The 115,343-nt window shown below is 47.1% G+C and carries 79 protein-coding genes, 6 tRNA genes, 1 pseudogene and 1 riboswitch (1 of these 87 running past the window's edge); of the genes and pseudogenes, 58 read left to right on the top strand and 28 right to left on the bottom strand.

The genetic code is table 11. The annotated features are described in order from the left end of the window. Together H5985_RS03635 and H5985_RS03630 are read left to right on the top strand one after the other, a co-directional pair. Positions 1 to 1,146: the 3' portion of a DNA repair helicase YoaA gene (locus H5985_RS03635; protein WP_205049951.1), read on the top strand. The gene continues 867 nt to the left of window position 1, outside the view; the window shows 1,146 of its 2,013 coding nt (coding positions 868-2,013); the start codon falls outside the window, past its left edge; it ends in the stop codon at positions 1,144 to 1,146. Then, positions 1,146 to 4,724 (top strand): SNF2-related protein, encoded by a 3,579-nt coding sequence (locus H5985_RS03630; protein WP_205049950.1) that lies wholly within the window; start codon positions 1,146 to 1,148, stop codon positions 4,722 to 4,724. The genes H5985_RS03635 and H5985_RS03630 overlap by 1 nt, the downstream gene beginning before the upstream one ends. A gap of 65 nt (positions 4,725 to 4,789) precedes the next feature. Here H5985_RS03630 and H5985_RS03625 read toward each other — a convergent pair whose 3' ends face one another. Continuing rightward, entirely contained in the window at positions 4,790 to 5,557 is a 768-nt protein-coding gene (locus tag H5985_RS03625; RefSeq protein ID WP_205049949.1) for an outer membrane protein assembly factor BamD, read from the bottom strand. An 89-nt stretch (positions 5,558 to 5,646) separates the two neighbouring features. Between H5985_RS03625 and H5985_RS03620 the strand changes: the two genes are divergently transcribed. From H5985_RS03620 to mtgA, 4 genes are read left to right on the top strand one after another with little or no spacing between them, the layout of a single operon-like run. Further along, positions 5,647 to 6,654, top strand: a complete 1,008-nt coding sequence (locus H5985_RS03620) for an RluA family pseudouridine synthase (RefSeq protein WP_205049948.1) — start codon at positions 5,647 to 5,649, stop codon at positions 6,652 to 6,654. A gap of 8 nt (positions 6,655 to 6,662) precedes the next feature. After that, positions 6,663 to 7,451, top strand: a complete 789-nt coding sequence (gene pgeF, locus H5985_RS03615; protein ID WP_205049947.1) for a peptidoglycan editing factor PgeF — start codon at positions 6,663 to 6,665, stop codon at positions 7,449 to 7,451. A gap of 2 nt (positions 7,452 to 7,453) precedes the next feature. After that, positions 7,454 to 8,797, top strand: a complete 1,344-nt coding sequence (rimO, locus tag H5985_RS03610) for a 30S ribosomal protein S12 methylthiotransferase RimO (protein WP_205049946.1) — start codon at positions 7,454 to 7,456, stop codon at positions 8,795 to 8,797. A gap of 14 nt (positions 8,798 to 8,811) precedes the next feature. Next, a complete protein-coding gene (gene mtgA / locus H5985_RS03605; protein ID WP_205049945.1) occupies positions 8,812 to 9,507 on the top strand; it encodes a monofunctional biosynthetic peptidoglycan transglycosylase in 696 nt (231 codons plus the stop codon). Here mtgA and H5985_RS03600 read toward each other — a convergent pair. The 5 genes from H5985_RS03600 to mfd are packed head-to-tail and all read right to left on the bottom strand — an operon-like array spanning position 9,504 to position 17,769. Further along, positions 9,504 to 10,658, bottom strand: coding sequence for an ABC transporter permease (locus tag H5985_RS03600; protein ID WP_205049944.1), 1,155 nt, complete (start codon positions 10,656 to 10,658; stop codon positions 9,504 to 9,506). The two genes, mtgA and H5985_RS03600, sit on opposite strands and share 4 nt — an antisense overlap. After that, entirely contained in the window at positions 10,655 to 11,845 is a 1,191-nt protein-coding gene (locus tag H5985_RS03595; RefSeq protein WP_205049943.1) for an ABC transporter permease, read from the bottom strand. Before H5985_RS03595 ends, H5985_RS03600 begins: the two co-directional genes overlap by 4 nt. A 9-nt stretch (positions 11,846 to 11,854) precedes the next feature. Next, on the bottom strand, positions 11,855 to 12,850 hold the full coding sequence (locus tag H5985_RS03590) for an HlyD family secretion protein (RefSeq protein ID WP_205049942.1): 996 nt from the start codon (positions 12,848 to 12,850) through the stop codon (positions 11,855 to 11,857). Then, complete coding sequence (locus tag H5985_RS03585) at positions 12,847 to 14,247, bottom strand: TolC family protein (protein WP_205049941.1); 1,401 nt, start codon at positions 14,245 to 14,247, stop codon at positions 12,847 to 12,849. Before H5985_RS03585 ends, H5985_RS03590 begins: the two co-directional genes overlap by 4 nt. A 51-nt stretch (positions 14,248 to 14,298) precedes the next feature. Beyond that, positions 14,299 to 17,769 (bottom strand): transcription-repair coupling factor, encoded by a 3,471-nt coding sequence (gene mfd, locus H5985_RS03580; protein ID WP_205049940.1) that lies wholly within the window; start codon positions 17,767 to 17,769, stop codon positions 14,299 to 14,301. Between the two features lie 132 nt (positions 17,770 to 17,901). Between mfd and H5985_RS03575 the strand changes: the two genes are divergently transcribed. From H5985_RS03575 to H5985_RS03560, 4 genes are read left to right on the top strand one after another with little or no spacing between them, the layout of a single operon-like run. Further along, the gene (locus H5985_RS03575) at positions 17,902 to 18,798 is read left to right on the top strand and encodes a DMT family transporter (RefSeq protein WP_205049939.1); all 897 of its coding nucleotides are present in this window, start codon (positions 17,902 to 17,904) and stop codon (positions 18,796 to 18,798) included. A 9-nt stretch (positions 18,799 to 18,807) separates the two neighbouring features. Further along, a complete protein-coding gene (gene ispD / locus H5985_RS03570; RefSeq protein WP_205049938.1) occupies positions 18,808 to 19,509 on the top strand; it encodes a 2-C-methyl-D-erythritol 4-phosphate cytidylyltransferase in 702 nt (233 codons plus the stop codon). Then, on the top strand, positions 19,506 to 19,985 hold the full coding sequence (ispF, locus tag H5985_RS03565) for a 2-C-methyl-D-erythritol 2,4-cyclodiphosphate synthase (RefSeq protein ID WP_205049937.1): 480 nt from the start codon (positions 19,506 to 19,508) through the stop codon (positions 19,983 to 19,985). Before ispD ends, ispF begins: the two co-directional genes overlap by 4 nt. A gap of 51 nt (positions 19,986 to 20,036) precedes the next feature. Next, positions 20,037 to 22,808, top strand: a complete 2,772-nt coding sequence (locus H5985_RS03560) for an autotransporter outer membrane beta-barrel domain-containing protein (RefSeq protein ID WP_205049936.1) — start codon at positions 20,037 to 20,039, stop codon at positions 22,806 to 22,808. A gap of 56 nt (positions 22,809 to 22,864) precedes the next feature. On the opposite strand, the gene H5985_RS03555 is transcribed toward H5985_RS03560, so the two are convergent. Next, positions 22,865 to 24,268: an ATP-binding protein gene (locus H5985_RS03555; RefSeq protein WP_205049935.1), complete on the bottom strand. Its 1,404-nt coding sequence runs from the start codon at positions 24,266 to 24,268 to the stop codon at positions 22,865 to 22,867. Between the two features lie 14 nt (positions 24,269 to 24,282). Continuing rightward, on the bottom strand, positions 24,283 to 25,014 hold the full coding sequence (gene ompR / locus H5985_RS03550) for an osmolarity response regulator transcription factor OmpR (RefSeq protein ID WP_205049934.1): 732 nt from the start codon (positions 25,012 to 25,014) through the stop codon (positions 24,283 to 24,285). A gap of 219 nt (positions 25,015 to 25,233) precedes the next feature. On the opposite strand from ompR, the gene H5985_RS03545 reads away from it, so the two are divergent. Genes H5985_RS03545 through H5985_RS03530 form a run of 4 tightly spaced genes read left to right on the top strand, consistent with a single transcriptional unit; the run spans position 25,234 to position 27,908 of the window. After that, the gene (locus H5985_RS03545; RefSeq protein ID WP_205049933.1) at positions 25,234 to 25,773 is read left to right on the top strand and encodes a hypothetical protein; all 540 of its coding nucleotides are present in this window, start codon (positions 25,234 to 25,236) and stop codon (positions 25,771 to 25,773) included. A gap of 58 nt (positions 25,774 to 25,831) precedes the next feature. Beyond that, entirely contained in the window at positions 25,832 to 26,527 is a 696-nt protein-coding gene (tsaB, locus tag H5985_RS03540; protein WP_205049932.1) for a tRNA (adenosine(37)-N6)-threonylcarbamoyltransferase complex dimerization subunit type 1 TsaB, read from the top strand. Next, a complete protein-coding gene (rimI, locus tag H5985_RS03535) occupies positions 26,524 to 26,973 on the top strand; it encodes a ribosomal protein S18-alanine N-acetyltransferase (RefSeq protein WP_205049931.1) in 450 nt (149 codons plus the stop codon). The genes tsaB and rimI overlap by 4 nt, the downstream gene beginning before the upstream one ends. After that, a complete protein-coding gene (locus H5985_RS03530; RefSeq protein WP_205049930.1) occupies positions 26,973 to 27,908 on the top strand; it encodes a uracil-DNA glycosylase in 936 nt (311 codons plus the stop codon). The genes rimI and H5985_RS03530 overlap by 1 nt, the downstream gene beginning before the upstream one ends. Before the next feature lie 10 nt (positions 27,909 to 27,918). Here H5985_RS03530 and lplT read toward each other — a convergent pair whose 3' ends face one another. After that, the gene (lplT, locus tag H5985_RS03525) at positions 27,919 to 29,238 is read right to left on the bottom strand and encodes a lysophospholipid transporter LplT (RefSeq protein WP_205049929.1); all 1,320 of its coding nucleotides are present in this window, start codon (positions 29,236 to 29,238) and stop codon (positions 27,919 to 27,921) included. A gap of 196 nt (positions 29,239 to 29,434) precedes the next feature. Here lplT and alr point away from each other — a divergent pair, with 196 nt between their 5' ends. From alr to H5985_RS03505, 4 genes are read left to right on the top strand one after another with little or no spacing between them, the layout of a single operon-like run. After that, on the top strand, positions 29,435 to 30,523 hold the full coding sequence (gene alr, locus H5985_RS03520) for an alanine racemase (protein WP_205049928.1): 1,089 nt from the start codon (positions 29,435 to 29,437) through the stop codon (positions 30,521 to 30,523). 14 nt (positions 30,524 to 30,537) lie between these two features. Beyond that, a complete protein-coding gene (radA, locus tag H5985_RS03515; RefSeq protein WP_205049927.1) occupies positions 30,538 to 31,914 on the top strand; it encodes a DNA repair protein RadA in 1,377 nt (458 codons plus the stop codon). Positions 31,915 to 31,939: 25 nt separating this feature from the next. Beyond that, positions 31,940 to 32,761, top strand: a complete 822-nt coding sequence (locus H5985_RS03510; RefSeq protein WP_205049926.1) for an urease accessory protein UreE — start codon at positions 31,940 to 31,942, stop codon at positions 32,759 to 32,761. A 22-nt stretch (positions 32,762 to 32,783) separates the two neighbouring features. Next, entirely contained in the window at positions 32,784 to 33,266 is a 483-nt protein-coding gene (locus H5985_RS03505) for a YbaK/EbsC family protein (RefSeq protein WP_239481590.1), read from the top strand. 616 nt (positions 33,267 to 33,882) lie between these two features. Here H5985_RS03505 and H5985_RS03500 read toward each other — a convergent pair. Next, positions 33,883 to 33,971 (bottom strand) — tRNA-Leu (locus H5985_RS03500). A gap of 92 nt (positions 33,972 to 34,063) precedes the next feature. Between H5985_RS03500 and H5985_RS03495 the strand changes: the two genes are divergently transcribed. The 6 genes and pseudogenes from H5985_RS03495 to H5985_RS09635 all read left to right on the top strand — a co-directional run. Continuing rightward, complete coding sequence (locus H5985_RS03495) at positions 34,064 to 35,209, top strand: iron-containing alcohol dehydrogenase (RefSeq protein WP_205049925.1); 1,146 nt, start codon at positions 34,064 to 34,066, stop codon at positions 35,207 to 35,209. 287 nt (positions 35,210 to 35,496) lie between these two features. Next, a complete protein-coding gene (tig, locus tag H5985_RS03490; protein WP_205049924.1) occupies positions 35,497 to 36,798 on the top strand; it encodes a trigger factor in 1,302 nt (433 codons plus the stop codon). 26 nt (positions 36,799 to 36,824) lie between these two features. Further along, positions 36,825 to 37,442 carry an ATP-dependent Clp endopeptidase proteolytic subunit ClpP gene (gene clpP / locus H5985_RS03485; RefSeq protein ID WP_275096164.1) on the top strand — a complete coding sequence of 206 codons (618 nt, stop codon included), beginning with the start codon at positions 36,825 to 36,827 and terminating at the stop codon, positions 37,440 to 37,442. A gap of 65 nt (positions 37,443 to 37,507) precedes the next feature. Continuing rightward, the gene (gene clpX, locus H5985_RS03480; RefSeq protein ID WP_205049923.1) at positions 37,508 to 38,749 is read left to right on the top strand and encodes an ATP-dependent Clp protease ATP-binding subunit ClpX; all 1,242 of its coding nucleotides are present in this window, start codon (positions 37,508 to 37,510) and stop codon (positions 38,747 to 38,749) included. Next, on the top strand, positions 38,749 to 39,213 hold the full coding sequence (locus H5985_RS03475; RefSeq protein WP_205049922.1) for an alanyl-tRNA editing protein: 465 nt from the start codon (positions 38,749 to 38,751) through the stop codon (positions 39,211 to 39,213). The genes clpX and H5985_RS03475 overlap by 1 nt, the downstream gene beginning before the upstream one ends. A gap of 36 nt (positions 39,214 to 39,249) precedes the next feature. After that, positions 39,250 to 39,381, top strand: a pseudogene (locus H5985_RS09635) (alanyl-tRNA editing protein); the annotation flags it as partial. A 121-nt stretch (positions 39,382 to 39,502) separates the two neighbouring features. On the opposite strand, the gene H5985_RS03465 reads toward H5985_RS09635, so the two are convergent. Further along, positions 39,503 to 40,741: an RNA-guided endonuclease InsQ/TnpB family protein gene (locus H5985_RS03465; RefSeq protein WP_275096161.1), complete on the bottom strand. Its 1,239-nt coding sequence runs from the start codon at positions 40,739 to 40,741 to the stop codon at positions 39,503 to 39,505. A gap of 288 nt (positions 40,742 to 41,029) precedes the next feature. Between H5985_RS03465 and lon the strand changes: the two genes are divergently transcribed. The 7 genes from lon to H5985_RS03430 all read left to right on the top strand — a co-directional run bounded on the left by lon (position 41,030) and on the right by H5985_RS03430 (position 46,322). Further along, positions 41,030 to 43,486, top strand: a complete 2,457-nt coding sequence (gene lon, locus H5985_RS03460) for an endopeptidase La (protein WP_205049920.1) — start codon at positions 41,030 to 41,032, stop codon at positions 43,484 to 43,486. 214 nt (positions 43,487 to 43,700) lie between these two features. Then, a tRNA-Val gene (locus H5985_RS03455) sits at positions 43,701 to 43,776 on the top strand. 26 nt (positions 43,777 to 43,802) lie between these two features. Beyond that, positions 43,803 to 43,879: transfer RNA gene (locus H5985_RS03450), tRNA-Asp, on the top strand. 82 nt (positions 43,880 to 43,961) lie between these two features. Further along, a tRNA-Asp gene (locus H5985_RS03445) sits at positions 43,962 to 44,038 on the top strand. Positions 44,039 to 44,071: 33 nt separating this feature from the next. Next, positions 44,072 to 44,148: transfer RNA gene (locus H5985_RS03440), tRNA-Asp, on the top strand. 36 nt (positions 44,149 to 44,184) lie between these two features. Then, a tRNA-Asp gene (locus H5985_RS03435) sits at positions 44,185 to 44,261 on the top strand. Positions 44,262 to 44,420: 159 nt separating this feature from the next. After that, on the top strand, positions 44,421 to 46,322 hold the full coding sequence (locus H5985_RS03430; protein WP_205049919.1) for a SurA N-terminal domain-containing protein: 1,902 nt from the start codon (positions 44,421 to 44,423) through the stop codon (positions 46,320 to 46,322). A 109-nt stretch (positions 46,323 to 46,431) separates the two neighbouring features. Here the strand turns inward: H5985_RS03430 and H5985_RS03425 are convergent, their stop codons facing one another. After that, positions 46,432 to 47,991, bottom strand: coding sequence for an NAD(P)H-hydrate dehydratase (locus H5985_RS03425; protein WP_205049918.1), 1,560 nt, complete (start codon positions 47,989 to 47,991; stop codon positions 46,432 to 46,434). Between the two features lie 237 nt (positions 47,992 to 48,228). On the opposite strand from H5985_RS03425, the gene purL reads away from it, so the two are divergent. The 3 genes from purL (at position 48,229) to H5985_RS03410 (ending at position 54,141) form a co-directional block, all read left to right on the top strand. Then, positions 48,229 to 52,176 carry a phosphoribosylformylglycinamidine synthase gene (gene purL, locus H5985_RS03420; RefSeq protein WP_239481589.1) on the top strand — a complete coding sequence of 1,316 codons (3,948 nt, stop codon included), beginning with the start codon at positions 48,229 to 48,231 and terminating at the stop codon, positions 52,174 to 52,176. Between the two features lie 86 nt (positions 52,177 to 52,262). Further along, positions 52,263 to 52,901 carry a LysE family translocator gene (locus H5985_RS03415; RefSeq protein ID WP_205049917.1) on the top strand — a complete coding sequence of 213 codons (639 nt, stop codon included), beginning with the start codon at positions 52,263 to 52,265 and terminating at the stop codon, positions 52,899 to 52,901. A gap of 10 nt (positions 52,902 to 52,911) precedes the next feature. Further along, the gene (locus H5985_RS03410; RefSeq protein WP_205049916.1) at positions 52,912 to 54,141 is read left to right on the top strand and encodes an MFS transporter; all 1,230 of its coding nucleotides are present in this window, start codon (positions 52,912 to 52,914) and stop codon (positions 54,139 to 54,141) included. Between the two features lie 83 nt (positions 54,142 to 54,224). On the opposite strand, the gene H5985_RS03405 is transcribed toward H5985_RS03410, so the two are convergent. Continuing rightward, on the bottom strand, positions 54,225 to 55,019 hold the full coding sequence (locus H5985_RS03405) for a peptidylprolyl isomerase (RefSeq protein WP_205049915.1): 795 nt from the start codon (positions 55,017 to 55,019) through the stop codon (positions 54,225 to 54,227). 25 nt (positions 55,020 to 55,044) lie between these two features. Then, positions 55,045 to 55,644, bottom strand: coding sequence for a septation protein IspZ (locus H5985_RS03400; protein WP_205049914.1), 600 nt, complete (start codon positions 55,642 to 55,644; stop codon positions 55,045 to 55,047). Positions 55,645 to 55,813: 169 nt separating this feature from the next. Between H5985_RS03400 and H5985_RS03395 the strand changes: the two genes are divergently transcribed. Together H5985_RS03395 and H5985_RS03390 are read left to right on the top strand one after the other, a co-directional pair. Beyond that, entirely contained in the window at positions 55,814 to 58,579 is a 2,766-nt protein-coding gene (locus H5985_RS03395; protein ID WP_239481587.1) for a M16 family metallopeptidase, read from the top strand. 259 nt (positions 58,580 to 58,838) lie between these two features. Continuing rightward, on the top strand, positions 58,839 to 65,375 hold the full coding sequence (locus H5985_RS03390) for an autotransporter outer membrane beta-barrel domain-containing protein (RefSeq protein WP_205049958.1): 6,537 nt from the start codon (positions 58,839 to 58,841) through the stop codon (positions 65,373 to 65,375). A 114-nt stretch (positions 65,376 to 65,489) separates the two neighbouring features. On the opposite strand, the gene H5985_RS03385 is transcribed toward H5985_RS03390, so the two are convergent. Together H5985_RS03385 and H5985_RS03380 are read right to left on the bottom strand one after the other, a co-directional pair. After that, positions 65,490 to 75,374: an autotransporter outer membrane beta-barrel domain-containing protein gene (locus tag H5985_RS03385; RefSeq protein WP_205049913.1), complete on the bottom strand. Its 9,885-nt coding sequence runs from the start codon at positions 75,372 to 75,374 to the stop codon at positions 65,490 to 65,492. Then, positions 75,349 to 75,702: an ESPR domain-containing protein gene (locus H5985_RS03380; RefSeq protein ID WP_205049912.1), complete on the bottom strand. Its 354-nt coding sequence runs from the start codon at positions 75,700 to 75,702 to the stop codon at positions 75,349 to 75,351. Before H5985_RS03380 ends, H5985_RS03385 begins: the two co-directional genes overlap by 26 nt. 292 nt (positions 75,703 to 75,994) lie before the next feature. Here H5985_RS03380 and H5985_RS03375 point away from each other — a divergent pair, with 292 nt between their 5' ends. Further along, positions 75,995 to 77,710 (top strand): ESPR domain-containing protein, encoded by a 1,716-nt coding sequence (locus tag H5985_RS03375; RefSeq protein ID WP_205049911.1) that lies wholly within the window; start codon positions 75,995 to 75,997, stop codon positions 77,708 to 77,710. Positions 77,711 to 77,764: 54 nt separating this feature from the next. Further along, entirely contained in the window at positions 77,765 to 81,709 is a 3,945-nt protein-coding gene (locus H5985_RS03370; protein WP_205049910.1) for an autotransporter family protein, read from the top strand. A gap of 168 nt (positions 81,710 to 81,877) precedes the next feature. Here the strand turns inward: H5985_RS03370 and H5985_RS03365 are convergent, their stop codons facing one another. Further along, positions 81,878 to 82,099 carry a VOC family protein gene (locus tag H5985_RS03365; RefSeq protein ID WP_338124951.1) on the bottom strand — a complete coding sequence of 74 codons (222 nt, stop codon included), beginning with the start codon at positions 82,097 to 82,099 and terminating at the stop codon, positions 81,878 to 81,880. Positions 82,100 to 82,506: 407 nt separating this feature from the next. Continuing rightward, on the bottom strand, positions 82,507 to 83,415 hold the full coding sequence (gene ygfZ / locus H5985_RS03360) for a CAF17-like 4Fe-4S cluster assembly/insertion protein YgfZ (protein WP_205049909.1): 909 nt from the start codon (positions 83,413 to 83,415) through the stop codon (positions 82,507 to 82,509). A gap of 73 nt (positions 83,416 to 83,488) precedes the next feature. Here ygfZ and mltG point away from each other — a divergent pair, with 73 nt between their 5' ends. Genes mltG through H5985_RS03345 form a run of 3 tightly spaced genes read left to right on the top strand, consistent with a single transcriptional unit; the run spans position 83,489 to position 86,240 of the window. Next, positions 83,489 to 84,535 (top strand): endolytic transglycosylase MltG, encoded by a 1,047-nt coding sequence (gene mltG / locus H5985_RS03355; RefSeq protein WP_205049908.1) that lies wholly within the window; start codon positions 83,489 to 83,491, stop codon positions 84,533 to 84,535. A 5-nt stretch (positions 84,536 to 84,540) separates the two neighbouring features. Continuing rightward, positions 84,541 to 85,149 carry a dTMP kinase gene (gene tmk, locus H5985_RS03350; protein WP_205049907.1) on the top strand — a complete coding sequence of 203 codons (609 nt, stop codon included), beginning with the start codon at positions 84,541 to 84,543 and terminating at the stop codon, positions 85,147 to 85,149. Next, positions 85,140 to 86,240, top strand: coding sequence for a DNA polymerase III subunit delta (locus tag H5985_RS03345; protein WP_205049906.1), 1,101 nt, complete (start codon positions 85,140 to 85,142; stop codon positions 86,238 to 86,240). Before tmk ends, H5985_RS03345 begins: the two co-directional genes overlap by 10 nt. Positions 86,241 to 86,246: 6 nt before the next feature. Here the strand turns inward: H5985_RS03345 and H5985_RS03340 are convergent, their stop codons facing one another. Then, a complete protein-coding gene (locus tag H5985_RS03340; RefSeq protein WP_205049905.1) occupies positions 86,247 to 87,743 on the bottom strand; it encodes a tyrosine-type recombinase/integrase in 1,497 nt (498 codons plus the stop codon). Between the two features lie 89 nt (positions 87,744 to 87,832). Here H5985_RS03340 and H5985_RS03335 point away from each other — a divergent pair, with 89 nt between their 5' ends. The 3 genes from H5985_RS03335 (at position 87,833) to H5985_RS03325 (ending at position 91,901) form a co-directional block, all read left to right on the top strand. Further along, a complete protein-coding gene (locus H5985_RS03335; RefSeq protein WP_205049904.1) occupies positions 87,833 to 89,734 on the top strand; it encodes a sensor histidine kinase in 1,902 nt (633 codons plus the stop codon). 204 nt (positions 89,735 to 89,938) lie between these two features. Then, positions 89,939 to 91,225, top strand: a complete 1,287-nt coding sequence (locus H5985_RS03330; RefSeq protein ID WP_205049903.1) for an AAA family ATPase — start codon at positions 89,939 to 89,941, stop codon at positions 91,223 to 91,225. A 4-nt stretch (positions 91,226 to 91,229) separates the two neighbouring features. Then, on the top strand, positions 91,230 to 91,901 hold the full coding sequence (locus H5985_RS03325) for an RloB family protein (RefSeq protein ID WP_205049902.1): 672 nt from the start codon (positions 91,230 to 91,232) through the stop codon (positions 91,899 to 91,901). Positions 91,902 to 91,970: 69 nt separating this feature from the next. On the opposite strand, the gene rng is transcribed toward H5985_RS03325, so the two are convergent. From rng to H5985_RS03310, 3 genes are read right to left on the bottom strand one after another with little or no spacing between them, the layout of a single operon-like run. Then, entirely contained in the window at positions 91,971 to 93,431 is a 1,461-nt protein-coding gene (rng, locus tag H5985_RS03320; RefSeq protein WP_205049901.1) for a ribonuclease G, read from the bottom strand. A 45-nt stretch (positions 93,432 to 93,476) separates the two neighbouring features. Continuing rightward, entirely contained in the window at positions 93,477 to 93,671 is a 195-nt protein-coding gene (locus H5985_RS03315) for a hypothetical protein (RefSeq protein WP_205049900.1), read from the bottom strand. Beyond that, positions 93,664 to 94,275 carry a glycerophosphodiester phosphodiesterase family protein gene (locus H5985_RS03310; protein WP_205049899.1) on the bottom strand — a complete coding sequence of 204 codons (612 nt, stop codon included), beginning with the start codon at positions 94,273 to 94,275 and terminating at the stop codon, positions 93,664 to 93,666. Before H5985_RS03310 ends, H5985_RS03315 begins: the two co-directional genes overlap by 8 nt. A gap of 128 nt (positions 94,276 to 94,403) precedes the next feature. On the opposite strand from H5985_RS03310, the gene H5985_RS03305 reads away from it, so the two are divergent. Both H5985_RS03305 and H5985_RS03300 read left to right on the top strand, forming a co-directional pair. Then, the gene (locus H5985_RS03305; protein WP_205049898.1) at positions 94,404 to 95,366 is read left to right on the top strand and encodes an aminomethyltransferase family protein; all 963 of its coding nucleotides are present in this window, start codon (positions 94,404 to 94,406) and stop codon (positions 95,364 to 95,366) included. 14 nt (positions 95,367 to 95,380) lie between these two features. Continuing rightward, positions 95,381 to 96,775, top strand: a complete 1,395-nt coding sequence (locus tag H5985_RS03300) for an L-serine ammonia-lyase (RefSeq protein ID WP_205049897.1) — start codon at positions 95,381 to 95,383, stop codon at positions 96,773 to 96,775. Positions 96,776 to 96,851: 76 nt separating this feature from the next. Here H5985_RS03300 and H5985_RS03295 read toward each other — a convergent pair whose 3' ends face one another. After that, the gene (locus tag H5985_RS03295; RefSeq protein ID WP_205049896.1) at positions 96,852 to 97,340 is read right to left on the bottom strand and encodes a dihydrofolate reductase; all 489 of its coding nucleotides are present in this window, start codon (positions 97,338 to 97,340) and stop codon (positions 96,852 to 96,854) included. A gap of 13 nt (positions 97,341 to 97,353) precedes the next feature. Further along, positions 97,354 to 98,157: a thymidylate synthase gene (locus H5985_RS03290; RefSeq protein ID WP_239481586.1), complete on the bottom strand. Its 804-nt coding sequence runs from the start codon at positions 98,155 to 98,157 to the stop codon at positions 97,354 to 97,356. A gap of 166 nt (positions 98,158 to 98,323) precedes the next feature. Between H5985_RS03290 and H5985_RS03285 the strand changes: the two genes are divergently transcribed. The 5 genes from H5985_RS03285 to ribB all read left to right on the top strand — a co-directional run bounded on the left by H5985_RS03285 (position 98,324) and on the right by ribB (position 105,023). After that, on the top strand, positions 98,324 to 98,995 hold the full coding sequence (locus H5985_RS03285; protein ID WP_205049895.1) for a helix-turn-helix transcriptional regulator: 672 nt from the start codon (positions 98,324 to 98,326) through the stop codon (positions 98,993 to 98,995). Between the two features lie 17 nt (positions 98,996 to 99,012). Continuing rightward, on the top strand, positions 99,013 to 100,107 hold the full coding sequence (locus H5985_RS03280) for a pyridoxal-phosphate dependent enzyme (protein ID WP_205049894.1): 1,095 nt from the start codon (positions 99,013 to 99,015) through the stop codon (positions 100,105 to 100,107). Positions 100,108 to 100,271: 164 nt separating this feature from the next. Further along, positions 100,272 to 102,278, top strand: coding sequence for an FAD-dependent oxidoreductase (locus H5985_RS03275; protein ID WP_205049893.1), 2,007 nt, complete (start codon positions 100,272 to 100,274; stop codon positions 102,276 to 102,278). A gap of 14 nt (positions 102,279 to 102,292) precedes the next feature. Continuing rightward, on the top strand, positions 102,293 to 104,137 hold the full coding sequence (locus H5985_RS03270) for a [FeFe] hydrogenase, group A (RefSeq protein WP_205049892.1): 1,845 nt from the start codon (positions 102,293 to 102,295) through the stop codon (positions 104,135 to 104,137). A gap of 5 nt (positions 104,138 to 104,142) precedes the next feature. After that, positions 104,143 to 104,284: riboswitch (FMN riboswitch) on the top strand. A gap of 85 nt (positions 104,285 to 104,369) precedes the next feature. Beyond that, entirely contained in the window at positions 104,370 to 105,023 is a 654-nt protein-coding gene (ribB, locus tag H5985_RS03265) for a 3,4-dihydroxy-2-butanone-4-phosphate synthase (protein ID WP_205049891.1), read from the top strand. A 56-nt stretch (positions 105,024 to 105,079) separates the two neighbouring features. Here ribB and H5985_RS03260 read toward each other — a convergent pair whose 3' ends face one another. Beyond that, positions 105,080 to 105,643 (bottom strand): GNAT family N-acetyltransferase, encoded by a 564-nt coding sequence (locus H5985_RS03260; RefSeq protein WP_205049890.1) that lies wholly within the window; start codon positions 105,641 to 105,643, stop codon positions 105,080 to 105,082. A 285-nt stretch (positions 105,644 to 105,928) separates the two neighbouring features. On the opposite strand from H5985_RS03260, the gene H5985_RS03255 reads away from it, so the two are divergent. Then, positions 105,929 to 106,732, top strand: coding sequence for a MetQ/NlpA family ABC transporter substrate-binding protein (locus tag H5985_RS03255; RefSeq protein WP_205049889.1), 804 nt, complete (start codon positions 105,929 to 105,931; stop codon positions 106,730 to 106,732). Positions 106,733 to 106,797: 65 nt separating this feature from the next. Here H5985_RS03255 and H5985_RS03250 read toward each other — a convergent pair whose 3' ends face one another. Then, positions 106,798 to 107,649 (bottom strand): aldo/keto reductase, encoded by an 852-nt coding sequence (locus tag H5985_RS03250; RefSeq protein ID WP_205049888.1) that lies wholly within the window; start codon positions 107,647 to 107,649, stop codon positions 106,798 to 106,800. 156 nt (positions 107,650 to 107,805) lie between these two features. Between H5985_RS03250 and H5985_RS03245 the strand changes: the two genes are divergently transcribed. From H5985_RS03245 to H5985_RS03225, 5 genes are all read left to right on the top strand, one after another. Beyond that, a complete protein-coding gene (locus tag H5985_RS03245; protein ID WP_205049887.1) occupies positions 107,806 to 108,723 on the top strand; it encodes a hypothetical protein in 918 nt (305 codons plus the stop codon). A gap of 235 nt (positions 108,724 to 108,958) precedes the next feature. Beyond that, positions 108,959 to 110,200, top strand: coding sequence for a dicarboxylate/amino acid:cation symporter (locus tag H5985_RS03240; protein WP_205049886.1), 1,242 nt, complete (start codon positions 108,959 to 108,961; stop codon positions 110,198 to 110,200). 502 nt (positions 110,201 to 110,702) lie between these two features. Further along, a complete protein-coding gene (locus H5985_RS03235) occupies positions 110,703 to 110,891 on the top strand; it encodes a hypothetical protein (RefSeq protein ID WP_205049885.1) in 189 nt (62 codons plus the stop codon). Between the two features lie 198 nt (positions 110,892 to 111,089). Beyond that, complete coding sequence (locus H5985_RS09530) at positions 111,090 to 111,563, top strand: MerR family transcriptional regulator (RefSeq protein ID WP_205049884.1); 474 nt, start codon at positions 111,090 to 111,092, stop codon at positions 111,561 to 111,563. 6 nt (positions 111,564 to 111,569) lie between these two features. After that, complete coding sequence (locus H5985_RS03225; protein ID WP_205049883.1) at positions 111,570 to 112,178, top strand: DUF2569 family protein; 609 nt, start codon at positions 111,570 to 111,572, stop codon at positions 112,176 to 112,178. A 68-nt stretch (positions 112,179 to 112,246) separates the two neighbouring features. Here H5985_RS03225 and H5985_RS03220 read toward each other — a convergent pair whose 3' ends face one another. Together H5985_RS03220 and H5985_RS03215 are read right to left on the bottom strand one after the other, a co-directional pair. Next, a complete protein-coding gene (locus tag H5985_RS03220; RefSeq protein ID WP_205049882.1) occupies positions 112,247 to 112,651 on the bottom strand; it encodes a hypothetical protein in 405 nt (134 codons plus the stop codon). A gap of 39 nt (positions 112,652 to 112,690) precedes the next feature. Further along, complete coding sequence (locus tag H5985_RS03215; RefSeq protein ID WP_205049881.1) at positions 112,691 to 113,869, bottom strand: DUF4143 domain-containing protein; 1,179 nt, start codon at positions 113,867 to 113,869, stop codon at positions 112,691 to 112,693. Positions 113,870 to 114,019: 150 nt separating this feature from the next. Here H5985_RS03215 and dpaL point away from each other — a divergent pair, with 150 nt between their 5' ends. Then, positions 114,020 to 115,222: a diaminopropionate ammonia-lyase gene (dpaL, locus tag H5985_RS03210; RefSeq protein WP_205049880.1), complete on the top strand. Its 1,203-nt coding sequence runs from the start codon at positions 114,020 to 114,022 to the stop codon at positions 115,220 to 115,222. Positions 115,223 to 115,343: the final 121 nt, after the last annotated feature.

Here is a 115,343-nt window from a genome sequence, read left to right as displayed (position 1 = left end):
AATGTTCATCAGACGATTCACAGAGGCTTGGGCGTCGAGCTTGAGACCGAGGTTGAAATTGCTTCTATCGAGGCTTTCTCAGAGACGATCAAAGAACCGTTGGATAAGCTCTCGGAGGCTGTCCAAGCAGTGTTGACGGCGTTTAAATCAGTCAGTGCTGCCAATGAAGACTGTGAGCTCTTTGCAGATCGGGCGACCGACTTATCCAAACGGCTTGATGACTGGCGCGTAACGCTTGCTAATCCCCAGGCGGTCAAAACCGTAGGCGGTGTGCCTTCGGTTCTCTGGATGCGTCTGACTGAACAAAATGTTCTGTTTTCCAATACCCCGTTATCCTTGGCAGAACCCTTTACCAAGGCTCGAGCCAAAATGAAAAATGCCTGGGTATTGACGAGCGCCACCATTTCCACCCGAAAAGACGATCTAACACCGGACTTTTCCTATTTCCTTGGAGAGTTGGGTCTAAGCTCTGATACAGCGACCTATACTTGGGAGAGCCCTTTTAATTTTGCTTATCAGGCCCGTTTTTATTTACCTAAGGGTTTGCCGGGTGTTTTTGACGATAACTTCTCGCATGAATTAGTGGAAGCGACTTGGCCGCTTTTGCAAAAAACTCAAGGTCGCGCATTCTTTCTTTGCACAAGTTTTCGATCCATGGAAGCTATTGCCAATGAGTTGCGCCTTCGCATGGGAGCAAACTTTACCTTATGTGTGCAGGGGGAGGCTCCGAAAAGTGAGTTGCTTGAACGCTTTAAGTCCAGCCCCAATGCCGTTTTAGTCGGTTCCATGAGCTTTTGGGAAGGCGTGGATATGAAGGGCGACGCACTGCAGCTTGTGGTGATCGACAAAATGCCTTTTGCTCAGTTTGATACACCGGTAGCCCGAGCTAAAAAAGATTGGATTACCCAACAGGGGAAAAATCCTTTTATGAATTATCAACTGCCTGAAATGATTACGACCTTAAGGCAGGGGGTGGGGCGACTGATTCGCAGCGAAAATGATTTTGGCGTCATTGTCTTCGGTGACAACCGCCTTTTACAAAAGCGCTACGGTCGTGTGGTTTTAGAGAGTTTGCCTGCGATGATTCGCACTCAAGAGTTCGCACGAGTGTACTCTTTCCTTGATAATCCCGATGAGGCTTATTGATGGCAACTCGTACGCAATATGGAAAAACCTGGTGGGGTAAAGCTTGGTTAAATGCCCTCAGTGCCTGTGACTATACCAATCGTTTGCCTCGCGGTAAGACTTATTGCAATAGCGGTCATGTTCTCGATGTCAATCTCAATGCCCAAACTCATGAAATAGAAGCTGTGGTGCAGGGCAGTGTCTATCCGTATGACATCCGAATCAAACTACCGACATTTACCGAAACTCAGATTCAGACACTCATTGAGACGCTCAAAAAACGAGAAGATTTATTGGCGAGACTTTTCGACAAAGAATTGCCGCCTGAAATAAACGACATATGCCTGTCTTTGGGACTGAAGCTTTTCCCGTCATCGAGTCGTGATATCGAAATGGATTGCAGTTGCCCCGATCGGGCCATTCCCTGCAAACATATCGCTGCGGTCATCTATTGGCTTTCTCGCCAAATCGATAAGGATCCTTTTTTGATTTTTGCGCTTCATGGTCTTTATTTGCTCGATGCGCTGCAGGCTGAAGGACTCGAAGTGAAGGAGGTGACCGAGGATCGACCGACCACGCTTCATGCGCTCTCGGCCATTGTCAATGATATGGAGCTTGTGCAGTGCAGCGGGGACTTTAAGTTAACGAGTCTGCCGTTGACGCCATTGCCAGTCATCGGGAAAAAGATATTTTCTCTGCTGCCCGAGCACTTTTCGCTCTCCAATGAAAAGAATTTCGGAGCGAAGCTCTTGGAGCTTATTCGCAGAAATGATCAGAAGACCCGACGTCTTTTCTTTTTGACAGAATTGTCAAGCCCCTCAGAGCGATCACAGACATATTTAAAGCAGATTGAAGAGGAAATTTCGGGCTTCAACAAAAAGCGCTTTCATTTCGCAATCGACAAAAGAAATCTTAGAGACTTTGCTCTTACCGATGAATCCGGTAAAACTCTTAAAAAAGACGATGCACTGCGTTTAATCAGTGCCCTAATCGGTTTACCGGAAACGCTCGCGCGTCAGTGGCTTACGCCCGAACTTTATGCCTTAAGGGTTCTTTTTCTCGCTACCGACCGTCTTTACCGATCTCAAGCACTTATCCCTGTCGCTGTCGTCTCGCCCGATCTCGAGGATTGTTGGCCGCAGATTTACTGGATGCCTGCGATTCGCTATTCGCAAATCGGACTCGCCTTTGCGCAAATCTGTAGAGCGTTTGATTCGGTCGTTGACGATCTGTTTCGGCTTGATTGCATCGAGTGCACAACGCAAATTCAAAAAATTTATTTGGGCGTGACACTTGCCTTGACGTTTTGGCATCGCTTGCTGTCATCAGATTTTTCTGAGAGCGATGGCGGTGTGCTCTTTACCTCACCTTCGAGCAGAGAGTTGTCAGCCGATGTGAAGCCCGCTTTTGCCAATGAATATGCCCGGTACCTTCGTATTTTGAATTTGACGTTTAATTTCCCTTGGAAACCTATCGTCAGTCTGACACGCTCTCGTGATAAGGCAATCAATGTGCATTTTTGCATTAAAGCGAAAGACTCTAAAGCGAGGCCCGTTGATCTCAAGCTTTTAATGAAAGATGAGCGTTACGGGAAAGAGCGTTTTGCAGCACTCAATGTTTTAAATACTTTAAAGTCGATTGATTCGCTCTTCGGTGATTTAGTCGAATCAAAAAACAAGATAGTGACACTTGCCTCAGATCAATTGAAGGATTTTCTTTTTGAGATTGCTCCTGTTTTGACGCTTTTGGGGATTTCACTGTCGATGCCCGCTTCGCTTAAAAAACTTCTCAGACCAAGGCTCACGGCTTCAATCTCTTCGAATTCTTCATCAAAGTCATTCTTTAGCAAAGCGGCTCTTACGGATTTTGACTTTAAGCTCGCGATCGGTGATCAACCGATAACTGAAGATGAGCTTGCCCGTCTTTTGCAACACGTAGGTGAAGTGATTGAATGGGGTGATCAATACATTTACGTGGATCCGGAAGAAATTGAGCGCTATCGGGAAAAATTGGAAAATCCTCCGAAAGCGACGATGCTCCAGAAAATGCGGGCAGTCCTGACCGGTGAGACCGATGGTATCAAAGTGAATGTCGCCGAGACTATCAAACGGGAGCTTGAGACCATTCGCTCTGTTGACCGCGTGGATTTACCCGCGACACTTTGTGCCGAATTGCGCCCTTATCAGAAGCGAGGCTATGAATGGCTGATGAAAAACATCCGCTTTGGCCTCGGTTCACTCATTGCCGACGATATGGGGTTGGGTAAAACGCTTCAAGTCATCGCCTGCATCACTCGGCTGAAAGAAGAGGGTAACCTAGCTGATAAAAAGGTACTTGTCGTTGTGCCCACGACCCTTTTGACCAACTGGGAGCGTGAAATCGCTAAATTCTCTCCTACGTTGCGCGTGGCGGTGTACCATGGTGCGAACCGAGAGATGCCGGCAACCGACACTTTTGATGTGCTGATCACATCCTATGGTCTGGTGCGGCGCGATCTTGATCAATTGGCCGCTCTTTCACTCAAGCTTTTGGTGGTTGATGAAGCGCAGGCTGTGAAAAATCACCTCACCACGCTTGCGCGTTCGCTTTCATTGCTTAAAGCCGATGAGGTGATTGCCATGAGCGGTACGCCGGTTGAAAACCATCTGATGGAGTACTGGTCTATTTTTTCTTTGGTTCAGCCGGGACTCTTGGGAAGTGAACGGGATTTTAAACGTACTTTTGCTACGCCTATTGAATCTGAGCGCGATCCCCAAGTCATTGAGGCTTTCAAAGCACTGACCGCTCCTTTTATGTTGAGACGCCTTAAAACGGATAAGAGCATCATTAACGATTTGCCCGAGCGCATTGTAAACGATCAGTTTGTGACGCTTACGCCCGAGCAGGCAGTCCTCTACCAAAAGACCCTTAATGCCGCGATGAAGCGACTAGAGAAAATTGATGCGGAGGCAAAAGCCGACGGTAGTGACTTACGCATGCAAAAACGAGCGGCCGTTTTAAAACTCATCACTTCCTTAAAGCAAATCTGCAATTCGCCTTCTCAATATTTAAAAACAGAGGGTGGAACTCCCGATTCCGGTAAAGCGGCTTTGCTCTTTGAGCTCTTGGAACAAAATTTTGACTCCGGTCGTAAAGTGTTGATCTTTACCCAATATCGGGAAATGGGTGATCGACTGAAAAAATGGATCACTGATGCGTTGGACGAAAAGGTACTCTTTATAAACGGCTCGGTGCCCGTGAAAAAGCGAATGCAGATGGTCGATGACTTTCAAACGGATCCTACTGTGCGCGTAATGGTCCTATCGCTTAAAGCAGCGGGAACGGGGCTTAATCTCACGGCGGCTTCGAGCGTGATTCATTACGATTTGTGGTGGAATCCTGCGGTTGAAGCCCAGGCAACGGATCGTGCCTATCGAATCGGACAGAAAAACGATGTATTGGTTTATCGATTTGTGACAGCCGGGACTTTTGAGGAACGCATCAACGACATGCTCGCCTCGAAAAGGGAGTTGGCAGAGTTAACCGTCAATGCGGGCGAAACTTGGGTAGGGGATTTGAGTACCGGAGAGCTCAAGAAACTTTTTGCTCTGGATAAATGAGGTACAAAAAAAGACTGCTCCTTTAAAAATCTCAGAGCAGTCTTTTGACTGAATCGCAAAAGCAATTAGCGTTCGCGATTCTGATTGAGTTCCAGAACGCGGTTAACGTCGTTTTCCAAATCCGTTACGCCCATTTCACGATAGCAATCACGGATCAATTCCAGAGCATCGTCAGAGTAAGGCGTTTGCTGGAAGGTACGCACCACGTTTTGAGCGCGTTCAATGGCCGCCACATACGCATGACGTTCGTAGTAGAAGCGGGCAATGTTGTATTCATGGTGAGCCTGAGACAGGACCAATTCATGCATACGGCGACGGGCTTCATGAGCATAACGAGACTGCGGGAAGCGCTCGACCAATTCCTTTAAGGTGTCAAAAGCGGTTTGGGCAGCATCGGCATCGCGCTCGTAAATATCCTGAGTAAGAAGGCTCGTAAAAATCGTGTTGCGCTGATTAAGCGTAGCCAGAGCCTTTAAATACAGGACATAGTCGCTGTTGGCATGATTGGGGTATTGACGCAGGAAGCGGTCACAGGCTTGCACGCACTGAGCGGCGTCACCGTCACGCCAGTAGGCGTATGCGCTTTCGATCTGTGCCTGTTGAGCATAACGACCGAAAGGATAACGGCTTTCCAATTTTGTGTAATAATCTTGCGCCCGAGTCCAGTCGCTGTCGGATGCTGCGGTGCGAGCTTCTTCGTAAAGACGCTGAGCATCCCAGCCTTGGGTAATATCTGTTTCGATTTTCGTGCAACCTGCGCCCAGTGCTGCGACAGCGGCAGCAAGAACAAGAGTTGCCGCGCGGGTGCGCAATTGATGTAAAGTTAATGCCATTGATGTGACTCTAGAGTAATGCGGTCAATCGATTCACGGATTATAACGATCAGACCGCCTCAGACTCAAGTAATTTGTTAAGGAAGTATATGTCGGTTACGACTGATGAAGCGTTAAATTTTGTTGTTGAGGACGAATTTTCAGGCGAACGCCTCGATAAAGTACTGGCTCGTTTGATGCCGTCGGTTTCGCGCGCACGTTTGCAAACCTGGATAGAGCAGGGAGCGGTGGCAGTTAATGGTATTACTGTTGAGAAAATTCGTGCTAAGGTCGCTGCGGGTGATGAAATCGAAGTGATGGAGCAGCCCAGTCCCGAGGAGCTTGCTTTTAAACCCGTAGCGATGAATTTGGACATTGTCTACGAAGACGATGAAATTTTGGTGGTCAATAAACCCGCCGGGCTTGTTGTTCACCCGGCAGCTGGGCATTGGGATGACACGCTTTTAAACGGGTTACTCGCCAGAAATCCCGAATTAAAAACTTTACCCAGGGCCGGTATTGTTCACCGCTTGGATCGTGATACTACCGGGCTCATGGTCGTGGCAAAAACGCTTGAATCTCAGACCGATTTGATCCGACAGCTTCAGGCACGAACCGTTAAACGTGAATATTGGGCGATTGTGCATGGCCAGGCACCTGAGGCCGGTTTCATTGAAGAGCCTATTATGCGCGATCCGCGCTCTCCCATGCGCTTTTGTGTGGGTAACGGCCCCCGAGCTAAAGAAGCAAAGACTCATGTGCGATGTGTTGACGTGGGTAATGTGCCGGGCGTCGGTCAAACCCCTTTGACAGTAAGTTGGGTAGCTTGCCGCCTGGATACCGGTCGCACTCATCAAATTCGTGTTCATATGCAGTGGGCGGGTCTGCCATTGGTTGGCGATCCCGTCTATAAAGGTAAAATGGGAAAGTTGCCTGCGGATTGTCCTTTGACGATAATGAAGCGCCAGGCGCTTCATGCCTCCCGTTTGGGATTGGTTCACCCGAAAACAAAAGAAAATATGCAGTGGTTTGTGCCCGCTCCGCAAGATTTAACAGAACTCATGGAATCGGTCGGTTTCGGACCGACCGATGAGCCGGTGACAGTTTTTGAGAAATAGGATGAAAAATGATTGATGATACGACTAAGCCAGCCTTGGCGATCTTACAGCCTGATTGGAAAGAGATTTGCCCGACAAATGTTGATGCCTTGATGACGCTTCGTTCGGGCGGCGTCTCCTCAGGCCCCTTCGGTGATAAAGACGGTATCGGAGGTTTTAACGTCGGACTTTACACCGGAGATGTCGGCTTTTGCATCAAAATGAATCGCAACCTGGCGGCGCAATTGGTGCCGTCAGACCCGAAGTGGCTCAAACAAGTCCACGGCGTCAAAGTGGTCGATGCTGAAACGGCTGCCCCCGAAGAAGAGGCCGATGCGAGTACCGCGATTACGCCCAATACCGTTTGTGTGGTACAGGTAGCCGACTGTTTACCGGTTTTGATTACCGAAAAAGGCGGTCAAGCCGTTGCAGCCGTTCACTGCGGATGGAGAAGTCTTGCGGGCGGTATTCTTCAGAAAACCATTGAGCGTCTTCGTGAGCGCTTGAATAATCCTGATGCCCAATTTATCGCTTGGCTCGGACCCAGAATCGGTGATGAGGACTTCGAAACGGGTGACGATGTGCTTGAAGCGATGAAAAAGACGATCGAGGGCGCTGAAGTGGCCTTTAAGTCACAGGAAAACGGAAAGTATCTCTGTTCGCTCACAACGCTTGCTCGTATGGCTTTGTTGCAAGTCGGTGTGGATCAAGTGGTTGAGGCCAATCACAGCACCTATGCCAATCCCGAGCTCTTTTACAGTTTCCGCCGCGATCAAACGACGGGTCGCCACGCGGCCATGATTTGGATTAAAGGTTGATTATGCAGAGAAATCCCCGAATCGGTGTGGTCTCCATGGGCTGCCCCAAGGCCCTGGTGGATTCCGAGCGCATCATGACTCAGCTTCGTGCCGAGGGTTACGATATTGTGGGCTCGTACGCCGACGCCGATCTTGTGATTGTCAATACGTGCGGTTTTTTAAATGAAGCCGTAGCTGAAAGCGTCGAGGCCATCAATGAAGCGATGCGGGAAAACGGACGGGTGATCGTGACGGGGTGTTTAGGTGCGAAAAAGCATCTTGACGGCACGGCCTATCTTGATGATGTCTGCCCCGATGTGTTGGGGGTGACAGGCCCAGGGGAATTCGATAAGGTCTACGGGTTGGTTCATCGCTATTTGCCTCAACCGCATAGCCCCTATCTCGATTTGGTGCCCAAGGCCGGGCTGAAGTTAACGCCTCCTCACTATGCCTATCTGAAAATCAGTGAAGGCTGCAACCATAAATGCGCTTTTTGCATTATTCCTCAATTGCGAGGGAAGTTAGTCAGTCGCCCGATCGGAGAAGTCCTGCATGAGGCAGAGTTGCTCAGAGAGTCCGGCGTGCGCGAACTCATGGTCATCAGTCAGGACACGTCCGCCTACGGTGTTGATCTGCGCTACAAGATTGACTTCACGGACGAAGGTAAGGCACTTCGAACCCGTCTTTTCGATCTTGCGCGAGAATTGGGCGATATGGGAATGTGGATTCGTCTGCACTATGTTTACCCCTATCCGGCTGTCGATGAAGTGGTTGAATTGATGGCCGACGGTAAGATCCTTCCCTATCTGGATATCCCGTTTCAGCATGCCCATCCACGGGTATTAAAGGCGATGAAACGGCCCGCTGCAACCGAAAAGACTTTGGAGAGAATTCAAGCCTGGCGAAAGATTTGTCCGGATCTGACGATTCGCTCGACATTTATTGCGGGGTTCCCTGGCGAGACAGAAGAAGAATTTCATTATTTGCTCGACTTTTTGAAAGAGGCACAACTCGATCGCGTGGGGTGCTTCGCTTATTCACCCATTGAAGGAGCACCGGCCAATGACTTGCCCGGTGCATTGCCCGATGAAGTCCGTGAAGAACGCCGTGAGCGCTTCATGCAGGTGCAGTCTGAAATTTCTGAAGCCCGAATGGCCAAAAAAATTGGCACTGTTCAGAAAGTCATTATTGATGAGCCCGAGGATGAGGACGGTGTGGCAATCGGCCGCACAATGGCCGATGCCCCTGAAATCGACGGCATTATTTATGTCACAACGGATGCTCACCTCAATCCCGGGGATATTGTCGATGTGCGGGTAACGGCTAATCAGGAGTATGACTTGATCGGTCGTCATGTGATTCAATAATAAGAGGACAAGGGATGCGAATCAAACTGTTTTTTAAGCGTGCTTTTTTCGCAGCCCTTGCTGTCTTTATTCTTGTTGAGGGGTACTACATCGGTCAGGTGCTATGGTACAGTGTGGCCCCTATCGAAACCTCAGCCTATATCGAAAGTGAACGTGAGCGGTTGGGCTCGGTTCAGTTTCGTCCGGTGCTTTTGAGAAATATTTCTACCGATATGGTTCGGGCAACCGTTGCTGCCGAAGATGTACGTTTTATGGAGCACTTCGGTATTGAATGGGAGGCTACCGGTGAAGCCTTCGTTAATAATGTGATAGAAGGTGAGCGAGCACCGGGAGGCTCGACCATCACGCAGCAGACGGTCAAAAATCTTTTTTTAACCCATGAAAAAAGCTATTTGAGAAAGTTCCAGGAGATGATACTGGCGCTTGTTATGGAAGCAACCTGGTCTAAAGGTCGAATCCTTCAAACCTACCTCAATATTGCTGAATTCGGGGAGGGGGTGTTCGGTGTAGAGGCGGCTGCCCGTCACTACTACGGAGTGAGCGCAAGACGGTTGTCTCATTGGCAAAGCGTTTGGCTTGCGGCCATTTTATCTAACCCGCGATATTACGAAAAACACGGTTCAACCCGATGGCTTCGTCATCGCATCGATGTGATTGAAGGGTCCATGCGCGAGCCGCAATTTGCAAGCATCAATAACCGTATGCGTTAATCGGCTTTTCTTTCAGCGATACGTTTTTTTAACCAGTAATAAGCTAACGATCCGTAAACGGCGGCCTGAAGAAGGTTGCAGCCGATTTGTGGGAGAATGTCAATTAATGCGGCTCCTTCCTGACTGGCAAATACAATGGCCTGACATCCCGGGGTAGTCGGTATCATCCAGGCAAAAGGCAGGGTCCAAGTCGCAAAGTTTTCCATCGGAAAGACAAGTCCTGAAAGGAACACACTCGGGGCTGAAGCCAGCACTAAGCCTGCCGCATAGCGGTTGGTATTCATCCATAAAGCCAGAAATATGGCTAAGGCACAAAGCGCTAACGTGAAGGCAATAATCGCCACAACGGTTGCAAGGGGATTGATAAGTGTCGGCATGGTCAAGATCGACAACCCCATCCCCTCAATAAAAAAGGACCAGAACAGTGATATCACCCAGAAAGCCAGTGCTACAGGAATAAAGGCTTTGACGGATGACATGGCTTGAGTAAAGAAAGGCGTTTGCTTAGCTTCGGCTAACCATCCTCCTAAAGCGATTCCGATGCCGAAAAGCATCACAGCCTGAACAATCACAATACCCACAACCGGTACCGTGTAGTAACCGTAACCCGAGATGTTGTTAAAAAGGTCTTGAGAGGAGAAGGCCGAAGGACTCATGGCCATTTTTTTGACAAGGATCGGATTAAGTCCTTGTCCAACCAATCGGGAAGCCGCCTGAGTAATATTTTCTTCGGCTGTAATGGCAAGAACTGATGCCGTTACAGCCCGGCCTTTAACGGGGAGTGCCCCGTTACTGAAAACCGTCACCACAGTTTGTTCGCCTCTTAAAATATCACGGGAGAAGTTCTCTGCGATTGTGATGATGACATCCACATCAGAATGTTTAAAGGCAGCTTTAGCGACTTCGAGATCACTTGTTTGCAAAACGGCATTTACCGATGGGGCTGATTTCAAGCGTTCGGTGAAATTCTGCGACAGGCGGCTTTGGTCCATATCCACAATCGCCGTCGGGATTTTGACAATGACCTGATTGTCATAGGGCAGAGCGTAGAAAACGAGGTAAAAGAGCGAAGCAATCGCAAAGATCATGAAGCTGTCGTGAGACAGGACAGATCGCCGTATGGTTTCAAGAAAAACTTTCCATGCGCTCATAGTGCCTCCCCGGATTCAAGTCGGCACTCATCCGTTACGCGTTTTTTAAAGAGGGCATAACCCGCCCCGAACCAAACCAGGGCAAAAATCGCAATTTTTCCAAGCGTATATAGTGAGTGACCGAGGGGCGCCGCCACAATCCATTGCTCACCCTGAAATTGAAAATAATGAGTCAAGGGAAACGTCATCGCCAACCACTGAACGGGCTCAGCCATGGAGTCAAGCGGATAGGAAAAGCCTGTGTAGGGGAAGATCGGTGCAATATAACCGACGGTACAACTTAAAACAATCACCCAGCCCAAAGGCATGAAAACACCGATGAGAAACATGGGTAGCAGCGTCATGACAGCCATGAAAAAGGCGAGTCCCAAAAGCCACAGAAGAAGCGAGCCTTGTACCCACCAGCCTAAGTATCCGGTCATGACGGCAACATAAATGAATCCGTAGAGTGTGTAGAGCATCCACCAGGGAAGGGCTTTACCGAGAAAAGCAATTAGGGGACTGCCTCCTGCGATATTGATCCAATCATGCACGTTTTTGTCTCGCCACTCAGCCAACAGGCGGCTGCCTACTGCCAAAGCCAAAGCCAGGTGAAGAATACCGGGAATCAGTGTTGGCAAAATGTATGCTTGGAAATTAAAAGCAATGTTACCCAGGGTAATGGAGTGAACGGTCACAAGCGATGTCGCTCTTTTTGCCTGTTCGCTATTGAGTCCTGCGGTTTGAGCCAGGCGCTCTAATTTTTGCATCTGATCGGCAAGCAGTGTCTGCTTGATATCCAATTCCAACGTCGTGGCAATCGCGTAGAGCGTTTTAGGAAAATACAGTTCAAGACTGGCAGCCTGCGGTGTGCCGCTTCGATCAAGCCAATTAGGGGGAATGACGAGGTAGGCATAAATATCGGCACGTTTGACTGCGTCAGAAGCTTCAAGAGGCGTTGTGTAAGAGAAAAGTTTTACCGAGGGCAGCGCATCAAGCTTTATTTCAAGTTCAATTGATTCGGGTTGGTGATCAAGATTAACAACACCCACCGGAACATCACGAATCAGGCCGTTACCGAAGAGTCCCGCAATGAGCACGCACCAAATCACGGGCATGACGATAAACATCGCGATATCCCAAGGTCGGGAAAGAACTGTTTGAACCTCCCGAATCACAGAAGCTTTGAGCGCAGCCATGTTAGTCATGAAAAACTCTTAGCGTTCGACAATCACACTCATACCGGGACGAAGGTTCGTAACCGGATTGACAGGCCGGGCTCGAACTTCAAAAGTTCTCAAGTCATAGCCGCTTGATTGACGGGTCGCGCGCCATGTGGCGTAATCTCCTCTGGGGTTGATGAAATACACCTTAAATTCCACATTTTGAGCATTCAAGGCCGGAATCTGTGCTTTAAACACGGCCCCTTTTGTAATTTGCGGCATATCGTCTTCGCGGATATTGAAAACTGCCCATTGATCCGACAGATCCACAAGCGTAGCAAGGGGCAGGCCCGCCGCGGCAATTTCGCCTGCTTCAACATAGATGCGTGAGACTTCGCTTGCTAAGGGAGCCGTGACGTTTTTCTCTTTGACGAGACTTTCAACCTGATCGACACCGCCTGCGGCTTGAGCGCTTAGAGCACCGGCAGCTTCTTTTTCCTGAGTACGGGCACCTGTTTTAGCAATATCGTACTGTTCGCTTGCAGCAGCGAAAAGTTCATCAGCACTTTTTTTCTGCGCCAAGGCTTCGTCGTGCTTTTGTTTTGAAATCAGTCCCTCACGATAAAGTGCATGCACTCGGGTATAGGTCTTTTGCGCGAGTTCTTTACCGGCTTGGGCACGCTGCATTTGCGCTTTAGCTGCACGAATTTCCTGAGGACGGGCCCCCTCATCAACCAGATCTTTTTTGGCGGCTGCGGCCGTTTGCAAAGCGCGAACTTCTCGCAGTTTGGCTTCGACCTCCGGAATGTCGAGTGTCATCAAAAGCTGGCCGGCTGTCACATTGTCGCCTTCGCGGATTTCAAGCGTTTGCACTCGTCCGGTTACTTTAGCAGCGACATCAACTGTTTTGGCTTGCATAACGCCATATAAAGGCTCTTTGGCCGGATGTGTCCCCATCCAAAATCCGACACCGACAAACAGGGCGCAGATCACAGCGGCGCCTGTAGCCAAAACCGGTTTATTGATTTTTTTCTTGTTTATTTCCGTCATTGTTCAATCACCGTTATATCAGGACGGGAAAAAGTATCCATGAAGTCAAGCATGGAACCGCTTGCCGCATGCAACAGACTGAAGGCGACGACAAAGCGATAGGCAGCCACGCGGCTTGCAACCTCTGCAGCGATTAATTTATTTCTCGCATCATTGACATCGTCGACCGTGGACAATCCCTCATTAAAAGACTTTTCCCTTAGTCTCACATTTTCTTTAGCCAATTCAATCGAGCTTGCGCTCAGGCGATACTGTTCGAGAGCCTGATTGCTCTTTAGCCAAGCCACTTCAACAATTTTGTTGATTTCATTTCTGGCCTGACTCTGAGCGGCACGAGCTTTGTTGACCAAGGCTTGTGCGCCGCCAACCCTGGCCGAGCGGTCACGGTTGTCCCAAAGCGTAAAGGAAACGCCGATCCCGGCAATCCAATCGGGTTCGGGCAATGTCAGGTAGTGCTTGATCATGTTGTAGTGCCCGAAGAGATAGAGCTGCGGGTGGTAGGTACTTTTTGCAGCCTGCACCCCCATTCGGGCCTGTTCGTGCTGCGCATCGAGCGCTTTTAAAATAGGATTATTGGCTAGAGCCCGATCCTGCCAGTATGAGAGCGTTTTTAAGTCTTTGCTGACAAACATCGGCGTATCCAATCGCCCGACAGACTCTTCGCGTAAAAGATCGGCTAATTCTGTTTCAGCAACTTTACGGTCGGTTTGAGAACCGATATATTCACGCTCGGCAGCATCCCGATTGACCTGGGCACTCATGCGCTCGATTTTTGCGATCATTCCTGCCTTTTCGAAGCGTTTTGCACGATTGAGGTCCCGTTCAGATTGTTTGAACAGATCAGCACGCAGCTTTTCAACACTTCGGGCTAACTGCACTCCGAAATACTTCTGCACCAAAAGCGTGTCGAGCTCGTCCTGAGTTTTTTCGTGCGAGGCACGGGCTTGGCGAAGGGCTGCCTCAGAGGCTTTTTGTTGAGCAGAAATGGCCCCGCCCGTGTAAATCGGCCACATCATATCAATCGAAGCACGAGGCCCCGAGATATCTTCTTCAAGATCGATTTTGAATTTATTTTGACCGAGCATCTCAGACAATCCCGGTATCGGCAAAGCCTGCCCGATCATTCCCGAAGCACCGGCCAACGGATTATCAAAGGCCATATGGATGTCTTTACGGCCTTCAATCTGTTGAGCGTTCAGACTGATTTTGGGTCCCCTCAACGATCGGGATTCCTTGACCTGCTGTTGTTTTTGGTCAATATCGGCCTGACTCATTTTGAGCGTATCAGCCCGCTGCGTCATGAGCGCACGCGCCTGATGAAAACTCACGCCGGAGGCTTGAGTGCTCAAGGGGAGAAAAATTGCACAAAGCGCAGCCGCTAAATAAATCTTTTTCATTTTTAATAAATTTGTAGCAGTTGATCTATTTTAGACTCAACTGCGTCGAAATCAGGTCAAATTGTCGGAGTTTTTTGAGTCCAATGCTTTAACAAAGCCTCTTAAATAGGCCAACCTTGCCTCAATGGTCGGTGTTGAGGTTTCGATTTTAAGTTTGGTGGGCCCCATCATCCGCATATTTCTGCTCTTTTGCATGAGTTCGATCAACCGCATCGGTTCAAAGAGAGGCTTTGCGGCAAAAGTGATGATCATCACGGATTCTGTTGCCTCAATGCGCTCGATTCCTAAGTGCTGACAATAAAGTCTCAGTCGGTGAGTTTCAATGAGGGTATTGGCTTCAACCGGCAACTTTCCGTAGCGGTCCCCCAATGCTTCACGAACGGTTTCAATGGCATTAAACGATTCACAACTGGCCAGCTCCTTGTAAAAGGACAAACGTTGGTGGACGTCTTCGACGTAGTCAGAAGGCAAAAGTGCAGGGGCGTGCAAGTTGATTTCCGCCATTGCTTGAAAGGGGGCATCCAAATCAAAAGACTCATTGTTGCGCATGCTTTTAACAGCTCGGCGAAGCATTTGGTTATAGAGGTCGTAGCCCACGGAGGCAATTTCGCCAGACTGGTGTTCGCCCAGTACTTCACCGGCACCGCGAATTTCAAGGTCATGCATCGACAGGTAAAAGCCGCTGCCCAAGTCCTGCAGATTTTGAATGGCTTCAAGCCGTTTTTGAGCATTTTGTGTGAGAGCATCTTTGCCGGGCGTCAACAAATAGGCATAAGCCTGGTGATGACTTCGGCCCACGCGTCCTCTTAATTGATGCAGTTGTGCCAAACCGAATTTGTCAGCTCTGTGCATGATGATTGTGTTCGCACTTGGCACATCGATTCCGGTTTCGATAATGGTTGTGCACAGCAGCACGTTGTAGCGCTGATGATAAAAATCGCGCATGACCGACTCCAGTTCACGCTCATTCATTTGACCATGCCCTACGACAATGCGGGCCTCCGGAATGAGTTGTGCGAGCTGCTCACGACGGTTTTCAATCGTTGCGACATCATTGTGAAGAAAATAGACCTGACCGCCACGTTTTAACTCACGCATCACGGCTTCACGGATTACTTCAGGAGTCTCTTTTCTCACAATTGTCTTAATCGACAGACGCTTTTCAGGAGCAGTGGCGATAACGGAGAATGAGCGAATGCCTTCCAGACTCATGGCAAGGGTTCTGGGAATTGGGGTCGCAGTCAGTGTTAAAACGTCCACTTCTGCACGAAGTTTTTTTAATACTTCTTTTTGTCTTACGCCGAACCGGTGTTCTTCATCAATCACAACTAAGCCGAGTCTGGCAAATTTCACTTTCTCAGATAAGAGCTTATGAGTGCCTACAACAATGTCGATGGTTCCTTTTTCAAGACCTTCGATGACTTGGGCACTTTGTTTTGCACTTCTAAAGCGAGAAAGTTCTGCTACGGTCACAGGCCAAACCGAGAACCGGTCCTTAAACGTATGAGCGTGCTGTTCGGCTAAAAGCGTTGTGGGGCAAAGGATGGCAACCTGTTTGCCGCCCATGACGGCTGCAAAAGCTGCTCGAAGAGCTACCTCTGTTTTTCCGAAACCGACATCACCGCACACGAGTCGATCCATCGGCTTATCGGCCTTCATATCATCGAGCACGGCTTCAATGGCGGCTTGTTGGTCAGCGGTTTCTTCAAACGGGAAACTTTCGGCAAAGGCTTCATAGTCTGCCCTTGAGAACTGAAATGCATGACCGTGACTTTTTTCTCGAAGCGCGTATAAATTGAGAAGCTCGGCAGCCGTATCGCGAACTTTTTCGGCAGCTTTCTTTTTGGCCTTTTCCCAATCGTTTTTGCCTAAATGGTGAAGCGGAGCGTGTTCGGCATCGCTTCCCGAGTAACGCGATATAAGCTGCAGTTGAGCCACCGGCACAAAGAGTTTTGCATCATTGGCATAGTCTAAACGCAGGAACTCCTCTTTCCCATTGGCCGTTTCAATGGTTTGTAATCCGGCATAACGGCCGATACCATGAGTGATATGAACCACGGGGTCGCCGATTTTGAGCTCAGCGAGGTCCCGAATCATCATGTCGACGTTCGTCGTGTGGGCGTGACGCCGCAATGTCCGGCGAGGAGCCTGTGCATAAAGCTCGGTTTCCGTTAAAAGGGTAATTCCCTCAAGGCTTAACCCTTCGATTAACGGACCCACGGTAATCATGACGGGATCTGAGTCTTTGACAAACGAATCGAACGATTCCGTATAGGCAATCTTTAATCCGTTTCGGTCAAAAAGCTGCGCCATCGTCTCTCGACGACCGGCACTCGGGGCCATGATCAGCACTCGGTGATGACGAGTTTTTTCCTCATCAATGAGACGCTCTAAATTCTCAAGCGGACGTTCCGCTTTTCTGTCCACCAAGACTCTTGTCGGTTTGTCGGCCGGATCGATTTTCCCCTGAAAGCGAACGAATTGTTTGAGTTGGATAAAAAATCCCTCAGAATTCAAATAAAGACTGTCAGGTGGCAACACAGGCCGTTCGGGATCGGCTTTCAAAAACCGGTATCTGTCCTGCGTTTCCTGCATAAAGCGATTAAGCGCCGCTTCATTGTCACCTAGCAGTCCGATGAGTGTGTTATCGGCATTGAGGTAGTCAAAAAAAGTTGTCCGTTCTTCAAAAAAGAGGGGCAGGTAATATTCAATTCCGGCATTGATGATGCCGTGGCTTAAGTCCTTATAGAGAATGGCTTTGGTGGGGTCTCCCGGAAAATTTTCCCGCCATCTGGCACGAAATTGAACGAGAGATTCGGCATCAACCGGGAATTCCCGCCCGGGAAGCACTCTTACTTCATCAACGGTTTCAAGAGATCGTTGAGTATCCGGATCAAATGAACGGATAGAATCGATCTCGGTATCAAAAAGATCGAGGCGGAAGGGGCTAGAAGCGCCCATCGGAAAAATATCTATGAGGCTACCACGAACACTGAATTCTCCCGGAGCGACGACTTGACTGACGTGCTGATAACCGGCACTGACGAGCCGCTCGCGCAAGGTGGCCGCATTGATCTCTTCGCCTTTTTTAAAGAAAAAGACACGGCCCGATAAATAACTCTTGGGGGCAATCGTTTGTGCGGCTGTCGTGCAGGTGAGCAAAATCACATCGATTTTGTCATGTTTTTCCTCACGGTGAGTGAGGTTAAAGAGTATTTCCATGCGCTCGCTCACCAAATCCTGATGGGGACTTACGAGGTCATAGGGCAGTGTTTCCCAGTCAGGGAAATAGGTGACTTTTAATTCGGGCGCAAAGTAACTGATATCGTCTCGAAGTCGTAAGCATTGAGCGGCATTATCGGCGATCAGAACAAAAAGTTTACCTTCCTCGTGCACTTGTTGAGCTGCCAGCGCTAGCCATAAGGCATCGGCTCCGGTTGTGCCGAGATTGAGGGTTCTTTTGGCTTTAACCGTTATATGTGAAAGGTCTTTTTTGATTCTGTCACGTAAATTTTCAAACATTTGCGCCTCTTTCAGTAGGTGGGTAATTATCGCTTTTTTTCGTCTTCTTAGTAGGATATCAGTAACGTTTTTTCTGTCATTTCCAATTACCAATTGCTCGTATACAATCCATCGGCAAATAAGAGGTGGTTCATGGCATTGAGCACAGACGCCAAACTATGGCGAGGCATTTTCTGTACGTTGGCTGGCGGTATCGGCTGGGGCTTTTCCGGAGCCTGCGGTCAGTACCTTTTTACCTTCCAGGATGTCAGCCCCGACTGGCTGACGGTTCTTCGCATGATCATTGCCGGTATTTTGCTCTGTATCTTCTTTTTGCCCGGACATATAGCGGCCATGCGTCCGATTTTCAGACCCGGAGTTCATTGGTTGTGGCTCTTGATCTATGCCTTAGGCGGCTTGATGATCAGCCAATTCGGATACCTCACGGCGGTGGAGTACACCAATTCGGGCACGGCTACGATGCTCATTTATTTCAATCCGGTTTTTATTCTGATAGCTGTCTGTTTAATTCAATCTCGATTGCCCTCTAAACGCGAGCTATTGGCGATTGCCTGCGCATTAGCCGGCACTTTCTTTGTGGCCACACACGGTGATGTTTCTCATTTAGCGGTTTCTCCTCAAGGGCTATTTTGGGGTTTGGCAAGCGCTTTGGGTATTGCCGTTTACACGATTTTGCCCGCCAGGTTCCTATCTGCCTATCCGACGCAAGCCTTGATGGGTGCCGGCATGCTGGTGGGCGGTTTGATCACGGGTTGGATTATTGATTTTCCCTCTATTCATTTCTCTGTGGATATCTACGGAATAATTGCTTTGGCGCTTATTATTTTATTAGGCACAATCGGTGCCTTCATGCTCTATATGCAAGGTGTTGCCGATTTAGGCAGCGTCAAGGCCAGTATGATTGCCTGCGTCGAGCCGATATCGGCTGCTGTGTTTTCCGTGGCATTTTTCGGAACACATTTCTCAGCGATGGATTATTTGGGATTTACTTTTATCATTGCCACTATATTCGTTTTGGGACGGCATTAAGGATCGTTTATGAGTAAAAAAATTTTGTTGATACCGGCAGCCGGTGTCGGGGAGCGGATGAAAATCGGTTATCCCAAACAGTATTATCCCTTGTTTGAAAACAGGACGATGCTTGAAGTCACCGTCAATCGCATGCTCGGAATGTCGATTTTTGACCGTGTGGCAGTTGTGGTTTCAGAAAATGACGCATACATCGATCGGTGTCGATTCGAAGGTGCAGTGGAGATTCATCGATGCGGCGGAGACACTCGGGCTCAGTCCGTTTTAAACGGTTTAACGGCACTTCATGCCGAGCCCGATGATTGGGTATTTGTTCACGATGCAGCGCGTCCCTGTATTGATAAAGAATCAATCGTTCGCCTTGTCGATACGATTGAAAGCGAAGCGGTTGACGGGGCTATACTTGCACTGCCGGTAACCGATACGCTCAAGTGGGTCAATGATGATGCCATGATTGAAAAAACGATTGATCGCTCACGCTGTTTTCGTGCACAAACCCCGCAAGTGTTTCAGGCTCAGGCACTTTTAACCGCTCTTCAAAACGCTATCGAACCCGTGACCGATGAGGCAAGCGCCATGGAAATGCAAGGCGCTCGTATTAAGGTAGTTGAAGGTTCGGCTTTTAATATTAAAGTGACGTACCCGGAAGATTTGAAATGGGTGCGCAGTTATATAAATCAACTGTCTTTAAGAAAGGAATCTGTCCAATGAGTTTCAGAGTCGGGCAAGGTTATGACTTGCATCGTTTGGTTGAGGGCCGCCCCCTCATTTTGGGCGGAGTGTCAATCGATTATGAAAAAGGTCTTTTAGGGCACTCCGATGCCGATGCTCTGCTTCATGCAATTACCGATGCCCTTTTAGGGGCGGCAGGACTCGGAGATATCGGACGGCATTTTCCGGACACGGATCCGGCCTATAAAGGCGCAGACAGCAAAGAGCTCCTTGCTCAAGCTGTCGGACTTGTAGTTAAAGCAGGTTGGGCCATTGTTAATGTGGATGCAACGGTTATCGCTCAGGCTCCCAAATTGGCCCCTCATATGGACAAAATTCGAGAGTCCGTTGCCCAAGCAATCGGTATTGATCTTCAACGCGTCAATATCAAAGCAAAAACTAAGGAAGGGTGTGACGCGGTAGGTCAAAAAGAGGCTATTGAAGTGCATGCCATTGCGCTTTTGGAAGCGTTTTAAGAAAGGAAAAAAATGACTTTTGCGATGTAACCTATTGTATTGGCTGTAGCAATGGCAGCCTCGTCCGTAGCTGCGGCAGCAAGCTTCGAGCTTATACCGGGAACAGATAATCAATACGCACTCGGCTTGGGTGACGAGGCCAGTAACCAATCAAGCGGTGAATTTATCGTTAACCGCGATTACGACTATTTAGCAGGCGGTCAAGTCTTTGGCTTCACAGGAGAACAGCACGCCGATAACAATTCTGTGAATCTTATTGCAGATGGTGATTATTGGGTCAGGGAAGCCTACGGTGGCTTGGTACAAACCGATACGGTTGCCAACACCTCTTCAAACACGCTCAATCTTGACGGTATGTACCTTGGCGGTGCTGTCGGAGGCTATGCGGTGGGCGATCGCGGATTTGCCGACAACAACGTTGTGTCAGTCAAGAATCTTTCCGAATTTCAATACATTATGGCCGGGGCGGTAACCGCTCAGAGCGAAGCGCGTGCCAACGGCAATCGCCTTGAGATTGTTGACTCAACTGTTGCGGATAGTGTTGATACAAGCATAGATGATAACGTCAGTCTGGATGCTTTCGGAGGACTTGTTGTTTCAGATGGAAAGGCAGAGGCAAGCGACAATCAAGTCTCGGTAGACGGATTGACGTTGCAATCGTCGGTTTTCAGACTCTACGGTGCAAATGTTGTCGGAATGCAAACCGTTACGAATAACAACAGCGTTTCAGTGCATAATCTTAATTCAGGCTCTGCAGTGGCCGGGGTTGTATCGAGCTACATCCTCACCGCAGGAGATGCCGAAGTCCATCACAACTCCACGACAATTTCTCAATTCAACGGTCCGATTGCTGCTAACGGTGTTTATCTCGATGAAGCTCAACAATTCGAAAATCCCATCACGGTGAATCTTTCCGAGACATCTGTGACAGTGGATGGTCAGAATAAAGAAGTATCGGGTACGCAGGAATTCAAGGGTAACTCTGTTTATTTAGGGGATGCGACGCTTAATCTTTCAGGTACCCGTGTGCAGATTAAGGACTTCATCAATCAGGATCGTGATGATACTGTGTACATGTACACCGGTGATGAAATTTCCATTAACTCGGGTTCCGTGAACTTGTCGGATTCCTCTTTAGTCGTCTCAAATGTTCGAAACGGGGAGCATACCGGTAGGATTTATACTGCTGACATTTCCTTGGGTGAACAAGCCGCACTCAATATCGATTCTGTCAAAACCTCTATCGTTGGCAGTGATTTGCAAAATGTAGCATTGATCGGTGTTTATGTGACTTCTTCAGAAGATCAAATAAAGACCAAGCCCGTTCATATCAACAACAGTGTCGTAGAAATTTCCAATAGCATCATTGATCATGCTTTGGCTGTTTATCTGGATGACGATGTTCAAGTCGGCTACTCGGGTAATCATACGGTTAAACTTACCAATGCCATCGTTTTAAACGGTGTGTTCGGATCAGCCCAAGAGACACATGGCTCCGGCAATCCACCCGTCTTCTTGCCTGAGGGTAATACACTTGAGTTGAGCGGAGTCAATCGTGTCCGTACCATCCAAGGTTTTGATACCTGGCGCTTTGTCATTGATGACAACATGGTTGAAAATCAGCCGATTTTGACCCTAGCCATCGCTCAAGCCCGCTCACAGTCTCCGGTCAATTGGAACGAACATGACAATTTAACGATTGAAATCGTCAAACCGACAGATTTTGATCTAAAGGATGAAAATATCACTTTGATATCCGGTGGTGGCAACAGTACGCACTATTTCAACGATACACAGATAGTGGTTAAGTCGACTTTTGTTGATTCGGTTTATTCACCGGATGACTTTTATGTGAATTCCGATCATGCATTAACAACAGGTGATGAAAATATCTTTAAAAATGGGGTGAATGTTGCGACAGCTAATTCCGCCACACTTGCCGATTCTCATCTGGGCTCTATCGCGTTTGTAAATCAAGGCGCTGAGTTTGTTGCAGACGTCGGTATGAAGGCACTGACTGATGCAGCCAAGCTCGGTGAAGTGTCAGCTTTTGCCGCCATGCACGGGGGATCCTCCCGCTATGACTCAAGTTCGACCATAGATGTAGACGGTTATTCGTTAGTGGTCGGTGCCGGTCTCAAACTCAATCCCAATTGGCTTTTAGGTGCCTTTGTTGAAGCCGGATTGGGCGAAAGTGACAGTCATGTCCGCCAAACCAAAGGCGAAAGCGATCATGACTACTACGGTGTCGGCTTAGCCACCCGTTATCAATTCGCAAGCGGCTTATACGTGGACGGTGCTTTGCGATTGGGTCAAAGCTCAACGGAATTCAAGGGACAGTTTGCAACCGATTACGCTAAATACGATTCTGACGTCTTTTTCTCAACCGCACACTTGGGTGCCGGTTATCTGTTCAATTTAACGGATACGGTCTCGATGGACGTCTACGGTCGTTATCTCATCAGCTATTTGGATAGTGACTCGGTCAATCTGCATAACGCCTACTCGGACGATTTTGATATTGAATCGACAACTGCTCAGGCCGTCCGCGTGGGCACCCGAGTAAACGGTTCTTTCTGCCCGTACGCCAATTGGACTGCAGGGCTGGCCTACGAGCGAGTCTTTGAGGCGGATGCTGAGACTGCAGTCAATCGGGTCGATCTTGACAGCCCGAGCCTTGACGGCGACACAGCTATCATGGAGTTGGGGGTGAGTATGAAACCCTCTGTGACGAGTCCGTGGACTCTGCAACTCGGCGCTAAGGGTTATGTTGGGGATCGCGAAGGCGTGAGCGGCAATTTAACCTTCAGATACGTCTTCTAAGAACAATCAACACATAGTACAGAGAACGAGAATCCGGCTTTTGCCGGATTTCTCGTTTAGGGGTCTTGTCTGGGAAGAAGGGTATCGGTGGGTGCCGTTTGTTCTTCAAGCGCCGGTTTTTCGTTGCGCTTATTGGCAAGCGGCATAATCAATTCCACAATGAGGCCATGCGGGTGATTGGAGGAAAGAATAATTCTGCCGCCCGAACGTTTGACTACGCGCACGACAATGGCCAAACCGAGCCCTGCTCCTTTTGCGCCGCCTCGGGCTGTATCCCCTCGTTCAAAGGGACGAACCACACGATCCATTTCTTCCTGAGGGATACCGACACCTTTGTCACAGATACGAAGCACCGCTTCTTCGCCTTGACGCAGAACCTGAATATTAAGATCAAGCAGTCCGTTTTCCTGAGTTCTGCCGTAGCGGTCAGCGTTGACCAACAGATTCTGAATGGCACGAACAAGCTCAGTGGGATGGGCCATCACAAAGAGATTGCCCATGATGCTGGTTTCAATGCGGACATCGTCTTTGGTGCGCAGGCGCATATCATCGATTGTTCCGTACACCGCAGCTCCGAGATCCACTCTTTCGAGCGGTTGTTTGCTGCGCTTGGCGTAGGCCATGAACTGATTCACAATGCTTTCCATCTGTTCAAGGTCGCTTACCATCGCGTCGCGCGAGTCTTCCGATAGGTTGGAAAGTTCAATTTCAAGTCGCATGCGGGTAAGAGGCGTACGGAGGTCATGCGAGACCCCGGCGAGCAAGAGTTCCCGATCGTCTTCCATGCGTTCGAGCTCTTCAACCATATGGTTAAAGCTTCGATTCACGGCTTCGATTTCAGCCGTGCGGGTGTTTTCAGGCAACGGATCAGGCTTTTCACCTCGACCGAGTTTTTTGGCTGCAGCGCTCAGTTCTGCAAGTGGTCTTACAGTGCGCTGCGTTAAAACAGTTGCCCCCATGGTACCCACAAGGAATGCAACAAATGCCCACCAGATCCAGGCCGTACCGAACGGAGGATCAAGAAGGTCACTGCGAATCAAAAGCCAGTAATCATCGCCTTCAATTTCCATGGAAACCCAGACCCCGGGTTCATCATTGACCATGCCGGCTACGATTGTGTTTTGTCCCAATACCTCTTTGGTTTGCGTTTCAATGAGTTCGGCAATGCTGCCTTGAGCCACCAGGGGTTTCCAAGAATCGTTGGATTCTTTGGGCAGAATACGCACGCCTTCACGGTAGGCGAGAATGTGTAAAAGATCCGGACGGGTGTTGGGATCGGACGATATCAAGGCGTAGCGCGTCAGATTAACCGTTGAGACAATCTGTTGCGAGACGCCTTTGGAAAAAGGAACCTCAGATAAGACACGGAAGCTTTGAAGCCACGCCAAAGCCGTGATGATCAATAAAAGCATCAAAAGCGTGAATGTTCGCCAAAAAAGGCTGGGTGACTTCAAAGCCATATTGCACCTACCGGTTACTGATTATTTTGACCGCCATCGGGAATGAACACGTATCCGACGCCCCAAACCGTCTGCAGGAAGCGAGGCTTGGAGGGATCCGGTTCAATCATCTTTCTCAGACGAGAAACCTGAACGTCAAGCGAACGGTCAAAGGCTTCGTATTCGCGTCCGCGAGCAATTTCCATCAGTTTATCGCGCGAAAGCGGCTGCTTGGGGTGACGGGCAAAGGCCTTAAGAACGGCGAATTCGCCGGTCGTAAGCGGCACGGGTTCTCCGTTTTTGCGAAGGACACGGGTGCCTAAATCCAATTCAAATTCACCGAACTTAACCACTTCGTCTGTCATCGAGGGAGCACCCGGAGCATCGGCAACCGGCCGTCTGCGAAGCACGGCGTGAATGCGGGCAAGCAATTCACGAGGATTAAAGGGCTTCGGGATATAGTCATCGGCACCCATCTCAAGGCCAACGATACGGTCGACATCTTCACCACGCGCCGTGAGCATAATGATCGGTGTCATGTCTTTTTGTTCACGCAGACGACGCAGAATCTGCAGACCGTCTTCGCCCGGCATCATCAGGTCAAGAATCAACGCATCAAAGCGCTCGCGAAGCCACAGACGGTTCATCGTTACGCCGTTATCGGCTACAAAAACCTGAAAACCGTTTTCGCCGAGATAGCGACGAAGCAGATCGCGCAAGCGGGGATCGTCATCAACTACGAGTAATTTAGGTGTACGTTCTGCCATGATTTGTAACTCACTTTAAAATGAAATTGAACAAAAGGAATTTGTTGTTACATTTATATTTTCTCTGATTTTTCAGTTTTGTAAAGAGGGGACAACCGCTTTATTACACTTCATTACACAATACGAAATCCGTTAAAAATTCGTTTCACCTTTTTTTGATCATTGTCCTTACTATCTGAATTGTTCAATAGTGTGCCGAGAATCGGCAAGGGATTTTTGATGATTAAACACGCCGGAATTCGAACAATCGCGACGCTCCTGTGTTTAGGCACTGGAACGCTTGCCTTTGCCCATCCGTTACTGCTTTCCGTGTCCGATCACCATAACAGCTCACTGCCGGTTTATGATCAGCGACAACAAGATCAGATGCTCTTTGCCCTGCCGCAGTCTTCGGATAACCCGAAATTGTGGACAGAAATGACCCCGAAGGAGCGAGCAGACATCTGGCCCTATTTAACGCCTCGCATGCAACGCTTTTATTGGCGCAGTATGACTGATCTTGAACGACGGCAAATGCGTGCAGAATTTTCGCCTTCTGTTAAAGAAAAATTTCGCAAGCGTTATGTTTCGCCTGATAATTGCGGCAATCCCGAACATGCGCAACAGGCTCGCTATCGGTTAAGCCCTGAAGAGCGCCAGAGAATGCGAGAGCAGATTCGGGAAATGCACATTGAGTTTTATCGCTTTCACCATCGGGCGCCTACTGGACAGGCTGCTGACGTGCCGCCTCCGCCCGAACTTCCTACGCCTAATCAATAACCGACCGACAGCACTGTTGCCGTGCTAAGATAGCCAATCATTTTTTGGATAAATTCAAATGACGGGTCAACCCATTTTATTGGCTTTCGATACTGCAACAGAATACTGTTCCGTGGCTTTAAATGCGCCAGGCGGTCTCATCGAGCGAACCGAAAAGCTCGGTAACGCTCACTCTGAATGTCTTCTGCCTTGGATCGATGAAATGACCAAGCAGGCAGGAGTCCCTTTAAAAGGTATTGACGGCATTCTTTTCAGTGCCGGTCCGGGATCTTTCACCGGACTTCGTATCGCCTGCGGTGTGGCTCAGGGCTTAGGGTACGGTTTGGATAAGAAACTTTTGCCCGCTTCGTCTCTCACGACCATGGCCTTCCACTATAAGGATCACGGCCGCAATATCGCTGTATTAAATGATGCACGCATGAATGAATGCTATGCAGCCCTCTATCGAAATGATGAAAAGGGTTTCAGAGTCAGTGCAACCGAGCATTTGATTAAACCGCATGAGGTCGGTGAGTGGCTCACCCAAAACGACGTGGATTTTGTTCTTGGAACTGCTATCGGTGTTTATGACATGGCAATCGGGGTTGAGCACCTTTATGCTCATCCGAACGCAGCTTTCATGATCGAGTGGTACCTCAATTGTGAAGAGCAGGTCAAAGATTTATGGTGTGATCCTGATAAGGCAGCGCCCGTCTACGTCCGAGATCATGTAGCGCTCACCATTAACGAAAGACTTCAAGGGGGTAAGCTTTGAGTCTTCATTTCACGCAGGCTACCTCCACCGATTTGGATGCGATCGTCCGACTCGATTCGAGCGCGTTTGAATTTCCCTGGTCTCGTGCGGATTTTGAAGGCTCGCTCAAGATCGGTCACTCGTTTTTATTGCTCAAAGATGATGAGACGCTTTTGGGTGTAGCCGTTTCCATGCAGATTTTTGATGAAGCCGAGCTTCTCACGATTGCCGTTGATCCTTCTTATCAGGGGCAGGGTTATGGGAAGCTGTTGCTTAACGAATTACTGGCAAGACTCGCCCGTAACGGTGCTCAACGGCTATTTCTTGAAGTTCGTGTCAGCAACACTCGCGCACACTCACTCTACCTCGGGGCGGGTTTTGAGGAAATTTCCCGCCGAAAAGGTTACTATCCCACTCGTGACGGTCGGGAAGATGCGATTGTCATGGAAAAACTATTGAGTATCTGATGGCAACCTATTCACAAGAAACCGCTAGACTATGGATGGCAATGGATATCGGACCGCTTTGGATCGGTCGGGACGATGACGATCCGTTGTCACCGGCTTCTATTGCTGCAGACAGTACAAAAAATGAAGTCCGTGAACCCCAAAGTCAGACGGTTGAGCAAACTGCTGTTGCCAAACCTCAACCCCCTAGCTTTTCACTTGAGCAGACGCCTTCTGCTGCTGAAAAGCCTAAGCGTGGCACTGCAGGAAGCATCAGTCCGGAATATCACCATCAAAAAAGTTATGAGCTCAAGCCGATTCGTCGAACGTTTGCTGATCCCGGCATCGTTGAAGTGGATTCGGATTTACTCACGCAAGCCCAAACGGCAGACTGGCAAACGCTCGAAAGCCTGGTTGCCCGTTGCACAGCATGTCGCGCATTGAGCCAAAGCCGCTTGTCGACCGTCTTCGGTACCGCTCAACGTACCGCCAAAATGGTGATCGTCGGTGAAGCGCCGGGACGAGATGAAGATTTGCAAGGCAAACCCTTTGTCGGCAAAAGCGGGGAACTTCTTGAAAATATTCTCAAAGCCATGGGATTGCGCCGAGGATCGGATGTCGCCATTATCAATGTGCTCAAATGCCGTCCGCCCAACAATCGTGATCCGCACGACAATGAAATTGCGGCGTGTGCGACTTTCCTCATCCGTCAGTTGGAACTTATTGATCCCAAGGTTATTGTGCTCTCGGGTCGAATTGCCTCGCATGCATTATTGAAAACGGAGACTTCTACGGGGAAACTTCGCGGTCACACACATTACATTGAAGTCAACGGCAGACAAGTGCCCACTGTCGTGACCTATCATCCGTCTTATCTGCTTCGTTCGCCCACGGAAAAGATTGCCGCTTGGCGCGATTTCAATTTGGCGAAAAAGCTTCTCTTAGAGCTTTCTTAGAATCCGAAAATCAGTGACGTTTTTCTTCACCGATGAGGTGAGTGGAGTCGTATTCACGTTGGTTTTTGATGTGCTTGCCGATAACAAGCAGCATGGAAACCACCACAAAGAGGCCGAACGTGACCATGGTGGCCGGGGCACTCATGCCGAAGTGAATCAAGAGTGAATAGATACCGAGCATAATGAGAATGGAGAGATTCTCATTGAAATTCTGAACAGCGATGGATTTACCGGCGCTCATCAAGACGTAGCCGCGGTGCTGTAAAAGTGCATTCATGGGGACCACAAAGAAACCTGCACAGATTCCCACTGCGATCATAATGACAACGGCCACGCACACTGCCCAGGAAATGGGGGTGCCGAAAAGTTCAATGCCACCAGCCGGGACCATCGATTGGTTAAAGTAGGCCGAACAGGTGACGAGTACTCCCATAATCACACCCATCCACAATACTTTAAGGGAATTTTTCAGGCTGATGAGCTGAGCGGCCAACACGGCACCGATTGCAATACCGATACTGACCACAGCCTGAAGGATGGCGCCTTCAGACAAATTCATACCAAGAGCGTATTCAGCCCACTTCAAAACCAGGAACTGTAAAACGGCACCGGCGCCCCAGAATAGCGTCGTAACCGACAATGAAATTTGTCCCAAACGATCCTTCCACAGGATGGAACAGCTGTGGTAGAAGGTTTTTAAGGTTTCGATCGGACGGAAATCCGCTTTCGGATAGCGAGCGCCCGTATCGGGAATAAGAAGGTTGACAGCGGCAGCAGCAAGGTAAATCAAGACGATGATTGAAATAGCTGCTTGAGCCGGGGTGGCTATACCGAGCGCTTCAAAGGGAAAGCCCGAGTGCAAAATGGCGTAACTCACAGCATCATTAATGAGAACGCCGCCCATGACGACACCTAAAATAATAGAAGCGACAGTGAGCCCTTCAATCCAGCTGTTAGCCAGCACTAATTTAACAGGGGGCAACAATTCTGTGAGAATGCCGTATTTGGCCGGCGAATAGGCCGCGGCTCCGATACCGACTACGGCATAGGCTAAGAGCGGATGAGAGCCGAACAGCATCAAAAGGCACCCGCCCACTTTGAGCATATTGGTGAGAAACATCACCCGGCCTTTGGGCATCGAGTCGGCAAAAAGCCCCACGTAGGCCGCCAGACAGATGTAGCTGACAACGAAGAATAACTTCAATAGCGGCGTCATCCAATCGGGCGCATTCATTTGCGTCAGGAGCGCAATGGCGGCAATGAGCAACGCATTGTCCGCTAGGCTCGAGAGAAACTGAGCGCACATAATGGAATAAAAACCGCGATTCATAGTCATCCTATCTGTTATTGCCGACCGATTCTAGCAGAACCAAAGAGGGGTGGATTGAGCTGCGCTTAGGGACAAATCCCACAAAACGTAACAAAACGTGCTGCACTCAGAAAAAAATAGTCACCTGCGCTAAGATAATCGTTTATTTTGCGGGGTTGAATCAGTCCCCGGTAAGTTTTATTTAGGGTAAAGAGTTATGCCACGTCCTATTGCCGCCACCATTCATATGGGGGCTCTCAGACACAATCTTCAACGAATGCGTGAAGCCGCCAAAGGACGCACGCTTTGGGCTGTTGTCAAAGCCAACGCTTACGGTCACGGATTGCTTCGTGCTGCCCGTGCTTTTGAAGAGGCCGATGGTCTGGCGTTAATTGATTTATGCGATGCTCAAAAAGTCCGCGAACAGGGTTGGACGAAGCGTATTTTGCTTTTGGAAGGCTTTTTTGATGAGTCTGACCTTCCGCTTTTGGAAAAGTTTGATATTGAGACGATTGTGCATAATCGTCACATGATTGAGATCTTAAAGGCTCATGCACCGTTTAAGTCTCTGAAGGTTCACATTAAGATCAATTCCGGAATGAATCGCCTGGGTTTCCTTGCTACCGAAGAAGAGGGCGTTCGGGCTGAGCTTGAAGCGATTGAGGGTGTGAGGGTTATGGGGGTGGTGACCCACTTTGCCAATGCAGAACCCACTTATGAAGCCGACAAACCCGCAACGGTGTCGTTGCAGTTATCCCGCATGAGACAGATTGAGCCTCGCCCCGAGCACCTTTGTATGGCCAACTCTGCGGCCACTTTGTGGCAAGACGACGTTAAAGGCGATGCGGTGCGAGCCGGTGTTGCGTTATACGGTGCGAGTCCCGACAGTCACTACACGTCAGAGGATCTGGACATTCGTCCTGCCATGACGTTGTCTGCCAAAATTCTTGCTATTCAAAATGTGCCGGCAGGTGAAGCGATCGGATACGGCTCCCGTTTTGTGACCCATCGCGATTCACGCATTGCCGTGGTGGCCTGCGGCTATGCCGACGGTTATCCCCGTTCTACCCCTGACGGTACACCGACTTACGTGGAAGGAAAAATTGCACCGATTGCCGGCGCCATTTCCATGGATATGCTCACGATTGATGTGACCGATGTTCCCGAAGCCCGGCTTGGCAGCGAAGTCGAACTTTGGGGTAGTCACATTCCCGTAAATGAAGTGGCCAAACGATGCGGCACCATCGGCTATGAGCTTCTTTGCGCTATTGCTCTGCGTGTGCCCATTGTTGAAGATGAACAGTAAAGCGAAAGCTCTATATGGCGACTAAAAAGAAGAAAGTTGAATGGGTGTGTTCGGAGTGCGGCGGCACGACAGTCAAATGGGCCGGCCGCTGTCCCCATTGCGGACAATGGAATACGCTCAAAGAGTTTGTGGTTGAGTCCGGCGCTGCCGCTCGTTTCGGAGATGCCCGTCATAAGGGGCTCGTGAGCGCCTCGGAAGTGATGGATCTTAACGATGTTCAGGCCCAAGAGGTGCCGCGAATCATCACGGGATTTCAGGAATTTGATCGGGTGATGGGCGGAGGCCTTGTTGCCGGCGGCGTTTCTCTTATCGGGGGTGATCCCGGAATCGGCAAATCGACTCTTTTGCTTCAGGTCATGTACCGTCTGGTTCATCAGGAGGTGAAATGCCTGTACGTGAGTGGTGAAGAAAGTCCCGGCCAAATTGCTCTGAGAGCCAAACGCCTGGGACTTGAGCCTCAGGGTTTAAGACTCATGAGCGAGATTCAACTCGAAAAGATCGAAGCGACGCTTTTGACAGAAAAACCCCAATTTGTGGTGATTGACTCGATTCAGACTCTATTTTCCGATCAACTTGAATCGGCTCCCGGTTCTGTTACGCAGGTCCGAGAGTGTTCTGCCAGACTGACACGTATTGCCAAAAGTTCCGGCATTACTCTTATTTTTGTAGGCCACGTGACAAAAGAGGGCAGCCTCGCAGGCCCCCGCGTGCTTGAGCATATTGTCGATACGGTCCTTTACTTTGAAGGCGACACGCATTCGAATTTCCGCCTCATTCGTGCCTTTAAAAACCGTTTCGGTGCAGTCAATGAATTAGGCGTCTTTGCCATGACTGATCGGGGATTAAAGGGCGTTAACAATCCCAGTGCGATTTTCCTTTCTGAACATAAGTCTCATGTGCCGGGTTCGGTAGTGATGGTCACGCAGGAAGGCACACGACCCTTATTGGTTGAAGTGCAGGCACTGGTGGATGCGAGCCATCAACCTTCTCCTAAACGCCTCTCTGTGGGTATTGACCAACAGCGATTGTCGATGTTATTGGCTGTGTTGCACCGTCATGCGGGACTTGCCTGTTATGATCAGGACGTTTTTGTCAATGCCGTGGGTGGGGTTAAAATTACCGAACCTGCAGCGGATTTGGCTGTTTTATTAGCGATTTATTCTTCCTTCAGAAATAAATCGTTGCCCGAAGGATTAGTGGTCTTCGGAGAAGTGGGATTGGCCGGAGAAATCCGTCCCGCTCCGCGTGGACAGGAGCGACTGAAAGAGGCCGCCAAATTGGGATTTTCCAAGGCCGTGATCCCAAGAGCCAATGCTCCCAAACAGCCGATCGAAGGACTGGAAATTATTGCGGTTGATCGTTTAAGTAATGCCCTTGATGCGGTCAGCTGAGAAAAGATTTTTGAAGGAAATACAGATGAAAATTACGAAAATTCTGCCCTCTGAGGCCACACCTGCCAAGGCGATACTGGATCGCGCCCACCATATTGCATTGACAAGTCAAGAACGTGCGGATCTTCCCTCTTCATTGATCATCGACAATGTAACTGTCGAAGTCGATATTGCTCAAAAACGTGCGCTTGAAGTGGGCGACGTGATGTTGGACGAAGCGGGTCACTTTTATGTGGTCGATGCTGCGCCCGAGACCGTTTTGATGATTAAGGGCGAAGATGACTTCGTGGCTGAAGCAGCAGTTGCTTTATTGAATCGCGGTATTCGAGTTGCTCAAGTCGAAAACGGATTTGCGATCGCTCGTGACGAAGAGCTCTTAAAGATGCTCACGGACGCTGGCCTTGAGTTTGAAGAAGCTCAAATGCCCTTTGATCCGATTAAGCTTCCCAAGCGCGGACACGGTTGTTGTTGCGGCGGTCACCATCATGAACATGGAGAAGGCTGCGGTTGTGGTCATCATCACCATGAACACGGCGAAGGCTGCGGCTGTGGCGGTGAACATCATCACCACCATCATCATGAAGAGGGTGAATGTTGTTGTGGCGGCCATCACGATCATGAGCACGGTGAGGGCTGTGGTTGTGGTGGTGAACATCATCATCACCACCATCATCATGAAGAGGGCGAGTGCTGCTGCGGTGGTCATCATGATCACGAACACGGTGAAGGATGTGGTTGCGGTGGCGAACACCATCATCACCATCATCATGAGGAAGGCCAGTGCTGTTGCGGTGACCATCATGCGCATGATGATCACGACGATGACAAAAAGGACTCTGTTCAATAATATTTAACCAAGGGCGGCGGCAATGACCGCCCTTAGTCTTATTATGAGTATTGAAAGCGTAAAAGCCTATTTGAAGACAAAAGGTCTTGTCGATCGTTATATTGAATTACCAGGATCCACGGCAACGGTAGCTTTGGCTGCAGAGCGATTGGGATGTGAACCGGATCGAATCGCCAAAACATTAGCCATCAAGTTAAAGAGCGGAAGGCTCATGGTGGTGGTTGTATCTGGAGAGGCGAGACTCGATAACTCTAAATTCAAAAAACTCTTTAAAGAGACTTCGCATTTTTGTCCGGCAGAAGAGCTTGAAACCCTGTTTGGTCATCCGATGGGGGGTGTCTGTCCTTTTGCACTGAAAGAGAATGTAGAAATTTATCTCGATGAGAGTTTGAAAAAATACGATATTGTTTATCCGGCAGCGGGATCCGCAAACAATGCTGTCAAAATTGGCATTGATGAATTGTCTCAGACTCTTGAGGCTGATTGGATTTTTGTGACTAAATGAGCAAGAATGCTTTGCTTTTGTGGAAGAAATTAGATTTGGACAGATTTTAAAGCACGCGAGCCCCGATAGTGGGGACTATCGAGGCTCTTCACTTACGCACCTAGCAGATCAAAAACAGAATAAGTGCGATGAGTAATTTAATTGCCCATCGGCGAATTCGTTTTGATATACTAGTGACTTGAGAATGATAGTGCATAGTTATTCTCTTATCTGCAAGCGGCTTGGTATGGGGATACCAGGCCGTTTCGCTATGGTTTTGTCCGGACCGATTGGGAGGCGACCACAGCGAAACCTCCCAATATTGAACGAGTAACTATGCAAACCCCGTCGGACAACAGGCGCTATTTTATCAAAGAACGTAACAGACCAATCGTTTTGTTAAACCACAACGACAATGTCACATCTGACGAAGCAACTTTGCCATAGAGATTGACAGAGCAAAAGAGTAATCAAAATAAATCAGTTCATATGTGTCAGGGACCGGAGGGAAAGCCCTTAGCAAAAAAGGAACAACTGATTGATGTTTCGGTTATTTAAGCGTGTGTAGAAGGGGCGATATCAGTGTATGTTGAACATCCTGACAAAAGGAAGGTGACATTTTCGCTGTAGCGTAACATGGTGCGGGGAATCGGACTCGAACCGACACGCCTTTTAGTCGGCGTCAGGACCTAAACCTGGTGCGTCTACCAATTTCGCCATCCCCGCACAGATCGCTCATTGTACCTGAAAATATTTTTTTGTTCTGATTGTTTCCCCTCATTTAGAATAGTCGAGAGCTGATTTTTTTCGGAGTCTCTATGTTTAATTTTGTCTTTCAAAACACAACCAAATTGGTTTTCGGCAAAGGTCAGATTGCACAATTGCAATCACTGATTCCGATCGATAAAAAGGTATTGATTACATTCGGGGGCGGTAGCGTCAAACGAAATGGAGTTTATGAGCAGGTTAAGATCGCTTTGAAGGATCACGCTGTTATCGAGTTTTGGGGAATTGAACCGAATCCTGCAGTCGAAACATTGAGAAAAGCGGTGCAACTCGGACTGGAAGAAAAAGTCGATATGCTGTTGGCCGTTGGCGGCGGTTCGGTATTGGATGGAACAAAGTTGATTGCAGCGGCGATTGCAGAACACGAAAAAGATGCCTGGGACATTGTGAAATCCGGTACTGCCCCTAAACAAATACCCTTTGCCAGCGTGATGACTCTGCCTGCAACAGGTTCTGAAATGAATAACGGTGCGGTTATTTCCTGTCATGAAACTCAGGAAAAATTCTCTTTCAGAGGGGATTATCCGGTTTTTTCCATTTTGGATCCTGAAACAACGTATTCGTTGCCTCCCTATCAAATTTCCTGCAGCTTGGCCGATATTGTTGTGCATTGCTTTGAACAGTATATGACCACAACCGGTCAAAACAGAGTTCTCGACAGATGGGCTGAAGGCGTGATTGCCACCGCTATGGAAATAGCTCCACTTATCAAAGCTGATTCCCATAACTATGAAGTCATGAGCGACTACATGTTTAGTGCAACCATGGCATTGAATAACTTTATTCGCATGGGGATCACTCAGGACTGGTCCACCCACCAGATCGGTCACGAACTGACCGCTTTGTGCGGAGTCACTCACGGAGAATCCTTAGCGATCGTCTACCCTGGCACAATTGATGTTTTAAGAGAACAGAAAAAAGATAAACTGCTTCAATTCGGTTCCCGAGTTTTAGGGATTGTTGAAGGGGACGATGATAAAAGAATTGATGAAATCATTGCCAGAATTGAGTCTTTCTTTAAATCGCTCGGACTGGCTACACGCTTATCCGAGAAGAATATCGGTATTGATGTGATTGAAGAAATTGCCCGTCGATTTAATGAAAGGGGAGTAAAGCTTGGCGAAGCTCAAAATGTGACGGGAGATGTTGCTCGTGAAATTTTAATGAGAAGACTGTAATTTCATCTTATTGAAAAATAAGAAATTATTCGCAACTATTAAAGTTTCGCATTAAATTGATTGGTGGTCATTGAGACGGTTGGATTGAAATTTAAAGTTCTCAACGAATTCAAATAATTGAACTTGAACCACAAATTTAACCACGCAATGGCTATAATCAAGCGTTTCTGTGCAAAAGATTCGGTTTTGCACCACGACAAATTTTTATTGGACGGGGAGATTGTTCCCTGACTATTGAACCGTTCGGAATGACCGATCATTTCGGACATTTAATTTAGTAGTAGAAAATGACAGAAAAAGAAACCACGAAGAGTTCTTTGGAACGTACCCTTGACTTGACGATTTCGGCTCAACAATTGAAGGCTGATACCGAAACGATCCTTAAGCGCCGCGCTAAGACCGCTAAGGCTCACGGTTTCCGTCCGGGCAAGGTTCCGATGAAGATGGTCCGCGAAATGTACGGCGCTCAAGCTTACATGGACGCCATGAATCACCTGATCGGTCAAGCTTATGAAAAGGCTGTCGAAGAAGCCGGTCTGAAGGTTGCCGGTGCTCCTGAAATCGCCCCGAAGGGTGAAATCAAGGATGACGTTGATCCGCAATTCACCGCTACGGTTGAAGTTTTCCCGGAAGTGGAAACGCCCGATTTGAAAGATGTTGAATTGAAGCGCTTTGTCTGTGAAGTGACGGACACCGAAGTCGAAAAGACTCTCGAGATTATGCGTAAGCAACGTGCTGTCTACGAAGTTGAAGAAGAAGGCGTTGCCGCTGAAGATAAGCGTGTCACGATCAACTTCGTCGGTAAGCTCGACGGTACGCCCTTTGAAGGCGGTACGGCCAATGGTTTTGCCTTTGTGATCGGTGCCGGCCAAATGCTCCCTGACTTTGAAAAGGGTGTCATGGGTATGAAGACGGGTGAAAAGAAGACCTTCGAAATGACCTTCCCGGCTGACTACGTTGAAAAATTGGCCGGTAAGACGGTTGAATTCGAAGTGGAACTCACCAAGATTGAAGTGGCTAAGTTGCCTGAAATTGATGACGAATTCGCTAAGAAGCTCGGCATCAATGACGGTGTCGCTAAGATGCGTGAAGAAATCGCCGCTAACCTCAAGCGCGAAGTGAAGGCTCGTATCACTCAGCAAACCAAAGACGGTGTGATGAATGCTTTGAACGACGCCTGCCATTTCGATCTTCCGAAGGCTTTGGTTGCTGAAGAACAACAAGCTTTGGCTCGCGGCTTCGAACAAAATATGTCCGCTCGCGGCATGGATCCGAAGCAACACAAGGTTCCTGTTGAAATGTTCAAGGAACAAGCCGAACGCCGTGTGCGTTTGGGCTTGCTCGTGAACGCTTTGGTTGAAAAGGAAAACTTGACTCCGACCAAGGAAGAAGTCGAAGCTCACGTGGCTGAATTGGCTGCCAGCTACGAAGATCCGGAAGAAGTCAAGAAGTGGTTCATGGGCGATGCCCGCCGCATGAGCGATGCCCAAGCCTATGTCTTGGAAAACAAGATTACCGAATGGGCTTTGAGCAAGGCTAAGACCACCGAAGAAAAAGTCGAATTCGACAAATTGATGGGTGGTTTGTAATTCGCTTTAGTAAGGATTGAGAAGTTATGGCGATGACTTTTGCAGATATGAACCTTGTGCCGACCGTTGTTGAACAAAGCGGTCGGGGCGAGCGCGCCTTTGACATTTTCTCGCGCTTATTGCGCGATCGTGTGGTCTTTTTAACGGGACCGGTTACCACGGAAAGTGCCAATTTGGTCATCGCCCAACTTCTTTTCCTTGAAAGTGAAGATCCGGATAAAGATATTTCGCTCTACATCAATAGCCCCGGAGGCAGTGTTTACGCCGGTATGGGCATTTATGACACGATGCAGTTCATCAAGCCCGATGTGAGCACGATCTGTGTGGGTATGGCTGCCAGTATGGGTGCGTTCCTCTTGGCAGCCGGCGCCAAGGGCAAACGTTTTGCCTTGCCCAATTCCCGAATCATGATCCATCAACCTTCTGGTGGTTCTCAAGGTATGGCTAGCGATATTGAGATTCAGGCCAAAGAAATTTTGGATTTGAAACTTACGCTCAATACCATTTTGGCCGAACGCACGGGCCAATCGATTGAAACGATTGCTCGTGATACTGACCGTGACAACTACATGAATCCGATTCAAGCCAAACAATACGGTATTATTGACGAGATTTATGTCAAGCGCGGTCAAATGTTGAAGTAAAGCGTTTGAACGATCCGTTTCATCAGGGGAGGCGCTGACCTCCCTTTTCTTAATTAAGGGTTTCAATGTCTGATAAACAAAAACATTGCGCGTTTTGCGGACGCGGTGAAAATGAAGTCGAACACATGGTGAGCGCCAATGGGGTGAGCATCTGCTCGGATTGTGCCCGCATGGCTTTGGAATCCATGACAGGAGAGGCGGTTCAGACCGACTCGGAATCTGAAGAGGGCAAAAAGGAAACTTTCCTTGATAAGCCTTTGCCTAAACCCCATGAGATTTTCGAGCGTCTTGATCAGTATGTGATCGGACAGGATCGTGCCAAAAGAATTTTGTCTGTAGCGGTTTATAACCACTACAAGCGATTGAAACACTTAACAGAAAAAAGTGTTGATGTGGAACTCGCTAAGAGCAATATTTTGCTGATCGGTCCGACCGGTTCCGGTAAAACGCTATTTGCTCAAACCTTAGCTCGCATGCTTGATGTTCCGTTTGCCATTGCCGATGCGACGACGCTCACCGAAGCCGGTTACGTGGGTGAAGACGTTGAAAACGTGGTGTTGAAACTTTTACAAGCTGCTGACGGCGACATTGAACGCGCTCAACGCGGCATCATCTATCTTGACGAACTCGATAAGATTGCCCGTAAGAGCGAAAATCCGTCCATCACGCGTGACGTGTCCGGTGAAGGCGTTCAGCAGGCTTTGTTGAAACTCATTGAAGGTACGCAGGCCAATTTACCTCAACAGGGTGGTCGTAAGAACCCCGGCAAAGCCATGGTGACGGTCGATACCACCAATATTCTCTTTATTTGCGGTGGCGCTTTTGACGGGCTCGATAAGATTATTCAACGTCGTGGGGAGCGTGCCGGTATCGGCTTTGCTGCTCAATTAAAGAGCAAGAACGAAAAGTCCCTTACAGAGCTTTTTGCTCAGGTCGAACCGACCGATTTGGTCAAATACGGTTTGATTCCCGAATTGGTGGGACGTTTACCTGTGATTGCTTCTTTGGAAGAGTTAACCGAAGAAGCGTTGATCAGCATTTTGGTAAAACCCAAAAATGCTCTCATCAAACAGTACGAAGCCCTTTTTGCCATGGAAGGCGTGAAACTGACCGTGACGCAACCTGCGTTGGTAGCGATCGCTAAGAAAGCCATTAAACGTAAGACCGGCGCTCGTGGTCTGCGCAGCATTGTGGAAAGCGTGCTCACCGATGTGATGTACGAAGTTCCGCAATTGGGCGATGTTAAAGAAGTCGTGGTTGATGATCGCGTGATTAACGAATCCGCCAAACCGACCTATGTTCGCTGATGACCGAAGCGCTTTATCTTTATTCTGATGAATTAAAAGCGACGGCAACAGTCGTATCGTGTGAGCCGCTCGAAGACGGTCTTTGGGCGGTTCAACTCGACAAAACGATTTTTCATCCGCAAGGTGGCGGACAGCCGTCTGATATCGGTCATATCAACGGAATGGAAGTTAAAAAGGTTGTCCATACGGCTGAAGGCATCATTCATTGGCTGATGGCGCCGGTTGAGGGGAGTGTTCAACTGACGGTGAACGCTGCCCTTCGATCTCTTAATACTCGGTTGCACTCAGCCGGTCACATTATCGGCCTGGTCGGTGACAGACGCGGCTGGCATGCGACGCGAGGCAACCATTTTCCCGGTGAAGCCCGAGTCATTTCTGAACCGAACGATCCCTCAACAATTGTTTTGCCTGATCCTTTAACGTTTGAAAATGAGGTTAACGGCATTATTGCCCAGGGACTGTGACGCAAGACAGCCGAGGATCATGGATTAAGAACTGTCACCTGGGGAGAACTTGAACCTTATCCCTGTGGCGGCACCCATGTACTCAATACTCGTGATATCGGTACGGTGCATATTTCAAAAATCAAACTGAAAAAAGGTCAAATCTCGGTCTCTTATAGTGTTGACTGAAATTTTGCGTGAACTACACCGTCCTGAAAGGGCGGAGCTTCGCGCGACCCGCTTGAACCGTTCAGGTTCAAGCCTCTCGCCGAGGAACCCGCACCGACGGGTCTGTCCTCGGGGGAACTCTTCAAAAAGGAATCGCTTCCTCTTCCAGCGCACGGCCGTTCCGGCCGTATCGGTGTTTGTCTGATTCTGAGAGCTTAACCCAATGACGTAAGTTTCGCGCTGCGGCTTCATCCCGGTCATGTTCGTGACCACACTGCGTACAGCGCCAGTCACGTTCCTTCAATGTCAAACTCTCTTTCTTGGCCCCACACTCCGGACACCGTTTACTGGACGGGTACCACCGCCCCGCTACGATCAGGTTTTTTCCGACCGCTTTCAACTTGTATCGAAGCGTTCGGTAGAAGTTGCCGATCCCAACATCTGATACCGCTCGAGCCAGATGATGGTTCTTAACCATCCCTTTTAAATTCAGATCTTCAATCACATAGGTTGTCACTTGACTATCGTTGACTAATCTATGAGTGATTTGATCGATCCAGTTCTTGCGGCTATGGCGAATTCTCTCATGAGTGCGGGCTAACTCTTTTCTCACCTTCTCATAGCGTTTTGAGACGGTGACTTCCTTTACTTTTTCTCCTTTTTCATTTTCCTTAACGTTGACGATACGCAGACATCGAGCCAATCGCTTTTGCTGTTTTTTTAGTTGCTCAGAATGTTTTTTCAAAAACGTCGGATTATCGATTTTTTCCGTTCCGCTCTGACTCACAACCGTAAACGCCGTTTTAATGCCGGCATCTATGCCTGCCGTACGTTCAAAATCAATCGTATCCGGTACAACTTCGGGTTGAGCATCATCAACCAGAACACTGACGTAGTACTTGCCTGAGGCTTCCCTGACAACCGTAACGGTTTTAATCGTACCGTTAAAGCGTCTATGTAAGATGGCTTTAATCGGTCCGATTTTGGGTAAAACGATATGACCTTTTGTTCCTATTTCCGGGAATAGAACTTTACAGTTCTGAGGACAGTGAAAAGATTGCCTGCTGCTGTGTTTACTTTTAAAGCGAGGATGCTTTGTTCGTTTTTCAAAGAAATTCACAAAGGCCCGGTCAGCATTGCGGGCTGCCATTTGAAGCGATTGTGAATTGACATCCTTAAGCCATGGGTATTCTTCTTTCAATTTGACCAAACGGACAATGAAATCATTGCACCTCATGGTTTTACCGGTTTGTTTGTAACAATCATCAGCCTCAGAGAGGTAACGATTGAAAACCCAACGGGTGCAACCGAAGTGGCCAATCATAGATTGACGCTGCAAGCTGTTTGGATAGATCCTAAATCGATATGATACAAATGACATGACTGAATCGTATCATAACTAGATCTCAACAATCAATATATTTAAAGCACTTTGTTGATTTATAGCAATCCTTTGGATTGCTGTCTTATATCCACCTCATAAATGGGGTGGTTTTACGACGATGGTGATAAACCTTCTTTTTTTGTATCCGTTTGTCTACCGGCGGTCTCAACGCTAACGAAAGCTGATAGGCTAGACTCAAATTAATGTGATTAGGTTTTTTGGGGTTGAAATTTCTATTTTTATCCCCATATACGCCCTGTAATGGTCTCTATGGTAAGAAAATCAATGACAAAGAACTCTACGAAAAAACAAGCTGTGTTGCCTGTTCTCCCTTTGCGTGACATGGTTATTTTCCCGGGATGCATTCAACCCGTTTACGCGGGCCGTGCAATGAGTCTCGCGGCTATTCAAGCGATGGGCGAAAGCGACCAGATTGTGATTTTGACTCAGAAAAAACCGGATGTGAACGAACCGAAAGAAAGCGATTTGTATGATGTCGGTGTTGTTGCACGTGTGCTGCAACGCATCACGCTTCAAGACGGTTCGGTCAAGCTGTTAATTAATGCTTTGTATCGCGTCAAGGTTGAATGGCTCGATTTTTCTCAAGCCTACATCAGTGCCATGGTTAATCCCTTCCCGACGGTTCGTCCTGATCAACCGTTGGAAGAAGAGGCGTGGTTGAAAGCTTTGATGACTGCGTTTAATAATTTCACGCAGGTCAATACCGCTTTGCCCAAAGATCTGATCAGTCTTTTGAAAAATAAAAATACGCTCGAGGAAACGCTCGATTTGGCTTGCAACTATTTGGATATCTCTGCTCAACAGCGCCAGGAGTTGCTCGAAGAGCCTGATCTGATTCACCGTGTTGAAAAAGTGTTGGCTCGAGTAAGTGAACTCATCGATAAGGTGCAGATTGAAGAAAAGATTCAGCGCCAGGTTAAGCGCCAGATGGACCGCAATCAGCGCGAATACTTCCTCAACGAGCAGATGAAGGCTATTCAAAAGGAACTCGGCCGCGGTGAAGATGAATCGGTTGACATTGATCAGTATGCCGAGAAGATCGCCAAGAGCGGTATGAGTGATGAGGCTCGTGAAAAGTGCGAAGGGGAATTGAAGAAACTTCGCATGATGCCCGCCATGAGTGCAGAAGCGACTGTTGTTCGTGGTTATCTTGATACGCTTTTGGCTCTGCCGTGGACAAAGAAGAGCCGTGTGAGCAAAAACATTAAGGAAGCCAGTGACATTCTCGAAGCCGATCATTATGGACTTGAGAAGGTTAAAGAACGTATTCTGGAATACCTGGCCGTTCAATCTCGAGTCGATAAGGTCAAGGCGCCGATTCTGTGTCTGGTCGGGGCTCCGGGTGTCGGTAAAACAAGTTTGGGACAGTCCATTGCCCGTGCGACCAATCGTAAGTTTGTTCGTATGGCCTTGGGCGGTGTGCGAGATGAAGCTGAAATCCGCGGTCACCGCCGTACGTATATCGGTTCAATGCCCGGCAAGATTATCCAGAGCATCACCAAGGCCGGTGTACGCAACCCGCTCTTTTTATTAGACGAAGTCGATAAGATGGGGATGGATAGCCGAGGCGACCCGGCAAGCGCCCTGTTGGAAGTGCTCGATCCGGAACAAAACAGCACCTTCCAGGACCACTACGTTGAGGTCGACTACGATTTGTCGGATGTGATGTTTGTGGCAACGAGCAATTCGCTGAACATCCCGCAGGCGCTGCTTGATCGTATGGAAGTGATTTTCCTCTCGGGCTATACCGAAGATGAAAAACTCAATATCGCCAAGCGCCACCTGATCCCGAAACAGATGAAGTTAAACGGGCTCAAAGACAAGGAGCTCACGATCGAAGACGAAGCGGTCCTTGACATCATTCGTTATTACACGCGTGAAGCAGGGGTGCGTGGTTTGGAACGTGAAATCAGTAAGATTTGCCGCAAGACCGTGAAAAACGCTTTGATGGCTCAAGGCGCAGAACCGAAAAAACGCGGTTCAAAGAAGAAGGCCATTGAAACCGTTGTGGTCAATTCGGCCAACATTGCCGATTACCTGGGCGTAAGACGCTTCAGTATCGGCCTGGCACAGAAAGAACCCCAGATCGGCCAAGTCAACGGTTTGGCCTGGACTGAAGTCGGTGGCGACCTGCTGCAAATCGAAGCGGCAGTTTTCCCGGGTAAAGGTCAGGTGCAGCGTACGGGTAGCCTCGGTGATGTGATGAAAGAATCCGTTGAAGCTGCGCGCAGTGTGGTGCGGGCTCGCGCTGACAGCTTAGGACTCGATCCGGATATCTTCGGTAAAACCGATTGGCACTTGCACTTCCCCGAAGGGGCAACGCCCAAGGACGGGCCGAGTGCGGGCGGCGCCATTACGACCGCAATGGTCTCGGCGCTCACGAAGATTCCCGTCAGACCCGATGTGGCAATGACCGGTGAAATTACGCTTCACGGTGAAATTCTCGAAATCGGCGGCCTTAAGGAAAAATTGCTTGCAGCCTTGAGAGCAGGCATTAAGACAGTCCTTATCCCGAAAGACAACGTGAAGGATTTACAGGAAATTCCGGAAAACGTGAAAAACGGTTTGGAAATTATTCCTGTCAAATGGATTGATGAAATTTTGCCCATTGCATTGGTCAAAAATCCGATGAAGCGTTTTGAAGCGCTTGAAAGCGGTGTGAAGACCGATGTTATCGCTCAGCCAATCTTAGGTAATCAAACCGGATCGGCTGCATCTTAACCGCTTAATTTTTAGTTAACCGTAAGGGGTGGGTTCGTTCTCACCCCTTTCTTTTATTTTGTGTCGGACGGCAGATTCTCCGATTCCTCATTATTGGCCGTTCAGTATTTGGTACGAATGGACTCAATGAGTCTTTTTTTGCGAAAAAGTTTGTTCTGACCCTTGAATTCAGCCGTTTTGTAGTGTAATATGCGTGCTTCTGTTTGATAGCTGTGGGTGCTTAGCTCAGCTGGTAGAGCGGCGCCCTTACAAGGCGTAGGTCAGGAGTTCGAACCTCTTAGCACCCACCACAGTTTCAGACGCATGCAAGTCTGCCGGAGTGGTAGTTCAGTTGGTTAGAATATCGGCCTGTCACGCCGAGGGTCGCGGGTTCGAGTCCCGTCCACTCCGCCAAGCTTTTTCAAAAAGCGAGTAAACTTGCCTCTTGCGGCTGAAGCAAGTCGTCAAATAATTTGAACAATCCGTTCCAAACAGGGGAGTGGTAGTTCAGTTGGTTAGAATATCGGCCTGTCACGCCGAGGGTCGCGGGTTCGAGTCCCGTCCACTCCGCCAGCTCTGATTGTTCAAAGATGCCTCTTCGGTTTCGGAGTGGTAGTTCAGTTGGTTAGAATATCGGCCTGTCACGCCGAGGGTCGCGGGTTCGAGTCCCGTCCACTCCGCCAACAGCTATCGAAGAAAGCATCAAGCCTCTCAGGTTCGGAGTGGTAGTTCAGTTGGTTAGAATATCGGCCTGTCACGCCGAGGGTCGCGGGTTCGAGTCCCGTCCACTCCGCCAGCCTCTTCTCTTCTTTTTCCTCAATCGCTCAATTTCGTAAAGTTTCGTGTACTTTTCTGGAATTCGTCAGCGCGCTTTGCCCTGAATTGCTAGAATAAACACATTTTTGTGGACTCTCTCCACACTTACCGATTTTTTGTTTTATTTAGGAAATTAGAAATGCTTCAGGCTTTTCGTACGCACAAGCGTTGGATGATGTTTATCGCCATGATTTTCATCATTCCGTCGTTCGTGGTCACGGGTATTTACAGTTATAACCGCATGTCCGACTCGGAAAACGATTTGGCCACTGTGGGTGAGACTTCTATTACGCCCATGGATTTTGATAATGCCAAACGTCAATATTTGGATAATCTGCGTCGTCAATTGGGACAGAGCTTCCGAGCCAATATGCTCGATACGACTGAAGCGCGAGCTTCGATTCTGGCCGCTTTGATCAGTGACCGTGCCGTGTCTCTTGAAATTGCCTCTGAATACGTCAATGTGGGTGAAGCCGACGCCATCAACCTCGTTAAGCAAGCCCCGGCTTTCCAACGTGACGGTAAGTTCTCTACTGAAGCGTATCAACAGTTTTTGAGCAGTATGGGTAAGTCCGATGAACAGTTCGTTTTAGAACTTCGTCGCGATCTCGCCCGTCAGATGCTTCTGTCTTCTGTGTCTCAAACGACGCTTGCCAGCAACACCGTTGCTCAACGCATCCACGATCTTCTCACCGAAGAGCGCACGATCCGCACTTATGAAATTAAGCCTGATCGCTTTATGAAGACTGTGACCGTGACCGATGCTGAAGCCCAAGCCTACTATGATCAAAATAAGGCTCAATTTGCGGTGCCTGAAAGCGTCGATATTGAATATGTCGTGTTGTCTCCCGAAAGCTACAAGAACATTAAAGCCAGTGAAGAAGACATCAAGACCTTCTACGAGCAAAACCTGCAACGCTTCTCTACGCCTGAACAGCGTCGTGCCAGCCACATTCTGATTGCAGTGGATGCGAAGAAAGATGATGCTCAAGCTAAGAAAGAAGCCGACGAGCTCTATAAGCAACTTCAGGCTGAACCCGCCAAGTTTGCCGAATTGGCGAAGACCAAGTCCGCCGATCCCGGCAGCGCCCGTCAAGGCGGAGACTTGGGCTTTTTCCAAAAAGGCATGATGGTTCCGGAATTTGAAAAGGCTGTTTTCTCCGGCAAGAAGGGCGATCTTGTTGCACCGGTGAAGACTCAATTCGGCTACCACATCATCCGCATCGATGACATTAAGGCTGCTCAAGCTAAGCCCTTAAATGATGTTCGAGGTGAAATTGAAGCGCTTTATCAACAGCAGGCTGCAATCCGCGCCTTTGCCGAAGACGCTGAAACATTCTCCAACATGGTTTACGAACAAAGCGAGTCGCTTCAACCCGTTGCAGAACGCTTCGGTCTGAAGATTGAAACGATGAAGGGCGTGACTCGTAACTTTGAGCATCAACTCATTAACCCCAATGTTGTTGAGGCACTCTATAGCTTTGATGTGCTCGAAGATAAACGCAATTCCAACGCCATTGAAGTGGGTACCAATCAACTCTTGTCGGCTCGAGTGGTCACACATAATCGTGAAGCGGTCAAAACGCTTGATCAGGTCAAGGCTGACATTTTGGATCACTTAAAGAATCAAAAGGCGGTGGCTGCTGCTCAGGATCAGGGTAAGGCCGATATTGCCAAGCTCACCGAGAAGAAGGCCTCCGGCAGCGCCTTTGGCGAAAAGGCTGTGATTTCTCGCGAACGTCCCGGTGCTTACGCCTATGAGGTTGTCACTGCTGCGCTCCGTCCGCAAGCCGATAAGCTTCCGGTTTTCACGGGTGTGCAAACGGCTTCGGGCTCTTACTTTGTGATCGAAGTGCAGGCTGCGAAGAAAATTGAGGCAAGCCCTGAACAATTAGCCATGCGTAAGGCTGAACTTGCTCAGCTTTACAGTAACCCTGAACAAACCGCTTTTATCAGCGGCTTAGAGCAGAAGTTCGGTGCCGTTATCCTCAAGGATGAATATAAGCCCGGTTACAAACCGAGCGAAGAAGAACAGCACTAAACTTTAAATGCTGAAGAATTGCCCCGGCTGAGAACCATTCAGACCGGGGCAAAATTTAAGCCCGGGAAATTGAGTTTTCTCGGGCTTTTTAGAAACCGTTTAACGCGAATTAATTTTCTTCGCTTCCCATCGTGCGGGCAATGGCTTCACCGGGACCGTCTTCATCGAGCACAAATTCGCTCTCATCGTAGGGGTCAACCAGATCATCGGGATTGCCGCCCCAACGAAGAATTTCCAGAGCGCGTGCTGCACGATCGCAGATATCCATCGCAACAATGCCGGTATTGCGAGCGCGAACTGCTTCGCCGTGCAACCATACGGCGCCGAGCGTGGCGCTGACGATATCAAACTTTTGAGCAAAGAATGCGCCGATCATGCCGGCTAATACGTCACCGGATCCGGCTGTGGCCAGACAGGCGTTGCCCGTCGGGTTGATCCACGAGCGTGAACTTCTTAAAGTCACAACCGTGCCGGTACCCTTTAAGACCGTAATGGCTCCGGTTTGTAAGGACAACTCACGAGCACTCGTGACGCGATCTTCCTGAATGCTCTTGACATCACGATGCAACATACGAGCGGCTTCACCCGGGTGAGGCGTGATGACTGTGTGAGCTTTACGGGCAAGAACCTCATCTTCAAGCGACTGATCTTGAGAGATCATGGTGAGCGCGTCCGCATCGATAATGAGAGGAACATCAGAGCGCACAGCAGCAACCAGACGCTCTTTGGCCTTTTGGCTGAAACCTAAGCCGCAACCGATCACAATCACGTCAGCGTTTGAAAAATCAACCGGTTCGTCCGTAATCATCAATTCGGGTTGCGCCGGATCATAAAGCGGAGCATTAGGTGCCATGAGTTCAACCGTGACGCTGCCGGCGCCGAGTTTTAATGCGGCACGTGCGGCTAAGAGTGCTGCACCGACCTTGCCTTTGTCGCCGCCGATCACCACGCAGTGACCGTAGGTCCCTTTGTGAGAGTAGTACTTGCGCAACTCAAGAATGTGCTTGAAATCGTCGGTATCAATGAGGCTTAATGAGGAAAGGGGAACGGAGACATCAAGTTCAGATAACGTCACCATGCCGCTTGCATCTTTGCCGTCATTCATGAAGCACCCGGCCTTTGCACTGATAAGGTTAAGCGTCATGTCAGCCACACACCCTTTGATGCCGCCCACCCAATTGCCTTTTTCAGCATCGATGCCGGTCGGCACGTCAAGAGCCATGTGCAGAGCCTGACGTTCGTTAAACCATAAGGCTGCATCAATAAAGTCACCGGAGATGGCTTTCGTAATGCCGACACCTAACATGGCATCAACCACGACATCGGCTTTGGGTGCCATGTAGGGATCATCAATGACTTCGCCGCCTTTTTCAATCCAGTGATTGTAGGCGCGAAGAGCATCAGCGGTCTTTGGCTTTTTCCCGCCGATTGCCACGCAAATAACATGATGGCCGCGGCTCTTGAGGTGGACAGCGGCCGTGTAGCCGTCGCCGCCGTTGTTGCCGTGACCGCAAAGAATCACAATTGTGCTGGCTGCATCACACTGGTCATCAATCCAGTTGGCTGCTACGAAACCGGCCCGATCCATCAACGTGCCTTCGGGCAAAACGTGACTCAATCGGGTCTCCAATTCTCCCAATTCTTCTAAACTTAACAGCGTGGTAGACATGGTCTGAAAGCGCTCCTTAATTAACCGACAATTATTGGCGACATTTTAGTCAAAAACAGGTTTAATGTTTTCGTTCATTCCCAAAGACATTTGAAAATACCTTTACCTAAAGTTAAAAAACAGCTCCGGATTGTCTCGATAAAGTCAAAATCAAGAGGCAGGTACTTATAATAAATTGATTGATTTCTTTTAAATTCTTCTTCGTTACCGAAGACTTTCCTGGGGAAACTATCTGCCATGTCCAACACCGCAACGATGTTTACATTAATGGCCACCAGCGCTTTGTCGGACTTTCGTGCCGAACGTTTGTTAAAGCGTATTCGTGAGTTCGCTCCTGCCGCTCAGGGCATCTCTGCACGTTTTGTGCATTTCGTGAACGCCAAAAGAGCCTTAACTGATGATGAAAGCGCCCGTTTGCAGGCGCTTTTGCATTATGGCTTTGAAACGGCTGATGTTAAAGCCGATGCCACGTTTATGGTGATTCCGCGTTTGGGCACCATCAGTCCTTGGGCCAGTAAAGCGACCGATATTGCTCACAACTGTGGGTTGGATGTGATTGTGAGAGTCGAGCGCGGTACGCTCTATAACGTGGACTTTAACGGCAATACTCCTTCGGCTGAGATTTTGACTCAAGTGGCTGGCGTCTTGCACGATCGCATGACAGAAAGCGTTGTCAAGGCTGACATTGATGCCTCTGAGCTCTTTCTTGAGTTGCCCGGTAAACCCATGGTCACGGTTGATCTTTTGGCACAAGGCCGTCAGGCTTTGGCCGAAGCCAACCTCTCAATGGGTCTGGCCATGAGTGAAGACGAAATCGATTATTTGACCGAGGCCTTTACGAAAGCCAAGCGTAATCCGACAGACGTCGAACTCATGATGTTTGCCCAGGCCAATTCCGAGCACTGCCGCCACAAAATCTTTAACGCCAAGTGGACAATCGACGGTAAGGATGAAGAAAAAACGCTTTTCGGCATGATTCGCGAAACGCATAAGGCACATCCTGACGGCACCATTGTGGCCTACTCTGATAACGCAGCTATTTTCGAAGGCGCAAAAGTGCCGCGTCTGTACCCCAGAACACCCGAAGGAGAATCTTTCGGTCGTGTCTTTACCGAAGAAGAGGAATTGACGCACACGGTCTTTAAGGTTGAAACGCACAACCACCCCACGGCGATTTCGCCCTTCCCGGGCGCTTCGACCGGTTCGGGCGGTGAAATTCGTGACGAAGGGGCTACCGGTCGCGGTGCTCGTCCGAAGGCCGGTCTTTGCGGTTTTACAGTGTCTTCTTTACAGTTGCCTGATGCGCCCCAGGATTGGGAAACGGATAAGGATGTGACGGTTCAAGCCGAACATTGCGATAAGGTTTACGGTAAACCCGGTCGTATCGCCAGTTCGCTCTCGATCATGACGGACGGTCCTTTGGGTGCTGCCGCCTTTAATAACGAATTCGGTCGCCCCAATATTTTGGGTTACTTCCGTGTGTTTGAAAACAATGTGGCCGGAACCCGTTACGGTTACCATAAGCCCATTATGCTTGCGGGCGGTATCGGTAACATCCGCAACGACCAAACTCATAAGACAGCATTGCCCCCGGGAACGCTTTTGATCAGTTTGGGCGGCCCCGGCATGCGTATCGGTTTGGGCGGTGGTGCAGCAAGCTCTATGACGACGGGCTCGAACTCCGAATCGCTTGACTTTGACAGCGTGCAGCGCGGCAATGCCGAAATGGAACGTCGTGCTCAGGAAGTGATCGATCGCTGCTGGGCAAGCGGTGACAAAAACCCCATTTTGGCAATTCACGACGTGGGCGCAGGCGGTCTGTCAAATGCCATGCCCGAATTGGCTGATTTGTCAGGTCATGGCGCCAAGCTCGATCTTACTAAAGTGCCGGTTGAAGAAAGCGGTATGAGCCCGCTTGAAATCTGGTGCAACGAAAGCCAGGAACGTTATTCAATCGCCATTGCGCCCGAATCGCTTGAAACCTTCGATGCGATCTGCAAGCGTGAACGCTGCCCCTATGCTGTCTTAGGTGCTATCAGTGAAGACAATACGCTTGTCGTGACACGCGAAGAAAACGAAACGCCTGCTGTAGATATGCCGATGGAAGTGCTTTTGGGTAAAGCACCTCGCATGCATCGCACGGTGACACACGTCGAACAAACGCTTCCTGAATTTAATCCCAAAGGTATTGATTTGGCTAAAGCGGTTCGCGATGTATTGCGTCACCCGACGGTGGGCAGCAAGAGTTTCCTCATTACGATCGGTGACCGTACGGTGGGCGGTCTTGTTCACCGTGATCAAATGGTGGGCCCCTGGCAAGTGCCGGTGGCTGACGCCGCTGTCACGAATCTGAGCTTTGTGGGCAATCGCGGTGAAGCGATGAGTATGGGCGAAAGAACACCTCTGGCTATTGCCGATTCGGCTGCCGCGAGCCGCATGGCAATCGGTGAAGCGGTTACCAATATCGCAAGCGCCGACATTGAGTTGGGTTTGGTTAAATTGTCTGCTAACTGGATGGCCGCATGCGGCACCGCCGGAGAAGATGCCAAGCTTTACGACGCCGTGCGTGCAGCAAGTACCCTTTGCCAAGAAATGGGATTGGCTATTCCTGTCGGTAAAGACAGTCTCTCGATGAAGACGACTTGGGATGATGCGGGTGAAAAGAAGACCGTCACGTCTCCGGTATCGCTCATTGTTTCCGCTGCAGCGCCTGTGCGTGATGTGCGCTTGTCCCTGACCCCGCAACTTAAAACAGACGTTGAGTCCGTTTTGGTTGCCATTGACTTGGGGTGCGGTAAGAACCGCATGGCTGGCTCCATTCTTTCTCAAGTGACACAGCAGTTCGGTTCCGTTACACCGGATCTCGATGATTCGGAGAAACTTCAAAGCTTTGTGAAGCTTGTTCGCAAACTGACATTGGCCGGTTGCGTCTTGTCCTATCACGATCGCTCTGACGGCGGTCTTTTGGCAACGATTGCCGAAATGATGTTTGCAGGCCACACGGGTGTTCGTATGGACTTAAGCTCCATGGCAGGCAGCGCTGAAGGTAAGGATATTCTTCCTGTGCTCTTTAATGAAGAATTGGGCGCCGTGCTTCAGGTTCGTGCCGACCGGATTGATGAAATCCATGCTGCCGTGACGGCGGCGGGCCTTGCCGATTGCACGCACTTTATCGGTGAATTGACGAGCGATGACAAACTTCATATTGAAGCTCACGACAAGGTACTCTATGAAGGGGATCGTGGAGAGCTTCAAAAGGCCTGGAGCGAAGTGTCCTGGCAGATTGCCCGTATGCGCGACAATCCTGCCTGTGCCGATCAAGAGTATGAACGCTGCACGATGAAAGATGATACGGGACTTTTTGTTCGTACCACCTTTGATACGGAAGAAGACGTGGCAGCACCCTTTATCGCTACGGGCGTACGTCCGAGAATCGCCATTTTGCGTGAGCAGGGTGTGAACAGCCAAACCGAAATGGCCGCAGCCTTTACGCGAGCCGGTTTTGAAGCGGTTGACGTTCACATGACCGATCTTTTGACCGGTCGCAGTGATCTCAAAGACTTCGCCGGTCTTGCCGCTTGCGGCGGGTTCTCCTACGGTGACGTTTTGGGCGCCGGCGGCGGCTGGGCTACCACCATTTTGCGCAATCCCAAGATGGTCGATATGTTCTCCGCCTTCTTTAACCGTCCTGATACATTTGCCTTAGGTATTTGTAACGGTTGCCAGATGATGAGTCACCTGCGTAACATTATTCCCGGAGCAAGCCACTGGCCGCAGTTTGTCCGTAACGACTGCGAACAGTTCGAGGCCCGTTTGGTGCAGGTCGAAGTGATGAAGAGCCCCTCGATCTTCTTTGACGGGATGGCAGGCAGCATGATGCCGATTGTGAATTCTCACGGTGAAGGTCATGTTCAATGGCTCAAGCCCGAAGACGCACAACTGGCTACATTGGCTGCGCGCTACGTGGATCCGGCAGGACGCCCCACGGAAGTGTATCCGTTTAATCCCAACGGGTCTGCTGACGGCATCACCGGCGTGACCACACCGGACGGTCGTTTCACGATCATGATGCCGCACCCGGAACGTACGCACCGCACGGTACAAATGAGCTGGGCACCGGATACTCTGGGTGAGTTCAGCCCCTGGATGCGTATGTTCAGAAACGCGAGAAAATTTGTCGGATAACGATTTCAGTTAAGTTATCGGATTAATTTCGGCCCTTGCTCTCTAAAACAGACGCAAGGGCTTTTTAATTGCTTAAAGGAAATGTGATGCCTTTTGATCTTTGGGTGAGTTTTACGATTGCGGCAGCTGTCTTGGCTGTGGCGCCAGGTCCTGACAATCTATTTGTTTTGCTGCAATCTGCGATGTACGGTGCTCGGGCCGGTATTTTTGTGACGCTTGGCCTATGTGTCGGCGTTTTTATTCAAACGATGTTGGCCGCATTCGGTGTGGCAGCGATCGTTGCCGCTTCTCCCACGCTTTTGATGATTATTCAGTTTGCGGGGGCCGCTTATCTTCTTTATTTGGCTTGGGGCGCCTGGCGGGCACCGGTGGGGAGTAGCGATGCACAATCCGAGAAAAAGTACCCGAGACTCACCAATTTTCAATTGTGGCGCCGAGGGATACTCATGAATATCACCAACCCCAAAGTACTCATTTTCTTTTTAGCGTTTTTCCCACAATTTATTGTTAAAGGGGCTACTGAAAACCAGGTCATGGTGCAGATGCACATTATGGGATTGACCTTTTTGGTCTGCACTTTGGTGGTTTTCAGTGCCATTGCCTGGTGTGCAGGAACGCTGGCAGACCGATTGCGCAGTCCGAAAGTTCAGAATATCCTTAATAAGACAAGTTCGGTGATTTTCACGTTACTTGCCGTTTCGACTCTGCTTTGGAAAGCCAATTAATTAAATCATCATGACTGAAGCCCGCAAACAAGACATTTTGCTCATTACTTTATTGGGTACTGCCCATGGGCTCTCGCATTATTTTCACTTAATCATTCCGCCCTTATTCCCATGGATCATGCCCGAATTCGGTACCTCCTTTGCCGAAATGGGCGCTGTGATGACGGTCTTTTTTATTACGAGTTCCCTGGGGCAGGCCGTAAGCGGCATCGTGGTGGATAAGCTTGGTCCCAGAGTGTGTCTTTATGGTGGCGTGAGCCTCTTGATGATTGCGGGGTTTTTGTTCAGCTTTGCACAAAACTATTGGTGGTTTTTCCCGGTTGCGGCCTGCGCGGGGCTCGGTAACAGCGTTTTCCATCCGACAGACTTTTCCATTATCAATCGCTGTATTTCAAGTGAACGGTTACCTTTTGCATTCTCGATTCACTTTCTGGTGGGTAACGTCGGTTGGGCATTGGCGCCGATCATTATGGTCGGTGTTGCAAGCTTTACCGGTAGCTGGCGTCTGGCTGCAGCAACCGCAGGATTAATGGCCTTGCTGGTTCTCATTGCTTTGGTTTCCCATAACGCATTTTTTGACAAAATCCTCACCGAAGGCAAAGGCCTGACCCCTGAAGAGAAAAAGGCCGATGAAAAAGCCGATGTGGGCTTCGGTTTCCTTAAGCTCCTTGTTGTGTGGCTTTGTTTCCTGTTCTTCTTTTGCAATTCCTTTGCTTTGGGAATTTTGCAAAATTTTGCCCCGTCTATCTTTAATGCTACCTACCATGTCGGGCTTGAAATCGCTACAGGGGGGCTGACCGCATACATGATCGGATCGATTGTGGGCGCAGTGCTCGGTGCGTACGTTGCTAAAGCCTTTAAGCGAAGTGATTATGTGATCGCTGCCAGCATGTCGCTTTCTGCGCTGATGGCCATTCTTTTAGCATCTCAGTGGTTCGGAGCGTGGTGCGTCTTACCCCTTATGGCTGTCATGGGGTTCGGTGTCGGTGTGGCGACTCCCTCACGAGATATTCTCATTCGCGGTGCATGCATGACGTTTTTAAATTCGAAAAGTTTGGGTCGCGTCTACGGTTTCACCTATTGCGGTATGGATGTCGGCCAAACACTGGCACCGCTTATAGCCGGACCCTTACTCGATGCCGGGTTCTTCTCACTTGCACTCATTTTGGTGGGTATATTCCAAACCGGTGCGTTACTGACAGCATTGGGCGTGGGACAACAAAAAGAAAAGGCACACTAAGTTTTATTAACTGAGCAAATCTTTGAAGGTATGAAAAAGGGGAGTCGATCGGTCTCCCCTTAACATTCAGTGTAACAATCGGATTACTTACCGACTTTGATGTTGGCCTTTTGGAAAAGTTCCTGAATGTTTTGTTGAACCTTCGTTTGAACCAACATGTTGCGATAGTGATCCTTGCTCTTATCGTAGGTCGGGAAGAGCTGAGCCTTACGGGAATCATCCACGCGAATGATGTAGTAGCCGCCGTTGGCGCGAACCGGTACTTCGGTGTAATCGCCGTCATCCAAGGAACGAATGGCTAAGCCCACCAATTGCGGGAAATTGGCTGAAGACGTCCAGTTATCGATCTGACCGCCCTTATCCTTCGTGCCGGTATCGACAGAGTACTTCTTTGCGACATCGGCAAACTTGTCACCGTCTTTGAGCGCATCGGTGACCTTCTTGGCATCGGCTTCGGTCTTCACGGCAATGACGCTCACCTTGTATTCCTTATCGCCATAGGCTTTCTTTTGTTCTTCGTAGAACTTCTTCACGTCGGCATCCTTCACGGGATTTTTCTTCGCGAAGTCAGCGATCAAAGCGTTGATTAAGACGCTGTCGCGGGCGTTATTGATGGCATCACGAACCTCAGCACGGTTGGCGAGCTTTTGGCGATTGGCTTCTTGCAGCAGGACTTCTTTTTGAATCAACTGATTGCGGACCTGCATTTCCAATTCAGGCGTACGCTTTTGACCGTTTTTAACAATCTGTTGAATGATTTTTTCCTGAGCTTGAGCGGAAATCGTCTTGCCGTTGACGGTGACGGCAGACGGTGCCGCCAGGGCCAAAGTGGAGGCCAGGGCCAAGGACAAACCGACGACTAAAGCTTTGTGTTGCATAACTATCCTCTATAACAAAGAGTGATTAATGGTTGATTTTTGTATTTTGCGCCTCTTCAGCGTATTTGGCGACATAGAATCCCAGCCCAATTGTAAACAGAAGTGTCAGGCCCAAAAGCCCGAAGAGCTTGAAGTCTACCCAAATGTCCATACTGAAACTGTAGGCGACAAAAAGGTTGATAAAACCGATGGCCACTAAAAAGACGAGACAGAAGTTCTCGACTTTTCGCCAGGCAAAGTCGGGCATTGTGATGCCAGTGAAAACCGTTTTGATGTAATCCTTTTTACCGAATCGACCGAAAAGAAGAATGGCGGCAAAAAGCCAGTAAAGCAGGGTGGGCTTCCATTGAATGAAAGCGGGATCTTGGAAAGCGATGGTCATGCCACCGAATAAAACCACCAAAACTGTTGAAAAAACAGCCATTTTGGAGGGTTTTTGACCTTTGATGAAAAGAAAGCCCATCTGAAGAAGGCTTGCAATGATGATAACGGCCGTGGCTGAGACAATCGGAATCAGATCGGGGGTGACCGGAAAAATGGGGGTAAGTTCAGCGGTGTAGGATCCTGCTAATTTAAACGTAATGAAAAAACAGATGACGGGGAGCAGATCAAAAAAGGCCTTCACGGTAACTCTTATTTATTAATTAGGGGATGAAAAATTTTTGCCACTATAGCGCAAAGCATGACTTCGTGCGTAAATCGCAATACTTCGATACACTTTGTCGGGTTTCTTCCAAATCTAGTGGGTTACACTCTGACAGCGTTCCTTTTACTGAAGCGAAGGAAGAAAAAATATGAATAAGAACATGAAATGGCTCACTGCTGCAGGAATCGTTGTGGTTTGCGCAGTGGGTTATACATTTTGGAATAAGGATGCGAACACTCCTATGACAGAAACAGCTCAAGTCGTTCAAAATATTCAATCGGCTCAAAAGATCGTGACCGTTGAAGGCGTAACGGAATACCGTCTTGCCAATGGCCTTAAAGTGTTGCTTTTCCCGGATTCAAGCAAACCCACGATTACCGTGAACATGACTTACCTCGTGGGCTCTCGCCATGAAGGCTATGGTGAGACGGGGATGGCGCACCTGCTTGAGCACTTAATGTTTAAGGGCTCGAAAAATTACCCAGAACCCACTAAAGAATTTACCCGCCGCGGCTTTAAGATGAATGGCTCGACGTGGCTTGACCGCACGAATTACTTTGTCTCCTTCAATGCCGTCGATGACAACCTTGATTGGGCTTTAGGGTGGAGCGCTGATGCCATGACCAACTCCTTTATCGCTCAAAAGGATTTGGACACGGAAATGACTGTTGTGCGCAATGAATTTGAAATGGGAGAAAACAATCCCGTAAGTGTTCTTTTAAAGCGCATGCAATCTGTGCTCTTTGACTGGCACAACTATGGCAACAGCACGATCGGTGCCCGAAGCGATATTGAAAACGTCAAAATTGAAAACCTTCAGGCGTTCTACCGTAAGTACTATCAACCCGATAATGCCGTGCTGATGGTCTCAGGCAAATTTGATGAAGCAGAGACCCTTCAAAAGATCGAACGTATTTTCGGAGCCATTCCGAAGCCCACGCGTGTTTTGCAAAAAGAGTGGACCGAAGAGCCCGTGGCTGACGGTCCGCGTACTTTTGAAATCCGTCGTGCAGGTGAAATGACCGTGGTGGCCGTGGGTTATCGCATTCCCGCAGCGCTTCACCCGGATGCTCAGCTCATTAATTTAGGTGCGGATGTATTGGGTGATACGCCTCGCGGACGGTTGCACAAAGCGATGGTGGAGACGGGATTGGCTACTCAGGTTTTTGCCTGGCCCATGCCCGCGCACGATCCGGGTTTGGCCATGTTTGGTGCCATGTTGCCTAAGGGCGGGGATATTGAAAAAGCCAAACAGGTGCTCATTGAAACAGTTGAGGGTACTTTTGATAAGGAAGCATTGAAGGCTGAAGACTTGGGTCTCATGGCTCGAGAAGAAAAGACGCTTTATGAAAGAACGTTTGCGGATCCCGAAACGTTCGGCGTAGATGTGTCGGACTTTATCGCATTGGGTGATTGGCGCCTTTTCTTTGTACATCGTGACAGCTGGGAGAAAATGACGCCCGAAGATGTGATGGCTGCCTGGAAACGCTACTTTGTGCGAGATAATCGAGTGGTGGGTACTTTTATCCCGGATAACAACCCGCAACGTGCACAAATGAGTCCCGCGCCGACTTTAGACGAAGTGCTCTCTCAACACCAATTTAAAGAACAGGGACAAGAGGCTGAAGTCTTTGATTCGACTCCTGCTAATTTAAATGCCCGTACGGAACGCTTGGCAATCGGGGATGTTAATGTCGCACTATTGCCCAAGAAAACCCGTGGGGAAACGGTGGTTGTGCGTGCACAGTTCCGCTATGGCAACCCTGAGTCTCGTCAAAATAAGCGTGCGGTATCGGCTTTGATGAGTGCGATGCTCGAACGTGGCACTCAAACCATGACGCGTGAACAGATTAACGATGCCTTTACTAAACTTCAGGTTGAAGGTGATATCGGGCAATTCACAACGACACGTGAACATCTGCCTGAGGCACTCAATCTCATTGCCGAGCTTTGGACCGAATCTTCAATGCCCACCAAGGACTTTGAAGAATTAAAGGCTGAATTTATCACTGATGTGCAGTCGAGGATGGACGATCCTCGAATCATGGCGCGCGATGCCATTACCGAACACTTTAATCACTACCCGAAGGGCGATCCGCGGTACCGCTTAACGAGTAAAGAATTAAAAGAAGCGGTTGAAGCCGCAACCCTTGAAGATGTTAAAGCCTTTTACGATCAACAGTTCGGTATCGGCCGCGGAGAAATCTCTATTGTCGGTGACTTTGATGCAGAAAGCGTGAAAGCTCAGCTTCAAACGATTCTGACAAAGAAAGCCTCTCACGTTGCCTATGAGCGTATTGTGAGAGAGCATTTTGATACGCCCGCAACTCGCATCATTATCGATACACCTGATAAAGAAAATGCGACGATCGTCGCGCGCTTTGACTTTGCCCAGAATAAGAATGATCCGGATTCAGATGCCATGCTTGTTGCGAACTGGATTTTCGGAGGAAGCACGGGGCTCTCCAATCGTCTGATGCTTCGTTTACGTCAAAAAGACGGTTTAAGTTACGGCGCGGGCAGCAACGTCAATATTCCGGCTTTCGGCAATGCCGCTAGTTGGACGATGCAGGCTATTTTGGCCCCGCAAAATCTTCGAAAAGCGGAAATTGCCCTCTATGAAGAAATCGATCGTGTCCTAAAAGACGGTTTTACCCAACAAGAGTTGGATGAAGCCAAGAAAGGCTTTATTGAATACCGTGCCGTCAACCGTAGCCAGGACAATCTCATTGCCTACCATTGGTGCAATATGATGAATGAAGGCGTGGATTGGACTGAGGCTGCCCAGCGTGACGAAAACGTTAGAAAACTCACGCTCGAGGACGTCAATGCCGCTTTCAGAAAGATGGTCAATCGCAACGGCTTGACGGTTGTGTTGGCAGGGGATCAGAAGAAGGCGATGAGCCAAGAATAATTTTTGAACAATTCTGTTAATAATTATTGGGGCCGGTGGGTAAAACTACCGGCCTTATTTTGTGTATTTGTCGACTAATTTTCCGTTATTTAGTGTTGCTTTTATGATGAAACAGAATTTGAAGTAATGAGAAAAATAGGCTAATAAATTCATTAAATTATCTCTTTATACGGGATAACCCTAATGTAATCAAGGGGGGGGGTGAGCTAAATTGAATTCTATCTATAACCTTTGAAAATAAGAATTTAAGAGGTATTCCATGAACAAGGTCTATAAGTCTATTTGGAATGCGGTGACTCGTAGTTGGACAGCGGTTTCTGAAATTCAGCACACTCATCCTAAAAACTTGAAAACTTCTTTGTTTATAGTGACTTTGCTGTCATTTATTTCTACCCCATCGTTTTCCGCCTATATGTTTAATCAAGATGCTGTTGTGGATGCTCCTCTCGGTCGTTTTGATGACATCATCGTTATACAAGATTCAAACGTGGTTTTTGGACAAGGACTTTTTATTAGCCCTCAAGGGATACAATTCCGAGATGATTCAGAAAATCCAGGAACTCCATCTTTAACGGTATACGGAACCGATCAGCTTGGAAGTAACGTCAGTTTCTATTCAAACAATCCCGCTCTAGGAAATTTCAATACTTATACGAAATTAACTATAAATAAGAACAATGTTGCAGATAATTGGGATTTCGGGTCAGTTAAATTTGAAACATTACAAGTTGGGGGTGGTGACGGGACATTCTCATCAGACTCCGTTATTGTTGCTCAGGGGAACGGATCGGATACTGAGAAGTTCATCATTCAAAACAGTAACGAGCAATGGCAAGACTATCGAGGTTGGCTTCGTATCAGTAATACTAACTTAGACTTAGATTTGTCACAGGATTCTATTTTTGGTCAGGTTGGTTTAAGTGTCGGTTCAGGCGGAGTTGTTTTCGCGAATGAACGCTACATGACTATTGACCGATTTGGTTGGTCTAGGGATAGTCAAGGTCGTGGTATTTTAGATTTGACAAATGTAGATCCTCTAGATTCTGCTTATGATCGTTCTGATCCGTTCCTTCACGTCAATACATTATGGATGGAAGGTGACGGTCAAATTCGTCTGGATCTTTCTCACTATCTCATTCCTGGTTCGGTGATGACTCGAGATTCAATTCTTGACTATCAAAGAGATAATCGAGATGAAAATTTTTGGGTTCTTACCGCGAATGCTATATACGGTAACGGGAAAATCGATATTGTTGATGAAAGTGGAAATATTATCAGTGAGAATGTTGAAAACCCTTCGATTGAAAATGTAGATTTTTTCAATTGGGGCAATCCAAATAATTTGGCTGCCACTGGAGTCTGGGGTTACATTGCACATTTCAATCAGGTAGACGATCCCAATAATGATGAAGACAAAATTGGTGTATATGTTGATTATGAATTAATGTCATTAGAATTAAAGGGCACTAATCAGTGGGACCATTCAATAAAAATTAATTTAGTTGATGCAACCAAACGTGATTTGTATATACCTGTCAGTGGTACCGGCATTATTGATATCGATTCTTCGACAACTGACAATAAATATCTGACCATTTCAAATATCAACAACACATTCTCCGGTCTAGTTAATGTTGGATCTGGGACTATTTTAGAAGTTTTATCCGGGGCTTTAGGTGGTGTTGATGCTGATGGTAAGTTAACGCAAATCGGTACATCGCTGGTTTTAAGAGATAAGTCTACTTTTAATTTAATAGACCAATTTAACGGAGTAACTGCAACATCTCCTCAGGTTTTAACTGCTATTCAACTGTTCGGTTCAAGCTCGGTAAATTTATATCAGGGTACTGAGTTGGATCTTCATTTAGGAACCGAGTCATCTTCCTATCTCGTTAATGAGACAGACAAAAACCAATTTGGCGATAAACAGTTAATTGGTGAAGGGAACCTTACTTTAAGTAGCGGTGAGCTTTTATTCACAAGTTCATCCACATTATTTGAAAATTATTCTGGAGATCTGACCGTTAAGAAAGATTCAACCATGTTGTTCTCTGACAAAGAGGGGGCACAATCTTTCGTACTCAAAAAACTATTCGGTGACGGTACAGCAGAGTTGGCGACAGACACAATTGTTGGTGACTTATCTGACTTTACAGGTCAATTGCTTATTCAAGATAGCCAATCATTGACCTTAGCAGATTCGGCAACTACACAATTAAACATCCATGACCCTCTTGAAATTAATACTTTGACAAATAGCTCAGTTTTAATTTTCGATAGCTTTACACAATTTGATAATGGGTCAATTACTCAAAATCTAAATTTAGATCAAAAAATTGAAAATTATCAATTCATAAATACAAATGGTTTTTTCAATGTGTCGGCGGCAAAGAATCTGACTTTGAAAGGATCTAATATAGAAAGAAATGGTCTAACTGAGTTGGATAATAGTACCTTTATAGATAACGCTTCAGCCCTGTACTACAGCAATTTTAAGGGAAAGGCTTCTGTAAATTTAAACAACATTTCCGGAGAAGGTACTTTAGGTATTTATTTCTCAAGCCCGAGTCAATTGAGAGTGGATAGTGTTGCAACTGGTAACGCATTCACACTAAAGTTTGAAAACGCAAAATTTGAAGTAGGTAATTCTCATATCGGAGACGAAAACAATAAAGTCAATAATCTTTTTGTTGGCAGTGACTCAACTCTCGTGTTGCATGGTGCAAAACAGATGCTCGGCGATCTAACCCTTAGTGATGGCAGCTCGTTGGACTTCACAATAGATAATGGATTCAACCTGTCTGGAGAGTCCGTCAACGTGCTTGATATGAATGGAAATAAAATCAAAACGTCGGTTGATGAAGTTTCTGTTTGGGTTAAAGTTGATCCAAGTGTCGATGTTAGCTCTCCGGATCTTAATCAAAGTTTGATGCAAGTTGTTCGTGATGAAAACAACTCCGGATCTGACCTTATTTTGATCAAAAATATCGATATCACAGATACCTCCATAGAGAAGATTGCATCTACTTTGACACCGCAAGGAGAATTAAAAACAGCAACTGTTACATATGTTGTCGATCAAACAAATATCGCGGACATTACTACAGGCGTCGGTAAAGGTTGGGGTACTGAAGACGATGGCCAAGGTTATATCGGTCTCCGATATAACGACGTTCAACAGGTAGCTATATATGATCAGCAAGTGGCTCAGTTTGAAGCGACTGGTTCGGATGAGCGTGATACGATTCTCACAAAGCTCTCTGATAAAGATCCGAACAGTAAGGGTTCTGTTCATTTTTATGGGAATGGTACCGTTTATCTGAATAGTTCTTATGGTGCGAACGATTATTCAGGATCCACAACAATTGACGGTGGTGTGACAGTTAATGCCATTTCTGAAAAATCGTTAGGAGATTCTGAGATTGTTCAAGTTGGAACAGAGAGTAGTGAAGGTAACCTAGGAATTGCTGCAGTACAAGATATTGGGGCGTTGAGGGTAACCGACAAGAGTACTGTGAGCTTGGGTGAAAAGGCGAATGTTAACATAAAAGGGACGTCAGAAAGTGTTATTAACGGAACTCTGTCTGGCACTGGTAGTTTAACTTTAGCTGGCGGAGTGGCAACCTTTAACCATTCAGACTTATTTAATGAGTTTAGTGGTCAATTTAATGTTTTGAACGATGCCAAAATGACCTTTGTCGGTCAAAATCAACTGACACGTATTTTAGGTGATGGTGAAGTATCAATCAGTAATACAACACAGTCTGTTGCGTTAAAAGATTTGTCGGGGTTTGCAGGTCAATTGCATGTGCAAGACAATACTGTGCTCCGTTTCGACACTGAAACAGATTTACAAGACGGTGATATAAAGTTAACGTTGACAGGTTCCCAGACAGGTAATAAGGTTGTCTTCGATCAATTTATGACAGATACTTCCGGTGTAATTGATAATGGTCTTGTAATTACTAATATTGATCAGTTTGATTTCAATGGCATGAATGGGGTTTTCCAGAATTCAGGCAAGTTAGATCTGAATTTAAAGAATTCAACAATCATTCGAACTTCTCGAAGTGAGCTGGATAACATTACCAAACTTGACTCTAAATCAACCTTAAATTATCAATTTGTTAAAGGAGTGAGTGGCAAACAATCACTTGCAGGTGTCAACGGTGCAGGGTCATTGGGATTGGAATTTAACGAAGTTGTTGATTTAAGCTTAATGGATGGTGAAGATTTCAATGGCCAACTTCGATTTGTGAATGCGGTGTTAGAGGTTGGGCAAAATCATACCCAGAACGACAGCAACTCTATTCTTGCGGCTAAAAATGCCTTGTTTGTTGATACCGGTTCAACTTTAGTGATGAAAGGAGAACAAACTTTAGGACACAATCTGACTTTAGGATCTGGTAGCGCCCTGGATTTTTCACTAAACGATGGAGAAATGGTAACTAATGGTACAGCTGACAATGCGCTACATTTAGCCGACAAAGACATCGTCTTGAGTGATTCAGGTGAAAACGTTCAAGTGTTCGTAAATGTGGATCCCTCAATTAATATTCAAGAAGCTGATACGACCGGTTCTTTAATGGAAGCTGTACGTGTTCAGGATGATGCAAATTTGTCTTTGATCCTGATTGATGGTATCGGTAATGATGCAAAGGATGTGGCTAGCCACATGCAGCTGACACAAAACCGTGATGCTCAATCGGCAGTTGTGACCTATCACGACTTATCAGGAAATACCGTAGCTGATATTTCAACAGGTGTAGGATTGGCTGGTGACGAACATGGCAACATCGGGTTGATGTACGGAAAAGTTACTCAAGTGGCAATATATGGTGGACAAACAGCTGTATTTAATGCAACAGGTGACGTTAATGGCGATTTGATCAGTGCCAAAATTACTAATAGAGATGAGGAAGCAGGTTCTGCGCACTTCACTGGTAAGGGAACGATTGAGCTGACTAATTCGTCAAACGATTACTCTGGAGCAACTACCATTGATGGTGAGGCAACCGTAATCGCCAGTGCTTCAAATGCTTTGGGTCGCTCTACCAACGTTATTGTGGGGTCTGATACTCAGGGAACTTTAGTGGTCAATGCTGATCAAGAACATCTGGGAGGATTACAAGTCAAGGACACCGGTTCTTTGTCTGTAGCAGAAGATAAAGTCTTTACTATCAACAATAGTCACGACAGCAATATTACAGGCGAATTATCGGGTAAGGGCAAAATCAGTTTAGTGAACTCGGAACTGACTTACACTAATGATGTTGAAAAAACGCTCTCTGTCGCTTTTGAAACGCAAGACTACGATAGTAGCTTTATTAAAAAGGGACAGGGAAAGTTGGATTTTGAACAACAATTGACCAACTTGAATTTGAGCCTTCAAGAAGGTAGTTTAGTTCTCGATAACGGTGATTCTTTAACCGGTCTTGAAGTCTCTCAAGGAACCTCAATAGATGTGAACGGTCTAGTGAACCTGGAAGTGTTAGTAGGTACCGGAGCAACGTTTAATATGGCCTTGGACTTCGGTAGCGGTTCTCAAGATGAGCTTGTCGATGGAAAACCGGGACTCAATATTGGTAATGGTACCGGCAGTCATTTCCTCAATGTCACCTCGAAAGATTTGAATAAAGGAGCTGAGGAAAGCATTAAAGTGGTTCACATGGACAGCGGCAATGCTACATTTGCGCTCTCCGGAGGTAAAGAAGCCATCACAAGCGGTGGTTATGATTATCTTCTTAAGTCTTCAGAAGTACCCGACGGTGGTATGGAATACTTCCTCTCGAGTATTGCGGGAGACAAACCGGTCGATCCTACTGAACCCACTCGAAATGTAACGGTGACAGCCGGATCCTACATCGGCATCGCCTATGCAGCTCAGTTGTTCGATTTGTCCTTGCATGACCGAGTCGGTAACCGTGATTGGATCAATCCGATTACCGGTGAAAAACAAACGACATCCTTGTGGATGCATCACACAATGAGCCATGAACGCTTCCGCGATTCAACGGCTCAATTGAGAATGCGTACGACCTCCAATACGACGATGTTGGGTGGTGATCTCGTACAGTTCACAACTGGTGACACGGGACTTGCTTATGCCGGTCTTATGGGCGGTTACGGCAGTATGGATACGAAATCCCGTTCTAAGGTAACTGGTTCACACTCCAAGGCCGATACCGAAGCGTGGGGCGTCGGTGCTTATGCCGGATGGAAAGCCAACTCTGACGGTCAAACGGGACCCTACGTTGACGGTTGGGTGATGTTTACTCATGCCAATAGCGATGTGACCGGTGTGAGCCAACACACTGAAGACGTTAAAGGTCAAGGTCTTTCTGCGTCCTTGGAAGCCGGTTGGGGCTTTAAAGTCGGCAGCGTTGCAACAGCAAACGGTAAGATCGCGAACTTTACTATTGAACCTCATGCGTCTGTCACGTGGTTCGGTATGCAATATGACGAAATCCACAATGATGCGCAGGACGTGAAGTTTGAAGGAGAAAACAACGTTCGTACACGTTTAGGTGCTCGCGCAATTTTGACTCAGGAAGGTAACAACGATTTCAACGCATTTGTTGAAGCCAACTGGGTGCACAATACCCAAGAGTACGGCGCTACGATTTCCGGTCTCACGGTTGACCAAGCGGGTTCCCGTAACCAAGGCGAAGGTCGGATCGGAGTGGATTGGCGTGTAACGGACAGCCTTTCTGTTTGGGGTAGAGTCGGTGCATCGTTCGGCAGCGACAACTACAACGAACGTGAAGGCTCGATCGGAGTTCGTTATCAGTTCTAGTGACAAGTCAGACCTTCAGGATTAAAAGTTCTGGAGGTCGGATTAAGACTTCCTGAAAATTGCCCCTGTTGACAAATATGTTAACAGGGGCAAAATTTCAAAGGTTTAAATCAATTAGAAGCGATATTTAATTCCTAAGCTTCCTGCTCGTTCGCTATAACTTTCATTGCCGAGGTTCACAGAGAATTGACCGTATCCGGTGAAATTCTTATGAATTTCAAACTCAACACCGAGTTTCATCTCAGCTGTGTCATTAGCTCCGGCCTGATGGTCAGTGAGTTCACCGTACTTCGCCCCATAGGCATGTGTATTGTGAACCCAGTTGGCCTCAGCGTAAGGAACAATCGTCGAATTGCCGTTGACAACAGCCGAGGCTCTGACACCTAAGCGAGTGGTGATATTGTCTTTTCCTAAGAATTCAACATCGCCGCTCATTTGCATATCATCAAACTCTGTTCCCCACCAGGTTACCTGAGCTCGAGGTTCGATAAAGACTTCTGAAGCTCCGAAGTGTTCATCGTTGTACCAAGAAAGCGCCCGAATGTTATAACCGGCTTCCAGCGATGCAGAAAGACCGCTCGCTCTGGCCGTTGCCGAATCCATATGATTATCAAATTTGCCTTTCAAATGGCTGTACTGCAACCAACCGTTGACATAAGCACCGGTGCGATCCACAGCAGGATCGTTTTGATGCCAACCGCCGTAAAAGCCGATATTCCAACCTTCGATATCAGCGTTAGCATACGCTTCAACTCGAGAGGATCTGGACTTCAGGTCCTGTGTTCCCCAGCCTGCCATCAAGCCTGCGAAAACGTAACCGTTTCCACTGGTATTGAGTTGTACGATATCGCCCCCGATCTGTGTAACAGAAGTATTGCTGCGCATTGACAATTGTCCGGTTGAATCATGCGAGCGTTCGTGTGAAATCGTTTCTCTCATCCACATCGATGTTTGAGTTTTCTCTCCAGTCAAAGGATTGATATATGGACGAGTACCCTGTCGGTCGTGGATGGAGAGGTCAAACATTTGAGAAGCAGCGGCAAAACCGATGAATGCGCCTGTATTGACAGACACATTGCGATCGGTCCATGTGCTCTCTTCATCGGCATAAGAAGTCAAAATATAATCCGCACCGAAATCAAGATTGCCGCCTTCACTGTCATGACGAACCAAGCGGTAAGAGTAGCCGCCCGCCTCAATACTGCCGCCGTAAAGCGTCGGATTAAAGTCGGCATCGTCTCCAACTTCCATCAACGCCAAGCGTTCGAGTTTACCGCTGTCAACGCTGTTGATGTTATTGACTTTCAAAACCGCATCTCCGGTGGCTGTGCCGCGAATAACTAAAAGATCACTCTTTTCACCATAGGTGGCATCCACTCGCTCGTTTGTTTTTGAGGTATTTTCTTTTGTTTCTTCAACAAGATCTTCCTCTACACCGGTTGGAGTGTTATCACCCAAATAGACATCAAAGACAATCGTGCCGTTTCCGGTCCAATTACCTCGGATGAATCGAGTGGCAAAGTCTGTTTCACCGGTTGCATCTTCACCAACGAAAACAGTTCCTTGGTTAGTAAAAGTACCCCGACCATTGTTAAGACGCATGTTGCCGGACAATCGGAAAGCTTCGGCCGTCTCAGTTAAGGTAAAGTTCTTGAGATTTAAAGCTGAGCCGGCACTATTCCAATTGGCAAAAGTTAAACCACCCTTCGTGACAGTAACGGACGTAGAGCCGTCATTGAATTGTTGAAGGCCTAACTCAAGGGTACCGGCTCCATCTTTAATGACTTGGCCGTTTACGATGGAGCCACTCGTAAAGCTCTTATCCTCCTCAATTGAGAAAACCCATGCATCAGCATCAGACTGCATGTGTAGGGTTCCCTGCATTTGACTCAAGTCAGTCGTATCCTTGACGAGAACCTGTCCCGTTGTATTAAACACACTGTCTGCTTTACCGATCAGAACACCGTCCAGATGTGTTTGTGTTTCTGAGCTTTCGACTGACAGGGTTAAAACAGAGTCATCATGAAGATGCAATGTGGCGCCTTCTGCTACCAAAAGACCGGTAATGGTCTGATTGACAGCTTCGCGGATTTCAGCCGTTGCATTTTTCTCTAACTGCAAACCGGCAGCAGAAGAACCCCCGACTTCTCCGCCCAAGGCTCCGTCATGCGCAACGATTAAATTGGCATTTTCGTGAACTATGACGTCACCGGCAAAGTCAGTTGCGTCGCCGGTGAGTGCAATCGTTCCTTGCGTAATATTGAGATTGACTTGATCATTTTTAGACTCAATCCATTGATTGATCGTCACTGTTTCGTTCGGTTGACTAAAGAGATTAATTGAAGTCTGATCAAGTCGGATCCCTTCAACGCGTTGACCAACGTAAAGACCGGTCTCATCGGCAATGGTAGACCAACCGCCGATCAAATCCGCCAGATGCGTACCAGAGTCCTTTTCGTAAAGGGCAATGGTAATTTCTTCCCCTAAAAGAGCACCGTTTTCATCTTTAAGGGATACGCGATTGCCTATGTCAACGCTACCGTCTACGATTTGGAAGAATTTACTTTCATAAGCTTGGGCATTACTGTTGACAACAGAAGCAAAGTCGTAGCCGTTTTCTTCATCAATCGTGTCAATTGCACCGTGCAGAGAGGTTTCTGCCGTGAAATCGCTCTTATTGATTTTAATGGTAGAACCGGACTGTGCGGTGAAGATTCCATTATCGTCAACGTGGAGCAAATTGGAACTTGATCCGTAGTTGTTGTCAGGCGTACCAATTTGACTTAAGTCCAAAGTTGAAGAGGCATCTAAAGTCAAGCCTAAAACGGATGTCTCGCCCATGACACGGAAGACACTGTCAGCACCGGCTTCCAACCTAACTTGTTGAGCCAATTCATGATTGAAGCGGTAGGTTTCTCCTGAATCCGTACCGAAAGTAAAGACCCCGTTGATTAAACTAAAGGTACCGGAAAAGTCGATATTTTGTCTTTCACCACCGGCAAAAATAACCTCATGCAAATGACCGGGAGAGGTTTCTCCATCATGCAAAAGATGAACTTCTAATTTGCCATTACCAGACAAACTGGAGATTCGTCCGATTACCGCTTCGTCTGTTTCAACATCTTCAACCGTAAGGTCATAATGCAGAACCCCATTTTCATTAATGGTGATATCAGACTCGGTTGCAGCATTAAAAGAGGAGCCTGAAGTTCTGACGTGGAGGGCAGACTCGGGGCTGTCCTGGTTATTGTCACCGATCGTAACGGTTCCTAATGTAGACATCGAACTAGAGATGGCCGATTCATCTTTTTCAATGATGATTAAGGAGCCATCTTTGATGTTTAGCGTAAGACGTTCGTCAAGCCCTGCGGCAGTCTTAAACATGTCATTGGTGATGGTTCCTTTGACATTACTGATATTGAGTGTTGAATCCGGAGCGGAAACAATCAGGTCTGAAACAAGCAGGGGAGTGTCTTCTTCAATACTTCCGCTTCCTTGAATGGAGAATGTTCCGCCGTTTAATCGAATACTGTCCTTCAGTTCTGTTTGGTAAAGGGTAGTAACAAGCTCAGCACCTTCATTGATTTGAAGAGCGGTCTTGCCGGAATCTGAGTGGACAAGTCCATTTAAGGTACTTTGACCCTTATTGAGAATTTGCGTGTTATCAAGATAAACATCGGCACCGGATAACACATTGAGATTACCGAAATTATTTTCTTGGGAAAGTTTGACCGCTCCGTTTACTTCTACGGTTCCCGTTCCATTGATAAGTTCAATATCCAACGTTGAAGTGTTTTGATTTTCAGCCGATGAAGGATCATAACTTCCAACTAACGAGAGAGTTTTACCCTCATCAATCGCTAAAGTTTTGGCATGACTGTTAACTGCTATCGAGTCTTCTGTCGTGACGAGTTTAAGATCGTAGGTAAGCGTACCGATTTCACTTCCGGCTATGGATAGACGGGATGAAAGATCGTTTAAGCTATCTTTGCCATTAACCTTAAGGGACAAATCTGCCGTTTCAAATGAGCCGCTAGAACCTAAAATTTTGGTGTTAACGCCGTCAGAAGCATCGACATTGAGCAATTGATTGGTGTTGGCTAGGGTAACATCCTGATCAGCGTCAATTACAAACTGTGTATTGTTCAGTTCGGCGCTTTGAATTTGAAGTACGGTACTGTTTAACGTCGGATTAAACAATTCGACCGTACCCATCTTAATAGCCGAGTCACTGGCTGAAGTAAGATTATTCAGAGAAACCGTGCCGTTTAAGGGGGCAAGGTCAAACGTGGCATGTGACAATGAAACACTTGATTGCGAGTTCCAATGGGCGCTGGTGTCAGACATTGTCAACGAATGATCTGTAACTTGATACAGACCGCTGAAATTGCTGTTATCGCCCAATTGCGTATCGGTGTTGATAAGGGCGGTACCTGATCCTCTCAGATGGTTCAAATTAAAGGGTGTACCATCTTGCCCATCAAATTGAACAACAGCTCCGTTTCGTATTGTCAAATGACTGCCGTCAGAAGCCAGAAACTTATTGAGCGTTCCTGAAGCATCGTCAAAAACGGCACTACCTGAAACAATAGCAAGATTACTTTGTTTAGCTCCTTCCATAATTGCAACAGTCGAACCTTTGGCAAAATGCGACTGATAATTGTCATTCCCCACAAGATACAAACTGTTGTTGGCCAGAGTAACGACAGATCCGTCAAGAGCCTCAATTTTGGCTAAACGTTGAGTGCCAAGATTGCTTTCGATATTATCGCCCAACGTCAAGGCAGCATTGTGTCTAAGATAAACTGAGACCAGCTTGTTAGGATCCGTTTCAGTGTTATTATCACCGGCCCCTAGGGTGTAGGCAGCGGAAGCAATTAAATGCGAATTTTCCTTAACGACCACATTACCGCTGAAGGTATTGTTAATGTGGCTCATTCGGATTGCAGTACTTTCATTATTGTCCAGTGTTGAATCAATATAAATCGTACCCTTACCCGTTACTAAGGCACTGAGTGTATTGGTTTCGTCAGTGGGATTGTCTCGATTAGCAGAAATTATTAACCCTGCCTCAGGATGCTCTTTAATTTGCTTTAAATCAATTTGAGTCAGTTGGTAGCCGATTGCCACCCCCTTGGTTGGGTTATCCTTGTCAGAGCTGGTCACAATGTTCGCATCATAACCCCAATGACCGACGGCGACATCGTATTTTTGATTATCGCTGTCACTATACTGAAACACCTTAAGGCTTTCACCTTTATCAATAGGATTGCCATTTTCGTCAACTAAATGGATTTCAGAATTGACTGCACCGCCTTCGCCAGTTCCTAAAATTTGGTCTGCAACCAAAATAAATCTGTCACTATATGTATCATCGGCATCAAGTATATTGACATCATTTTCAGGAGCTTGCTCATCAGCACCGGTTAACCAGTTTTGAGGATTAATTTTTATATAGCCTGCTGCATTGACTTGCAAAGTATTAACGTGCATGGCGGGTTGGTCATAGTCGCCCGTATAGTCAGTCAAGTCAATTGTGCCGCCTCCGACATACTCTCCTGTTTCCCTTTGAATGGAATCAAAAATGAATGTTCCAGAATCAGGTCCAGATACATTTAATTGGCCTGAGATTTTAAAAACACCTTGGTGAGCGACACCAAATGAGGCTGTTGAACCGGTAAAACCAGTGTCATTGACATCGAAAGTATAAGTGCCACGCGACAAAAGGATTTCACCATTAAATCCTGTTAAATCCAAAGTATTGTCAGAAGCAAAATCCAACGTGCCAACATTGTTTTCAGTGCCAACTAAAAGTTGTAAAACGCCATTTCCGGTAGCCTTGAAATTGCCTAAAGTCAGGGCATTGTTTTCAGCCGTGGAGTCGGCAATAATTAAACGACCGCCGATGTTATAACTTTCTGAAGACAAAGAATCAAAATTGGTTGTAGCCAGAACTGCATCGTTGTTAATGGTGGTCGTTAAGTTATCGAGCTGCCTATCTGATGAACCTAAAAGTACAAATCCACTGTTAACAACGAATTGTCCGCCGGAAACTGTATTACCAAATACAGTTGGGGCGCCGGCTTCACTCGATCCGGATACTTTCAGTGTGCCATCTTTATCGACGGTAAAAATTCCGCCCACTTGTGTTTGGTTAAGGTGTAAAACGGCATTGTCAGAAATTTCCCAGCTTCCGTTATAGTCTTTGCCAAGATTACCGTTGATCAATAACTCGTCAGCGTCGCCCTTTTGAACGATCACTTTGGCTGAAGGGGAGTTTTCTGCTGAACTCAGTTTCGTCTTTAATTCTTCAGCATCAGCAGTAAGAGTTAAACTCGCATCGGTAATATCAAAGGTCCCATCAAAGTCTGAATTTGTAGAGAATTGATATTGTCCCTTCAATAATTCAACTGTTCCGGATTGGGTTCTGTCATTCTGATCTTTAGTGAGAGCTGTCAAACTTACAAGTGTGTCGGTGCTTTCAGATAATGCAAGAACGGAACCGTTATTTAACAGTAGGGAACCATTAAAACCGTTTAACAGAGAAGCGGCAAAATGACTGGATACATTCGTATTACCATCTAAACGCAGAGTTCCGGTGCCCTTCATTTCAAGTTTAGCATCGGTTCCGAGCTCATTGAGGTTATCGCTGGTCGACAATCCTGTCAGCGTTAATTCAGCTTGATCATTGATCGTGAGTTGACCGCCATGAACAGCATCAAGGTGTAATGCCTGATTTGAATTAATGAGTAATGCTGAATTTGAATCAGTCAGTTGAATTTTGCTACCGACATCGGCACCAGACAAGGTCAGTGAAGAGGACTCAGCAACGTTAAATATTCCTTCGTAATCGCTACTGTCAGAAGCTTTAATTGTTACATCATTTTTGATATTAATGCGACCCGCTCCACTGAGCTCTATATTATCGAGATCGGTGGCGTTGTTGTCAGATTCAGCAGTTAGTGTTAAATCAGCTGTTTCATCAAGAGCTAATTTTGTTAACTGAAAACCAATACCCAGTTGCCATTCATTGTTGGCCTGGTTACTTGAATACAACCCCTGTTGATACGTTCCAGTAACACCTTCTTGAAGGGTAAGGCTGATACGACCTTCTGGCGTGATTGTTGTGTCACCTGCAACAATATGGAAACTGTTATTGGTAATATCAGCAGATGAGGCAGTGATCAGGATGTGATTCCAACCTTCATCTTGAGCCAGGAGATTGATTTTTTGGGTATCCGCAAAACCGCGATTGTCGTCTACTTGAACGTGAACCCCATTTCCGGCTGTCAAGTTACCAGTAACATTAAGAACAGAATCACCCTTTAGGGTTAAGCGGGCTTCAGATCCTTCTTGAGAAGAACCGAACTCTAAAGAAGACAGTGTTGTTGAATTTTGTACGACTAATTCAGATCCGGTTTGAACAAACGAACCGTATTGATGTTGATCTTTAGTGAGTGTGAAAACAGAATTACCGGTCAATGACAAGATGCCGTTAAAAAGTACATTACCGGTGTCAGCTAAATTAATCTCTGTATCAGTTAATTGGTAGCGATTAAGATCTAAAGTTCCGTTACCTGTGAAGGAAACGACGTCAGCAAATTGTTGCAATGCTCCAAACTCGGTTCCATTTATAAGGTGAAGTTCCGCCCCACCGTTGATATGAATGTTTTTAACAGCTTTTTTCGAAGATGTCTGAGCATTTACTGTGACATCTGCGCTCTCTTGAAGGATCCAATTGGAAGAGGAACCATCGATACTGTTATCAAATGCACCGTCATAATTACTACCAAAAATGATTTTACTATCTTGTACAGAGAAAGTAGCCTGATCATTTACAGCATTGCTGTCAGCAATTTCATACGAATTTTTACCAAGTTTAATTTGGCCGGCAAAAAGACTGAAGTCCGCTCCTTGGACGTTAGGTATAGAGCTCAATACCGCGCTGGCTTCATCTCTAAAAGTTATGGTGTCTCCAATAGCTCCAATAAATGATGCGTTTTGAAGTTTGCCCGTTGAAATAGTCAAAGAGGAGGGGAGATTATCACCTGATACAAGATCGACAGAACCGGTAAAAGCATTGTTAAAAGTATTGGACGCATTTTCAACCGTGAGATTAGTAGAATCCAATACTAATGTGCCGCTACCTTGAAGACCAGTCTTTTCTCCAAGATAGTTGCCTTTTTGAGCATCAATTGACCCAGTAAGAGAAACAACGTTATCGTCTGTTATCTTTAATTGTGAATCGGGAGAACTAAGGTAAATTGTATGTTCATCTTGATCTGTCGCTAAACCACCGACAATAATCTGTGAATTTGTGCTAAAGGAACTGTTCTGTCCAAGCAGTTGCAAAGATGGACTCGATGTTGTTTCTTTTGAATCCCGATTGACATTTACTTGGACCCCGTCGTATACGGCCAGAGCTCCGTTAAAATTCAAGGACCCGTTAATTGAAACAATGCCTAAGTTTTTAGGATCGTTTTCAGAAGCCTTTAAAGTCAAAATACCGCTTCCAGTAACATCAACATCAATTGATTGTCCTGAAGGCTGTCCCTCTTCGACTAAAACAGTATATTGCAGCGATTCGTAATTATTTCCTTCAATACCGCCTAATAATTCCAGTTGAGATAATTCATAGTCAACTGACAACTTTTGATTTGCTACAACCGGAGAAATGTTCCAATAATATTTGGCGATTTCACCATTACCTTCATTCAAAATACTTGTAAAAGAGGAATCGGTGATTGCGAAATCGCTATTTGATAAATCTTTTACAGTGCTATTGTCAAACGACAGCAAAACCTGATTCTGCTGATTCTGTAATTCAAATAGGTTAGAGTCGGCATCAAAAATTTGATTCATCTCTAAACCGATATAGTTACTGTTAGCGGCTGTATAAAGTTGACGCACACGATAGGGATAATCAGAACTTAAATTAAAGTTGACTGATGAAAAGTCAATAACTGCACCTTCCGTTCCCCATCCGAATCGGCCGAGAGTAATGTATGAATTACTCCCTGTGTTGTCGAGCAAAACTGTAGTGTTAGTGCCGGCAAGGAAACCTGCTGAATATAAAGCGTAATTCCATCCGGACACTTCAGCGGGATCAAATATTCTGTCAACCTGGTTCTTATCTAAATTTATTGTTCCGTTGTTGAGCTGGAACATCCCTGCAAATCGTTGTTGATCCTCAGATAATTTTTCTATACCGAAGACATATTGGTCCGCAATAGAAAATTCTTTTCCATTTGCATCTATATATAAATAACCATACCCATCCGAACTCGAAATATGAAATGGATTAGATGTTTCAGCATTTGAACTTAATAATTGAAGATTATTAATTCGTAAGACACCGATGGAATCAAGATAGGCTTTTTGACCATGAATTCTGACAATTGAACCTAAAAGATTGTTGTAAAAGTCTGACTTTCCTTCGGCGTCGACAGTAAGTTCGCCGCCAATTTGTATGGTTGTTGAGCGAACATTATTCATTTTCAGGCCGGTAGCGTATTGAACATTGGCATGAGCTTGACTGGACCCAATTGTTACCTGACCCGCAACGTTATCTATTTCACCGGAAACATCACCGCCGTAAGAATAGTTAAAAGTCACATCGGTGTCATAAAGATTAGGAGTAGTGTTATCCTTCAGACCTTCAAATAATAGGCTGTAAGCGGTGACTTTAGCCTCATCACCATATGCATTGACATTATTTAGTACCAGAGAGTGTGCATTTAAAGTTCCATTAAAATTGCTGTTATCACCGTTGATACGCAGTGTGCCTCCATGATAGTCTGTTACAGAATCGTAATCTACAGCATTAATAACAGAATTTTCATCTAACTGTAGGATATTATCCCCGTAAAAATAACTGCTTGTCTCAGTTGTCGCTTCAGGTTTATCGTCTGATATTCTGGTACCGACCCCAAATATATTAATCGTTACGTAGTTTCCTTTAATAGAGCCACCGTTAATTTGTAGGTGCCCCCCCCCCATTTTGATCTTTGTTCAGGGTTAAAGTGGCTCCATCTTTAAGAATAAAGGAGTTCTTGTTACCTTTAATTGAAACACCTGTCAGTGACAAATCTTGATTAATTAAATATGAGTCACCATCAATAAGCTGATTCCAATTGATTGATTCATCCGGATAGATGTGTTCTGCAGCAAGCGTTATTTCTGACCCGGACAAAATCAGGGATGCAAGAGCGGCACTGATAACCATACTTGATGAACGTGATTTTTTACCTAAAGTTTTTTGTGCCTCAGATACAGCCGTATAGCTTTGAGTGACAGCATTCCAAATCGATTTGTAGATTTTGTTCATAGTCAGAAGCTTAAGAAAACAATATTAATAGGGAAATATGACGGACCAATTATGCCATTACAACAATTTTGTTAACGATCAATTTTGTAATTTTCTAAGTAATCAATATAAATGTTTATTCAAATTTTCATTTCAAATTGATTTTTATTTAAATTTTGTTATTAATCAGAAGGTTAAATTAAACAGCAATTGAGTTATTTCGTATTTACTGTTCTGAACTCAGGGAATTCTCTAAGGTTTCTTCGAAGAAAAAGGGTAATACTTGAAAGACATGTCACTGATGGGGTTATCCATGAACAGAATTTATAAATCCATTTGGAATCAGGTTACTCAGTCGTTCACTGCCGTTTCTGAGGTTCAACACACAAAAGGCAAAAAATCCCGCACTATCTCTCTATCCGGAGTCTTGTTTGCCACATTATTGCCGTTTAGCCTCTTAACCCATGCAGCCACCATAGATTCATCCTATACAGATGGTATTGTGTTCGGTCTTGATCAATCCGTTACTTACTCTGATCCCTTATCCATAAGTAATAGCGATAAGAATCTGAATATTAATTTTGATTTCAATCAGGTAAGACGCTTTGATACCGAGATTGACCTATCTTTGATTGAACAATCTCAGGGATTTAATCAAAAATTTTTAACTCTGACTAATTTTTCTTATCCTAATGATTTCACTGGTGAGAACATTTCGATTACGGATAGTTTGAGCCGTGACTTCATGCAAAATGTGTATCAGGACAACGGTACTGATCCTGTTGCGCAGGGTATATACATATTAGGAGACGGGGCCTATAAACTTCAAAATCTCAATAAAAATATTTTGGGAGATCCCACTGTCGGAACGACCGGTATAACAGTGTCTTTACCTTCACAAACAGGTACGTCCACAGAGGTGAACGTTGAAGTTTTATCTATGCTAGTCGGACTTTCGCTTCAGTCCGGGCAAGAATTGACGTTGGATATCGATGGAGATCAGTCTTTTTATGCAAAATTGTTAGGCAAGGGCTCTGTTAATTACCAAGGCCGTGATAAGAGCAAAGATAAACTGACAATCACCGATCTGAATTATGGTGATCTTTTCCAAGGATCAACCACATTTTTCCCACACACTGATTACGTAGGTTCAACCACTTTTGAGAATGTTACCGCCCTTATTCAATCAAGTTCTGGTTTGGGCGGAACATCATCGCTTGAGTTGATTAATTCAGATGTTCGCAAAGACGACTCAATCCTTGTACAAGGAGATATTCGGATTGATGAAAACTCCACCATCGCTTCCTTAACCGAAACGAAATCCGTTGAACTTCAGGGGCAGAGGATTTTTGTTCATAACGCTGAAAGTCTTGATGACAGTGTCAGTGTGAATGTGTCTGGGGATTTTCGATTTGTTTCCGCGACCGGAACCAATCAGGTCGACATTGATGCAAAGACGATTGTTTTAACTCGAGCAGAAAACGGAGATGCTTCCAAGGTAATTTACGATCAAAATGCTGAAATCTCCGCCGATTCGACAATAATTGAGGGCGGTTCATCCCTTACAGTTCACGGTACAGATCAAATCAAAGGCCTGGTGTCGCTTGGCAATACTCAAGATCAGTACAACAGCCTGACGATCAAACAAACACAACCAACTGGCGAACAAGATCAATGGAGCTTGGGTACCGAAACAACTTTCAGCTCCACAGATAATCAGTCAATTATTGTTGTCGAAGGTCTCTCGCCTCATTACCAGTTCACTCTCGAAGATAATGAGGAACAGTGGAAGAATTACCAAGGTTGGATTCACGTTACTAATAGTCGCTTCACTGTAGAAAATTCAGCAAGCTCTATTTTTAATCGTAATGAAAACTCGGTGGGCTTAAGCGTCGGCCACGGGGGCATTATTCATATTACCGATAAGACAACAATCGACCGCTTGGCCTGGGCTAATGATATCTCTTCCGGTGAAGTGGGCGGTATTTTAGATTTAACTCATTTCGAACCCGAGAACTCTGACACATAAAACCCCGTATTAACCGTTCATGAACTTCATTTAGATGGACCGGGTTACATCTTTTTGGATCCGACGAAATATCTCAATATTGATAAAGTAGGCAATGTCCAATTGGGAGGATCCGTTCTCGATTACGATGATTCTCCCCATAAGCAAGTTATCATTCAGGCCGATCACATCTTAGGTGAAAATGATCGGATTCATTTGGTCACCCGCAATGAAGAAGGTGGTTTCGATGAGAATAGCCATCACACAAAAAATTATGATCTGTTTAATTCAGTGACCGGCCAAAAAGCGGCTGTAGCCACTTGGGGTTATAACATCGCTAAAGAACAAATTAAAGAAAATGGTGAAACTCAGGGTGATGTTTATGTCGGTTATTCCTTAAACCAATTGGAGTTATTGGGTCACGAGAAAGTTGATCATGCCTTGGAAATTAATTTAACTCAAGCTACTGACAATACATTAAGTGCAAACATTATCGGTAACGGAATTATTGAAATTCACGGGGACAAAGAGAAAGACACTGTGCGGTTTTCGGATTCTCGAAATGACTTTAACGGACTGGTTGATGTCGATTCAAATCTGACATTAGAAGCGTTGTCCGGAGCCTTAGGTCAAGGCGGTGTCGCCCTTTTGCTTGGAGAAAATTCTACATACAAAATGGTTAATCAAGGCACTCAAAAGTTAAACGGACTCGTTCTTTCTCACGGAAGCCGTATCGAATTAAATGCCGGCAGCGAACTTGAACTAGCTCTCAATACTACTTATCTGCGCTCTGACCAATCCGTTGTAAAAAATGCAACAATCGGAGACGGACACCTTCAAGGGGCCGGCACTTTAACGTTAACCGAGGGAACACTTCTGTTTTCTGAAGCATCTAAATTATTTGATGATTTTACCGGAACGCTGAAAGTCAAACTCGGCGCTGAAATGCAGTTTGCCGGTACCGGTGGTTTCTTATTGCAAAATCTTCATGATGATGGAACCGCAACGCTCCTGACCAACAGCACCCTCGGTAACCTTGAAAGTTTTACCGGATTGATTTCTTTGGGAGACAAAGTTGCGCTGACTCTCAATAACACAACAGACTTGAATTCAACACCAAACTACCGTCAATCTATTCAAGGAACGGTCGGTAATTCAGTTGTTTTTGACGACTTCGATGTAAACAATACTGATCAATCGGTAGAAATCGATAAACCTTTTAAGTTTGAAAATATTGATTCTTTCAAATTTAAGAGTATTACCGGAACATTCGGTCTGTCGGATAAACAAGATTTAACTTTAGCTGACTCAACAATTGTTCGCCGTGTGGATAGCTTGGATAAGGTCTCAATGGACTCTGATTCTTCTATCTTCTATGAAATTAAAACGGGTCAAGATCAATACAACCTTGAAGAGATTAAAGGCCTGGGCACATTAGGACTTTTGTTTAACGGTGAAAATCAAAAGCTCAATATTGAAAAAGTGACTTCAGAGTTCAAAGGTACTTTACGCTTTGACAATGCAACATTTGAGATCGGCTCTAATCATAAAGAAAACGCCAACTCTGACTTAGCCTCTCAAAATGGGTTATATGTCGGCCAATCTTCTACATTAGTCATGGATGGATCGCAGACGATGGGAGGAGATTTGACGCTGGCGGGTGGCAGCAGCATTGATTTCTCTCAAGGACGGGGCAACTTCGTGACTGAGGGAGTGAGTGCCAATGCTATTGACATGAATAAGCATTCCGTTGAGGTTGTCGATGCTCAAGATACCAAAATCAAAGTTACCGTCGATTCTGATGTGAAAGTTGATCAAGCTTATACAGGCGGGACTTTAATGGAGGCTGTACGAGTCGATGACGAGATCGATTTGAATTTAGTTTTAATCGACAATATCGGTAGTGACGCCAATGAGGCTAAAGCCGCCATGCAGCTTGATAATGTCAGCGGTCATTCAGCAACAGCAGTCGTTGATTACAAAGATATCGCGGATATTACGACCGGTGTATCGCTTCAAGCCTCGGGAGACGAAATCGGTTTAGCGTATAACACCGTCACTCAAGTAGCTATCTATGATGGAGTTGAAGCTGTATTTGAAACAACGAATGCTGTCAACGGCGACGTAATCAGTGCCGACATCGTCAATAAAGGGAAAGAAGGTGGCTCCGTTCGTTTTACCGGAGACAACAAAGTTATCCTGAGCGGTAATAACAGCTACACGGGTACCACTACGCTAGATGGAAATGTTACTTTGGTTGCTAATGCCGGAACGCTAGGTCAATCTGAAAATGTGATTGTTGGAACAACCGACGGTGCGGCGACATTATTGGTCAATGGCAGTCAAAACATCGGTGGGTTGTCTCTTCAGGATAATGGCGCAATGGCTATTGATGCCGACGCTGTTATGACGATTACTGATAGTGATAACAGTAATATCTTTGGGGAGTTGTCAGGTAATGGCACCATCAACTTAGTCAATTCACAATTGACATATCATGGAGCTCTAACTCGAGAATCTGAATTACTTGAAGTGAATTTCATAACGGATAAAACGAGTCGCTTTATTAAGACGGGTGCGAATGTCATTGATTTTGCACAAAATCTGTCAGACTTTAATCTAAGCCTGAATCAAGGAGGAGTGATTCTTGACAATGGTGATTCTCTGAATAATTTAGCGGTACAAAAAGGGACTACTGTTGATGTTAACGGCAAGGTCAATATTGCAAAGCTTTCCGGCAGCGGGGCAACGTTTAATATGTCTGTTGCATTCGGCGAAGGTTCGCAAGAAGAACTGGTTGACGGAAAGGCCGGTTTACATATTGATCAGGCAAGCGGAGAGCATTTCGTTCAAGTCACATCGAAAGATTTAAATAAAGGCGCCGAAGAAAAGATCAAAGTCATTGAAGTGGGTAAGGGAGACGCTTCATTTGCCTTGGCTAATGGCTTAACTGCTATTACCAGCGGAGGTTACGATTATGAACTCGTAGCCAATGCTGCTGAAGGCGGTTCCGGAACGGACTATTTCTTAGATAGTGTTTCCGGACCGGAACAGATTCGAAACACTACAGTAACAGCCGGTTCTTACATCGGCATTGCCTACGCAGCTCAATTGTTTGATCTGTCCTTGCATGACCGAGTGGGCAACCGTGATTGGATCAATCCGATGACGGGTGAAAAACAAACAACGTCGTTGTGGATGCATCACACGATGAGTCATGAACGTTATCGGGATTCTACGGCTCAATTGAGAATGCGTACAACCTCCAATACCACGATGTTGGGTGGTGATCTCGTGCAGTTCACAACAGGTGACTCGGGTCTTGCTTATGCCGGTCTCATGGGCGGTTACGGTACCATGGATACGAAGTCTCGCTCAAAGGTAACGCATCTCCACTCTAAGGCCGAGACGGATGCTTGGGGTGTGGGTGCTTATGCCGGATGGAAAGCCAACTCTGACGGTCAAACAGGACCCTATGTTGACGGTTGGGTGATGTTTACGCATGCCAACAGTGACGTCACGGGTGTCGATCAAAACACCGAAGACGTTAAAGGCCAAGGCCTCTCAGCCTCGTTGGAAGCCGGTTGGGGCTTTAAGGTCGGTAGCGTCGCCACGAAGAACGGTAAAGTGGCGAACTTCACAGTTGAACCTCATGCATCTGTGACGTGGTTCGGTATGCAATATGACGAAATACACAACGACGCACAGGACGTGAAGTTTGAAGGTGAAAATAACGTTCGCACACGTTTAGGTGCTCGTGCGATCTTAAGTCAAGAGGGCAACAACAATTTCAACGCATTTGTTGAAGCCAACTGGGTACATAACACGCAAGAGTACGGTGCGACGATTTCCGGTCTCACGGTGGACCAAGCGGGTTCCCGTAACCAAGGCGAAGGTCGAATTGGTGTTGATTGGCGTGTAACGGACAGCCTCTCTGTTTGGGGTAGAGTCGGTGCTTCCTTCGGCAACGACAATTACAACGAACGTGAAGGCTCGATCGGTGTTCGTTATCAATTCTGATCATTAAACACTCTTTAATTCAAAGGCCTCGGTTCAATCCCCGAGGTCTTTGTTTCTGAACAAAGTCAAAAATTGTACGATCCAATTTCAATGAGATTGCCGTCCGGATCTCGCAAATAGACCGATAAAATTTTTCCTCTAGCTCCGGTTCTTTTCATAGGACCTAATTCAATCTGCACTGCCGGGACCAGGGGTTTGAGCATGAGGAGCGATAGGGGAGTCGGCACGATGAAAATTTATTTTTGACTGACCGATCTTCACAGCTTGTCTTCCGTTACCAAAGCTAATTAATGGACAGCCAAGGATGTCTCTGTAAAACCGGATCGAACGTTCTACGTCTTTGACGGTAAATACAAAATGATCGATGTGTCTAAGCTTAAAAGAACTCATCATAATTTACAAAAAATCTTCCTTTTAAGTGTATATCCAATCCGAAATATTATGACTTGTCCTGAAAAAAGTTGACACCTTTTGATCAAGTAATGAGAGTCAATGACATATTACAGAGGCGAGGCGGATCCGGCCTATCAAGTATGTTAGGGTCGACTGAAAACGCTTTCCGCGGTGTCAAACCCGGTGCGAAGAGCTCCGACGGTCAGGCAATAGACATCCGTTGCACGGTTAAGTAATTAACTTAGTCTTTTCGTATCATCCCAAGCGTTGCTTTAAAAAGATAACGCTTGAGATTTTAATTTAAGGTATTAAATTAATATTATTTTTATATTAATTTAATATTATTCAACAATAAAACCTAAGAAGTAAAAGAACCTTTCAGGAAGTCTTCTTCTATTCGATTCTTAAGAAAGAGAATAGGGAAGGGCTTTGAGATTAAATTCAACGCTCTTAGCTAAAAAACTTCCTTTTTCAAGACTCTTTACTGAAACCGAGGCAAGCGTTTCGGTTCGTTTATCAATGATCGAACTAATCACCACCTTACCCACGGCAGTCTCGGCCTCAAACACATCGTCACCGGGTAACAGTTCGAGAGCTTTCTCACTTTCAATCAGAATCATCCGGCGGGGAGTGGAGCCGATATGCTGCATACGGGAAATAATTTCCTGACCCGGATAGCACCCTTTATCAAAGACAAGGCCGCCCACTAATTCCAGATTGATCCATTGAGGAATAAAGGCTTCTTTTGTTTTCTTAAATACCCAAGGCGTGCCCGTTTCGATTTCACTGGTAAACCAGATATCTTCGTCCGTCTCCGGCTGAAAACGATCGGTCACATGTGAGGTTTTACCGATAACCACCGCGCGTTTTTGACTTCCCCAATCGGCGACACGAGCAACCGTCATTTCTCCGTCATGAAGAACATGATCGGTTTCGGGAAGAGTGATTTCAGGATTGACAAGACCGATAACGGAAAAATCATCCGCAACACGAATTTGCACCTTGCTTCTCAAAATAAACATAGAGAGACGTTTGACAAAACCGGCTACCAGATCACAAGGAATGATCAGATAGTAGCGATCATCCTTTTTAAAAACACGCATGAGCGCCAGTATTCTTCCCTGAGGCTGACAATAGGCTGCCAAACGGAAAGCATCACCCAAATTTTTTATGTGATTGGTAAATTGCCCATGTAAAAAAGTCTCGGCATCTGCACCGGATACTTCTAAAACAGAAAGTGACTTTAAAAGAGAACACGTTTTTTCAGCATTAATAACTGAGGTCTTAAAAGAGCCGAAATTGTGATTTTCCATGAGCAACTACTCCAAAATTCAATGCAGGCTGATATTATGAAGGCTTCAAAAAAATAGTGCGAATTTTCTCTACATGTTTAGGTTTAATAAGGACTTTTTTAAAACGCTCAATCGCCCGAACAAACGAGCCTGGATTATCGGTGCTGTCGCTGCTTTGGCTGTCATTGATCTTTTTATTATCAGTGCCAATCAAATCAGTTTTACCGATGAGGCGCTCGCCAAAAAAGAAATCACTTTTAATGTTCCGCCCGGCACACCGGCCTCACGCATCCCGGCTATCCTTGAAAAAGCCGGTGTTGAAGTCAATGATTTTTATTTCAAACTGTCCTTGAGAATTACGGGAGCCCACAAAAACCTTCATGCCGGTTTGTATCAGGTGTTCCCTGATGATACCGTTTCCAGTATCACGGATCGCTTGGCAAAAGGCGAAGCTTATCTTTTCTCCTGGCGTATTCCTGACGGGTCAACGTATTGGGAAGTGAGAAAGAGCTTAAATGCCATGCAAGGGATTAAGCATGATTCGGCTCAGATGACAGCGGAAGCGCTTTTATTTGCGATCGGTGCGAAGGAACAACACCTTGAAGGCCTCTTTGCACCCGATACCTATAATTTTCATGCCAATGTTTCGGATCTCACGATTCTTAAAAAAGCCTACGAGCATCAGCAAGCCATTCTCACAGAAGAGTGGACGAACCGTTCAGCAGACTGCCAGGTTAAAACGCCGTACGAAGCGTTGATTTTGGCCAGTATCGTCGAGCGTGAAGTCGGCCGAAGCGAAGATCGTGCCATTGTGTCCGGGATTTTCTCCAATCGCCTGAGAATCAAAATGCCGCTTCAAACGGACCCCTCCGTTATCTATGGTGAAGGGGAGACCTTTGGAGGAGACATCAAGCGTGAGCATTTAAGAAAAGATACGCCTTACAATACGTATCGGTTTGTCGGATTGCCACCTACGCCGATCGGCAATCCTACGCGTGAAAGTATTCATGCGGTGCTTCATCCGGCAAAAACCGACTATCTCTATTTTATCAATAAGGCAAACGGTGACTTGGTTCCCAGTAAGACCTTGGCCGAACACAACCGTGCCGTGCGCCGCTACATTCTCAATAAAGGACACTAAAGATTATGCGAGGGCGCTTTATCACTTTTGAAGGCATTGACGGAGCCGGGAAAAGTACGCAGATTGATGTGATTGAGGCAACGCTTAAGGCTCGTGGGCTGGAGGTCATCCGTACGCGAGAGCCGGGCGGAACGCCCTTAGGTGAAGTGATTCGCAAAGAACTTTTATCTGTATCGATGGATCCGGCAACAGAGACGCTTCTTTTCTTTGCTTCCCGCGCCGAACATATCGCTCAGGTCATCCGTCCGGCATTGGAGCGCGGTGCCTGGGTTTTAAGCGATCGTTTTACCGATGCAACCTACGCCTATCAGGTCGGAGGCAGAGGATTCCCGGCTGAAAAAGTCGAAGAGCTCGAGCGTTGGACGCACGGTGACCTTCAGCCCGATCGCACGGTGCTTTTTGATATTGAACCCGAGGTAGCTGCCAAGCGAGTGGCTCAAGCCAGAAACCTTGATCGATTTGAAAAAGAAAATCTCGATTTTTTCACACGGGTGAGAAACGCCTATTTGACACGCGCCAAACAGTCGCCCGATCGTTTTCTTATTGTCAACAGCATGCAGGATAAAGAGACGGTGAGTGACATTCTGCGCAAGGAGTTCTCAACATGGGCTTAGCCGTTTACCCTTGGCAAGAGGAGTTAGCTCGAGAACTCGTGAGTTTTCGCAATAATCTCCCCAACGGCCTTTTGATTTACGGACCGCGTGGCATCGGCACCATTGACTTAGTGGTTGCCTATGCCAAAAGCCTTTTTTGTGAACACCCCCACCGCGACGGCACGCCTTGCGGAGAGTGCAAAGGCTGCAAAATGGCCAATGCTTTTACGCATCCGGATTTGCGCTATGTGGTAAGCGAAGCGGAGGCTATCCCTCGAGGGATTCCTTTTGAGCCGCCGTCCAACGCCTCAAAAGACAGAAAGATTTATCGGGAAATTCTCATTCATCAGCCTCGAGAATTGACGGACTTTTTAAATCTTGCCCCACACATTGAAAACGGACGCCGAATTATTGTGGTGTATCCGGCGGACGCCATCCGAGCTGATGCTGCCGCAACGTTTTTAAAAAGTTTGGAAGAACCACCTGAGAGAACGACCTTTTTGCTTGTTGCAGACGATATTGATCGGGTGCTGCCCACGATTCGCTCGCGCTGCAGACTTTTAAGAGCCAAGGCGCCGACGCACGAAGAGGCTTTGTCTTGGCTTAAAGCACGTGGCATTCGTGATGCTGAAGAAGCGCTTGCCCGAGCTGCAGAAAGGCCTTGTCTTGTGACCGATGAAGAAGCCATCCGTCAAAACACAGAAATTGACGCCAAAACGCGCGAGCAACTGTTGACACTCACTACGATGGCCCCCGAGATTCGTCTGGCGCTTTTGAAGACCCTTTCTCAAGGCTCTCGAATTGACCCCACCAAAATTGCGGTTAAAGAGGGACGCACCGCTTTGCCGGTCTCTGCGGTTTTACCGGTACTTGAGCGCTGGAGCTACGATCTTTTAGCGGTCAAAACCGGACTTGAACCACATTATTTTCCGGCCTATTCTCCGCAGATGAAGCAGCTCGTGGCAACGGTGGATGCTGACAAACTCTTTAAATATAACGACAGCCTTAAAGCCATGAGGCGTGTGGTCACACACCCCTTAAACGCTCAACTGATCATTGAACAGGCGATTTTGCGCTATCGCAAAACGATGGCCAATCAAAATTTCGATTGATTGCAGCTACATGGCTTTGAGTTTTCTCATCGCGCGGGCCACTTCACTTTCTTCGGGCGTGAGGTAGCGGCTCGTGGTGCCGACGCTTGCGTGGCCCATGGCGTTTTGTACCACATTAACTGGCATTTCTTTCAGAGCCGTGGTGGCAAACGTATGCCTTAACCAGTGCGTGGAACTGGCCCGAAATTTTGCTGCGTCCAGCGGATGCTCGCTTTCAACATGGGCAGCGACTGCGGCTAAAAATTCTTCGAGTGTCCTATAGAGTCCTGAGCGACTTAAAGCCGTGCGTTTAGCCTGCCCCGGCCGCAGCTCGGTTTTTCTGCCTCGTCCTAAAGAAGCCAAAAGGGGAGTGTCCTCATCGACGATGCCCAATCCCGGGAGCGACCGAAAGGCAAGATAATGATTAATGAGGGCAAGCTGCTCGTCTTTGAGTGGTAAGCGTCTCACTTTATCGCCTTTACCCACGACTTCAATAACGGTAATGCTGTCATTGTCGATGCGCCGGCGGGCAATCCACGAGGCCCTTGCCTGAAGCATTTCGCTTGCCCGAAGGCCCAGACCTTTCCCCAACATCAAAATAACGGCAAGCCTTGCGTGTCGCTCATCATCGTCCATTGACTCAAAATAGTCATAAATAAACTGCCATTGCTCTTCGGTGAAAGACCGGTCCGCAAAGGCCTTCGGGGCTCCTTCGCCTTCAAGATAGGGCACTTTGGTAGAGATTTGATCGAAGGGGTTATAGAGGATATAGCCCGTTTTCTTTAAAAAATTGAATAACTGGCGCACAACCGTCACGGACATTTTGCGTGATGTATGCGAAAGTGGTCCGTTAAAAGGTCTCCAATTTTCATTTTCGCGCGGCGTGTTTTTGGCACCGATCCAGTCGTGCTGCGGACAGTGCCAGCGTTTGGCCCAATCGCTTTCGGCAAGTCTTCCCAACTCTTCGAGCCATCTGAGATAGTCCGAGGCCTCCGTCACACCGACTGAACTCATGGCAATTTCTTTTTCAACGGTGCACCAAAGCAAAAACCGTTCGGCTTCTTTACGGTAGACACCTTGAGTATTGGCGTTACCCGCACGAGCCGATAACCAGGTCTTTACCGCCGAGAGATCGTCGGTTGCTTCAAGACTTTTCATGGCATCGTTGCCGCGATTAGAACCTGTTTTACCATCCAATCCTAATGAAAGCGTCAATTTCTCAAGCGGTTTAATCCGAGGATTAGACGGGTAGGAAAAAGAATCATCCGTCTCAGTTTTGGTATCAGCCTTTTTACTTTGTCTGATCAGACCGTTATCGAGGAGCCACTTGCTGATTGCTTCTTTTTCTTCTTCAGTGTCGAAAACTTTTCCCAATTCGTTCTTTTTAACGAGTTTGGTGAGGTCAGAGACTCTTACACAGCGGTTTTGCAGAGCTTTAAAAGCCAGCTTTTCATTAAAAACCTCCACCAGCATGGTTTGGGAGGTGACTTTGGCGGGCATTTGATCGAGAAAAAGACTGTCCATACGCAAACTTATGTTGAATAATGATTGTTATTGTAGGTTGATTTTATTTAATATTGTTGTTTGTCAAAACAAAAATAGCGTTTTTTCTTATGCGTCGGTTTCTGATTACCTGTGTGGCCATCATGGTCGTGATCTTTTCTGCGATGGGTGTGGAATCACTCATCATGGGTGATCACAACTCCATTTTGAGGCAGACCCTCACCAGTCCTGTCAAACAAATTATTGACGGCTCGCGCATCAATTCCAATCAGGTTGTTGTGGCAATTGACACCCAGATTGATCCGTACATGCAGCGTACCTACTTTAAAGCGACGATTGACGCAATTGATAAAACGGTGCGAGGAGCCGATAAGTTTTTAGTGCTCAAGTTTCTTGATCGCGACGCAATAGCGTCTATGCTAGTTGACAATGAGATTGATTTTGTCATCAGTGAATCGGACTTCTATGCTGATCTGGCCTTTGAAGATAAAGTCAAAGCCATAGCGATGCTTTGGCGTCCTCAGGCGAAGTCGCCTAGCTATTCAACCGCCTCAACAATTGTGGTGTCAAGTGACAGTACCAAAATTTATACGCTTACCGATATTGCGACGGGCTCCTATCGCGTAGCCGGTACCGCCGAAGAATCCTTTGCCGGTTTTACCGTTGCTAAAGAGCCCTTTGTCCAAAAAAATCTTTCCTGGCAGGCCGCCTTTAAAAACATCGCCTTTACTTCTAACCGTGATCCGCTTGAAGTGCTCAATGCCGTGAAAACGGGCAATGCTGACGTGGGAATTGTTCCTGCGTGCTTCATTGAAGTCGCGATGATTCAAAATAAGGCGCACTTAAGTGATTTCAGAGTCATCAATCCGCAGCCGGTCTCCGACCTTGCCTGTCAGCACTCAACTAATGCGTACCCGAGTCTTATGGTTTCTTACCGCAATGGCGTCGACAGTAACTATATTCTTGAAATGACCAATGCTTTATTGGGAATTAAGCTTCCCTACGGTGCAACCTGGAGCATGCCGGAAAACACACGTGCGCTCTATGACCTGATGTACCACTTGAGAATCGGCCCTTATAACAACGTAACGTATTCGGCAATTTATCGAACTTTAAGCGAAAACCGCACGATTTTTATTACCGCCATTTTCTTAATTGTGGCGGGCTTTTTCTATAACCTCATCATTTCAGTTGAAGTCGCCTCGCGCACGAAGGCTCTGAAAAAAGCACTTGCTGAAAAAGACCGGATCTCTAAGCAGCAGGAGCAGACAAACGAATATATTTCGAGGCTTGAGCGCACGGGTATTGTGGGACAGATGTCGAGCATGATTGCCCATGAATTAAAGCAACCTTTGGCAACGGTCTCCAATTATTCGCGAGGACTTTTGCGTCGTATTGAAAAGGGGACGGCTGACAAAGACACCGTTATTCGTATTCTCAAAGAGATTGAGTATCACACTGAGCGTGCCAATGATATTGTCGATCACGTCAGAAGTTACGCCAAACCCCATGAAGTCAAACGTGAAGAGCACGACATTCGCGATATTGTTGCCAAGACCGTGGCCACGTTTGAAAAGTCCGGCCGTACCACTGTACCGGTGGTCGTTGAAGGGGTGCAAAAAGCCCCCATCGAAGCCGATGATTGGGAATTGGAATTGGCGATTTTAAATCTTTTGAAGAACTCGGCCGACGCTTTCACCGAAGTGCATCCTGCCATGCGTGACACCTCCGAAGACCTCATTCGAATCCGCATTGAAGATCATGAAGATACCTGGTGGATTCGGGTGATTGATAACGCCAAACATGTCGATGAGGAATTTACCAAGCAGTTCTTCCAAAAATTGGAAACGACTAAAGCTCATGGTTTGGGCCTGGGGCTTTCAATTGTGAGTTCTCTGGCAGAGCGTCACGCGGGCCGAGTCTGGGCAGAACCCAATCCGGGACGAGGCGTGATTGTGACGATTGAACTTCAAAAATACGTGCCAATTGAAGAAAAACTTAAGAAGCTTTAACTTATTTCGGGGCTTTGAAAAAAGCCCCACTGCTGATTTCCTTATTTCAAATCCAATCGATACAGTTGATCATTTTGGATAATCAAATCACAATTAACACTGGAATTTTTCTTTTCAAAATTGTCAACAAACCCCAACAAATGTAAAATCATATAGCGGTTTACGAAGATTTTCTTCATAAAATCAAATTTAATTGGGGTAGTTATGTTACTTGAATTTCGTGTTTCGAACTATCGAAGTTTTCGTGATCAACAAATCTTTTCAATGTCGGCTTATCCCAGACACGAAGAGGGTCTCGATACGCATGCTTTTAAGACAGGTGTAGAAAATATCCCTCCGGTTTTGAAAACAGCAGCAATTTATGGTGCTAACGCAAGCGGAAAATCAAATCTGCTCAAAGCCATTCAATTTATGAGGGGTTACGTTCTTCAAACAGTTACGAATCCTCTTTCTGTTTTGAATGCAGCATACAGCACCTTTTTGTTTGACACTGAGTCTGCAACCAAACCCTCATCTTTTGAGATTACTATTTTGGTCGATAAGGTTCGATACCAATACGGTTTCAGTCTTTTGAATGGACGGGTGATTGAAGAGTACCTTTTATCCTACCCTCAAAAGGTTGCCCAAACCTGGTTTAACCGTATATGGAATTCTCAAACCGGGCAATATGAGTACACATACAGTACATTTTTTAAAGGCAGCAAAAAGACGTGGGAAAAGATGACCCGGGATTCTGTGTTGTACTTAAGTACCGCTGTTGCCTTGAATAATGTTCAGCTCAAACCGATCTACGACTGGTTTAAAGATCAATTGGTTGTTATTAATGACCTGGAACGTCTGAATCAAAACTTTACGGTCAACCAAATTAAATTGGGCAAGGCCAAAGATGCGATCATTAAGCTCATGCAATCTGCGGATTTTTCAATTGATGATATTCGCTTGCTGACAAAAAAAATTCCCAATAAAAACATCACAATTGACGGGGACAATCAAGTGCAGGTGATCGACCAAGAGATCGATCACGACTTTGTGTCATTGGGCCACAAAACCGATTCCGGTATCCGTTTTTTAAATTTAGAGCAAGAGTCTCTAGGTACACAAAAATTCTTCTTTTTAGCGGGTCCGATTTTGGATATTTTGAACAAGCACGTCACTATTTTGTTTGATGAGCTTGATAACAGTCTGCACCCTAAATTGGTAGAAAAATTGATTCAGGCTTTTGAGACCATTCCTGATCAGGAGGAAGGATCTCAACTGATTTTTACAACGCATTGTGACGGGTTGCTGGAAAATCAAACTTCATCGCCCCAACAGGTTCCGCTTTTGCGACGCGATCAGGTTTGGTTTATTTCAAAAAATGAAACACAATCTTCAAATGTGTATTCGTTGCTTGACTTTAAAGTCAGAAAAAATGAATCGGTACGAGACGGCTATCGTAGAGGTAGATTTGATGCAATTCCTTTTATTGATCGGTTGAATAACGCAGGATAGATATATGGCAAAAAAGAGACACCATTCTTTGGATAGACGCAATGCAGGGAAACGACCGACCAGGGATCGCATTCTTATTATTACCGAAGGAGAAACTGAAAGAGCCTATTTTGAGGCTCTCCGACGGTATTATCGTATCCCTGCTGTTGAATGTAGGGTAATGCCGTCAGGAAAAGGCACCTCTCCTAAAAATATAGTTGATTACGCGGAATCCTTGCTTCTGAATGGTTTTACTAATAATCAAAGACTGCTTTTCCCTCCGAAGGCATTTGAAAAAGTCTTCGTTGTGTTTGATGAGGATAATGATCCATTAGCTCGAATTACCGCAATCAAGAGAATTAAAGAGCTATCAGGGAAGTACCGGACACAGGAAAAACAGAATATTGAGTTTACAGCGGTTGACTCTATTCCGAATTTTGAATTGTGGTTCCTACTCCATTTCGAGTATTTGTACCCACAAAAAATGCTTCCACTAGATTCTATTGAGCGTTTAAAACGATATGTCCCGGATTATGTTAAACCGATGTCGACAATGTTTGACAAAACAAAGGATCAAATTTTTTTAGCCGTAAAAAGAGCGGAAAAATTGCTTGCAGATGATAGCCGGCAGAAAGGAGATATCTGTACAAACGTTCATCTGAGTGTTAAAGCGTTGCTCCAATCTGAAACGGGTTGATCGGCTCGCCATTAAGTAAACCGGATTGTCTCTCTGAAACAAACCGGTTTAATTTTTTAGAGTGCTTTTTTAATTGAACGTGATGTCATACTGCTCCGGGCTGTAGCAGCTTTCAACCTGAAGTCTCACCGGGCAATTGATGAAATCCTGCAAAAGATTGAGCGCCTCGGCCTCATCTTCCAAAAAGAGGTCGATGACGGTTTGACTGGCAATAATGGCAAATTCTTTGATGCCCGGGTATTGACGCCATTCTCTTAAGACTTCACGCAAAATTTCATAGCACACGGTTCGGGCAGTTTTAATTTCGCCTCGTCCGCCGCACAAGGGGCAGGGCTCGCAGAGAATATGTCCGAGTGAATCGCGCGTGCGCTTTCTCGTCATCTCAATGAGCCCGAGTTCGGTAAAGTTGCTCATCGTGATGTGCACCCGGTCGGTTGAAACTGCCTTTTGCAGTTCAGCTAAGACTGCCGCCCTGTGTGAGTCTTTTTCCATATCGATGAAATCAATAATGATGATGCCGCCCAAATTGCGAAGTCTTAATTGACGGGCAATGACTCGCGCGGCTTCAAGATTTGTTTTGAAAACCGTGTCGCCGAAATCGCGCTTTCCGACATAAGCACCGGTATTCACGTCAATTGTGGACATGGCTTCGTTTTGATCGAAAATGAGATAACCGCCGGACTTCAGATCTACTCGGCGGGAAAGCGCCTTTTCAATTTCGCTTTCGATGCCGTACTGCTCAAATAGCGGCGTTTCGGCCGTATACATTTCCAACTTATCGGTCACGGTCGGCACAAAGGTTTGAGCAAAGGTTTTGAGTTTATCGATATTGTCATCCCAAGCATCGACAAGCACTCGAGTGGTGTTTTCATTGACCATATCACGAAGGGCACGCTCTTCAAGGTAGAGGTCCTGGTACAAAATACCGGGAGCAGCTGTTACCGTTATTTTCTCGGCGATCTGCTTCCAGAGTCTGCCAAGATATTCCATATCGGTGAGAAAGTCTTCGCTTGTGGCCCCTTCGGCACAGGTTCTCACAATGTAGCCGCCTTTTTCGCTCTCGGGTCTCACGGCTGTAATGAGGGCTTTGAGTCTGTCGCGCTCAACTTCATCTTCAATTCGTTGAGACACACCGATATGGGGCTCTTTGGGCAAATAGACCAATTTGTGGCCGGCAAGCGAAATGGTGGTTGTAAGTCTTGCGCCTTTCGTACCGATCGGATCTTTGGAAACCTGAACGATGACAGACTCTCCTTCATGGAGCAGATATTCAATGGGTTTATAGGAACCGTCATCCTGGCGGGCCGTATAAATATCATGAACGTGTAAAAACGCCGTGCGCTCGAGACCAATATCGATAAAGGCCGATTGCATGCCGGGGAGCACCCGCATCACTTTTCCCTTGTAGACATTGCCCACTAAACCTCGCTGCGCGCGACGTTCAATATGGAGGTCTTCCAAAATTCCGTTGACCATGACTGCCACGCGGGTTTCCTGGGCTGAGCAATGAATGAGAAGTTCTTCGTTCATATTTTTTAAGAAATTAATTCAGTTCTTCAAAGGACGGCAGACCGTCTACTTTTGATCGACGTAAAAAAGTGCTCTCAGTTTTAAAAAGTCAGCAGGAATATCCTGCGCATGATCAAAACCGGTGATCAAAAGCGTACCGCCTTGACGGCAAAATTCATTAAGGAAAGGATCTTTGGGATTAATATCATTATCAACCACCAAAATTTTTACCCCGAGCTCCTCAATAAAATCTTTATCCAAATCCCGAATAGGCTACGTAAGAAAACCCTGCCGCACGGGCAGCAATGTAGCGATTGGCGGTCGTGGTCTCGATAATCATCTGATTCGGATAGGGGCATTCCTTCATCATTTTGACAAAATCCTCACCCTTGTCGATATCCAGCATCAGTTGGGGATGAGCTTTTAGGATCGGAGCCATGTCCGTGAGTAAAACCGGCGTGAAAAGCTCATGAATTTTGCTCTCTCTGATTTGGCTAACCGTGGGAGGGAGAATCCAGCGATTGGAGCCCGTCTCTTCGTTAAAGTCGTCAATAGAATGGGCTCCGAAATAATGACCGTCAAGCGTTTGACGCATATCCATTTCAATGAAACGATAGCCAGAGTCGATCGCCGATTGAACCGCTTCAAGGGAATTGGTGTACCGAAATCCGTCAATTTCGCCTGCCGCATGAGCCATATATTTTTCTTCACCGATTTCAAGAGAGGGGGCGGGTGCGATCTCAATCAACCCCAACCGGTAGGCTAAACCGTAGTGCCACTTATACGAGTAGGCCGTTGCCCACAAGGCAATCGTGAGCAAAATCAAAGCGACCAATATAAAGGGTCGAATAACAAAGCGTTTCATAATCAATCCTTTCTGTCTGAATTATAGGTGGCAAGACTGCCTTTCTGCCAAGGTAATATTTAGTCTCCCTTTTGTTAAAATGTGCACCGATTTTCCTGTTGCGAATACTTTTTCAGTCGAGTTAAACCATGTCTGATATTCAATCAAGCGGACAAAAGGCTCTTCGTGCTCAAGCCGGCATGGGGCTTTACGTGTGCCCTCAGGATCCCGAGGGTCTCAATTCACTTTATTACACAATTGAAGTCAACGATGCGCAGGGCGTGGCCTTTTTGCGGCGCCTTCTCACCGTTGATGTGAAAAATATTCACCGTGGTGAAGTGCGTCAGAGCTTCATTCTCAATGCATTGGGGCTGATTACGGATTTTGTTTGGGTTGCCCATTTACCCGATGCCGATGAGCACTTCAGAGTGGTTTTCCAATCGTTGGATACATTGGCTTGGATGCACCAGGTTGCCAAAGCGTTTGACGAAGACTTCAAAACCATCAAGACTGCCAATGCGCTTTTGTTTGCCGATCAAACCAATACCCCTCACGGACTTTTAGCTGACGGAAAGGTTCAGGTGATGAAGACCGGTCAGGGTGAAGTGCTCGTGATGCGTGTCGGCAACATGAGTCTTTTGCAAGGGGAAGAAAAAGTATTTGAAAACTTTACCCATCCCGGCATTGAAATGCTCGACGAATTATCAGCTCTGTCGCTATGCTACGCACAAGGCCGTCCCTTGACTTTTGCCTGGCAAGCCCAGGACATGATGCCCGCAGACATGGATGGAAGTCGCTTCATTGATTTTTCGGATCCCGCTCGTATGTTTATCGGCCGGGCACTCACCGAAGCGCGCATGAAGGCAACGGAGCCCAAAAAGGTCGTCGCTTTAACCTCTCACCAAGATGATGCCTTTGACTGGTTTGACGATCCCCGGGAGGTGACGCTGATGACCGGTGATGGGGAGGCTGTCACTCAAACCGGCTTTGTGGGACTTTTAGGCGACAAACTGATTTGCTCGGCCTTTGTCCCTCAATCAACAGACGCGTCGAGCTTACTTTGGGTCAATGGCTCGGAAAACCAAGCCTATCGTGTAGAACGAATTGACTAAAAAAGGATTTCATCATGAGTGTGAGCGTTTTTGATATTTTCCGTGTCGGCATCGGCCCTTCATCTTCTCATACGGTGGGTCCTATGCGCGCGGCCGTGCGGTTCAGCCGAGAACTCGTCGAATCGGGGCTTGATCAAAAAACCAATCGCATCTGGGTGGATTTGATGGGCAGTCTCGGTGCAACGGGTATCGGTCACGCAACCGATACCGCCTTCCAGTTAGGACTTATGGGTATGTTACCCGCTAATGTTGATCTCGATGCCGCCCCCAAGATTTTGGAGGCCATCCGCACCGAACATCGTCTGACACTGCCTTCCGGTAAGGTGATTGAATTTAATCCCGAACGCGACATTATTTTAAGTCCGGAGAAAGTGGCTATTTATCACACCAATGCCATGCACATCATTGCTCAGGACAAAGACAACAATGTTCTGCTCTCAAGACGTTATTACTCCGTGGGTGGCGGCTTTATTGTCGAAAGTGATCCCAACAACTTTGATAAGGTAAGCGAAGAAAAAGAAACCATCCATACCAAGGCTCAGCCTTATCCTATTTCCAGCGCTGCCGATCTGATGAAGTGGTGTGAAAAAACAGGGCTTTCGATTCCTGAGATTGTTCGCGCAAACGAAAAGGTCTGGTGGGAAACGGACGAAAAAATCAATGCTCAGCTCGACTACCTCTGGTCCGTGATGAAGGACTGCGTTGCCCGCGGTCTTAAAAATGAAGGCATTATGCCCGGTCCCATGAAGGTGAAGCGCCGCGCCAAGCAAATGTATGAAAAGCTGGATTTTGAAAAGCGCTCCTTAAACGATCCGCTTGCGGTTCTTGATTGGGTCAATGCTTTTGCTTTTGCAGCCAATGAAGAAAATGCCTGCGGCGGACGCGTAGTCACTGCACCCACGAACGGTGCAGCGGGCGTCATTCCTGCTGTGCTTCACTACTACATGAAGTTTATTGACTCGGCCGATATCGAAGGCGTACGTGACTTTTTACTCACAGCCGGTCAAATCGGTATTCTTTATAAAGAAAATGCTTCGATTTCGGGCGCTGAAGTGGGCTGCCAAGGTGAAGTGGGCGTAGCCTGCTCCATGGCCTCTGGGGGCTTAGCTCAGGTTTTGGGCGCAACACCGCAACAAGTTGAAAATGCCGCTGAAATCGGTATGGAACACAACCTCGGCATGACCTGTGATCCGGTTGCAGGCCAAGTGCAGATTCCCTGCATTGAACGCAATGCCGTTGCTGCAGTTAAAGCCATTAATGCTGCCCGATTAGCCCTTTTAGGTGACGGCCATCACTACGTGTCTTTGGATCAGGTGATTGTGACGATGCTTAAAACCGGTCTTGATTTGCAATCGAAATACAAAGAAACCAGCCAAGGTGGTTTGGCCGTGAGCGTGGTGGAATGTTAATCGGTGAACGTCTGACACCGGAAATGATTTGAGCCGCATTTCGCGGCTCAAATCGTATTAAAGAATCAGTTGAAGTTTACTTACGAGTGTAGATACGGAAGCTGAAGCTGAAGGGATGAGCATCCGTTGCGGGGAAAGATTGTTCTTCAGTGAGTACCCACTCGTCGGGTGAGAGGTGAGTAAAGAACGCATCACCCTCAAAGTCAGCATTTAAATACGTAATGTGGGCCACTTCGACACGGGGAAGCGCTTCTTCGTAAACTTGAGCGCCGCCCATAATAAACGCAATCGGAGCATCTTCAACTGCTTTCAAAGCCTCATCTAAGCTACCGACTACTGTGGCGCCTTCAGCCTTGTAATTTTCTTGACGCGTAATCACAATATTTCGTCGTCCGGGCAGAGGACGTCCTAGCGACTCCCAGGTTTTACGTCCCATAATGACCGGTTTTCCGATCGTCGTGCGCTTGAAGTTTTTTAAATCCTCAGGCAAATACCACGGCAGTTTATTGTCTTTACCGATTACGCCGTTGCGGGCGTGTGCGACGATTAAATGCAATTGCGTCATACGCTTCTCTCCTTTAGACCGCCACCTGTGCCTTGATGGCTGGATGGGGATCATAGCCCACGATCTCAAAGTCTTCGTACTTGTAGTCAAAGATGGATTCAGGACGACGTTTGATCACAAGCTTTGGATAGGGACGAGGCTCACGGGACAATTGTAGGCGCACCTGATCGAAGTGGTTGTTATAGAGGTGGCAGTCGCCGCCCGTCCATACAAAGTCTCCAACTTCAAGGTCGCACTGCTGAGCGAGCATATGCGTTAAAAGTGAGTAGCTTGCGATATTAAAGGGGACGCCCAGGAAAATATCGCACGAGCGTTGATAAAGCTGGCAGGAGAGTTTTCCGTCAGCCACGTAGACCTGGAACATCATGTGGCAAGGGGGAAGCGCCATTTTCGGCAATTCGGTTACGTTCCATGCCGTCACGATCATGCGACGGGAGTCGGGATTGGTTTTAATCGTGTGGATGAGTTCAGCAATTTGGTCCACGGTTTGATTGTCGGCTCCGCGCCAGTTGCGCCACTGAACACCGTAAATGGGACCCAAATCGCCGTTTTCATCTGCCCATTCATCCCAGATGCTCACGCCGTTGTCTTTGAGGTACTTGATGTTGCTGTCACCCTTTAAAAACCAGAGCAATTCATGAATGATGGAGCGCAGGTGAAGCTTCTTAGTCGTCACAAGCGGAAAACCGTGCTGAAGGTTAAAGCGCATCTGATAGCCGAAGACCGAGCGCGTGCCGGTTCCCGTGCGATCGCTTTTGTTGACGCCATGGAAAAAGACATGACGCATCAAATCTTCATATTGATGTTCAATAAGCATGATCAATCCATTCGAAAAACTTAACAGATTGATTCATTCTACTCAACTCTTGACTCGCAAGGAAAATCCTTTCTGATCTAAAAGTATCAATTATTTTGAAATAATTTTTTATTACTGTATATAATTTTTTATTGATCGGAGAGAATCTCTTTATTAAACTTATTGCATGCAAAACGAAAAACTGATTCCATACTTCTCTGTGGCTGAGCTGATCGCCCGCACTTTTCCCGATGCTGAAGTGGTGCTCCACGACATGTCCACTCCTCAGCACTCAGTGGTCTATGTGGCCAACGGCGAAGTGACAGGACGTAAAATCGGACAGACTTTTCACCACTTGATTGAAAAAGCTGTCTTTGCCGGTAACCCCGAAGACGGTGTGGTCGATAACTATTTATTTAAAAAAGACGGACGGCTCATCCGTTCATCTTCTCTTTTAATACGAAATGAGAAAAAAGAGTTGATCGGTGCGCTTTGTATCAACATCGACACGACGCGGGCCAACGATTTAATGAATTGGGCCCAAAACCTCCTTCACGGTAAACCCAAAGCAGGGGAAGGGCAAAGAGTCATTGCCGAACACTCTGAAACTGAAACAGTCGCCTCACCTGCAAAAGAAGACAGTGTCCGGCAATTTGTCAATAACATGATTGACTCGATGGTCAATGAACTGATTGCAGAAGGTCGGAACAGTCGAGACGACCGACTCGAACTCATTCGCTTTATGGATGAGCGCGGTGTCTTTTTAGTCAAAGGCTCTATGGAGTATGTCGCAGGCAAGCTCGGTCTTTCTAAGGTTACTCTTTACGGGTACCTCGATGAAATTCATGGAAAACGTTAATTATCAGGAGCTTTATCATGAATTACGTTTGTACGAAATGCGGAAAAATCACTCCCGTCACAACAAAAGAACCCTGTTGTGAATGCGGCGGTTTGTTTGAATTGGATTTCACGCCGCCCAAATGGGATGAAAAACTCATTGACAAGACTCAATGGAATCAATTCCGTTATCGCCGCTTTATGGCTCTTGATGATGAATCCTGGCAAAGCGTCACCATGGGTGAGGGGATGACGCCCATCATTCGCCTCGATGATAATGTGCTTCTTAAAATGGACTATTACATGCCGACCTTATCCTTTAAGGACCGGGGAGCTGCCACTTTGGTCTCACACATGAAATCCATCGGTGTGACAGACTGCGTACAGGACTCAAGCGGCAATGCCGGCAATGCTGTAGCCGCTTATGCAGCACGGGCCGGAATCGGTTGCGAAATCTTTGTCAAAGATGGCACGAGCCCATCGAAAATCCGCATGATCAAATCACACGGCGCAAAAGTCAATGAAGTGCCGGGCAGCCGCGATCATTGCGCCGATGTCTGCCGCGCAAAGGTTCGTGAAGAACACGTCTATTACGCCAATCACGTCTTTAATCCCTTCTTCTATGAAGGCATGAAGGCTTATATCTATGAAACCTACGAGCAGCTCGGACGAATTCCTGCCAACATCGTGGTGCCTGTGGGTAACGGAACGCTTTATATAGGAGTAGTCAAAGCGCTTGAACACTTATTGGCTTCAGGTGTCATTGATCAATTCCCGCAGATTATTGCGCTTCAAAGTGAAAAATGTGATCCGCTTTATCAAGCGGCTAAACATCACGCAACCGAACCCGAAGAAGTTCCGGTGACCGAAACGATGGCCGAAGGCATTGCAATCGGCAAACCCAGTCGCGGCGCAGAACTTTTGGATATGGCCTATCGCCATAACATCCGTTTTGTGACGGCCCCTGAGGATAAAATTCTTGAGGCCCGTGCGCATTTGGCTGCCCACGGTATTTACTGTGAACACACGACGGCTGCCAATTACGCTGCCTATCTGCATTATTGTGAACTTTACGGGCCGACGCCTGATACATTGATCACTATGTGCGGAGCAGGTATTAAATCGGATCACTAAGCCTGATACACTACGTCTGAAAGATAAGACAGGCGGTGTCCTACAAAAAGTGCGAAGGTGGTTAAAACCACTTGAGCACTTTTTGCGCAGAGCTTGGAGCAAAGAATACTAACAAAAAGGAGAGAGCACACTTATAATCCTCAGGGTCTGTGTGCAAAATAGTTATGAACCCCTTGATTTTCGGCGTCTGGGACGGGCGCTTTTACGACAATCGATCCACATTCTCCCCGGTGGCTCCTGAAGGGTTGCCGCTTGATCAGTTTTCTCAGTTCAATCCCGGCAACCCCATCATGAGTTTTGTCTGTGACAGGGGATTTATTGTCATGGATCGGCGCGCTAATCTCGCTTTCTCACTTTGGCGTTACTACCAAAGAGCGGAGCGCGAAACCTGCGGCAAATGCACGCCCTGCCGAATCGGGGTAATGGTCATTGCTGAAGCATTGGGTAAGGTTGTTCGTGGGAAAGCCTCCGAGGTGGATTGGGAGTACGTGAAGACTGTAGCCGAACAGATGAAGCAAACCAGTCTTTGCGGAATCGGTCAGACGACGCCTGAGGCACTTTTGGGCGCGTTGCAATATTGTCCTGATGAACTCCTTCAGGCTCAGCCCGTTGCCGAAAACGTCTATGACTACTACACGGTTTTAAGTGCTCCTTGTATTGAGGCTTGTCCGGCTCACGTCGATGTTCCCCGCTATATTGACTACATTAAGGCGGGCGAACCCGAAATGAGCGCGGCAGTGCTTCTTCGTCACTATCCTTTGGTCGGCAGTTGCGGGCGTGTGTGCGTGCGTTATTGTGAAAAGGCCTGTCGTCGTCAGTATCTGGATAGCGCCGTCGATATCAAGAATTTAAAGCGGTATGCCGCCGATGCAACGGGTCCCATGGAAGAGCTCTTTAACTTTGCTCAGCGCGACACCAACCCCATGAGCCCGAAGGTGGCCGTGGTTGGAGCAGGTCCTGCCGGCATCAACTGTGCTTATCACTTACTGCTTCAGGGCTATAAAGTCGATATTTTTGAAGCCAACAGCCACGCAGGCGGCATGGCTCAGGTGGGCATTCCCCAGTACCGTTTGCCCAAGGGGCTGCTAGAAAGTGAAACCAATGTGATTGAACAATTGGGCGGCCGCTATTTCTATCACCAGCGCCTGGGCTACGACTTTTCGGTGACTGACCTTTTCAATCGCGGCTACAACGCCATTTTCTTGGGCGTCGGTTGTTCCAAGGGCATGTATCTGGGTCTTGATAATGAAGACACGACGCTCACCGGTTACTTTAACGGCATTGATTTCCTGCAAAAGGTTGAACGTGCTGTCACCGGCAATCGCCCCTTTAAACTCACAGGCGACGTGGTCGTGGTGGGCGGCGGTAACGTGGCAATGGACTGCGCGCGCTCGGCCGCTCGTTTGACGGACGGCACCGTGCATGTGGTCTATCGTCGTACCGAAGAAGGGATGCCGGCTGATCACGAAGAAGTGGTGGCCGCTAAAGAAGAGGGGATCGTCTTTCATTTCCTCTCGGTTCAAAAAGAAATCATATCTGCTGACGGTAAGGTCACCGGTTTGAAGATCGCCAAAATGCGCGAAGAAAAGGTTCCGGGGTCGCGCCGAGGCAAACTCATTGAGATTGAAGGTACCGAAACGGTCCTTGAATGCACGAATCTTATTGCGGCGATCGGTCAACGGCTTGACCAGGAAGTGCTCTGCGATGATGACGGCATCATGTTTGATAAGCGCGGCAACATCTCGGTTTCTGAAGCACTCGCCACAACTCGTCCGGGCGTTTTTGCCGGAGGCGACGCAGCCACCGGTCCCACAACGCTTATTGACGGCTTGGCACAAGGTCAGATTGCCGCTCAGTCCATTAACGAATACCTCACCCGAGGCTCAGTCGGTTTTGTGGCCCGTCGCCGCATGGGCGAACTCATCAAAAAGGGTGAACTCATGAAAGAAACCGATCCGAAGATCGATCTGTGTCCGGCACCGCGTCATAAATTAAAGACCCTGTCTTCTGAGGAACGGAGAGGCAACTTTGAAGAAGTTGACTTATCGATGACAGAAGGCGAAGCTATTGCTGAAGCCAATCGTTGCATGCGCTGCTACCGCATCTACGGAGTGGTTACGCAATTGCCGATTCCCGGTAACATCACTCATATTCAAAACCAAGCGGTGTAAGGAGAGAGTCAATCATGGAAAATTTTGCTTGGTTTAACGGTCAGAAAGTCTCTTTCCAAGAAGGACAAACGATTTTACAGGTGGCCAAAGACGCCGGCGTTTTTATTCCGACCCTTTGCGCCTTTATGCCCCTTAACCATACGCCGGGCACGTGTCGCATGTGTTTGGTTGAAGTGTTTGACGAGGGTGAAGAAACCGGTCACGTGGTCACGGCCTGCACAACGCCCATTAAGGCCGGTCAACGCATTTTCACGCGCAACGAGCGCGTGCGCAAAATGCAGCAATTGCAGATGAAACTCCTTTTTGCCGATCATGAGCAGGATTGTAAGAGCTGCGCACGGCACGGCAACTGTGAGCTGCAGGACGTCGCACTTTTTATCGGTATGACTCATACACCGACACCGAACACCTTTGTCGCCAATCGCGTCTTTGATGACTCGTCTGCCGGCATTGTCCGTGATGTCAATAAATGCATCCGCTGCGGGCGCTGCGTTGAAGTCTGCCGCCAGGTGCAGGGGATCGGTGCGCTCACCATTGATAATTTCGGTACCATGGCAGGCGTTGCCATGACGGGTGCCAAGCGCTGGGCGGATTCTGCCAAGTGCGTACAGTGCGGTCAGTGCACATTGGTTTGCCCCACCGGTGCTTTAAGTGAAAAAGACGAAACCGATCGGGTGCTTAACATGATTGATGACCCGGAAACGGTCACGATCTTCCAATTGGCCCCTGCCGTTCGTGTGACGCTTGGGGAAGAGTTCGGTATGACGCCGGGCGAAAATGTCGAGCCCCTTATTGTTTATGCCTTAAAGCACATTGGTGTCGATTACGTGATGGATACGAATTTCGCAGCCGATGTGACCATTATGGAAGAGGGGACGGAACTCTTGGAGCGCCTCAAAGCCCGTAAAGAAGATCACGAGGTTGCGCTTCCCATGTTTACCTCCTGCTGCCCGGGCTGGGTCAATTACGTGGAAAAACACGCGCCGATGGTGATGGAATATCTCTCAACCACCCGATCTCCGCAGGCGATCTTCGGGGCGTTGGCTAAAGCGCTGTTACCCCAAAAACTCAATGTCTCGCGGGATAAACTGCGCGTCATTTCCGTTATGCCCTGTACGGCTAAAAAAGGCGAGGCCTTGCGACCGACGCTTGCGCGAGAAGCCGGACCGGACGTGGATGCTGTTTTGACCGTTCGGGAATTGGCAAAACTTCTTCGTCGCTGCGGGATGCACTTGAAAAATTGTAAGCCCATGGCTCGAGACGAACATCTTTTTACCGACTATACCGGGGCCGGTGCTATTTTCGGTACCACAGGGGGCGTCATGGAAGCGGCGGTTCGCACGGCTTACGCTTTAACCCATGACGGTCAAAGTATGAAGCCCATGGTTTTTGAACCCACACGCGGTTTAGAAGGCGTCAAAGAAGCGACGGTGGATTTAGGCGAATTAGGAGAAATCCGTGTCGCGGTGGTGCATGGTCTGGCTCGCACACAGGCGCTTTTAGATAAGATGAGCCGAGGCGAAGTGATCTATGACTTCGTTGAAGTGATGGCCTGCCCCGGCGGTTGTATTTCAGGGGGCGGAACACCCAGAAAGAAAAACAACTATCAGCCCTTCAGCCGAGTGCGGCAGGAAGCTATTTATAAAATTGATGAAGAGTGCGCTATTCGCGAGTCGCACAAGAATCCTGAAGTCACGGCGCTTTATGCCGAAACGCTCGGCGCTCCGGGTTCACACTTGGCACACGACCTGCTTCACTGCGAATATCGCTCGAAGAAAGCTCAGAAAGAGCCTTCCGATATTCGAAAACTTTGGCAGGTTTTAAGTGCAAGGTATACGCAGCCTGCGAAAAAGCGTTAAAATCACGGCTGACTCAGGGCGGGGTGAAATTCCCCACCGGTGGTAACAGTCCACGAGCGCGGGTGGAAGTTAAAACAATTTTCACCCGGTCAGCAGAATCGGTGAGATTCCGATACCGACGGTATAGTCCGGAAGAAAGAGCGACAACTTTCCTCATGAAGGCGTATTTTTCTTTGCGCCTTCACTTTCCCTGATGCGATTTTTAAATGTCTTTTAAAGAAAGGATACTTGTATGCATCAGTCTGAAAACCTTCTGGCTCAATATGGTGTAGACAGTTATACGCGTGTTAAGCGCGCCATTGCCGATTTACGTGCCGGCCGTGGTGTCATGGTCGTTGACGATGAAAATCGTGAAAATGAAGGGGATCTGATTTTATCAACGGACTTTTTGACCGTTGAGCAAATGGCTCTGATGATTCGTGCCTGCTCGGGTATTGTCTGCGTGTGTTTACGTGACGAAGACTGCAAACGCCTGCAATTACCCCAAATGGTTGAAAACAATACCAACACGCAAGGCACAGCTTTCTGTGTTTCGATTGAAGCCGCGCACGGCTGTACAACCGGAGTAAGTGCAAAGGATCGTGTCACGACCATTAAGGCGGCTGCCAACCCCAACGGTAAACCGGAGGATTTACTGCGTCCGGGCCACGTCTATCCGCTTCGCGCACGCGCCAACGGCGTGCTTGAACGCCGCGGACACACTGAAGCTACAGTTGATTTAATGCGTATTGCAGGACTCAATCCCGCAGGCGTTCTCTGTGAACTCATGAACGAAGACGGCACCATGGCTAAATTGCCTCAGGTTTGCGAATTTGCCAACCTGCACGGTCTTTGTGTGATTACGGTTGAAGACTTGGTTCGCTATCGCCAGGCGTTTAATTGCTGATTGAAATAGACAGGATTTTAGCCCGAGAGGATTTTCCAAACGGGCCGAAATTTTAACTAGGCCTTTAAAATTTCTTCAATCGTTTCGGGCGACACCTCATTGATACCGACGGGAGCATGTGGCGCTAAAGTGTGCTCTCCGATATCTTTTTGAAACCAGCTGACGTTGTACCATTTTCCGGCTTTAAAGCCTGCGCAGTCATAGGTTCCAACCAATCTGAATCCTAACTTTTTATGTAATCCGTCGCTTTTCTCGTTGGGTTGTGTAATACCGCTTGTGACTTTCAGAATACCCTGAAGCTTGAGGATTTGAATTAATCGCGTGACAAGCAACGTTCCGATTCCGAGAGACGTGCAGGTGCGGTCTAAATAGACAGAGAGTTCTGCATTCCACTGGTAAGCTTCGCGCTCCATGTGGCGATGTGCATAAGCATAGCCCAGAATGCGTCCGTTTTCTTCAGCCACAATATACGGATAGAAGGCTTGAATTGAGGCAATTCTTTCTTTAAAAGCCTCAAGGCTCGGGAGAACGCACTCAAAGGTAATCGGTGTATCGATATATTGTGCGTAGATATCCAGTAGTGCTTGAGCATCCCCCTGTGTGGCCAATCTAAAACGCATCGATCTCTCTAAAGATTGTAGGAAGAAGTTATTCTAGTTCAGAATTATTTCCGTGATCACAGATTTTATCCTCCCAACTGATAGGTAACTCTTAAAAGATTAAAACTCCGCTTTTAAAATTTTTAAAAGTCCACTTTTAATTTTTTTGAAAGTGCACTGTGAAAAAAATGTTTCAGTGTATCCATCTAGGTTCTATTACTCATATCTAAAGGAAAGTGAGTATTCCCATTGAGCCGTACTTACGGGATAATGAGGCGGATTTTATAAAAACGGAGTACAACAAAAATGAAACGTCGTTCACTTATTTCACTTTGCCTGTGCGCGATTGCTGCAGGCGGACTGATTACCGGATGCACAGATGATGCCGCTCAAAGCGGCATTTTGAAAGTGGGAGCCTCGCCTGTGCCGCACGCAGACATTTTGAAAGCGGCTCAGCCCATGTTGGCTAAAGAAGGGGTTAAGCTTGAAGTCATTGAATTTACCGATTATGTTCAGCCCAACATGGCATTGGCTGACAAGGAACTCGATGCCAACTTCTTCCAACACAAGCCTTATCTGGATAATTTCGCCGCCGAACGCAAGTTGCAACTTGAATCATTGGTAGCTGTTCACATTGAACCGATGGGTGTGTACTCCAAGAAAGTCAAAGATATTAAGACTATTGCCGATGCCGCCAAAGTTGCCATTCCGAATGACCCCACCAACGGTGGTCGTGCGTTGAAGATTTTGTCTGACGCAGGCTTTTTCAAATTAAAGGATGGCGTCGGTGTTAACGGAACACCTGCTGATATTGTTGACAATCCCAAACAAATTCAGATTATTGAAATGGAAGCCGCGGTGTTGCCTCGTGCGTTGGATGACGTCGATTTTGCCGTGATCAATTCCAACTATGCTTTGGGTGTGAATCTCAACCCGATGAAGGATGCTCTTTACATGGAAAGTAAGGACTCGCCTTATGCCAACATCGTTGCTGTCCGTAAGGGTGACAAGCGCGATGAGCTTCAAAAGCTTGCTAAGGCTTTGACCTCGCCTGAAATGCGCAAGTTCATTGAAGACAAATACCAAGGTGCAGTGGTTCCTGCCTTCTAATTAAATCTCCAGGAATAGCAAAAATCCGGCGCAAGGCCGGATTTTTGTTGAGAAATGTACTCAAATCAAAAACTGACGTGATCGGGCTCAAGTCCTGAGAATCCCATAACGGGCAGGGCATCGAGTTGAGCGATATCATCCTCAGTCAATTCGAAATCAAAACTTTCGAGATTTTCTTTCTGATGCTCGGGTAAAAGAGCTCGGGTGACGGGGATGACGTCATGATGACGGCACCAGCGAAGAATAACCTGTGCCACAGGGCGTTCATAGTGAGAAGCAATCTCCTGAATACGCGGTTCTGAAAGCAGCGATCCGTGTCCAAGAGGTGACCAAGCCTCAACCATAATGCCGTTTTTCTTACAAAAAGCGACGGCCGAGCGTTGGGTGTATCCGGGGTGAAATTCAAGTTGATTGACAGCGGGCACCACATTGGCACGAGCCAAAAAACTGACCAGATGGTGCATCTGAAAGTTCGATAACCCGATGGCTTTAACCAAACCTTCCTCATAGAGCTTTTCAAAAGCGCGCCAAGTACCGATATTGACACTTTGCCAAGCCAAGGGTTCACCTTTGGTGTAAGGCCAATGAATCAGATAGCAGTCAAGATAGTCAAGCTTTAAGTTTCTGAGCGACTCTTCAAAGGCTCGCATAACAGAGTCGTACGTGCGGTTAGCCGCCCAGCACTTGGAGGAAATAAAAAGTTCGGAGCGCTTGACTTCACTTCTGCGAATGGCTTCAGCCACTGACTCTTCATTTTCGTAAATAGCAGCCGTATCGATATAGCGATAACCCAAGGCAATAGCGTTTTGCAAGGATTTGACCAAATCCTCTCCGCTGGGGATTTGCCATGTGCCGATTCCAAGAGACGGAATCTTCACACCATTATTGAGTTTAATTTTTCCCAACTTGACTTTCATCCCAACCTCCCGAGACTCTCAACGTTTTCATTTTAGTGAGGAAGACCGTTTCACTTTTTGCCCAAAGCTAAACTTAAGCAGCGTTAACAGGGGAAAATAAGCATTCTTTGTATTTAGTCAATACATTAGAATTAGATGCCTAAATGTTGAGGCGTTATGACACAAGATTTTGACTATTTCTTACTTTTATCGGTAGCAGCCATTGTGCTCGTTCTCTGGCTTATTGCGCGTATGTTAAAGGGCGCGGCAAAAAAGACCGATGAAAAAAAGATTGAACATACACACCCTCAACGTCGCATTGAAAGAGTCGCCACAAGGACAACTTTAAAATCAGAACCCGAAATTAAACCTCAGGCACCGAAACCTCCACGTGTCACGGGTTTTTACTTTAAGTCGGAAAAGGGTATCCCTTTTGCCTGGGTGCGTTTATCTTCAATAGGTGCCCAGCCTTGGGGCAACGGTTGTATTGAATTATCCGACAACCTCAAGCGCTTTACCGAACGGTTTTTAAAACCTCAGGATAATGAATCCCTTCTTATTTCACTTTTTTGTGAGCTCCCGAGCACGACCGAACTTTTCACAGATTGTTTTACCGATAAAGGGGAGGGGATCGGCAAAGATCAAAAACTCGGGTTAACGGCAGGGGATTTCCCGAACTATTTTCTAAGCTCAAAGACTGATTTTGATCATTGGCTGCTCTCAGAACTGAAAAGCATCTATCACACACACTTTTTCCGCTGTAGTGCTTCTGAGCAAGCATTCCTTATCGGCAGCGAAAACCGTTCTTTATCAGTAGGGGTTCCTTCTGTTTATTCATCACTGAATTTTCATTCAGCCCTTGCCTATATGATTCTCTCAAAGATTACTTCTGAGACAGATTTTTACAAAAGAGCGCGCCTTTGGAATTTCTATTGGTCTGTTATTGAAACCAAGACTTTTCCTTACACGGAAACCCTAAATACTTTCGAACGAGTTGTTATTTCGCAAACATTTGTCCAAACGCAAAAGTTGCCGTTTTTGCTTATACAAACCCCAAAAGGTTGGGGAAAGTGTTATAACGCCCTGAATTATTAGGATAAATCAAACATTTCAGTGCTTCTTTACAAACACATTATTGCTAAATCGCCATTTGTATTAGGGTTTCTACCTACTTTTCGATTTTACAAATTGATACTACATTGAAACCAAGAGATTGAAACCATTCGTTTCGGCTCGGTACTACCGTGTGCAGAGTTGTATTTCTGCGTTGTTACGGCGCTCAAAGACGACCGCTCGCGATAATAAATATAAATTTGGAAAGGAGAATGCAATGGCAAAATCTAAATCCGCTTCAATGGGTTTGGCAATGCAAATGCTCATTGGTCTTGTCCTAGGTGTGATCGTCGGTATGTTCTTGGACTCCCAGTTCGCCACTACCTACGTGAAACCCTTCGGTGACTTGTTCATCCGCTTGATCCGCATGGTCGTCGTTCCCTTGGTGTTCGCCACCTTGGTTGCCGGTGCCGCCGGTATTTCCGACGTCAGCAAATTGGGTCGTGTGGCCATTAAGACGTTGGTCATCTTCATGCTGACCTCCGCTATCGCCGTGATTTTCGGTTTGTTGATCGCCAATATCATCGACCCGGGTATCGGTCTGACGCTTTCAACGGAAGGCTTAAAGGCTGCTCAAGTGAAGGCTCCGAGCTTTGTTCAAACCTTACTTGACATCGTTCCTATCAACCCGATGGAAGCCTTCGCTAAGGGCTCCATCCTTCAGATCATCTTCTTCGCCATTATGTTCGGCTTCTGCCTGAACTTCCTGGGTGAAAAGGGTCGTCCGGTTTATCATTTCTTTGATATCGTCGGCAACTTGATGATTCACATGACGCAAGTCGTGATGCGCTACGCTCCGATCGGTGTGTTCGCTTTGATGGCTGTCGTCGTTTCTCAACACGGTTTGGCTGTTTTGCTCCCGTTGGGCAAATTGATTCTTGCCTCCTTCATCGCTACCGCCTTGTTGGTCATCTTGATCTACATCCCGATCGTGATGTTCATCATCCGTATCCCGGTGGCTGATTACTTCAAGGGCATCTTTGAACCGTGGTTGATCGCTTTCACGACGTGCTCGTCTGCCGCCGCTATGGCTGCTAACCTCGTCGCTTCACGTCGCTTGGGTGCTACGAACTCCATCGCTTCCTTTGCGGTTCCGTTAGGCAACACGATCAACATGAACGGTACGGCCGTTTACATGGGTGTGTGTGCAGTCTTTGCCGCTCAGATCTATGACCTCCCGCTCACGATGGGCGACCAAGTTATCGTCGTTATCACCGGTGTGTTGGCTGCTGTCGGTACGGCAGGTGTCCCGGGCGCCGGCTTGATTATGTCGACGCTGGTCTTCACGCAAATCGGTATTCCGCTTGAAGTGATCGCTTTGATCGCAGGCGTTGACCGTGTACTCGACATGATCCGTACGTCTATCAACGTCGTCGGTGACTCCACCACCGCTTTGATGGTCTCCCGTATGGAAGGTGAATTGGGTTCAGAACCCTTCAATGAAGACGAAGGCAAATAATTAAAGCCTGAGTTCTGACTCAATGATGCGGCAGGGTGTAAAAGCCTTGCCGCTTTTCTTTTAGCCTCGTACTAAGTCTAATCCTTTGTAAAAGCTATTTTTAATTTTCAGCTTGTCAAACGTAGACAGCTTTTTTGAACCTGAAATTCCTTTTAGCTGGGGAGAAAGGTTTGGTTTCGTTAACAAAGAGGTACCACCTCATTACGAGCGACACAATAAGGATCATCGATCTCTATCGACTATAACCATTTTCTGGATAAATCAAATTCAAAGAGATAAAAATTTAAAATGTTGTTTTTTAAAAAAATGTTGTTTTTTAAAAAATAGGCAATTCTGCTGTCTTCTGTTCATTATGGAATTCCAACTTAATCATTCCTATTTCTTTACTTTTTACCCAATATTAAGAAAACTCTTTAATCAGAGTAAAGAGCCTCAGAAAGAGTCTTTGCCCACTCAATCGATTTACAACACGGTCAAAGAGGCCGTTTAAGAAAGGACAATTATGACTAGTGATGACATCATCCGATTGCTCAAAAAGAGCGGTCCAGAAAACGAGACGCCCGAAGATTTTAAAGATCGGGCTCTGGCAACCTTAAATGACGGGGAGTCACTGACGGCGCTCGAGCTTCAGAATGTGGATGAAGCCGTGATCTCTGAAACGGTTCGCCGCATTGAGGATAACGAATCCTAACCGCTGAGCTATTTCTCTACCGATGGCGAAGAAAGAAAATTTCTTCGCCATTTTTTCATCTTTATCCTCAAAATTAATCCTATTTCAATATTTCATACAATTGATTTAATATCATTTTGAATTAAAAACTACAATCCCTATATTCAATACAAGGTTTGTGCTAAAGTACGCTTCGTCATAAACGAGGAATTCCCCACCATGCGTATCGGAGAATTATCAAAATTATCGGGCGTTGCCGTTGAAACGATTCGTTTTTATGAAAACGAGGGACTGATTCCCAAAGCCGCGCGCTCTATGAACAATTATCGCTCTTACACCGAAGGGCATTTAAAGCGTCTGCAATTTATCCGTCACTGCAGAAGTCTTGACATGAGTCTGGAAGATATCCGTCTTTTAAGTGACGTCGGGGCCCGTCAGAATGAAGAAGCCTGTAAGGTGCAGGAAATCATTACGCGCCACATGAAAAAAATTGATGAGCAGATCAACGCCTTAAAAGAATTGCGCCAACACCTGGGGCTTTTGTCGCTTTGCTGCCACGGCAATCACGCCAACGGTGAACCCTGCGGCATCATCGAAGGGTTAAACAATGAAGCGTGCTGCCACAATTGTGAAAATCTCAAGATGAAACGTTCTTTGAAAAAAATCGAAACCCCAAAAACCGTATCGGCTTAATGCATTATGATCAGTCAATTCTTTTCTTTTGAAGTCATGGTCGCCATTGCCATTTTGGCAATTCTCACGGCCTGCCCCACGTATTTCATCTATGTCTGGGCCAAAACAAAACCCGCTGCACGACCTATTCCGCATTTCCCTCATGGGGTAAACGGGTGGCTGTTGATTTTTGTGGCCACCGTTGTGCTCTCCATCATCACGACAGCGATCGATGCAATGAATACCTTAAGCCTCATGAGCGAGTCCGGTGTCACGAATTGGGCCGTAATCTCTCCTTCGATCGTGATTATCGGTCTCTTTGTTTATTGCCTCTACATCATCGCAAGAAAACGTGATGCCTCCGTTGTCAAACAAACGATTGTGATTTTGTGGGTAGTGGGGCCGATTTCGCTTATTTTGCTCTACTTCTTCTTTGATGCATCAGTGAGTAACCAAACCGTGGTGCGAGCTTGTCTCTATGCCGCGATCTGGACACTGTATTTTCTCTTTTCTAAGCGCGTTGCCTGTACTTACGGCACCAAAGCCGTGGATACGTATGTGAACCTGGCTGTTGAGATCGCAGGCTCCAAGAAAGCTCAAAAGGCTAAAGAAGCGAAATCCAAGAAAACGAAATAACTACACCATCTAATTCAAAAGCCCGGAATCAAACGAGACCGGGCTTTTTATTAGACAATTCGAAGGGATTAATAACCGAATTCTTGGCGATTGCGTTCAATCGCTTCTTTTTTCGATTCTTCATCCGTGTAGAAACCGAGGCGATGGTATTCTTCCTTGGGTCCGTCCACATAGCCCACACAGCGGAACGTAAACTTCACATAAGCGCCGTTGCCGGTCTGGTGATGCGAGCGGGAAATGGCTGAGAGCGGTTGCATCCCGCGATTGGTTTGCAAGCAAAAGTCCGTAGCCTCTTTTCTAGCATTTTCCCGAACGATGATTTCCTGCTCAACCCAGGGCTGCTGCAGTTCCATTTCATAGGTGGAAGCATCTAGCTGCTTCATACTCTTTTGAGAAACGTACTGATCCGATGTGGCGCAACCGGCAAGAATCAGGGCGGGCAGAGCCAGTGTAAAAATTAATGATGAACGCATGATGCAATCCTTTGAGAAAACGTCAACATTGTACAGGCTTTAGATCGCCGTGGCCGCGACAACCGGGTAAGAAGTTGTCTCAACGGCGAGCGTCCCGTCCGAAATAAACACAATATCTTCGCAGGGGCCACCGATCTTGATGAGCACATCTGTATGGCGAATGGTTTCTTTCATAGGACGCATCTTCTGACTTAAAAATCCTACAGGCCCCCACCCTTTAGAGCCCTTGATCACAAGTTCGACGTGTTTATGCGCCGTATCACGATAAAAATAAATCGGTGCTGTGAGACCCAGCGCTGCATAATTTTTAATGATTTCAGCTGCCGCAAAACCCGATAACACGCCACCGTAAGACGGATGGTTATAGACTTCTTCTGCGGTGGCACAACCCAAAAGGAAACACAAAAGGCCCGTATCGGCAAATGTAAACTTTGAACGCTTGACCTGGCGCCTTTGTTCGAGTTTGAGTGACGGGATTTCAAAAAGGACGCCACAGTCCATTAAAAAATCCGTCCAATAGATAGCGGTGGCATAACTGATGCCCGCCTCTTTGGCAAATTTCGAGTGATTCAATTCCTCCATGTTATTCGTGGCCAAGACTTTGAGGTAATTGAAAAAGAGCGTGTCTTTATAAACATTTAAAACGCCACGCACATGTCGGGCAAAAAATTGAGCCAACCAATTCTCGTAAAAAGCCGCTGTTGAGAGCGACAAATCGGTTCGTGGTAGAAATCCGTTTCGCATCAGATCAAAAAATCCGGGTTGCGGATAACTGATGCGTAAAGCCTGAGGGACTTTCCCGAAGGGATCAGGACTTTTGCCTGCGTACTCGCGCTGAGAAACAGGGGGAAGGCTGTAGTGCATGAGCTCTTTATTTTCTTCGAGACTCTTTACCGTTTCTTTCGGTAAGTAGCCAACCAACACAATACAAGCCTGATTGTCATCGGGCAAAAACTTCACAAGATCGGGCGCATTTTCAATTCCGTCCACAATGAGACGATTGCCGTAAACACTGAAAAAATCTTTGGGTTGGGTGTGCGCCAGATTTCTCGGGTAGATATCGTTCAAATCAACGTACGACAGATCATTAAACACAGTTCGCACTAAGGTTGTTTTTCCACTTGAAGGCATCCCGCTGATTAAAAACAGATTGGTAAGCGTGCGCTCTTCGCTTAATGTGCGAGCAAGTGACCTTGCAATATGAGGGGCAATAGGCATGAATCAAAACTTGGTAAAAATTGAAATAACTTTTGTATTTTATCCAAACTTTAAAACTTTTTGATTTTTCAGATTGAATGTATCTGTTTTGTCATAATTGCTCTTTAGAATCGTTGACGAAAATATTTCCATAAATTTTTTGAGGTTCACATGTCCAAAACGATTGATTGTGTCCGCTTTCAGCCTAAGAGCGAAGCCTGTTCTCTGATGAAAGCCTTTGATGAGAAAAAGGCTCAGGAAGTTCTCCGCTATCACCAAACACTTCCTGTTTATGAAAAAACACCTCTTACAAAGCTTTCGGCTTTTGCCCAAAGCGTCGGTGTCAAAGAAATTTTTGTTAAAGACGAAAGTTACCGATTCGGCTTAAATGCTTTCAAAGCTCTGGGAAGCTCGTACTGCATGGCCACTTTAATGGCTGAAAAACTCGGCCTTTCCGCGCAGGAGGTGACCTTTGAGAAAATCACGACGCCTGAAAGTAAAAAGGCGTTGGGAGAGCTCACCTTTGTGACCGCCACCGACGGCAATCACGGGCGGGGAGTGGCTTGGAGCGCTAAGATGCTTGGTCACAAGAGTATTGTTCTGATGCCTAAAGGCACGGCACCCGAGCGTCTGGCTAACATTCAAAAGCTTGGGTCTGATGCGTCCATCACCGACTTCGTCTATGATGTTACGGTTCAGATGGCTGCTCGGAAAGCCCAGGAAGTGGGCGGTATTCTCGTTCAGGATACTTCGTGGGACGGCTATGAAGATATTCCCACTCGTATCATGCAGGGCTACCTCACCTTGGGGATGGAAATCATTGAAGCGTTGGGTTCAAGTCGTCCGACGCACGTTTTCCTTCAGGCCGGTGTCGGCTCCATGGCCGCTGCCGTAGCAGCTTTCTTTGCAAATTTCTATGGTAAGAATCGTCCTGTTATCACCATAGTTGAACCCAATGGTGCCGATTGCCTCTACAGAACTGCTAAAGCTGCTGATGGCAAGATTCATGCCTATGAGGGTGAGTTGCACTCCATTATGGCAGGCCTCTGTTGTGGCATTCCCTGCACGGTCGCCTGGGAAATTCTCGAGCACTGTGCTGACTTCTTTGTTTCGATGCCTGACTTTGTGGCTGCTGACGGGATGCGTATTTTGGGAGCGCCAATGGCAGGCGACACACGCATTATCTCCGGCGAAAGCGGTGCATCCTGCTTCGGTCTTGTGGCTGACGTCTTGCGCAAGCCTGAGTACGCTACACTCAAGGAACAACTGGGGCTTAATCAAGATTCGAGCATTCTTTGCATCTCCACCGAAGGCGACACAGATCGAGAAGGCTATCGAAAAGTTGTTTGGGACGGCGCTTATACTGCAGACTGATAGAAACATGAATTAATCGGATAGGAGGTAGGTAGTTATTCTGCCTACCGTCCTTCCACACCACCCACCGTACGGATCCGTAGTGGGCGGTTATTAATAACATCCCTGGTCACGCTTCTTA

This window comes from Parasutterella secunda (genome assembly GCF_016901835.1).
GTDB classification, from domain to species: domain Bacteria; phylum Pseudomonadota; class Gammaproteobacteria; order Burkholderiales; family Burkholderiaceae_F; genus Aphodousia; species Aphodousia faecavium.
This window is presented reverse-complemented; position numbering and strand designations above follow the sequence as displayed.

What these genes read in the sequence shown, in the direction of transcription:
- ribB (WP_205049891.1), top strand. Translation starts at nt 104,370, where the DNA reads ATGCATCAGTCTGAAAACCTTCTGGCTCAATATGGTGTAGACAGTTAT.
- H5985_RS03240 (WP_205049886.1), top strand. Translation starts at nt 108,959, where the DNA reads ATGGCAAAATCTAAATCCGCTTCAATGGGTTTGGCAATGCAAATGCTC.
- H5985_RS03625 (WP_205049949.1), bottom strand. Translation starts at nt 5,557, where the DNA reads ATGGCATTAACTTTACATCAATTGCGCACCCGCGCGGCAACTCTTGTT.
- H5985_RS03255 (WP_205049889.1), top strand. Translation starts at nt 105,929, where the DNA reads ATGAAACGTCGTTCACTTATTTCACTTTGCCTGTGCGCGATTGCTGCA.
- H5985_RS03545 (WP_205049933.1), top strand. Translation starts at nt 25,234, where the DNA reads ATGATTAAACACGCCGGAATTCGAACAATCGCGACGCTCCTGTGTTTA.
- pgeF (WP_205049947.1), top strand. Translation starts at nt 6,663, where the DNA reads ATGATTGATGATACGACTAAGCCAGCCTTGGCGATCTTACAGCCTGAT.
- H5985_RS03380 (WP_205049912.1), bottom strand. Translation starts at nt 75,702, where the DNA reads ATGAACAAAATCTACAAATCGATTTGGAATGCTGTCACTCAAAGCTAT.
- H5985_RS03365 (WP_338124951.1), bottom strand. Translation starts at nt 82,099, where the DNA reads ATGAGTTCTTTTAAGCTTAGACACATCGATCATTTTGTATTTACCGTC.
- H5985_RS03585 (WP_205049941.1), bottom strand. Translation starts at nt 14,247, where the DNA reads ATGAAAAAGATTTATTTAGCGGCTGCGCTTTGTGCAATTTTTCTCCCC.
- H5985_RS03260 (WP_205049890.1), bottom strand. Translation starts at nt 105,643, where the DNA reads ATGCGTTTTAGATTGGCCACACAGGGGGATGCTCAAGCACTACTGGAT.
- H5985_RS03300 (WP_205049897.1), top strand. Translation starts at nt 95,381, where the DNA reads ATGAGTGTGAGCGTTTTTGATATTTTCCGTGTCGGCATCGGCCCTTCA.
- H5985_RS03495 (WP_205049925.1), top strand. Translation starts at nt 34,064, where the DNA reads ATGTTTAATTTTGTCTTTCAAAACACAACCAAATTGGTTTTCGGCAAA.
- dpaL (WP_205049880.1), top strand. Translation starts at nt 114,020, where the DNA reads ATGTCCAAAACGATTGATTGTGTCCGCTTTCAGCCTAAGAGCGAAGCC.
- H5985_RS03245 (WP_205049887.1), top strand. Translation starts at nt 107,806, where the DNA reads ATGACACAAGATTTTGACTATTTCTTACTTTTATCGGTAGCAGCCATT.
- H5985_RS03405 (WP_205049915.1), bottom strand. Translation starts at nt 55,019, where the DNA reads ATGCAACACAAAGCTTTAGTCGTCGGTTTGTCCTTGGCCCTGGCCTCC.
- H5985_RS03225 (WP_205049883.1), top strand. Translation starts at nt 111,570, where the DNA reads ATGATCAGTCAATTCTTTTCTTTTGAAGTCATGGTCGCCATTGCCATT.
- H5985_RS03325 (WP_205049902.1), top strand. Translation starts at nt 91,230, where the DNA reads ATGGCAAAAAAGAGACACCATTCTTTGGATAGACGCAATGCAGGGAAA.
- H5985_RS03575 (WP_205049939.1), top strand. Translation starts at nt 17,902, where the DNA reads ATGGCATTGAGCACAGACGCCAAACTATGGCGAGGCATTTTCTGTACG.
- H5985_RS03220 (WP_205049882.1), bottom strand. Translation starts at nt 112,651, where the DNA reads ATGCGTTCATCATTAATTTTTACACTGGCTCTGCCCGCCCTGATTCTT.
- H5985_RS03275 (WP_205049893.1), top strand. Translation starts at nt 100,272, where the DNA reads ATGAACCCCTTGATTTTCGGCGTCTGGGACGGGCGCTTTTACGACAAT.
- H5985_RS03290 (WP_239481586.1), bottom strand. Translation starts at nt 98,157, where the DNA reads ATGCTTATTGAACATCAATATGAAGATTTGATGCGTCATGTCTTTTTC.
- H5985_RS03395 (WP_239481587.1), top strand. Translation starts at nt 55,814, where the DNA reads ATGAATAAGAACATGAAATGGCTCACTGCTGCAGGAATCGTTGTGGTT.
- radA (WP_205049927.1), top strand. Translation starts at nt 30,538, where the DNA reads ATGGCGACTAAAAAGAAGAAAGTTGAATGGGTGTGTTCGGAGTGCGGC.
- H5985_RS03430 (WP_205049919.1), top strand. Translation starts at nt 44,421, where the DNA reads ATGCTTCAGGCTTTTCGTACGCACAAGCGTTGGATGATGTTTATCGCC.
- H5985_RS03215 (WP_205049881.1), bottom strand. Translation starts at nt 113,869, where the DNA reads ATGCCTATTGCCCCTCATATTGCAAGGTCACTTGCTCGCACATTAAGC.
- H5985_RS03560 (WP_205049936.1), top strand. Translation starts at nt 20,037, where the DNA reads ATGGCAGCCTCGTCCGTAGCTGCGGCAGCAAGCTTCGAGCTTATACCG.
- rimO (WP_205049946.1), top strand. Translation starts at nt 7,454, where the DNA reads ATGCAGAGAAATCCCCGAATCGGTGTGGTCTCCATGGGCTGCCCCAAG.
- H5985_RS03410 (WP_205049916.1), top strand. Translation starts at nt 52,912, where the DNA reads ATGACTGAAGCCCGCAAACAAGACATTTTGCTCATTACTTTATTGGGT.
- purL (WP_239481589.1), top strand. Translation starts at nt 48,229, where the DNA reads ATGTCCAACACCGCAACGATGTTTACATTAATGGCCACCAGCGCTTTG.
- H5985_RS03385 (WP_205049913.1), bottom strand. Translation starts at nt 75,374, where the DNA reads ATGGGGGGGGGGCACCTACAAATTAACGGTGGCTCTATTAAAGGAAAC.
- H5985_RS03620 (WP_205049948.1), top strand. Translation starts at nt 5,647, where the DNA reads ATGTCGGTTACGACTGATGAAGCGTTAAATTTTGTTGTTGAGGACGAA.
- mltG (WP_205049908.1), top strand. Translation starts at nt 83,489, where the DNA reads ATGTTTAGGTTTAATAAGGACTTTTTTAAAACGCTCAATCGCCCGAAC.
- clpP (WP_275096164.1), top strand. Translation starts at nt 36,825, where the DNA reads ATGGCGATGACTTTTGCAGATATGAACCTTGTGCCGACCGTTGTTGAA.
- mtgA (WP_205049945.1), top strand. Translation starts at nt 8,812, where the DNA reads ATGCGAATCAAACTGTTTTTTAAGCGTGCTTTTTTCGCAGCCCTTGCT.
- H5985_RS03305 (WP_205049898.1), top strand. Translation starts at nt 94,404, where the DNA reads ATGTCTGATATTCAATCAAGCGGACAAAAGGCTCTTCGTGCTCAAGCC.
- ispD (WP_205049938.1), top strand. Translation starts at nt 18,808, where the DNA reads ATGAGTAAAAAAATTTTGTTGATACCGGCAGCCGGTGTCGGGGAGCGG.
- H5985_RS03590 (WP_205049942.1), bottom strand. Translation starts at nt 12,850, where the DNA reads ATGACGGAAATAAACAAGAAAAAAATCAATAAACCGGTTTTGGCTACA.
- tig (WP_205049924.1), top strand. Translation starts at nt 35,497, where the DNA reads ATGACAGAAAAAGAAACCACGAAGAGTTCTTTGGAACGTACCCTTGAC.
- rng (WP_205049901.1), bottom strand. Translation starts at nt 93,431, where the DNA reads ATGAACGAAGAACTTCTCATTCATTGCTCAGCCCAGGAAACCCGCGTG.
- H5985_RS03555 (WP_205049935.1), bottom strand. Translation starts at nt 24,268, where the DNA reads ATGGCTTTGAAGTCACCCAGCCTTTTTTGGCGAACATTCACGCTTTTG.
- ygfZ (WP_205049909.1), bottom strand. Translation starts at nt 83,415, where the DNA reads ATGGAAAATCACAATTTCGGCTCTTTTAAGACCTCAGTTATTAATGCT.
- H5985_RS03270 (WP_205049892.1), top strand. Translation starts at nt 102,293, where the DNA reads ATGGAAAATTTTGCTTGGTTTAACGGTCAGAAAGTCTCTTTCCAAGAA.
- H5985_RS03510 (WP_205049926.1), top strand. Translation starts at nt 31,940, where the DNA reads ATGAAAATTACGAAAATTCTGCCCTCTGAGGCCACACCTGCCAAGGCG.
- H5985_RS03425 (WP_205049918.1), bottom strand. Translation starts at nt 47,991, where the DNA reads ATGTCTACCACGCTGTTAAGTTTAGAAGAATTGGGAGAATTGGAGACC.
- mfd (WP_205049940.1), bottom strand. Translation starts at nt 17,769, where the DNA reads ATGTTTGAAAATTTACGTGACAGAATCAAAAAAGACCTTTCACATATA.
- H5985_RS03475 (WP_205049922.1), top strand. Translation starts at nt 38,749, where the DNA reads ATGACCGAAGCGCTTTATCTTTATTCTGATGAATTAAAAGCGACGGCA.
- tmk (WP_205049907.1), top strand. Translation starts at nt 84,541, where the DNA reads ATGCGAGGGCGCTTTATCACTTTTGAAGGCATTGACGGAGCCGGGAAA.
- H5985_RS03335 (WP_205049904.1), top strand. Translation starts at nt 87,833, where the DNA reads ATGCGTCGGTTTCTGATTACCTGTGTGGCCATCATGGTCGTGATCTTT.
- clpX (WP_205049923.1), top strand. Translation starts at nt 37,508, where the DNA reads ATGTCTGATAAACAAAAACATTGCGCGTTTTGCGGACGCGGTGAAAAT.
- ompR (WP_205049934.1), bottom strand. Translation starts at nt 25,014, where the DNA reads ATGGCAGAACGTACACCTAAATTACTCGTAGTTGATGACGATCCCCGC.
- H5985_RS03465 (WP_275096161.1), bottom strand. Translation starts at nt 40,741, where the DNA reads ATGTCATTTGTATCATATCGATTTAGGATCTATCCAAACAGCTTGCAG.
- H5985_RS03280 (WP_205049894.1), top strand. Translation starts at nt 99,013, where the DNA reads ATGAATTACGTTTGTACGAAATGCGGAAAAATCACTCCCGTCACAACA.
- H5985_RS03310 (WP_205049899.1), bottom strand. Translation starts at nt 94,275, where the DNA reads ATGAAACGCTTTGTTATTCGACCCTTTATATTGGTCGCTTTGATTTTG.
- alr (WP_205049928.1), top strand. Translation starts at nt 29,435, where the DNA reads ATGCCACGTCCTATTGCCGCCACCATTCATATGGGGGCTCTCAGACAC.
- H5985_RS03595 (WP_205049943.1), bottom strand. Translation starts at nt 11,845, where the DNA reads ATGACTAACATGGCTGCGCTCAAAGCTTCTGTGATTCGGGAGGTTCAA.
- ispF (WP_205049937.1), top strand. Translation starts at nt 19,506, where the DNA reads ATGAGTTTCAGAGTCGGGCAAGGTTATGACTTGCATCGTTTGGTTGAG.
- lon (WP_205049920.1), top strand. Translation starts at nt 41,030, where the DNA reads ATGACAAAGAACTCTACGAAAAAACAAGCTGTGTTGCCTGTTCTCCCT.
- H5985_RS03330 (WP_205049903.1), top strand. Translation starts at nt 89,939, where the DNA reads ATGTTACTTGAATTTCGTGTTTCGAACTATCGAAGTTTTCGTGATCAA.
- H5985_RS03235 (WP_205049885.1), top strand. Translation starts at nt 110,703, where the DNA reads ATGACTAGTGATGACATCATCCGATTGCTCAAAAAGAGCGGTCCAGAA.
- H5985_RS03375 (WP_205049911.1), top strand. Translation starts at nt 75,995, where the DNA reads ATGAACAGAATTTATAAATCCATTTGGAATCAGGTTACTCAGTCGTTC.
- H5985_RS03345 (WP_205049906.1), top strand. Translation starts at nt 85,140, where the DNA reads ATGGGCTTAGCCGTTTACCCTTGGCAAGAGGAGTTAGCTCGAGAACTC.
- H5985_RS03600 (WP_205049944.1), bottom strand. Translation starts at nt 10,658, where the DNA reads ATGAGCGCATGGAAAGTTTTTCTTGAAACCATACGGCGATCTGTCCTG.
- H5985_RS03415 (WP_205049917.1), top strand. Translation starts at nt 52,263, where the DNA reads ATGCCTTTTGATCTTTGGGTGAGTTTTACGATTGCGGCAGCTGTCTTG.
- lplT (WP_205049929.1), bottom strand. Translation starts at nt 29,238, where the DNA reads ATGAATCGCGGTTTTTATTCCATTATGTGCGCTCAGTTTCTCTCGAGC.
- H5985_RS03530 (WP_205049930.1), top strand. Translation starts at nt 26,973, where the DNA reads ATGGCAACCTATTCACAAGAAACCGCTAGACTATGGATGGCAATGGAT.
- H5985_RS03295 (WP_205049896.1), bottom strand. Translation starts at nt 97,340, where the DNA reads ATGACGCAATTGCATTTAATCGTCGCACACGCCCGCAACGGCGTAATC.
- tsaB (WP_205049932.1), top strand. Translation starts at nt 25,832, where the DNA reads ATGACGGGTCAACCCATTTTATTGGCTTTCGATACTGCAACAGAATAC.
- H5985_RS03630 (WP_205049950.1), top strand. Translation starts at nt 1,146, where the DNA reads ATGGCAACTCGTACGCAATATGGAAAAACCTGGTGGGGTAAAGCTTGG.
- H5985_RS03340 (WP_205049905.1), bottom strand. Translation starts at nt 87,743, where the DNA reads ATGGACAGTCTTTTTCTCGATCAAATGCCCGCCAAAGTCACCTCCCAA.
- H5985_RS03390 (WP_205049958.1), top strand. Translation starts at nt 58,839, where the DNA reads ATGAACAAGGTCTATAAGTCTATTTGGAATGCGGTGACTCGTAGTTGG.
- H5985_RS03285 (WP_205049895.1), top strand. Translation starts at nt 98,324, where the DNA reads ATGCAAAACGAAAAACTGATTCCATACTTCTCTGTGGCTGAGCTGATC.
- H5985_RS03505 (WP_239481590.1), top strand. Translation starts at nt 32,784, where the DNA reads ATGACCGCCCTTAGTCTTATTATGAGTATTGAAAGCGTAAAAGCCTAT.
- H5985_RS09530 (WP_205049884.1), top strand. Translation starts at nt 111,090, where the DNA reads ATGCGTATCGGAGAATTATCAAAATTATCGGGCGTTGCCGTTGAAACG.
- H5985_RS03250 (WP_205049888.1), bottom strand. Translation starts at nt 107,649, where the DNA reads ATGAAAGTCAAGTTGGGAAAAATTAAACTCAATAATGGTGTGAAGATT.